Source organism: Tolypothrix sp. FACHB-123 (assembly GCF_014697075.1).
Taxonomy (GTDB): domain Bacteria; phylum Cyanobacteriota; class Cyanobacteriia; order Cyanobacteriales; family Nostocaceae; genus Aulosira.
The window spans coordinates 1-115,343 of sequence record NZ_JACJRE010000008.1 but is presented as its reverse complement, the minus strand read 5'-3'; the positions used below and the strand labels follow the sequence as shown (position 1 = coordinate 115,343).

Below are 115,343 nucleotides of genomic sequence, written 5' to 3'. Positions count from 1 at the left end.
ACTGACGAAAAAATTGCTACCGCAATACAAGCAAGGAATTTGGGGAGAACACTCTGCTTATTACACCCAAAATTTAGCTTGGTTAGGGTTATGGTCTCCAGATTCACTACCAAGGGAACTGATTCTAGGTAAGTAGCACCAAGTTTGTAGTTTAGCCATCAAACAGAGGAGTGGAAAGCGATCGCGCATATGTAAATACTAACTTATCTCGTATTGTTTCATAAGTAATTAATTAAACACAAAAACTAAGAAAATCTACCATTACGGCATACCATGAAGCAGTTGTTTCATCTTTTACCCACTGGCACAACAATAGTCGTTGCGACTTCCTGCTGTTTATTGTTTCCTGATGCATTAACCAGGGTTAATGCTCAGAGCAAAGCTAACAACCAGCAGCCAGTTATTTTATTAGCGCAAGCAGATACAGAGGCTAAGAGTACACAAAAGTCACCAGCCAACTCTTTATCCGAAGCAACTGATGCCAAAAATCTCATCACTTACAACCTAGAATTTAATCGCAGTCCAGTTGTTGGTAACCGGATGCGTTTACGAGGAGTTTATTCTGAAGGTCGCCTCGCTTTTACCCGTCCCCGTAATTGGAAATTAGATCGAGGAAATGTAAAAGCCTTAATCCGCTTCCAGCATTCTCCAGCTTTATATGCAAGCCGCTCTAATTTGACAGTGCTACTCAACGGTACGAGTGTAGGTAGCGTGCCACTTAACCGCAAACAGTCGCAAATCGGTCAAGTGTTGTTAAATATACCGTCGAAGTTAGTTCAGGACTATAACGAATTAACAATTGTTGCTCAGCAGAGCAACTCTCTAGAATGTAGCAATCCCAATAGTGCAGATTTGTGGACAGAAATTCTGCCCGATTCTAAATTAATTTTTAACTTTCAACAGCAGCCAATTCCCCTCAACTTTAGTCGCTATCCCTATCCTGTATTTGATGAACTGGGCTTAGATACCAACCAAATTGTTTACCTGCAACCTAGCCAAGTGAGTCAAACTTGGCTGACTCCAGCAGCTCGCTTACAAGCATCCCTAGGGAGAACTGCGGATTTTCGCCCCATACAGACAAGCTTGGTATCAGATGTATCAGATGTCAAGCCAAACCAACGCTTAGTCATTATTGGGACTCCTAGCGAACAACCCGCTCTGGCTAGTTGGAAGAATTTACCTTTGAAAGTTGTTAGCTCTCAAATTCTTGATCGCGATAATAATCCCATACCTGAAGATACAGGTGTATTGCTGATTACCCGCACTGAGAAGAGTAACGCTCCCGTATTAATTGCTACTGGCAATAGCAGTAAAGCTGTAGCGAAAGCAGTGCAGTTTCTCACACAGCCTGACGTGCGGAAAATGGGTACAGGTCAGGTAATTTTAGTTGATAAACTTCAGGATACAGCCACACCTGGAACCCGCCAATGGCCGCGTTATTTACCAGAGAAGAATACATTCCAACTGAGCGAGATTAAAACCCAGGTAAACGGTCAACCTTTTACTGATGTGACTGTACGTGGTGCAGCTGCGCCAGCAATTGATATTGATTTTCGGGCTTTACCTGACGATCGCTTTCTGCGCGGTAGTTCCATGAACTTGGTTTATAGCTATGGGCCGCAAATGAACCCCAGAACCTCAGCCATAGAAGTACTGCTAGATGGGGTATTCATCGGTGGTGCGCGTCTAGATTCGGAATCTGGTGCAAATCGCAAAAACCTGAAAGTTAATTTACCAGAAAACCTGGTTAAGCCTAACTCTCGACTGCAAGTGTTTTTCCGGATGAATTCGCGAGAACCATTTGATCAACAAAACTGTCTCCAACCACCAGATCAACAACTCACAGGGACGGTGCATTCGGATACTAGTTTTGACTTGCGACGAGAAATCTCCGCAGATTTACCAGATTTGAATCTGTTGAAATTTGGTTATCCATTGGCTGCACCTCAAGATTTATCGAACACCGCGATCGTTCTACCCCAAAACCCCACAGCTACAGATGTGTTAACTTTGCTAGCTTTGAGCGAACGCTTAGGAAGACTCAGCCAAGCAGATACGGTCAAATTAGATGTTTATACTCCAGATTCATTACCAGAAACAGTCCGCAAAAATAACAATTTAGTGGGAATTGGTACTAGAGAAAAGTTTCCCCTTCCTGATGTATTTCAATCTGGTGGCTTGAATTTGAGTCAAGCATTTTCTCGCTTATCCGCCCAAGCAACGGTGCAAACTCCACAGGACGCCCAAGGGATGATTAAGCAAATTATTTCCCCTTGGAATAAAGAGCGCGTGCTTCTGGCTTTGACAGCTCAATCGGATACTGGTTTAGAAAGAGTGCGTCAAGTTTTCAATCAAGATCCGTGGTTCTTCCAACTCAAAAAAGACACGGTGCTGATTAGCAGCGATCAAAAAGACCCCAATCCCTATGATGCTGATGCTTACCAGCTAGATTTTTTCCAAAGCGCGCCAAAGGTGAATCGCATCGAAAAGACCACGCTCTTAAGTAAGGTGTCGCGACTCATCCAAGAAAATTGGCTATTACTACCTCTAGGAATTGTGGGTTTATCGGTGCTGTTTTACGGCATTTCTCAGTTGTATATCAAGCGGCTAGCTAATTCGGAAAAGAAATAAAAAATCCCAATGCACGCAGGAAAAACTAAAAATTTCCTGCGTGCAATGACAAATGCTCTCTTAAATCTCACATCCAAAATTTAACATTAAATAATGTCTTCTTCTTCTTCTTATAGACCACCCCGTAAACCAGGCGATCGCCAGCGCCCTAAATTGGGTAACTGGCTGATTGACCTTACCCCCAGATTCTTTGATCGTCATCTAGAGCAAGTCGGTCTCAAACAGTTAAAGTGGCTGGCGCTACTGCTATTGATAGTTTCCGTACCGTTAGTTATTACGCCGATACAAGTTTGGCAGCAAGGTGCAGTTGCTGTCTTTTTAATATTACTTGGTCAGTTAGTTGTCCAAGCAGAAAATGAAGAATCTTCTCCAGAAATCAGCCAGTATTATCATTTATTTATGATCTGGCTGAGTTTGGTGACAACACTGCGTTATTTATACTACCGTGTCAGCTATACGCTTAATTTTGATGGTTGGATAAATAGTATTGCTTGTTTGCTGCTATTGGCGGCGGAACTTTATGCGATTTTGACCTTGGTATTGGCATATTTTCAAACACTGAAAATTAAAGAACGTCAACCTGTTAATTTATCTAATATCCCAGAAGCTGAATGGTTTAGCGTTGATATCTACATTCCGACTTACAACGAAGATGTGGAAATTGTCCGCAAGACGGCGTTAGCAGCCTTGGCTTGTGACTATGCTCCTGGGAAAAAGAAAGTTTATATTCTTGATGATGGTCGTCCGGAAAGATATTCAGAAGGCGATCTGCGTCGGGAAAAGTTCCGCGCCAGACGAGAACAAATCAGGAAAATGTGCCAAGAACTCGGCTGCATCCACATGACGCGGAATAATAACGAACATGCTAAGGCTGGTAATATTAACACTGCGTTTCACAAAACTGATGGGGATTTGGTGCTGATTTTGGACTGTGACCACATTCCATCACGCCAATTTCTACTGCACACCACAGGCTTCTTTTATGACCCGAAAGTCTCCTTTGTGCAAACGCCTCACTGGTTCTATAATCCCGACCCCTTTGAACGGAATTTGCTCACCGATGGTAAAATTCCGGTGGGTAATGAACTGTTTTATAAAGTACTGCAAAAAGGTAATGATTTTTGGAATGCTGCCTTCTTTTGCGGTTCAGCAGCATTGATGCGGAAAACCCATGTTTTAGAAGTTGGGGGAATTGCTGTAGAAACGGTGACAGAAGACTGTCATACTGCTTTGCGGTTGCATTCACTGGGTTACAAGTCAGTTTACTACGATAAAATTATGGTGGCTGGTTTAGCACCAGAAACCTTTTCTTCTTATGTGGGACAACAAGTACGTTGGGCCCGGGGAATGGCACAGATATTGCGGTTGGAAAACCCCTTATTTAACCCCAAACTGAAGTTAACATTAGCCCAAAGGATTTGTTATTTCAGCGCCACTTCGCACTTTTTATATGGATATCCTCGAATAATATATGCGATCGCACCTACTCTATTTTTATTATTTGGCATTAACTCCGTCCAAGGTTTAGGTTTAGAAACTTTAGCTTACGCTATCCCTCATATACTTCTCTCCCTGTCAGCCAATTACATCATCTACAAACAAGTCCGCTTCTCGTTCTGGAATGAAATTTTTGAATTTGCAATGGCTTTCCAGGCTGGGTGGGTAACTATGTTGGCGCTAATTAATCCTAAGATGGGGTCGTTTAACGTCACGGATAAAGGTGTGTCTGTTAACAAACGTACCTTTGACTGGCAATCAATGCGCGCTCTGTTTTTGGTGATGGTAGTAGTAGTTGCTTCCTTGCTGGCTATCCCCTATTGGCTACTACTACGGCCTGAAGATTGGCAAGCTGTGCTAGTCAATACCATGTGGTCTATTTTAAACCTGATTTTATTAGTAGCTGCTTTGTTAGTAGGCTTTGAACAACCACAAATCCGTTCTGCACACAGGTTACAGCGACGCCTAAATGTGGTTATTTCTAGTAACGACCAAGTAGTAATGGGGGAAACAATCAATATTTCCGAAACTGGGGCGTTAATTTCTTTGGAATCTTGGCCGAATTTAGCCGATGAAGTCGAAATTGAGGTGATGGGCGACTTTAGTGCTAGTGCTACCCTCACAGCCAGGATTATCCGGATTTCTCCGTATAACGATACAGAAACCCATTTAGCAGTTGATTTTATCAATACTACTCCGGCTCAACTGGATACTTTGACTTTGGTGTTGTACTCGGATGTCCGAGAATGGTATTCCCAAAAACGCCAATATATAGATCGGCCAATGGCTTCCTTTGGATTTTTGGCGACTAGTTTGCGGCGTTCTTTACGGGATATCAAACAACCCAGTCGCAAAAAGGTACGCAAACAAGTACAAACTATCGGTCAACTTTATTGGGATGGTCACTTTTTCTCTGGAGTCGCCACGGAATTAGGGGTAACAGGTTTACGCTTGGAATTAGAAGATACAAAAGCTGTATCCTCTAGCAGAACGCTACGAGAGCATGATTGGCATACCATGCGCACGGTCAAGCCTTTGGTGGGCTTGCTATTGAATCGAGATGGGGATGAGCCTTCATCTAGTCGATTTGTGGCGGAAATTACTTCGGTAGAAGAACAACCCAACGGTAAAATTGCGATCGAGTTGAATTTCCCTGATAAATTTAAGCAGCGCCAAGATACTAAAATTAAACAACTTTTACAAGTCTTGTAGTTTCAATTACTAAACTACAAAAATTTTGGCGAATAATTAGTACAAAGCGTGCTTTAGCAAAAGCTAGAGCCGCTTTTTTATTTATTTTATATTTTATCTGTGTGGAGACTGTTGGAGAAGTCGCAAAATCTCATAAGCTGATTTTATTAGCAATTGTATGTGAGGTTGCACATTAACACTCTCAGGCTGGAAGCTGGAAACTAAACAAACCCATCGTGACTGAGTAGGATAAATTTTATGTATCTTCATATTCGATTGTTATCAGTTGATTAAATTACTAATTTAAGTTATGAGCAATGAGACAAATATTCCTGTATTAGAAACGCTGGTATATGTTCCCTACATTGATGAAAATGGTCAATTACCTGAACAATTTCAGGGTAAAATTGGCGTTTATGCCATCTTTGACCGAGAAAAAGTATTGCAGTTTGTAGGTTATTCTCGCGATGTTTATCTGAGTCTGAAACAGCATTTAGTACGTCAAACACAAAAATGCTATTGGATAAAAATTCAAACTATTGAAAAACCAAACCGCACGATTTTAGAAAGTATCGAGCAGGCTTGGATTAAAGAAAATGGCAGTTTACCCTTAGGTAATGGAGATAGCAAAGGAGAATGGACAAATCCCATCAATGTTAAAGTGATAATGACGCCTGAAGAGCAGGAAAAATATCAAAATCCACTCAATGATGAAGTGGCACAAATGAAAATTCTCAAAAATGTAGCACGGCGAGTTGAAGCTGATATTTTAGCTGTTTTAGAAACTCGTGGTTGCCAAACACAAATTCGCTTTAATCCTAAGTTGAAGGAAGAAGGATTACTGGATTTGAAATAGAGGATAGTTCAAAGCCATACATAGTTTTCATTCTTTGTACCCTCTGTGTTGGAAACAATCTTTTTTTGCACCGCAGAGGACATAGAGGAGCCATGAAGTTACACCAGGAACCTGCGTTGTAGCAACTGGTGTGTCACAGAGTAGCGATGTCTACACTATAGCCTTACATAAGGTAGCGGTTGGGGGAGTATACAAGATAAGGGGATCTATTTTATTGGTGGTGATGTAACATTTTATGCAGGTTATACAGCCAAAAAGATCCGGAAAACTAATTTGGGTATTAATATTTGAGTGTTCAATATATTTAAGATACTGATTTTTCCCTAGTAGGGTACTACGATGACAAATACACCGCCTACCGATCCTGAGTCATCTTCAAAAAATGCCCTTGGCTTTGATGATTTTATCGCTGTTCTGGTTGCTTTCAGCACGATTGGGGTAATTTTATTTTGGTCACTGTCTCGTAAGAATTCAGACTGGAATTTCAACGGGATACTATCTTTATCTCCAACTCAGTCGCCTAATATTCAGCAAAATCAACAGTTACCTTCTCCTGTTCCCCAAGTGCAGCCCAATACCGAGACTGTACCCTCACCTTTAGCTACATCTATTGTTCAACCTACCACTGTTCCACGGGATATTGACCAGCTACCTTCTACTTCAGTCTTACCAGTAACTCCTATTATTCCTACTACTTCCCCTCCAGTACAAGCACCTTTGTCTTCCAGCAAACCCTTTGCGCAACCATTCTCTTTGGTAACTCCCGCGAAGAAAAAGTCAACTATCCCACCACCGATCGCATTTAATGATGTAACTGAAGATTTCTGGGGTCGGCAGTTTATTAATGTTCTTTCTTCCCGCGCTATGATTAAGGGGTTTCCAGATTACTCTTTTAGACCTAATCAGCCTGTAACCCGTGCGGAATTTGCGGCGATTTTGCAACAAGCTTTTGAAGATCGGCCTGCTCAAAATACGCCCAAATTTAAGGATATTCAAGATAAATTCTGGGCAAATTCCGCAATTAACCAAGCTATTAATACAGGATTTTTGAAAGGTTACCCCAACCAAACTTTTCAACCGGAACAAAAGATTTCTCGCGTACAAGTGCTAGTAGCTTTGGTTAGCGGGTTGAATCTTAAAACTCCGACATCACCAGAGCAGGTGTTAAAAATATACAAAGATGCTCAAGATATTCCTCAATATGCGACTGATAAAATAGCTTCTGCGACAGCTAATGGTTTGGTTGTTAGTTATCCTAATTTAGAAGTTTTTGCCCCCAATAAAGAAGCTACGAGGGCTGAGGTAGCGGCGATGGTTCATCAAGCTTTAGTTTATAGGGGGCGATTGGAAACAATTCCCTCAAAACACATTGTCCGCTTACCTAAGTGAAAATCCCCCGACTGCACAATTTTCGCTGCGCTTATTTGTTGGGGAATTCCGGGATTCTTAAATGTGTAGCCGCACCTTGATTGGTAGCGGCTACAATTAATTAAAATTTATCGCGAACAGTTTTACGGATATTCCTTCCTAACAGCAGCACAGAGGATGCACATGAGGCAGGAAAACTGTATTCAGCAATACATTACTCTGGAGAGTTTTTACCAACAACTTGTGATTTGAGTGTGGTAATTTCGTTGGTTAGCTCTTTCCTGGTAGAAGCTTTGAGTAGATAGCGATAAACAAACCAAGCGGAGTAACCGATACCAATTAATTCAAAGGTAGGTGCTACTAAGGGGATGTCGTTAAGGGAATCTAAGATTGCCAATAATACCTTAACAGCGACAATTGATCCGACGATTAACCCGACGGAAACTAGGGGCTGCTTGTATTGATTAAAGAAGTTTCCGAGATATTCGGGTAGCGTCCCTAAAAAGCTAGAGATTTGTTCTCCATATTTTAGCCATTGCTCTTGAGACTGCACGGGTGGCTGGAGTTTAGTGATGGTTCCGCTTTGATTGTTGATGTCTGTCATCGTGGTCTCTGAAGACTTGGTTTCTGTGAATTCCGGTTCTTGCATTTTCGCTTCCATAAATTGTAACAGTTGAGTTTCTCTAATCTGGACAATTACAACCTCAAGGGTGTTGATTAGGTGATGCTCGAGAGCATCGTTACAACTGAGTTTGGGTTCAAAATGGTTTTAGTGTCCTATCACCATAATTGTCCTTTAACCACTACTCGATCAACTACAAGGTAGCAATTAAGTAGGAGGATAGAAGTCAGATGGCAGCAGGAACTATAAAAGTCAGCTTTCTGAGTTCTGTTTTTAAATCAACTGGAATCCTCAGGTTGCTATTATCCCATGTCATGTCAGTTGCCCATTATCGTACTTAATTAGAAGTACAAATTACGCAAAAGTCAGTCCACTTCTTATTTATACAAGGCTAAAACCCGATTGAGCCGGATATTAAAGCTATCTTAAGCCGTGTTCGTCAATTAACCCATTGCTAGTGATATTAATACGTAATAAAAGTTTTTATGTGTTGAAGTAGACTAGACAGAAAAATATTTTTATGGTATCGCAGCTATGTAGATTGGGCGATCGCATAAAAATTCAGTTTGGCTTTATTTCCTGTCGTTAATAGACTCCTACCTATTTTCCCTTTCCCAGAAAAATTTAATGTCTACATATCAACGACAAAATTGCTGAGAATATCTTTGTAATTTTTGGAGAGAGATTTAGGATCTAACTCGCTAGGATTCAGTTTTTCTTATCCTAAATCTACAAGCTCCAAGTTATGCTAATACTTACTCAGTTCAGCTTATTCCCAATCAGGAATTTCTGCATCCTCTCCACCAACACCAATTCCCGTGTGATAGATTTCTGCATCAGTGATAGTTAAATTATTCATTGATGCTTGATAAACATTAGAATCGTAAATTTTGGCACGAGTTAAATTGGCATTATTGAGGTTGGCTTGCTTCAAATTCACATTGGTTATGTACGCTGAAGTTAAGTTAGCTCCTGTTAAGTTTGCACCCGTGAGATCAGCACCTTCAAGGTTAGCTCCACTGAGATTAGCATTTTGGAGATTTGCACCTCTGAGATCGGCTCCAATTAAATGCGCGCTACTGAGGTTTGCACCTCTTAAATTACAATCAATACATTCCCCAGTTGTTAACAACTTTTGTAAGTCTTGCGGGTTATCAGCTTTGACTGCGGTAGTGAAAAATAGGGGAGTTGCTAAGGCTAGAACTGCTAATAGCTGGAGTTTCATAATATCCCCCTTTGTACTCAAGTTATATCCGTTCTTTTCCTCACAGTTCTATTATCTCACTAATTTTCTGCAATTATGTTAATTGAGTACATAAGAGATTTGAGTAAGCAAGTTATTTGCTATCAATGAATTGCCTATTTATCAAGGTTTTGGCGGCTTTATGATGCAGAAAGACCAGCAAAATCACTCCTATTAAATTACTGTTAATTCTTGTAAAGAATTTGCATAAATTAATAGAGTTTTTTAGAATTTATTAATATAAATTGCCTAATGGCTGATTATTAGCGGAAAACAAGCATTTTTGCGCTTTTAAATCTCAAGAAAATCTTGCATATACTGATTGACTAATTTTGGCTGTTCTTGCTGAACCCAATGGCTACAATTGGGGATATATTTGATTTGCAAATCTTGAACATAAGCTTCTGTACCGTAAGTAAGTTCCTTACCTAAAGCCGTATCGTTTTCGCCCCAAATCATCAAAGTTGGTACAGTTAAAATTCCCCAATTTCTTTTAAAGATTCGCTGCCGCAAAGCGTTACGATAATAATTTAAAGTCGCAGTGAGAGCACCAGGTTTAGCAGCAGCATTTTTATAAGCTGCTATATCTACTTCAGTAAAAATACTCTTGTCAACTGCCATACCTTTAAATGCGCGTTCAATTGCTGCATAGTCTGAGCGTTTGATGAGTAATTCTGGTAGCCAAGGTAGCTGAAAAAAGAAAATATAGGAACTACGAATTAATTGTTGCAGAGTCAGTAAGCCTTGAGCAAATTTTGCCGGATGGGGCAAGTTAAGAATAATTAATTTTTCTAACATCTCTGGGTAAGTATAGGCGAAATTCCAGGCGATCGCACTTCCCCAATCATGTCCTACTAATACACATGTTTCATAGCCTAAGCCTTGAATTACTCCCGCAATATCTTTGACAAATTCATCCATGACATAAGCAGATTTCTTTTTTGGCTGATCGCTATCGTTGTAACCACGTAAATCTAAGGCGACAACTTTGAAGTATGGGGCGAATTCTGGAATTTGATGTCGCCAAGAGTACCAAAATTCAGGAAATCCATGTAACATCAGCAGCAAAGGGCTTTCACCTTGGGTAACGTAATGTAGTTTTACACCATTGGTAGTGATATATTCGTGAGTCCAAGAAGTTTGTATTACAGCAGTCATCAATCCTACTCCACTAGCTAAAATACCGAGAAAATCTCTCAGCGATAATTGAATTATGCTGATATATTTCTCATGGAAACATCTGTTAACAGAGAAGTTTTGTTAATAGTTGTTTAATTACTATCGATTAAAAATATTTGTTGAGTATTTACTGAATTTACCAATAGATAGATGTAGAGACCGAGTAAATCTTGCTAAAAAATATTATTTCTATAGGCAACTAATATGACACAACATCTGATGCATCATCCTTCAGGATGGGTGGAAAGATTAGCTAGATTTGGTTATGCATCCAAAGGAATAGTTTACGCTATAGTTGGGTTACTAGCGGCTCAGGTGGCTTTTGGTACAGGTGGGAGAACAACTGATACGCAAGGAGCTTTACAAACCATTGCGCAGCAACCATTTGGTCAGTTGCTGCTAACTTTAATAGCAATTGGCTTAATTGGATATGTGCTGTGGCGTTTTGTCCAAGCAATCAAAGATCCAGAAAATAAAGGTACTGATGCGAAAGGCTGGGCACAGCGAATTGGCTATGTAATTAATGGTTTTTTATACGGGAGTTTAGCTTTTAGTGCTGTACAAATTATCTTAGGTTCCGGGGGGAATAATAATAGTAACTCTACCCAAGATTGGACAGCAAAATTACTTACTCAACCCTTTGGTCAATGGTTAGTGGGAACTGGAGGAGCATTTATCATTGGCTTAGGCTTTTATCAGTTTTATCAAGCTTATAGTGTAAAGTTTCGCAGAGAACTAAATTTAACTGAGTTAAGCCATAAAGAACAAAAGTGGGTGATAGGTATTTGTCGATTTGGCTTGGTAGCTAGGGGAATTGTATTTTGTATTATTGGTTGGTTTTTGATTCAAGCTGCAACTCAATCTAATGCGCAAGCTGCTGGCGGTTTGGATGAGGCGTTACAGGCTTTAGCGCAACAAGCTTATGGCGCTTGGCTTTTAGGCTTTGTGGCACTGGGTTTAATTGCCTATGGTATTTATATGGTGGTCAAAGCGCGGTATAGTCAGCTAGTCGTGAATTAAAAATTGCGGCAGATGAGCTTGATAGAAATACGCGGTGTTTGGTTAACCAATACCGATAGTAAAGTACTAAGGTCTCAGCAACGCATTGCTGAGGCTATGGATTTTTTGGCGGAGACGGGATTTAATGTGGTGTTTCCTGTGGTTTGGAATCAGGGAGTCACTTTTTACCCTAGTCAATTGATGCAGCAAACATTTGGTGTAGAAATTAACCCTAATTTTATTGGACGAGATCCTTTAAGAGAATTAATTGTCGAAGCGCGACGGGTAGGGTTAAAAGTTATACCTTGGTTTGAATATGGCTTTGCGAGTTCTTACAAGGCTAATGGCGGGTTGCTGTTGCAGACGAAACCGGAGTGGGCGGCACGCGATCGCAATGGTAAACTACTGCAAAAGAATGGTTTTGAGTGGATGAACGCCCTCGATCCGCAAGTGCAAGAATTTCTGTTAAATTTAGTGCTGGAAGTTGTGAAGAATTATGATGTTGATGGGATTCAAGGTGACGATCGCTTACCTGCTTTACCTGCTGAAGGTGGCTATGATGAGCAAACTATCGCCCTTTATCGTCAACAGTTTCACCAAAATCCGCCAGCAAACCCTCAAGATAGGCAGTGGTTACAATGGCGTGCAGATATTTTAACTGAATTCTTAGCTCGTCTTTATCAAGAAGTGAAAGCAATTAACCCGAATTTAATTGTCTCTATGTCCCCCAATATTTATGATTGGGGATTTAAAGAATATCTGCAAGATTCAGTTAGTTGGCTCAATCGGGGAATAGTGGATATGATTCACCCGCAAATTTATCGTCGCGATTTTCTCAGTTATAAATGTATTATTAATCGCTTGATAACTGAACAATTTACAGATGCAACATTAACCAAGTTAGCACCAGGAATTTTAATGAAACTTGGTTCCTATTGTATTAGTCCTGAATATTTAATTAAGGCAATTGAATGTAATCGCAGACGAGGAATTAAGGGAGAGGTATTCTTTTTTTATGAAGGTTTGCGAGAAAATGATGGCGCTTTAGCTCAAGTACTGCGTAATAAACTGTATGCACAATCGGCATCGTTTCCCACTTTGTCTGATTTGAGTGTAGGTGTAGTAAATAATCAAAGAAGTTTATCTTTGTGGCAGAAGTTAGAACGGTTTTGGCGAAATCTTTTTTGAACAAGTGCGAGGAAACTTAATGCAGATACAACAGGTAATTGCAACTCTCAAACATGACTTACCGACTTTGTTTGAAAAAGATATTTCTTATGATATATATACCCAGGACATTTATTTTCGCGATCCAGTAAATAAGTTTAAATATAAATTTAATTATCGAATTATATTTTGGACTTTACGCTTTCACGCTCAGTTATTTTTCAAGCAAATTTACTTTGATGTTCATGAAGTTTATCAGTCCGCAGAAGATACGATTTTAGCGAAGTGGACAGTTCGTGGGGTTTTGCGCGTTCCCTGGAAAGCGAAAATCTTTTTTAATGGGTATTCAAATTATAAATTTAATCAAGATGGCTTGATATATGAGCATATAGATACTTGGGATCGCAAACCTACAGAAATTTTACGGCAGTTTCTGAAAAAAAGTGGCGGAAGTTAAAAGAGCGATCGCATCTTTTATGATCATAATTAAGATCAGGTAATTATTTTTTCAAAGTGAAAAAGAAAGTACTACCTTTACCTACTTCCGACTCTACCCAAACTTGACCGCCATACATTTCAACGATTTTTTTCACTAATGAGAGACCAATCCCCGTACTATCAGATTCTTCGTCATTGGCTAGCTTTTGAAAAATCTGAAATATTTTATTAAAATGCTTTTCTTCAATACCTATACCATTATCAGAAATCTTAAACTGCCAAGAACTATTATTTTCAGTGCAATCAATAATAATGTGACCTTGGGGTTTATCGATAAATTTTATCGCATTACTCAATAAATTTTGAAAAACTTGCCGGATGCGGGTTACTTCAATATTCACAAGAGGTAATCTATTTTTGATTTCTATTTCCATGTTTTCAGGTAGAGCTAGCAATTCAATTACATCTGTAACCACATTATTTAAATCGACTTGCTGTACTTCTTCTTTGAGGTTGCCTAATCGTGAATATTGCAAAATTCCATCGATTAAACTGTACATTTTTTGGACTCTATTAATCAGCAATCTGACTAATTCTTTGCCTGGTTCATCAAATGAATCATTATAATCTAGTAATAACCACTCCGACAAAGAGCTAATTCCCCGCAGCGGAGCTTTTAAATCGTGAGAAACTATATAAGCAAAATCATTTAACTCTTGATTAGCGCTGTTGACTTCTTGCAATAATTCTGCCATTCTTTCTTGGGATTTTTGACGTTGAATAATTTCTTGCTGAAGTCTCTCATTAGTTTTTGCTAGTTCCGCAGTTCGCTGTTCTACTAACTTTTCTAAACCTTCTTTATACTGTCTTAATTCAAGTTCTACTCTTTGGCGTTCTATATTTTCAACATGTAAAGCTTGATTAGCTGCTTCTAGTTGTGCTGGGCTAGGAAGAGCAAGTGCTTGGGGAACTAAAGGTATGAGGATGATTGCTGTGTAGAAAGAAATGAATCCAGTTAGAGCTTTTATGACACCGGATAGCCAATAAACAGGGTGCCAAAGTGTCCACACTTCCATTGCATGAGTAGTACCACAAGAAATGATGAATCCTCCAAATAAGAGAAATACTAACTTAAATGGGACATCTTCTCTTTTGCTGACAAAATATATCAAAGTCAGGGGAATTGAATAATAGGAAAGTGCTATCAAAGCGTCCGATATCAGGTGTAAACCTACTAAATCTGGCTTCCAAAGATAACAATGTCCATGAGGGATAAAATTTCCTGAATAAAAGAAATTATCAAGGAATTCCACAAATTTATCTCCAGCACCTAAGTTTCAATCAGCATACCCAACGTAGAAATTATATCTATAGGTGCAAATAATTGGTTTAGTTTCTTGCTAATAAATCTTATTTCAGATGCCATCAAGTATATCGATAGATGGCTAAGAATTAGCAATTTATAGCTTTAATTTGGAGCTTTAGGAGGAAATATGAGGTAAGTTCCGCCTAAACCTTCAACAATTGTGCGCGTGTTGGCTGTCATCATGGTTTGATATGTTTCAACCCCTGTTCCTCCTTCTCCTAGCCCATCAGAATAAAGGTTTCGTTCAGAAACTTTGACTGTGGCTGCTGTGGCTACAGATTCAATAGCATTAGAGTTAATTGCTGTTTCGTTAAAAATTGTTGGTATTTCAGCTTGTTTAATCTTTGTAGCTAAGTTTTTCATTTGTATGGATGTTGGCCTTTTGTTAGTGCTAATTAATGAAAGACCATAAGCTTTAGCATAATAACTCATCGCATGATGGGGAGTGACTAAGGTGCGTCTCTCTTCAGGAATACTAGCAATTCGCGATTTAATCCATTTATCTAATTGGGTAAGTTCGGCGTTAATTTTTACCTGATTGCTTTTATAAGTTTCAGCATTACTCGAGTCTAATTTGATTAAATTGTTGCTAATTACTTCCACCATTTTGATACCGTTTTTGGCATTGTGCCAAATGTGGGGATCGGTGACTATGTTCTTACCTTGACGGAACTTTTGTGGCTGAGTAACTGCAATTTGCGCTACAGGGATTTTAGGTGCAGAACTTTTAGTTGCTTTAATTAGTTTGATTAATCCTGGTTCTAAATTATAGCCGTTATAGAGAATCAGATTTGCTTGTTCTACTGCTGTGCGATCTTCCGGCTTTGGTTGGTAACGGTGAGGATCTGTACCAGGGGGAATCAAGCAAGTCAGGTTAATTTTATTCTTCGCAATCTGTTTAGTTAGATCGCATAAGATACTTGTAGTGGCAACAACTCGCGGCAGATTATAGTTAACTCTAGTGGTAGTTTGGGTAAATGAAGTGCTTGTGGCTTGGGTTCCACAGCCAACAACTCCAATTGTCAAAGTAAAGATTACAGCAGGTAAACAATTAATATTTAGTAATTTTCTTAACATTATTCACTCCGGCTGATTGTAATTTATTTTTAGTAAGTTTGCGTAATTAAAGATAAATGGTCATTTGTCATTTGTCATTGGTAAGAATTTTCAGTGTATTGAGATTTTGTAATATATTTTGGTTGATTTACTACCGACTTAGTTGATGCTGCATTTTGGGAGTCACTGCGCTTAATTTTTATGAGTTTGGAGTGAGCATTTCCGTGCTGTAAAATACAGGACTGAAGTCCTGACTACAAACATCTTTAAAAGCGCTACATAAATGCGATGCGCAGAGGTGTTGCAAAATACAGGACTGAAGTCCTGGCGACAAACATATTTGAATCGCCAGAGAAATGCGATCGCCTATGAGTCTAATTTAAAGAAATTGTAGCGGTGACTTTGCTGGATGTGGGAATATTTATGGTCATTGGTCAATTTTCAACAGTCAACAGTCAATTGTTAAGAAATTCTCAACTATTGACTATAGACATTTGATTCTGGACTCTGGACTCTAATTCATTTCCTGGATTTGTAAGCGAATGGTATGTTCGATAGTCCCACTCAGTTGCAATTCCATGATTTCGCCACCTAGGGGTTCTATGCTGCTAAGAAGCGATCGCAAATTTGGTGTACTTGCACCTGTATCTACATATAAGCGATCGGCTAAATTGCTAATGCGCTTCCAAGTCATGTATAACTTGGCGATGTTTTGTTCCATTTGCGATGCTTGATTGACTAAGTCAGCCGCTATGGTTAAACAACCGACTCGTTGCGCTTCTTCTAAGGCGGTTTCAATATTAACGTCGGCTTGAATTAAAGCTTGAACTTGAGCAGCGGATTTTAAGTATTTTGCCAGATAGCGGGCTTCGGTGGTGACTTGCTTTAAGGTATCGACATCCGGGTTAGCTGCTATTTCTTTTTGTAAATATTTTTGGTGCGGTTCTGGGAGTTTTTCGAGTTCCTTCACCAAGGGGGCGATGTAGCGAGGGGGAAGGGTGTTGTCTGCGGCTTTTACCTTCACTGGTTCAGGTAGTAACTCTGACGACATGGCTGTCCATTCGTCGGTGAGTTGACGGACTTCGCGCCGGGTGATGCGATCGCCTTTTTGGGCGGCTTCACTCACCATTTGTTGCACTTCCGGGGAAGCTTTGGAGGTTTCGACAAAGGCGCGTTTACTAAAATTATTGACTGCACCTGGGTCGAGTTTGCCTTCTTCTAGGAGAGTATCCGCACTGTTAGCTAGCTGAATCCAGGCGTAGGCTTGACTTTTACTAATTTCTCGTTCTTTGAGCCATTTGAGAAAACCAGTACCGCGACTATCGCCACCTTTTTTTTCGCGATCGCGGATCGCCCGTAAAATTCGCCCCCGCCAGATTTCGGTTTGTAAATCAAAGCGATCGCACACCTGCCATGCTACATCCAGCTGCTGTTGAAAATCCGACTCTGGAATCTGTTCGTCTTCTGGATCGGGCAGTTCAAAGGTAAGATCCGCTGGCTGTTGCAAAGCAGCAGCAATGTCGTTGATCGATTCGTTATATTCCACGACTGGTTGCCGAGTAGTGTATGCGTCGGCTTATTATGCCACAATCTGTGACTTTGGTACTAGTTAGAATCGCTGAATTTGTTCCAACCGTCAACCGTCAACACTATTTCCCAGTTAATCCCTTACAGGCGATCGCCCAATCTAAAGATTCTGTAAACTTCCAAAAAACTGCATAAGCTCCAAATCACTAGAGATATAGTAACTCGTAAGTATAAATTAGCTAACTTAACCAGATATAGGAGCCAGGGAGTTGAATAGTAAAGATAGTTAATCGCGATCGCTTTGCACCCAACAAAGCATAAAACATCCGATCCCTTCTGACTTGTAATTAGGGAACAAGTAATAGGTAATTTTTTCATTTCATCCCTAGCCCCCCTTTTAATCCTGGAGAAATCATCCAATGAGTAAAAAATCAGTATACAAGCAATCTTTAGCCCTGTTTGTTACCGGATTACTGAGTGCGATCGCTTTGGGCGGTTCAGTATCTGTCCAAGCACAGACTGAATCACAACCCAGTTCTCCACCTAAATTCACCGAATTCAAACCAGGTCAAACAAAAATCCAAGGTAATGGTAACCCATTTAAACCTTCGGGATTGAGACAATCTCAAAAACCAACTGGTGGTAGACGGGGAATTCCCGATGGTATAGACGATCGCGTCCCCATGCTGAGTCGAGATTACCCTTGGTCAACTATTGGCCGGGTACAAGGAACCACAACTGATGCTAAAAGCTACCACTGTACTGGTACTTTAATTGCTGACGATCTAGTGCTAACAAATGCCCACTGTGTAATTGATCCAGAAACTCATCAACTCAGTCAAAAAATTCTGTTTCTACCCAATGTGATCAATGGTGCTGTCAGCAATAGAAGAGATGTCGCCCAAGCAGTGCAAATAATTTATGGCACAAACTTTACTGGTGATAACCTCAGCGATCAAGTTAACGATTGGGCAATTATGAAAATTGATAAACCCCTCGGTCGCAAGTATGGTTATTTAGGCTGGAAGTCTCTACCACCTACAGCATTTATTAATAAAAAGGAAAAATTATTTTTTGTCGGCTACTCTGGTGACTTTCCTGATCCTAGTAAAAAAGGTTACGAGTACTTAAGTGCTGGTAAAGGATGGACAGCAGGATTTCAAGCTGGATGTAGTATTGTAAAAGAGGAGAACGATATCCTATATCATGATTGCGACACAGCCGGCGGTTCTTCTGGTGGCCCCATCATTGGCGTAATTGATGGACAACCATATATTGTAGCTCTGAATAATGCCGAACTTAAAAATAGAAGAACCAATCAAGATATCATCAATTTGGCTGTTAAAATCTCCTTCTTAGATCAGTTGGCTGCTAATAGGTAAAATCTTCGCTATTCAAGATTCTGGAATGTGATGAACATTCAGGCTGTAGAGGCTTTGGCTGCAAAGTCTCTACAGAAATTAACCTCTGATTCCATTTACTTACAGACAATGTTTGCCCTGGGATACTATTATTTCTAGCTCAAACCTGATGGCTAGGTTGTAGCTATTGTCTAGCTAAAGATGATGATCAACTTCTTTTTTTGAAAAATTCACCGATCAACAGTTAATTAGAAAAACAAAAATAGTTTAATATATTTGAGATATGCTTTCATATAGCTATCCTATCTCAATTGTGTAATTAGTCATAGAGGCAGGCGTAATCGGCGTTCTGGCAATAGATTTTTTTTCACTGAAAGTTAGGATTGCTACAGTGTCCTCGTCAAAAGAAGAGCCTGCTCAACAAAATTTTATTAATCAGCATCACATTAGTAATATATATTTACTAAATAGATATTTATTCAGCAATATATAAATTACTGGTAAACCAATGAACAATCGTTAAAAAAATTCGATTAAGCTTTGTATAGCTAATAACTATTGGCAGCAATAAGTTACAAAATTATCAGTGGTGCTGTGCGGTGAATTGTGAAAACTGAATGTTAGATATGGATTGCTAAATTCTCAGTAGAGGAATGGGGATATACAATCATGAGAATTGTATCCTGCTCTCATCTACATTTCTCCAATTTATACTGAGTTTTCATTCAGTCATAATTTGAATGCTTATTCCCTCACCAATATGAAATACCAGGTATTAGAGCGGATTTTCAATAAACCTTCTTTTCAACGCAAATTTGAACGCTTGGAACTGGATGGGAATTTACATATTTTAGATATGTCTGAGGAAGCAAAAAAATTTGCCGCTCAACCAGAAGAGGTGATTTTAGGAAACGATGTCCGCCTCAGTTTTCCTGAATTTATCGGTTTGGAAGGAATTTTTACATCTATCTTAGTAGGAGAACAGGAATTATTTGAATTAGAAGGGATTAGACGGGATTCAAACGAGACATCAGAAATTTACATAGATATATACATTATTGGCGAGCAAATTGATTCTCATGCCGAAAGTAAATTAATTGTTCTCATTGAAGAAGTAACAGATAGGTTAGCCCTAGAACATAAATTAGTCCAAAGATATCATGAAGCTAGTCTCCTATCAAGTACTTTAGTTGCTTACAAAAATTACATGGAACAAGTTATCAATTCAATGGCAGATGCCTTGTTGGTAACCAGTCCGGCAGGAATTATTAAAAAAGTAAATGCTGCAACTAAAAAATTATTCGGTTACAGTGAAGCCGAACTAGTAGGCAAGTCAATTTCCTTAATAATTGATGATTATGAATTATTTCAAAATGTATTACAAAAATATTTTTTGTCTCAGCAAAATTCCTCAAATATAGAAGTAGCTTGCCGCAGCAAAAGAAGAGAAAAATTATTAATAGCTTTTTCTTGTTCAGTTATTAAACATTTAGATAAATTAGAAGATATTATTTATATCGGTCGGGATATTACCGATCGCCAGCGCCGAGAACAACGTATTTGCGCGCAGTATGCTATTACTCGCATTTTATCAGAAGCCCAAAGCATCAAGCAGGCAATGCCGAGAATTTTGCAGGCAATTTGTCAAACTCTAGGTTGGGACTTAGGAGAATTGTGGACACCAGGTCAATATATAACTACATCGGTGCAAACAGATAGTAGCAATGCTGTACTGAGATGTGTAGAAATTAAATCAACTCGCTTAGTTTCAGCGCGGGAGTTTAAAGCGATTACTTGGCAGACTACTTATAATTCTGGTGTTGGCTTACCTGGAAGAATTTGGGCAAGACGTTCGCCACTTTGGGTTAAAGATATTGCTAATGATGATGATGTACAGCGATCGCCCGCCGCCGCCGCCGCTGGATTGCACGCAGCATTTGGCTTCCCAATTTTAGACGATAATAAAATTATTGGGGTTATGGTATTTTTGAGTCAAGAGGTGCAACAAAAAGATACAGAACTATTGCAATTAGTTGTTGCTATTGGTAGTCAAATTGCTAATTTTATCAAATGCAAATATATAGAAGCAGCTTTAATCGAAAGTGAAGAAAAATATCGGGATTTATTAGAAAATGCTAACGATTTAATTCAGTCTGTTAATGTTTATGGACGAATTTTATATGTGAATAAAGCATGGCGAAAAGCTTTAGGATATAGTCAGGCAGAAATTGCCGAAATGAATCTTTTTGATATTATTCATCCTGATTTTAAACAACAAAGCCGACAAAAGTTTTACAACGTGATGATGTCGGGCGAAACTTTAGAACAAGTGCAAACTGCATTTGTGACTAAGAATGGGCAAACAATCTTTTTAGAAGGCAATATTAATTGTAAATTTGTTGAAGGCAAGCCAGCAGCTATTCGAGGCATTTTTCGCAACATTACCCAGAGAATCTTAGCAGAAGCAGCACTACGTCAGCAACAGGAAGAAACTAAACGGCTGTTACAAAATATTTCTTCCGCAGTTGTTGTTCAACCTCCCCAAGCAGTAGATGTTGTCGCCAAAGATTTTGCGGAGGTAACAGTTTTATTTGCTGATATTGTTGGCTTAAGCAAAATTGCGGCTTCCATGAGTGCGATACAATTGGTTAGCTTACTCAATCCCATTTTTGCTGCTTTCGATCGCCTAAGCGAACGATATAGTCTCCAAAAAATCCAGACGGTTAATGAAGTATATATGGTAGTTGGTGGCTTTCCTGTGCGCCGATCGGATCATGCACAAGCCATCGCTCACATGGCCTTAGATATGCAAACTGCGATCGCCTTATTTAATAGCGAGCATCACCAACAATTTAACATCCGCATCGGCATTCACAGCGGCCCAGTTGTCGTGGGAATTATGGAAGTCGAAAAATTTAACTATCAGCGCTGGGGAGAAACCGTCAACCTAGCTAGCTGTATGGAATCTCAAGGAATTCCTGGACAAATTCAAGTTACCCAAAATACCTACGAACGTTTACGCAATGAATTTTTGTTGCAAAGACGAGGTGAAATTCGAGTTCCTAGAGGTGGGACAATGACAACTTATTTATTAATGGGGCGAAAATAATCTAGACAATGCCTTTGTTACGGCGATTGCCCTGGGTATTTTTAATAATATCTATAAATATCAATTTACGGCACTATTTTCATCTTTAATTTTTTCTCTTGTATAATTTCTTCCTACCATTGGCCTGGTAGACATAGCTTTAAGTTTTGATGTAAACGATTCAGTGCGATCGCTGGTTTCGGGGGTAAATTGTCCAATAGGATGGTGAGTTGCACTCGCTGGTAGTAGTCGCTGGGATTTATTATTGCTTTCTGGTTGGACACTGGGTTGTACAGCCGCCACTGGAGGCGCAGGAGTATAAGATACATCTGCTTGTTTATCTGGCTTGATAACAGGCTGTTGGGCTTCTTGAAGCGCTTTAACTGATGTAAGTTTTCTTTGGCTATATTCCCGATCTAACTGGCTGGGTAATCCAGAAACACTGGCGGATGCTAAATGATAGTTATTATTTTCCGGACTGAGACTTTTCTTGGCTGGATATAACACAGGGGTAGAGACGGAAGTTAAGCTTTCGGGAAATTTGCTACAAATCAAACGTTGAAATTCCATGTTGAAATGATAAGTCGCCTGCCCGCGCCGTTGCCAAAAATTTAAAATTTGCTGTACTGAAACTGCTTTGTAACGACCTTGATACAAGGCTTCAATCACGGCAATGTGTAGCCAATCAATGGGGTAATTGGTTTGCCAACGTCTAATTAGCTCACTGGCAGTATAACCGCTGAGGTCAAAGCTATAGTGAGTTAATAAGGCCGTTGCTAAGTCGGCATAATTGTCTGTAACTGGGGTTAACATGGAGCTATGAGCTTCAGACATAAGTGATTTTTGTTACCCATTGCTGATCAGCAAAAGAGCTTTTAGCTACAGGGTGCTTGCCCAAGTGTGTTTTAAATTAATAGGAAATGTTTCTTATTCTACTTGGTCAATCGCTTGTGTGGGAGACGATATATGGTGAATTAATTGCTTTTGTGCGCTGAATTGCCACTAATGCTTGATAAACCATTGCTGCTACTTCAGCGCGTGTCGCTTCACGAACTGGCACAAGCTGCTTAAGATCTGGGTAATTAACTACTATTTGCTGTTGGGTGGCGGTGGCTACGGCTTGACGGGCGTATTCGGGGATAGTATTGCGATCGCTATAAGCCAGTAAATTATTCATATCGCCTGGGGCTAAGCCTAGGCCGTTAACTAGGGAGACAATTACTTGTAAGCGCTGTACATTTTGATCGGGGCGGAAAGTGCGATCGCTAAATCCGCTGACAAATCCACCCCTAGCCGCAGTTTGGATGGCTGTAGCTGCCCAAAAATTCTTAGCTATATCAGTAAAATCTATACCTGGGCGTTTAGCTGTAGGATTAAACGCTACTGCCACTAAGGTTGCATACTGGGCGCGAGTCATGGGTTTATCTGGCTGGTAACTACCATCAGCAAAACCGCTACTTAAACCCATGCTAACTAAGCCGCGAATGAATGCTTCTGCCCAATGTCCTTTAAGGTCACTGAAGGACGGAATATTAATTTCAGGATTGACAATATAAGGCGAGGCGATCGCTTTTTCTTGACCAATAGCAACTAATGCTTGATAAATTAATGCTGCAACCTCAGCACGGGAAATATCCTTGACTGGTTCTAATTGTTCAGTTGTTGGGTAATTGACTACCAGAAGTTTTTGGGTAGCAACTGCAACTGCGTTAGTCGCATAACTAGGAATTTGGGCGCGATCGCGGTAGACACTCAACACATTCGGGTTCCCCCCACTCCATTGCAAACCATTGACAATTGACACGATTGCCTGAATTTTAGTTAAGTTTTGTTCTGGCCGAAAAGTGCCATCAGGGAATCCACTAATAAAGCCCATATTGGCAGCTCGTAAAATGGCTGAGGCGGCCCAATAATCTTGTTTAATATCTGTAAAATTACTGACCTTACTCCCATTTGGTGGTGGAAAAGTTTTGGCAATTATAGCAGCATACTGAGCGCGAGTGATGGGCGCATTTGGTTTGAAGGAACTATCAGGAAAGCCAGTGATTAAGCCTTTAGCGACTAAAGCCTCGACAAAAGCTACAGCCCAATGTCCGCCGAGGTCATAAAAACTAGTGCCAACAGATACTTGATGGGGAACTTCTACTGTAGCTGAGAGGAAATCGACTGCTCCTTTTACCTGAATAGGGTTTAATTGATTACCAACAGATACTAGCTGTAATGCGGTGACATTTTGTAAATCGAATTCTTGATTATCACGAAAAACATTTCCCGCCGAGTCTTGGGTATTACCTAAATCGGGGATCGCGTTACCGTTTACCAATAAACCGCCTTTGGTGTTTTTGGCGATCGTATTTTGCCGCAATACAGGCCTTGCATCTCGGGAAAGAGCGATCGCCGTTTGGTTTTCGGTTAGTTTATTATTTGCTACTAAAGGTGCAGCAAAGTCACTAATAGCGATCCCCAAGGTATTTTTCTGAAAAATATTCCGCAACACTTCCCCTTTGCTATTGCGTGCCATTGTTAACCCACTGGCAGCATTTTGCAAAAATACATTATCTAAAATTGCCGGTTTGGCTGAGCCTGTGGTAAATATTCCTTCCCGCGCACAGTTAATAAATGTATTGTTAGACACATTTGGTGCGGTTGATTCAATCCAAACACCAGTACCTTTAGAAGTGGTATTTGTGACAGTCACACCCCTCAGGCTAGCATCTTCCTGTAATAGCAACGTAATATTTTGTGTACCAAAGCTGGGACTTTGATAACTTCCACCGCCAATAATGACAATGCCAGCGCCTTTGTTAGCTTCATTACCAACGACAATTACCCCCACTGGGATAATTAAGGGAAATACCTCACCAGTAGCGGTACTATAAGTACCAGTCCCTAACTGAATAATCGTAAATTTTGTCGATGCTTTTAAAGCACGGGTGAGAGTTTTAAAGGGACTCAACCGCGAACCAGCGTTAGCATCATTCCCTTGTAGAGAGTTGACATAGATTGTGGACACGAGGGTAGAGTTCACCATTAGTTGTTTAAATTATGACAGCGATAAATAATAACCTAGTTATAATCACTCTTATAAAATAAATACATAGATTTGAAAATGGGCATTGGGGAGCCAGTGCGTTGCGCGGGTTTCCCGCGTTGTAGCAACTGGCATCATTGAGCATAGGGCATTGGGCATGATGATTTTCATACTCCTAAATTGAAGTCGGCTACATATAGGGTTTTGATGGGGAAAGATATCGCTCTTGGTGGACTAGCTGAAAAATAAAGGTAAGATTTTTCATGTGGAGGATGGGGTGCGATGCCCAATCCCTAATTCCTACGCCCTTTGACCACTCCTTGTATTATCACTATGTCTCATGTCTAAGGAATTTATCATTGGTAGTAAAGTCCGGGTGGTAGCACTACCACCTTACGTCAAAACTGCTGAACCTATGCCCATGCTGCGTCCGCCGGATGTGATTCACCTGGGTGAAGAAGGTACGGTAATCGATCGCCGTCCCGGTGGATACTGGGGTATTCGCTTTACCAAGGGAGCTTTTCTCCTCGATAGTCAATATATCGAAAGTACAGATAATCCTCCTGAATCTCAGCCAGAGTTAAAGGGCAACCAAGAATTGTAAACTTATGTAAAGTTATAATTCCGATCTGTACATGATATCTCGTCGTAATTTTTTCAGCATAATATTTGCCAGCTGTGTTGTCCTCATCAGTTGGCTAAACTTTACTGCTGTTGCTGATGCGTTAGGTGGAACGCTACCAAAAATTAATCAACCTGCACCAGAGTTTACTTTACCGACTAACACGGGTAACGGGACAATATCTCTCTCCCAATTGCGTGGTAAGTGGGTAGTGCTTTATTTTTACCCGAAAGACTTTACCTCTGGTTGCACCATAGAAGCGCGTCGGTTTCAGCAAGATTTACCCAAATATATCAAAAAGAATGCGCAAATCATTGGTGTGAGTGCAGATGATGTTAATTCTCACGCGGAATTTTGTGATTCTGAGGGGCTAAAATTCCCGCTATTAGCTGATACTACCGGTGCAGTGAGTAAAGCTTACGGTTCTTGGATTGGTTATGTCTCTATGCGCCACAGTTTTATTATCGATCCAGAGGGGATTCTCCGGGAGACATTTGTGAAAGTCAATCCGAATATTCACAGTATGGAAGTACTGGCACGCTTGGAGGAGTTACAACACATTTAACCTTACGTCGTTGACAGTTAACAGTTAACTGTCAACCATCAACTGAATTAATAGGACAGTGGAAGCCAGCCACAGCAACCATTACCCAAAGCATAAATTTATTAACTGGTGCTACACTCACTACCAATGCAGAAAAACAAGATTTTGCTTTAGCTTTTCATACCTAAGATAGAGGCGGCAGAAGGAAATCCTACCTCCTGCCTTTTTTAAGTACTAACGTCCCAGCATTTTATCTCGCAGATGCTTGATGCGATCGCGCAAACTCGCAGCTTCTTCAAATTCTAGCTTTTTCGCCGCTTCCTTCATCTGGGCTTCGAGTTTCACAATCAAGTCGGGAATGTCTTCTAAGGGTAATTCATCTATATGCTCATCTACTACTTTTAAGTCTGTTGCATTTAAGCGTCGAGAAACTTCTAAAAAGGACAAAATCGCATTACTAGATTTCTTCACAATTGGTTGCGGCGTAATTCCATGCATTTTGTTATACGCCGTTTGAATTCCTCGCCGTCTATCTGTTTCTTCAATAGCTTTAATCATGCTATCTGTCAGGTTATCGGCATACATGATTGCTTGGCCTTTGACATGACGTGCAGCTCTACCAATGGTTTGAATTAAAGAACGTTCGGCGCGTAAGAAACCTTCTTTATCTGCATCCATAATTGCTACTAAAGAAACTTCTGGTAAATCCAAGCCTTCCCGCAGTAAGTTGACTCCTACTAATACGTCAAAGTTACCTGCACGTAAATCTTGCAAAATTTCAATGCGTTCAATGGAATTAATTTCCGAGTGCAAATAGCGCACGCGAATGCCATTATCTTCCAGATATTCTGTTAAATCTTCCGCCATCCGCTTAGTTAAAGTAGTAACTAAAACTCTTTCATGAAGGTCAACTCTGTCTTTAATTTCTCCTAATAAATCATCAATTTGTCCTTCTGTGGGACGGACAAATATTTCTGGATCGATGACACCTGTAGGGCGAATTACTTGCTCAACTATCTGATTATCGGAAATCTCTAATTCCCAATTTCCCGGAGTAGCCGAAACGAAAATACATTGATTAACTTTCTCCCAAAATTCATCAGCTTTCAAAGGTCGATTATCAGCCGCACTAGGAAGTCTAAATCCATGTTCAATTAATACTTTCTTCCTAGCTTGGTCGCCATTGTACATGCCGCGAATTTGCGGGACAGTAACGTGAGATTCATCAATAACTAATAGCCAATCTTTAGGAAAATAATCAATTAAACATTCTGGTGGTTCCCCAGCTTTTCTACCAGCCAGGTGGCGGGAATAGTTTTCTACGCCGTTACAGTAACCAACTTCGCGCAACATTTCTAAGTCATATCTTGTCCGCTGATCTATGCGTTGCGCTTCCAATAATTTACCAGTTGCTTCTAAATCTGCTTTTTGTTGTTTTAGTTCTGCTGCAATATCGTCACAAGCAATTTCTAAGCGTTCTTCTGGGGTAACAAAGTGACGCGCTGGGTAGATATTTACAGCTTGCAAACTGTTGATAATTTCACCAGTAACTGGGTCAATATAGCGGATAGCGTCAATTTCATCGCCAAAAAATTCAACGCGAATAATTCTATCTTCATAGGCTGGGCCAATTTCTAACACATCACCCCGGACGCGAAACTTTCCCCGACCCATTTCTAAATCGTTGCGGCTATATTGCACAGATGCTAATTCTCGCAAAATTTGGCGTTGGTTGACTTCCATGCCAATTTTTAGGGGAATTGCAGCTTTGAGGTATTCTGCGGGAATCCCCAAACCGTAGATACAGCTGATAGAAGCAACGACGATGACATCACGGCGTTCAAAAAGCGATCGCGTCGCTGAATGGCGCAACATATCTATTTCATCATTAATCGAAGCTGTCTTCTCAATATAAGTATCGGTAACTGGAATATACGCTTCCGGTTGATAATAGTCGTAATAACTAACGAAATACTCAACAGCATTATGGGGAAAAAACTCCCGCAACTCATTACAAAGCTGTGCAGCCAAGGTTTTATTATGTGCCAATACCAAAGTGGGTTTACCAACCTTCTCAATTACCGCAGCTACTGAAAATGTCTTACCGGTTCCCGTAGCGCCCAGCAAAGTTTGGTAACGATTCCCAGCTTGGATACTGGCTACTAATTGGGCGATCGCATGTGGTTGATCGCCTGTCGGACTAAAGGGAGCTTGCAGACTAAATTCTGTCATACAGTTGTGCCAGAAATACCCTCTCCCATAGTAGCGATCTCACCACGCACTCGTAGCAGGATATCGGTGAAGCTTATCATTAGCAATAGCAATCTTTATTTATAAAATTTTACTGATTGCATTTACTTATGTGTACATTTTGCAGATAATTATACCTATCTCAGGTTTTTTAAGGTTAAACTCTCAATATATACAAAAAAATTCACGTCAGTTTAATTATTGTAAAAACCAGTTAACAAATCGGAGGGGTTAAGTTATGAGCATTAGTAGCACTGGCAAAGCTGTCAGTCCGCGACAAAAGCGTGCCAAGCTCAAAGGAGAAAGTACAGTGGAAGTAGAAAATAATCAGGGCAATAGCTTGAATAAAGATAAAGTAGAAGCAGGTAAAGAACAACCAGTGCAAGATCAAGCACAAGGAACACTTGCAATCTCTGGAATCCGTCCTATAGGCGCTAGCGACTTAGAAGTTGCTGAAAAACTCTCTATCGCTGGAGTACGTCCAGTTAGCACCAGTACTTTAGAAGTCGTTGAAACCTATAATGCAATGGGTATTCGTCCAATTGGTGCTAATACATTCCAAGTTGTGGAAAGTATCAATCTCTCTGGTATTCGCCCAATTAGCTCAAGTTCGTTGGTAATTTCTGACAGCTATTCAGTATTCGGTAATCGTCCAATGGCATCTAATGAGATTGATGATTCTGATGGTTTGATGGGTTTTCTCGATTAAACACAAAAATATTTTTCTAAATTGATCAACCCGTTTCTAGAAAGAATCGGGTTGATTTTTTATATTTAATAATTTTTAGTTAAAGATTACCCGCATTTCTTGCAAGTAATAAGCTTGGTTTAAGTCATATATTCGTGAATAATTACAGCATATATGTGAAACAGCCCATTCAATTTATGAACAAGAAAAATTTTAAAATTAGAAACAATTATTGATAAATTTAAGATTAGATATCTTCTATAAATAGCACAATTTTTTAAATAAAAATAGCAAGACAGATATCTATTTTACTGTATAAATCAATAAAAACTCTACTTGTTACTTTATCTTCTCTCTCTATTAGCAGAGGTAATTAATATACCTTGTGACAGAAGGCTAAAGTAAAAACTTTAAGCTACTTTGTAGAAGTAATCACAAAAAGTTTCGCAGTTGATTTACAACTTTGAAACCCAGGAAATATTAAAACAAGGAGTAGAATATGAGCATAGAAGATCGTGCAAAAGCCACAGGCAAGAATATTGAAGGTAAAGCCCAAGAAGCTTTAGGTAACATCACAGGCGATCCAGAAGATAAAGCTGAAGGCAAAGCAAAACAATCTGAAAGTGAAGTACGTCACGGTATTGAAGACGTAAAAGACAACGTCAAGAAAAAAATTGACTAGGGTCAAGCCAATCTCTTTTGACTAAAATCTTGGCTAATTAACAATCAGTTTGTACCTCTATTATTCTCTCTACCTCAAGGGAGATAGTAGAGGTATTGCCGCCTCTCTTTAGCAAGTTTTTTGGATTTGATAATCCAATATTTTTATAAAGAAAGGTAGAAAACATAAACTTAAATAGCGCAATTAAACAAGCTATTTAATTATTATTTCCTGTTTTTTTAGGAGGTGAAAAATGATTCTGCTTCAGCAGAGTCGCAAAATCTTGATGTCCGCCATCTTGATTTTGGTTTTGACAATTACCACTGCCTGCGGTGGTAGCAATGTAGCACAAGTTGAGCGCCCAAGCAATGCCCCAGCAATTGGTCGAGATGTAACCTATACACAATTGGAACGGGGTAATACTTCCTCAGGACAAAGCTTTGGTAACTGGGTTGTACAAACATCTAAAGGGTTAATTAAAGATGCCTATGTCCGCGATAACAACAAACTAGGCATTGTAATTTCCCAACAGGTGCGTCCTAATGAAGTGCGACCCTTAGCAAAATCTTTAGTAGAAGGATTTCGGAAGAATTTCCCCAATCAAGACTTAACAGTGTTGGTTTATGCTCCTGACAAGAAGCTGATTTTAACTGCTAAGTACGATACTCAAACTAGCCAAATTCAGTACACCTAATTGCTGAGTTGATGAGAAAATTCCCAGAATATTCAGGTGATGAAAAAATGAACCTGAAAAGGAGAGAACCAAAGTGACAAGCAGCGAACAATACAAGCGTGAAATTATGAGAGATTTGGCACAGGGAAATGTCGAATCTTTAGATGATGTCACCACAGATCCCAGCACCGAATACGAAAACTTTGACGATTTTGCTCAACGCACCACAACAGATCAACGTCGTCAGTTATTTGGTCGGTCTTTACATCCAGAGAGAATTCCCCCCAGCCAAATGGAGCCGGAATTACAACAGGCGATCGCTCAAATCAAACCCAACGAACGGGATGATGTCGCTCGCGCCTTTTTCAAACATTTGAAAGAAAGAGGATTAGATGAGCGTCAGCTAAAACAACAACTAGGCCTTTCAACTCATCACGCCAGCCGAATGAACGCTGATGATGTCAGCAAGCTCGCATCCTTCGTCTATCACAACCACCCCGATATTTTCCGTGAGGTATTAGCAGAGCAACCAGGTATTATTAAGTTTCTCAGCAATCCAGTGGTTGCAGGTATTATTGGTATCGCCGCTGCTAAGTGGTTAGGTAGACACAAGTAAGTACTAATTTCTCAATTGCATATCAATACATACTTATAGCGAGGTGGGTATTACCCACCTTTTTTTGCCTTAAAGTAAGTTTACGTCAAAAATTTCCTACCATGAAAGTAAATTTCCGGAGAAATTGCCCTAAGTTTAAGTAAATTTTATATCTAGCTATTTAAGTTAACCAGTTCTTAACCTTTACGTATTCAGGCTTGTCATATTTTTGCTAAAAAACTTACCATAAAGTTTTCATGAACTCGGCTGTAAGTAGTTGATTTTACTGAATTTTTTATATTAAAAAATACTCAATCCTGGTGAAATGTAGAAGTTCGGTTTGACTGCTCAAAAAGTTGCGTATACATCGAATAGCCTGATTTAGAGGTTGTCTGAAAAGCGCTGGGCTGTGATTTTAGGTAATTATTAACATCCTTTATAAATTGGCGAAAATTAAGGTTTTCTTTTCCCTTAGGAAAAGAAGATTTTGCTACCGGTAAGAAGAATTATCATCTATCTTCTTACTACCTCAAGCTAATTGAATACTTGGGTAAAACGTTGTGCAATACTACCAAATTTTACTGTGGATACATTTAGTATCCTACTCAATTGTTAATGAGCACAAGTGTAATGACTAGATTTAAAATCCGCAAAAAATTGTGGAAAGTAGCAACATTAACTGTTATTAGTTGTGCAACTTTCCCCGCAACAAATTCAGCACAAGCTGCAAGTTTCACTCTCACATCTCCTACAACTAAAGGAGTTCTTCCCACGGAAATTACTTCAGTAGGTGGGGTGGTTTTAGATATTGTGGGACAGAATAATACAAGGGTAACTAGCCAATTGGGAGCGAGTCAGTTATTCAAAGGTTATTATGATGATGGCGCTCCAAATGACTATCTAGATAATCCTGGTACTATCGGTATCGATAGCAATTTTACCCAGAAAATTATCAATGCACTTGGGGGTGGTATCAAAGAACTGGCTGTTCGTTTTACCCTTGATGATGGTGACTCAGGGATAGAAGATAAAGATGCGGGAAAAGATAATACACTGCTGGTAAATAACATCGCATTTGGCTATTGGGGCGAAGTTGACACTAAAAGTACTGATGCTAAAGGAAATGAAATTGGTACTGGTTTTGGTAAGGGTTTCCGTAGTGAAACTCTAGATACAGGCTGGTTCTATGTTAATGATGCATCCACTCTAAGTGATTTTTATACTAGCCTTGTAAATACCCAAAAAGTTGTTTACCAACTGCATGATGAAGACCCTTATGACAACTATTACGGATTTAAAAAGGGAATTAACAAAACTATCATTAAAGTTACTCCACCTGAATCTGTACCCGAACCTTTGACTATTTTTGGTACATTGACAGCTGGCGCTTTTGGTGTAGCTTTGCGTCGCCAACAAAAACAGCAACAAAAGCAGTAGTAAAAAACTCTAACTAATACATAGTTGCATGTAATCACATATGTAATGGGTTTTGGGAATTTAACTTTTTAAGTCTAAAATTTCCACCCATACATTTTTTTAGCGACAAAACAATTAATACTTAAAAACAAATTAAATATCAGTATAAATAAATACTTAGTGCTGCTAAATAGAATTTTATGCAAATTTTATATAAATTTATATAAAATTCATCCAAAATACATACTGTTTTTTGGGTTATAAACCTTGTATAAAGAGACTTTAGGTGGAATTTTAAGTGTATTTATAAAAACAAAAGAAATTAAAGATTGTATTAACATTCATCAATATTCTTGATTACAAATACGGAAGTGCGTAAGAATAAATACGTATAATTAAGGATACATACGTAAAATAATTATTACGACCAAGATAAAACAAAGATTAAGTACTTCACTAATTCTTATCGATGGCTGTATCCTCAAGAAACAGAATGATATTTTATCAGGGCGTTGAGAAGATAAAACTGTTATTTGTGAGTAAAGACTGTCATTAGCTTTTATACTTTTGCTTAGTGGCGATGTCTACGACGGGCTATGCCTACGCAGTGCTGATTTTGGTGTCATGCTACCTGTTCCTGCCCTTGTAGTAGGAATGAACTAATTTATGATGTTGCGGAGTTTTAAAGGTGATGACTCTGTGGAAAGAACTGCGAATATTGTTTTTGGCTTTAACCTTAGGTGGCGTCCTCTTCGTTTTGGTGAAGGTTTTCATGACGACAACTATCAATAAGCCAAAACCAGAACAGTCTCAGCGCGAATCTCGTAATGTTGCGTTGTGTCAAGACCACATATGCATAGCCTTACACTCTGATACAAACGATAATGCTTTTCCGCCTAGCTACAGCTAGGTGAATAGAGAGGTAAGAACTAAACAATGGTTGCAAATAAAAAGGTATGGTTTGTCTATTTCTCTAACTAAAACTTGTCATGAGAAGTAATAGTGGCAAAGCCTGAATAAAAAACCTTGGCTTCTCCTCATTTGGTATCTTTCTTTTTTACTGTGCTAGAAACATGACTAAATCAAGTAGTGATAAATTCATTCCCGCGTTAGTACAAGAGTTGCAGGAATTCGCTTTTAGCCAAACAGGCTCAACAAGAATTTTGCGAATGCTAGGCTACGGCTTACTACTATTGGCATTGTTCGATGTTATTGAGATGTTGGTTCCACCAAACTTTATGAATCCGGCTTGGGAGTTTCAAACCTTCGGCTCGCTGGTAGAACGAGTACCTGTACCTTTAATTGGCTTCGCGCTGATATTTTATGGAGAAATGCATTCCCGCAACAAATGGGAATTCTTCAGTCTGAAGCTTTTCTCTTGGTTAACTTTATTGTTGGCAGTAATCTTTTTATTACTGGTACCTTTGGGAATTGGTAACACAGTTCGTCTCAATAAACAAAGTGCAGCACAAATTACTAATGTATCTAAACAACAAATATCCCAAGCGGAACAAGTAGAACAGCAGCTCAGCCAAGCTACACCAGAACAAATAAATAACTTTTTAAGAGGACAAGGTCGCTCATTAGATGGTAGAAGTCCTCAGGAAGTAAAATCACAAATCTTGTCGGAAGTTACTAAAGCCAAATCACAAATTAAAAACCAAGCAAAAGCTACTGAATCTTCTCAGCGTCTAAGCTTACTCAAAAATTCTGTGAAATGGAACTTGGGTGCTTTAGTTTCCGCAGCTTTATTTTTTAGTTTTTGGAAAGCAACTCAATGGGCCAGAATTGGTAGATGATTTGCCATAAAAAATTCATCATCGCTTAAATCATAAAAAAGTAGGGTGGGCAATGCTGTCCACCCTATCACTATTTTTATGGTCTAGTTAATTTCATATTTAATCCTATTTGGATTAAACCTTAGCTAGTTCTGGAGATGGACGCTTGCTGTTACGAATTGCTGTAATTGCTTCAGCATAATCTGGAGCGTTAAATACAGCGGAACCAGCAACAATTGCATTAGCGCCAGCTTCTAAAACTTGCCAAGTATTATTAGCTTTGAGTCCGCCATCTACTTCAATCCAAGGATCAAGTCCACGTTCATCACACATTTGACGTAGCTGACGGATTTTGGGTACTACACCGGGAATAAAACTTTGACCACCAAAACCAGGGTTGACGCTCATAATTAGGATTAAATCGCAGAGTTCCAATACATACTCAATAAATTCCAAAGGTGTGGAAGGATTGAGTACAACTCCTGCTTTTTTGCCCAGTTCTTTGATTTGTCCAAGGGTACGGTGTAGGTGGGGTGAAGCGTTATGTTCAGCATGTACGGAGATAATATCAGCACCTGCTTTTGCGAAGCCCTCTACATACTTTTCTGGCTCCACAATCATTAAGTGGACATCTAATGGCTTTGTGGTCACCGGACGAATCGCCTCCACCACTAGAGGGCCTATCGTAATATTAGGTACAAAACGACCGTCCATTACATCAACGTGAATCCAATCTGCTCCAGCTGCATCTACAGCACGAATTTCGTCACCCAGACGACTAAAATCGGCTGATAGGATAGATGGAGAGATAACAATGGGCTTTTGAGATAGGTTTTGGGTCATGGCTAGTGGGTTTTGAAGCATCCTCGTCTGTAAGCATTGTAACAAAATATTTAGCGATCGCTCATAAATTTGCTCCCAGGTTTATGGGAAGGAGGACAAGGGTAGGGGGTAGGGGAGATAAATTATTGGCAAATGACAAATGAGAACTGACTATTGACTATTGACAACTGACAAATGACTAAAAAACTAACTTGGCTATTTTTGGGACTGGGTGCTTCTTGTTTGAGTGCGCCAGTAGTGGCTTCTGTTTTCCAAACTTCTTTAGGAACCAATGGTATTGATGCGCTGAGGCTACACCAAGCTCCTTATAATTTAAGCGGTCGAAAAATTGCTATTGGTCAGGTCGAAATTGGTCGTCCGGGAATGTTCGGCTGGGATAAAGCGGTATCTAAAAATCGTGCTATCTCCTTAGCTGGGGTTTTCTTACGTAATGGCCCGGCTAAATCAAATAGTGGTGTTGACCCCCATGCTTATAATGTTGCTGGTGTGATGGTCAGTAAAGATAAAGCTTGGCCGGGAGTTTCTCCACAAGCACGACTTTATTCTTCGGCTGTTGGTTCGACCAAAAATATGGGTCAACCAGAAGAGTGTTTATCGGCACAACACGTTGCTTTACAAAATGCAGGGGATGTTCGCGCCATCAATTTTAGCTTTGGCGAACCTCTCAACCGCGATCCACGCCCAGAAGCTATTTTAGATGGTAATGCTTTACTGACTATGTGTATTGACTGGTCGAGTCGTGTTCATGATGTCGTGTATGCGATCGCAGGCAACCAGGGTAAAGGCGGTATTCCTATTCCTACAGATAATTTTAATGCAATCAACGTGGCTTTTTCATCCCGTCGCGAAGGGATTTTTAACAAAGTAGACGTTTCTAATCTGGCTGGTGCTTACCAAGGAGTTAGCGGTAGGCTAGCGGGGAAGGAATTTAATATTGGTGGGCGGCGGGCTATCGGTTTAGTTGCACCTGGTAATAATATTGTCACGCTGAATCCCGATGGCAAAGTCAATAAAGTTACAGGTACCAGTTTTGCGGCACCTCACCTTACCGCTACTGTGGCTTTGTTGCAGGAATTTGGCGATCGTCAATTGCGGACAAAACAGCCTAACTGGAGTATCAATTCTCGCCATCATCAGGTGATGAAAGCTGTATTACTCAATTCCGCAGAAAAGGTCAAAGATAGCGGTGATGGCTTGCGGCTAGGAATGACCAGAACAATCATTGATAAACAAAACCAAGACTGGCTGGCTTCTGATGCCTATCAAGATGACAAAATTCCCTTAGATGCCCAAATGGGAACAGGTCATTTGAATGCATTTAGAGCTTATCAACAATTTAGCGCAGGTCAATGGTTACCAACCAATCCTGTGCCTGCGCTTGGTTGGGATTACCGCACAGTAGATATGCTTGCTCCTGTAGAATACGTGCTAGCGCAACCCTTAAAACAAGGCAGTTTTGTAGCGATTACTTTAGCTTGGGATAGGTTGGTAGAACTCAACGATCGCAATAAAAATGAGCTTTATGATATTGGCGATAATTTTCGCGATCGCGGTTTGAATAATCTTGACCTATATCTAGTCAAAGCTGATGCGCAAAATCCAAATGCTGGCACTGTTTGCTCGTCCATCAGCCAAATTGATAGCGTAGAACACATTTTCTGTCCCATCCCTACTGATGGAAATTACAAAATTCGCGTCCAGATGCGTCAACAAGTTAACGAACCCAATCAAACCTATGGGTTAGCTTGGTGGACTGTATCTAAAAAGTAGGCTGGTAGCAAAGCCTCGGCTTCTCTTCTCCCAAGAGGAGAAGAGGGTTCCCATTCCCCGTCGTAGGCTTTACGCTCGGCGCACGGTAGAGGAAGCCAACTAACAACTAACAACTGACTATTAACTATTGACCAATTTGTAACCTCAAATACTATTATTCAAAACTCAGTAAATTCTTGATTGCTGCCTGAATTAATAAATAGTAGCTGAAATAACTTTTCCTCAATTTAGGAAATTATTTACTGTTACCAAAACTGTAACCGCCAAATTCTGCTGCTGCTGAAATGCCATAGTTAACAATTAATAGGTCATAAGCATTCAACTTGAAAGACGACGAAAAAATCTATGGCGAGTGAGGTGGCAGAATGAATCGGCAGAAATTTAGTGGTGTGAAAGAGAATTTCTTACAAAGACGTTACGGTGTTCGATTAGGAAGACGTTACGTGCTGGCGGCAGCTGGCGTTGTACTTTTGAGTGTGTTGGGCTGTTCCCAGGTTAATGGCGATAAGAGTGCCCTGGCTCAATCTCCTTTGCCCAATTCAGAATCTGTTCTGCCAAAAAAAACAGCCAATCCTGATACAAAATTAGTTAAAGCTAATAATAAATTTAGCTTTAAATTATTTTCAGAAGTCCTGAAAAATGAAAGCGGAGAAAAGAACGTTTTTCTTTCTCCTTCAAGTGTGGCGATCGCCTTAGCCATGACCTACAACGGAGCTAGCGGTTCTACGCAACAAGCGATGGCGAAAACCCTAGAATTACAGGGAATGAATTTGTCCGAAATTAATTCAGCTTACGCAGAACTGAAACAGCTATTAGAAAATCCTAATAGCGATGTCAGACTGAATATTGCCAACTCGCTGTGGGCGAATAAAGATGCTAGCTTCCAGTCAGATTTTATTCAGAAAAACAAGGCTTACTATAAAGCCCAGGTAACTAACTTAAATTTTCAAGATGCAGCAGCACCAGATATTATCAATAATTGGGTTAAGGATAATACTCAAGGAAAAATCAATAAAATAGTTGATAATATCGATCCAAATCAGATGTTATTTCTGATTAATGCCATATATTTTAAAGGTAAATGGAGCAACGAATTTGATAAAAATCAAACTACTACATTGCCCTTCAACTTAGCATCTGGTAAACAAAAAAATCATCCCATGATGTCGCAAGATGGCGACTACAAATATCAAGAGAATGGGCAGTTTCAGGCAGTAAGTTTACCTTATGGTAAAGATGGTAAATTCAGCCTGTATATCTTTTTACCTAAACAAAACTCAAGCTTAAAAGCTTTTTATCAAAACTTAAATGCTGAGAACTGGGAACAATGGATGACTCAGTTTCGCAAGCGGGAAGGCTCGATTCGCTTACCTCGGTTTAAAGCAGACTATGAAGTTACCCTCAACGATGCACTCAAAGCTTTAGGCATGGGAGAGGCTTTTACCGACAAAGCAAATTTCTCGGGAATTGGTAAAAACCTGACTATTAGCCAGGTGAAACATAAAACATTTGTCGAAGTTAATGAAGAAGGAACTGAAGCTGCAGCATCAACTTCAGTCTCAATAGTGGCAACATCTGCCATGCAAAAACCAGAACCATTCAAAATGATTGTTGACCGTCCCTTCTTTTGCGCTATTCGGGATAATCAAACAGGTAGCGTTTTGTTTATGGGTTCAATCATGGAACCACAATAGGGCATGGAGCATTGGGCATTGGGCATGGGGCATTGGGCATTAAGTATTTATTTACCCCCTCTGCTTCCTCTGCACCCCTGCTCCACAGTTTAGGGTAATGTAGCTTCTGATACACTTAGGGGATTATTCGCTTCAACTTTTGGGGAGACTTCGGGTGTAGTTATTTCACTGGAATTGGTGTACTCATTAGGATCGCTACTCAGTGAGGCTGGACGAATAACACTGATAGCGGTTTTAATCACTACAGCGGTAGGTACTGCCACAATTACACCGAGAAGTCCACCAATTCTCGCCCCTGTTAAAACGGAAATCACTACCAAAGCTGGGTTTAAACCTGTAAAACTGCCTAAAATCCGAGGAGCAATTAAGTTTTCGAGAATTTGCTGGACGATGACTGCGGCCATCAAAACTCGTGCACCCATCCAAAAATCTTGCAGTGATACTAATAAGGTAGTCAAGGCTATACCTACAGAACCCCCAAAGGGAACGAGAGCCATGATACCAATAGTTAAGCCAAATAATAGACCAAATGGCACTTTCAACCACAAAAACGTGGGAATTAGGGCTGATGCCATGCAGGTAGATAAAATCAGCTGGGTGATAAAGAAATTTTGAAAGCTCAGGCGTACTGTTTGGGAGAAAGGCTCGCGAACTTTTGAGGGTAGCCACTCTACCAAACTTTGCCAGAGTTCACCACCATGCTGTAAAAGATAGAAAGTCAAAATCATCGTTAAGACGAAGTCTAGCAAGCTAGTGACTGTGACTACTGCTAGATTTAGCACTTGTCCGGCGATCGCTTGCAATTGCCCCTTGACGCGATCGTTAATTTGCACGACTAGGGCATCAAGATTAAGGGGTAAACCAAGAACCTCTGCTTTTTCGTTTAACCTCATTAACTGGGAACGTCCAGAGTCAATCAATTCTGGGATACGAGCCACTAGTTGCTGAGCTTGGGTAAGGGCTAAGGGAAATAGGGTAACACCCAAGGCTAATAAAATTGATAAAGCCAAAAGAAATACTAAAATAGCAACCGGCTCTCGCCTCAAACCGTGACGCTCCATCCAGCTAACGGGGTAGTTGAGCAGAAAAGCTAGCACTGAGGCTCCGACTAAAATGACTATTAGGGAGTGAAAATAATTAAAAATCGATGAAATGGCCCAACCATTGAGCACTAACAGCGGAATGAATAACGCGATCGCTCCGATCCGCGCTATGGGCGTTAGTGTTTCCCACCAGTCTAGTAGCTTGCGTGTCTGCATCTTTAGCTGATTACAGGATAGAACTAAATAAAATCCTTCTTTACAGCTTATTATCTCTAACTACATAACTCTTATTCATCCTCCTAGTTTAGGATTAGGATCACTAAAATGGAAAATTTTCCCCGAAATCACAATTTACCTGCATCTGAGACTGAGGATTGGGGACAAGGGAGACAAACGGGACAAAGGGAAGGGAGACAAGGGAAACAACAACAAGAAAATATAAACGATCAATTCCCAATGCCCAATGCCCCATGCCCAATGCCCAATACCCATGAAACCCCCAAAACCCAGTTGCTTGTGTACTTTATTCCCGTGATTGGCGTTTTCCCATCCCTGTGGACTCTCTACCGCCGTCAGGAAAATCGGGAACAAATAGCTGCTAGCAGGCTGTCTATTACTTTGGCATTTACCTGGTTTCTGGCATACTTCTTATTAGCAACCGGGGCTGAAACTTCAGAATTTTTGGGACTGCGCTTGTTAATCCTCAATAGTTTTCTCACTTCCGGTTATTTTTTGGTGAGTGTCTGGCTGATGCTTCGGGTCATTCAAAGAAAGTCTCACCGTTTACCGGGGTTTAGCCGTTTTGCTGAGCGAGTCTTGGGCAAATATTTATCTTAAATTTTTAGGTAATAATTAGGTCAGTAGTTTTACTTAATTTTTTCGCTAATTAAAGATTATATCATCAGGGATCTGGTCAAATTCCTTTATTGTTGTCATACTGCAATAACACATCATCTAATTTGCCCTTAAAAAACAAAAAAGACTGCTATAAGTGTTGTGGTTAACACAGCAATGAGCAAGTTAGCACTAATAATTAAGATTAGCTATTATGGTTTGATTTGTCTGCATATTTATTAGTCTCTCAATGTACCGAATTTGATCAGTAAGTGTGAGGATGTCTGTGACCATTCAAAGAACTTCGGCGGAAGAAAACCAGTCGGGAAACGTTGCTAACAACAGCAAAAAAAAGCCCCAAAACTCTAAGACTGGGCGTTGGTTGTGGTTTTGGGTCGGAATGAGCGGAATTGCAATGGTTTCAGCCACAGCAGGGGCGCTGTTGGCAGTTTCTTTGACGAGTACGCCTTTGCAACAAGCCCAGCTAAGCCCCCAAGAAGAAGCAGTCTTCGATGGCGATCGCATTTCCGGAAGTGGGTTGAAATTTTCCCAGTTAACTCGTCCTGTAAATATCTTAGTGATGGGGATGAGCGTACTACCACCAGATATTCAAAATCCTCCAGAGGAAACCAAAAATTTGGGTTACCACCCCCAGGTAAACTCCTTTGATGGGTTGGCTGATGTCATGCTCTTGATTAAGTTTGATCCAGAGACTAAAAAAATGACTATGCTTTCTATTCCTCGCGATACCCGCACGGAAATAGAAGGACATGGCGTGAAAAAAATTAATCATGCCAATATTGACGGCGGGCCGGCTTTAACTGCTAAAACCGTCAGCAATCTCTTAAATGGGGTAGCGATAGATCGCTATATTCGGATTAACGTTTTGGGAGTTGCTAAATTAATTGATGCTTTGGGTGGTGTTACAGTCTTCGTCCCCAAAGATATGAAATACCAAGATGATTCTCAGCATTTATATATCAATTTAAAAGCAGGTAAACAACATCTTAATGGCGATCAGACACTGCAATTATTAAGGTACCGCCGCGATGAATTAGGCGATATTGGGCGAATTCAACGCCAACAAATGGTGCTGCGTGCGCTGATGGATCAGTCACTCAACCCATCAACAGTGGCTCAATTACCAAAAGTGCTTGATGTCGTTAAAGAACACATTGATACTAATTTAAATGTTGAGGAATTAGTGGCGTTAGTGGGTTTTGGTGTCCGCACTAATCGCTCTAACATGCAGATGCTCATGGTACCGGGTCGCTTTAGCGAGAAAAATGAATATGACGCTAGCTATTGGTTACCAAGTAAACAGGGTATTTCCAAATTAATGGCGCAACACTTTGGTGTAGAATCACAACAAGCGCAAGAACAGCAAATAACTGAACCCGGTTCTTTACGCATAGCGATTCAAGATAGTACGGGTGGCGATTACAATACCTTGCGTCCTTTAATTAGAGCTTTGGAAAAGGCGGGATATCGCAATGTTTATGTCACAAAGCCTTGGACTGAACCTTTAGATGTCAGTAACATTGTGGCTCAACAAGGAGATGGTAATAGCGCTGGCTCAATTCGCGATCTTTTGGGATTTGGCGAAGTTCGCGTAGAAAGCACGGGTAATATCGGTTCTGATATTAGCATCCAACTAGGTAAGGATTGGTTACAACAAAAAGCGCTACTAGAAAAATCTACTCAGCCTTGAGTAGGACTATCTGCTCTCATTATGAATTAGCGATCGCTCTTGGACGATCAAGCTGCACTACTTAAATTAACATTGATTTTTGTTAAGCTCAGATTAAACTTCAGCAAAATTCAAATAGGGGATTTTGATTTTTAGGTTTTACATTCCCTCAGGATTGAACATACTTAATATTAGTATCCTCAAATAAACAGGCGTGGGTAAGAACCTCACGCCTTTAGTTTATTAATAGTAAAGTTGTCATTTCCGGCTAATCTCTTTACCAATAGTCCGCCATACCTTTTTTATAGGGATCGCCTGTAAAAGGTTGAACGCCAATTTCTGGATAAGCATCATCGTTAGGGCCAAAAATGCGCATTGCGGCTTCAGAAATAAACTGAGTAATGCTAGCAATGATTCTAGAAATAGACATAATGTTAGACTCCTATTTTCCGAGTCGCTTTCTTTGGTTATGTCTATACTTTAATTCTGATATTCTGCCTTTGCTTAAATTCTCAATATATCAACAATCTCTGCAATTATTTTTCAGATATGTTTGCAATACTTTAGCTTATTTGCTGTTGCTACTTATGTAATTAATTCTAATTGTAAACTAGCTTTTTGTTCCAGTCTTTGAGTCCCAATATTCTGCTAATTGTTGTAGAACTGTCATCTTTACATTTCATTATACTTCCAAAAGATAACTTTCGATATATTGCTCAAAAACTATTAATAAATATGAATTTAATAGCAATATTTAAATTAATTGGGTCGTAAAGCTTCAGTTTTGTGTAGATAAATTGAAGACAGTCTCCAAGGGTTGACAAGATTTATGGTAAAATCTACCATAAATATAACAAGCATTCTTGTAAGGACGCTCCGGCATGACCACTTTCCCGGACTTGGAAAGATATACAAATAATCAACCACAGCCAGAACTAAATTTAGCTGCGGTTGATTACAGCTTGCTGACTGACCTTTATCAACTAACAATGGCGGCTTGTTATGTAGGTGAAGGTGTAGAACAAAAACCAGCCAGCTTTGAGTTATTTGTGCGGCGGTTACCAGAGGGTTTTGGCTATTTAATTGCGATGGGGTTAGCCCAAGCCTTGGAATATTTGCAAAAATTGCGTTTTAGTGAATCTCAGATAGCAGCTTTGCAAAGAACGGGGATTTTTGCTCATGCAAGCGATCGCTTTTGGGCGTTGCTAGCTGATGGCTGTTTTACTGGCGATGTTTGGGCGGTACCGGAAGGAACAGCAGTATTTGCTAATCAGCCGATATTGCGGATTGAAGCTCCCCTTTGGCAAGCACAGTTAGTAGAAACCTATCTCTTAAATACAATTAATTATCAAACTTTAATTGCCACCAGAGCCGCCAGACTCAGGGATGTAGCGGGAGAACAAGCGACACTTTTAGAATTTGGTACCAGACGGGCATTTAGCCCCCAAGGCTCATTGTGGGCGGCGCGGGCGGCTTTAGCTGGTGGGTTGGATGCGACTTCTAATGTGTTAGCGGCGCTACAACTCGATCAACAACCAAGTGGTACGATGGCTCACGCCTTGGTGATGGCACTGTCAGCAATGGCAGGAACTGAAGAACAAGCTTTTACAGCTTTTCATCGGTATTTTCCGGGTGCGCCATTGTTAATTGATACTTATGATACCATCGCGGCGGCGGAACAATTAGCAACAAAAGTAAATTCCGGAGAAATTCATTTGACGGGAGTCAGATTAGATTCGGGAGATTTGGTGAATTTATCCAAAGCAGTGCGATCGCTCCTGCCGGATGTGACAATTTTTGCTAGCGGCGACTTAGACGAATGGGAAATTGCTCGCTTACAAGCCCAGGGTGCGCAAATTGATGGTTATGGCTTGGGTACAAAGCTAGTTACGGGTGCGCCTGTCAATGGTGTTTATAAACTTGTAGAAATTGATGGTATCCCAGTCATGAAAGAATCCCGTGACAAAGCTACCTATCCCGGACGCAAGCAAATATTTCGCTCCTTTGCTGGAGGGAAAATTCAAGTCGATAGATTAGGATTAGCCTCGGAAAATGCTGTAGGGGAAGAACCGCTACTGCAATTGGTAATGAAAGCTGGGAAGCAACTGCAACCATTTGAAACTATAGAGACAATTCGCCAGCGAACTGCCGCATCGGTTGCCAGTTTACCAGAAGAAACAAGGCAATTACAGCATCCTGTATCGGTGAATGTGGAAATTTCTGCAAAGTTGCAGGAGTTGACACAGAAGACGAAGAAACAAACCACAGAGGCGCAGAGGGCACAGAGTTAAGATGCAGAGAATTGCTTTGTTTGGAACTAGTGCAGATCCTCCAACTGCGGGACATCAGGCGATTTTGAGTTGGTTGTCGGAACGTTACGATCGCGTAGCGGTTTGGGCGGCGGATAATCCGTTTAAATCCCATCAAACTGCATTATTACATCGGGCGGCGATGTTGCGCTTGTTGATTGCGGATATCCCCACATCACGCCACAATATTGCTTTGGAACAAGAATTAAGTAGCTATCGCACCCTAGAAACCTTGGAAAAAGCCAAAGTTCGTTGGGGAGAAGATACCGACTATACCTTGGTAATTGGTTCCGACTTGCTCAATCAACTACCCCGCTGGTATCAAGTTGAAGATTTGTTGCGGCAAGTGCAATTATTAGTAGTGCCGCGACCGGGATATGCGATAGATGAGTCTAGTTTAGAGGGAGTGCAAAAGCTAGGCGGGAAAATTGCGATCGCCAGCTTAACTGGACTAGATATTTCTTCCACAGCTTACCGCGAACATGGAGATTCCCATGCCCTCACCCCCCCTGTAGTCGCCTATATTAATCGAGAGCATTTGTACAAATGCCAGGACGAAACCACAAAAAGTTTCCAACTCCGGTAAATCAACAACCTTTGGCTGATTTCAAGGTTGGCGTTGATAATGTAATTTTTTCTGTAGATACTGCCCAAAATCGACTGCTCGTGCTGTTGATTATGCGCCAGCAAGAGCCATTTTTAAATTGTTGGAGTCTTCCTGGTACTTTGGTGCGTCAAGGAGAATCTTTAGAAGATGCAGCCTATCGCATTATGGCTGAAAAAATTAGAGTAAATAATCTCTATTTAGAACAGTTATATACCTTTGGCGGCCCCCAGCGCGACCCCAGAGAAGCTAACGATAGTTACAACGTGCGTTATCTATCGGTAAGTTATTTTGCCCTCGTGCGGTTTGAAGAAGCAGAATTAATTGCTGATGGCGTCACGGGAATAGCTTGGTATCCAGTTAAACAATTGCCCCAATTAGCCTTTGACCATAATCAAATTTTGGCTTACGGACACAGGCGTTTGCGCAATAAATTGGAGTACAGCCCCGTGGCGTTTGAAGTATTACCAGAAATGTTTACGTTAAATGATTTATATCAGTTATACACCACAGTTTTAGGCGAAAACTTCTCCGATTATTCTAATTTTCGCTCGCGTCTACTCAAATTAGGTTTTTTGTGCGATACCGGAATTAAAGTATCCCGTGGTGCAGGCCGTCCCGCTAGTTTATATAAGTTTGACGCCGAAGCTTTTGCGCCATTTAAAGATAAGCCCTTGGTATTTATTTAATTAAAAAGTCAAGAGTCAAGAGTCAGTAGGGGCGGGTTTATTGAGAATTATCGTTGATCAGTGAGGATATTTGTGAACCCGCCCGTACAACAGTCAACATACAAATGACTATTGCCCAATGACCAATGCCCCATGCCCAATGCCCAATAAAAAATATGAAAATAGCGATCGCTCAACTCAATCCAAAAATTGGTGATTTAACCGCAAATGCGCAACAAATTCTCCAAGCTGCACAAAAAGCTGTAGCCTCTGGTGCGCGGTTATTATTAACGCCAGAATTGTCTTTGTGTGGTTATCCGCCTAGAGATTTATTGTTAAATCCTAGTTTTGTCGCAGCTATGGGTACTACCCTGAAAAAATTGGCGCGCGATTTACCACCGAATTTAGCTGTTTTGGTGGGGACAGTAGACGAAAATCTCAAAGTCCATACTACAGGTGGTAAACCTTTATTTAATAGTATCGCTTTGTTAATTGGCGGACAGGTAAAGCAAATTTTTCATAAACGGCTGTTACCTACTTATGATGTCTTTGATGAAAACCGCTATTTTGAACCAGGTTTACAAGCCAACTATTTCACCTTGGACGATCTGCATATTGGTGTGACTGTTTGCGAAGACTTATGGAATGATGAGGAATTTTGGGGTAAACGCACTTATGCAGTTAACCCGATCGCGGATTTAGCAATTTTAGGTGTAGATTTAATTGTGAATTTGTCCGCTTCTCCTTACAGTGTCGGTAAGCAGCAATTTAGAGAATTGATGCTCAAGCATAGTGCGGTGCGGTTTCAACAACCGATGATCTATGCTAACCAAGTTGGCGGTAATGATGACCTGATATTTGATGGTTGCAGTTTCGCTTTGAGTCGTCAAGGTGAAATTGTCTCTCGCGCCCGTGGCTTTGAAACTGATTTACTCGTGGTGGAATTTGATGAAAAACAACGAGATTTTAAGCCAGGGAAAGTAGCACATGTCTATGAGTCGTCAGACGAAGAAATTTACCAAGCTTTGGTTTTAGGCGTGCGCGACTATTCCAGGAAGTGTGGCTTCTCGAAAGTTGTACTCGGTTTAAGTGGGGGAATTGACTCTTCCTTAGTCGCCGCGATCGCAGTTGCCGCACTAGGTAAAGAAAATGTCTTCGGTGTACTGATGCCATCTCCCTACAGTTCCGAGCATTCTATCAGCGATGCCTTAGCTTTGGGTGAAAATTTAGGTATAAAAACGACCATTTTACCCATTGCCGAACCGATGCAAACCTTTGATAACTCCTTAGCAGAGTTATTTGCAGGGACGGAATTCGGTATCGCCGAAGAAAATCTGCAATCGCGGATTCGGGGTAACTTATTAATGGCGATCGCCAATAAATTTGGTTATCTTCTGTTATCCACTGGTAATAAATCGGAAATGGCGGTAGGTTACTGTACTTTATATGGTGATATGAATGGCGGGTTAGCAGTTATAGCTGACGTTCCCAAAACTCGTGTATATTCAATTTGCCATTGGTTAAATCGTCAGGGCGAAATCATTCCCCAAAATGTTCTCACCAAAGCACCCAGTGCAGAACTCAAACCGGGACAAGTCGATCAAGATTCGCTACCAGCTTACGAAATTTTAGACGATATTTTAGAGCGGCTGATTCACAAACACGAAGCCGCTGCCGAAATTGTTAGCGCCGGACACGATCCAGTGATTGTAGATCGCGTCATTCAAATGCTAGCCCGTGCCGAATTTAAACGCCGCCAAGCACCTCCCGGCTTAAAAATTACCGATCGCGCCTTTGGTACTGGTTGGCGAATGCCAATTGCTAGTAGCTGGGCGGCTTTAAAAAATACCTCCCCAGTCCAAACCAGCCCTACCCCCACATTAGTAGGCAAAGATCGCAAAGATGCCAATTTGTGAATTCAGTAAAAAACTGTTTTTGGTAGCCAATAAAACTTTGGCAAAACTCAGAATATCAGACAACAAGAAACCACAGATTAATGCAGATAAAAATTAATACCCAATGCCCAATGCCCACTTGCCCTGAGCGTAGCCGAAGGGATACCCCATTTTCAACTAAGACATGCTATAAACATCAAAACACTCTTAAATAAATAAGAGACTATAGAATCAGTAAAAGATTGTCAAACAAGTGAGTCAACCAGACCCGATATTAGCAAAAATCCTAGCGGGGACTGCTGATACAGCAATTCCTTTCGCTCAACTCTGGCAACTGTTAAACAGACTAGGCTTTGATGAGCAAATTCGTGGCGGACATTATATTTTTACCAAAAAAGGTATTGCAGAAATATTGAATCTCCAACACAAAAATGGAAAAGCTAAAGCCTATCAAGTAAAACTCGTGCGCTCAGTCATTCTTAAGTACCAGATAGGAATTAAACATGAAATTTCGGTATGAAATAATTCTTTACTGGAGCGAAGAAGACCAAGCGTTTATTGCCGAAGTTCCAGATTTACCCGGTTGCGTGGCTGATGGGGAAACCTATCAGCAAGCACTGCAATATTTAGAAGTTATCATGCAAGAATGGGTCGAAATTGCCCAAAAATTAAAACGTCCCATTCCCGAACCCAAACAACGTCCTGTAACCGCCTATAATTAGGAAAATTTCTGGCAATCTACTGTTAGGGTGGGCCGTGCCCACCATTACTGAGAATATTACCTAAAATTAGCTGCTAGTAGTTATTTAATCCTGTTTTAAAAACATATTTATCAATAGTATGCAGTTACTCGCCTGTTAACCGAGCCAAATACACAGAATTCTAGTAATCTAAGTTAATTAGCGTGTATCTTACTCGCAAGTGAGTGGTATGTTGAATACACCATTCAGTCTCAGTGAAGGATACAGTTTATTGGAGGTTTTTGATGAATATTTTGCTCCTGTATCCCCTGTTTCCCAAAAGCTTTTGGTCATTTGAGAAGACCTTGGCATTGCTCAATCGCAAAGCGATGTTACCGCCGCTTGGGTTAGTAACAGTTGCCGCTATTTTGCCGCAGGAATGGGAATTTAAGCTAGTTGATCGTAATGTCCGCGAAGTTAACCAAGCAGAATGGGATTGGGCAGATTTGGTGATTCTGTCCGCCATGATCGTGCAGAAGGAAGACTTATTAAAGCAAATTCAGGAGGCAAAACGCAGAGGAAAACGGGTAGCAGTAGGTGGGCCTTACGCAACTGCATTACCTCAGGAAGTGATGGAGGTAGGGGCAGACTATTTAATTTTGGATGAAGGAGAGATCACTTTACCCCTGTTTACCCGTGCGATCGCACAGGGCGATCAATCTGGAATCTTCCGTGCCAATGGCGAAAGACCAGATGTTACCCATACGCCCATTCCGCGGTTTGATCTGTTGGAATTCGATGCCTATGCAGAAATGTCAGTACAGTTTTCACGAGGATGCCCCTTCCAGTGCGAGTTTTGCGATATCATTGTGCTTTACGGTCGCAAGCCGCGGACAAAAACACCAGAACAATTACTGAAGGAACTAGATCGTCTCTACGAGTTGGGTTGGCGACGCAGCATTTTCATGGTAGATGACAATTTCATTGGCAATAAACGCAATGTCAAACTGTTCCTTAAAGAACTAAAACCTTGGATGGTGAAACATCAGTATCCTTTTTCCTTTGCCACAGAAGCCTCAGTCGATTTGGCAAACGACCAAGAATTAATGGATTTGATGGTGCAATGCAATTTTGGTGCTGTCTTTTTGGGGATTGAAACACCAGATGAAGCTAGTTTGACTCTCACCCAAAAACATCAAAACACAAGGGATTCCCTGAGTGAGGCAGTAAATGCGATCGCCAAATCAGGCTTGCGGGTAATGGCAGGATTCATTATTGGTTTCGATGGTGAAAAGGCTGGCGCAGGGTCGAGAATTGTACAATTTGTAGAACAAACATCAATTCCGACAGCATTGTTTAGTATGTTGCAAGCATTGCCTGATACTGCCCTCTGGCATCGCTTAGAAAAAGAAGGACGACTTCGCACTAAATCAGCTAACATCAACCAAACCACGTTGATGAATTATGTACCGACTCGCCCCTTAGAGGAAATCGCCAACGAGTATGTGGAGGCTTTTTGGCAATTATATGAGCCAACAAAGTTCTTAGATCGTGCTTATCGCCACTACCGAATTCTGGGTGAGGCGACTTATCCCAAAAAGGGTAAAAATGCGAAAAAACCGCTGAATTGGGTAACAATTCGTGCCTTATTAACTATATGTTGGCGGCAAGGCGTTCTTCGTAACACTCGGTGGCAGTTCTGGCGTAATCTTTGGAATATGTATCGCTACAATCCAGGCGGTTTAAGTAGCTATCTGTCAGTTTGCGCTCAAATCGAACATTTCGTTGAGTATCGTCAAATTGTCAAAAGGGAGATTAATGAACAAGTAGCGCAGTTTTTAGCAGAGGAAGCTAGAAGCAAGTTGGTTCGGGTGTAAGATAAAATTTGCGCCCGCGATCGCGCTTTTATGATTGTTATTCTTGTTAATTGATAAGCTTGAATTTTTAGCACAATAAAAAAACACCAGCAACCTACAATCCTTGTCAGACTTTGGTTTGAGTTACTGGTGATACGAACTCTACAAGAGGAATCTACTAAAATTTTTAGACAGATACATAATTGGTGTATTTGTCTAATTATGTATTATTTTATATAGATAAAATCTAAATTTTCCTAAGTAATTATGCTTGTTTACTCCATGTCAGCTTGACGATATGAGGATGAATGATTCTATTCTTCTTGCTCAAATAATTCTAATAACCCAACTGTCCCGACAAAGAAGGTATAAATAGCATATTGTACTGGCTGCTTTTGTTTAGAAGTTGCATAAAAACCTGCGATCGCCGCCTCAATTAAATGAGCAACAACAGCAAAGCGACCAATCCAAAAAATCGGATTTACAGTGCTAGGTAAATTAATCTGATTAGTAATTAAATAAATATTGCCCAATTCTAAGCCAATGACGCTGGATATCAGTACTATTGATATAACTTTAATAATCGGGTAAATTTTTTGTTTTATATATTTAAAATTCATTATATGGTAACTTTCTTATACATAGTAACGCGGCGCTAACAGTAGTTGCTCCCAGTCATGGAAGCAGATGACATTTGCTTCACCACTGCGCATTTAATGGGTACTTGGCGGTTAATTTTTTGCTAAAAAAACTCAGCGCAATTCCTACAGAATTTTTACTGTAATTCATCCACAAGCAAATTATTCTTTATTTGATATCCACAGTCTTATCCCAAACCGATTAAATCAGCGCGGGGTTTAAAGGTTTCAATTTGGCGAATTTTTTCGTATAGTTCTTTTTCTTCTTCACTAATAGTTTTTGGTGTGATGATTTGAATTTCTACTAATTGATCGCCACGTTTACCTGCTTCATTCGGGTAACCTTTATTCGCCAACCGAAATCTTTGACCAGATCTTACCCCTGGAGGAATGGTCATTTTGACAGGGCCATCCAAAGTTGGTGCTTCTACCTGTCCCCCTAAGACTGCTTCGCTGGGAGTTACAGGTATTTGGCAAAAGATATTAGAACCATCTAGTTTAAATAAAGGATGGGGTTCGACGGTAATTTTTAAGTATAAGTCACCGCCACCAATGCCTTGGTTACGCAGACGGATAGTTTGACCTGTAACCATTCCCGTCGGCATAGTTACCTCAAGCGATCGCCCATCTTCTAGGCGAATGCGCTCATTACCACCAAAATAAGCCTTTTCTAATGGTAGAGTCAATCTGGCTTCGATATCGCGACGGGTGGGACGGGGTTGGCTCTTGGGTACGGTGTATTCTACTCTACTTTTAGTAGAACGAAATGGATCGCTATCTGTGTTGCTAGCTGCACCATTTTTGCTGCTTTTCCGCCCACCAACACCAATTACTTGATTAATGAAACTTTCAAAATCTGCAAATTGGCTAGGATCTACTTCTTGATTGTTGCGGTTGTTAGCGCGATTATTCCAATCTTTAGCCTTTGGCGTTTGTTTATTAAAGCCTTTTTGCTTCCAGTAGCGGCTAAACTGGTCGTACTGCGATCGCTTGGCTGGATCGGAAAGGACTTCATACGCTTCGCTAATATCTTTAAATTTCTCCTCAGCTGCTTTGTTTCCAGGATTTAAGTCAGGGTGATACTGTCTTGCTAAGCGACGATAAACCTTTTTAATCTCCTCTCCTGAGGCTTCTTTAGGTACTCCTAAAATTTCGTAATAATCGCGAAAATTCTGCAAATTTTGCATAGTTCAGTTATTCAACTTTAAATTTTAGATTTGAAATTTTGGTAATCAGTGATGGATGCTGTTAGTTGTCAGCTATTTTGCTCAATCATGCTGACTAATAACAAATTACCAATTACCAATTACCAAATCCGAATTTTGATGCAAATTCACTCGCTTATTTGCATACTACAACCAATCGTCATCATCATCATCCCAGTTATCTTGGTAACTGGGGCGAGGTTTGCGCGAAGAGCGATCGGAGGAGGAACGATTATCTCGCCCATAATCTCTGTTAGAATCCCTGCCATAGTCTCTATTTGAGTCTCGGCCATAATCCCTGGTAGAATCCCTGCCATAATCTCTGTTGGCGTCTCTACCATAGTCTCTGGTAGAATCTCTGCCATAGTCTCTGTTAGTATCTCTACCATAATCTCTGGTAGAATCCCTGCCATAATCTCTGTTGGCGTCTCTGCCATAGTCTCTATTTGAGTCTCGGCCATAATCCCTGGTAGAATCTCCCCTACCAAAAGAATCATTCCAGTATGAATCTCTGGGAGAATCCCGTTCCTTTTCTTTATCGCCACCGGTGAAGATATCGCGAATTGTACCAAATAAATCGTCGTCTTCGTCCTCAGCATAATACTGGCGGACTTCCCGGTTTAATTCATACAAAGCATCTTGCAAATCGGCGTAAGCTTGATCGATTCCGCGATCGTCATTATCTTTTAACGCATCCTTCAGTTCACGAGATATATTATCAATGCGTTGGCGACGACTGCGCGCAAACTGCATCCCAAATTCTAGCGCTACTTCTCTAAGTTGGCGTTCCGCTTGACCAATTAATCCCTCAGCGCGAGTGCGTTTTTCTACTCTTTCTTTGCGTTCTCTGTCGATATCGGCGTATTTTTGCGCTTCTTGAATCATCCGGTTAACTTCTGACTCGCTCAAAGTCGAAGCACCTTGGATAGTGATACTTTGTTCTCTACCAGTGGTTCTATCTAAAGCTGTGACTTGTAAAATACCGTTAGCATCAATATCAAATGATACTTGAATTTGGGGAATCCCTCGCGGTGCTGGGGGGATACCATACAGCTTAAACCGTCCTAAAGACTTGTTATTAGCTGCCATTTCCCGTTCACCCTGTACTACGTGGATTTCCACAGTATTTTGGTTATTTTCTGATGTAGAGAAGATATCAGAACGGCGGACTGGGATGGTGGTATTGCGGGGAATTAATTTTTTCATCACACCGCCAATGGTTTCCAAACCCACAGATAACGGCGTAACATCTAACAGCAGCACATCTTTAAGTTCCCCAGCCAAAATACTAGCTTGAATAGCCGCACCAACAGCTACTACTTCATCGGGGTTAACGTTTTCATTCGGTTCTATCCCAATGAGATCGCGCACTAACTGCTTCACCATTGGAATGCGTGTAGAACCGCCTACTAATACTACTTCTTCAATATCTGTGGGTGAAAGACCAGAATCTTTTAAAGCGCGTTTAACTGGGGTGCGCAAACGTCCTACCAAATCGCCGCACAAATCCTCAAATTGGGCGCGAGTGATGCGGGTTTCTAGATGTTTGGGGCCATCTTCAGTAGCGGTGATGAAAGGTAAATTAATATCAGTGACGCTCACAGCAGAAAGCTCAATTTTGGCTTTTTCCGCCGCTTCCATCAGCCGTTGTAAAGCTTGGCGATCGCGTCTTAAGTCTACCCCTTCTACTTCTAAAAATTGCTCTGCTAACCAATCGACAATTTTTCTGTCAAAATCATTACCACCTAATTGCGTATCTCCACTAGTGGCTTTAACTTCAAAAACCCCATCACCAACTTCTAAAATCGATACGTCAAATGTGCCTCCACCTAAATCGAATACCAATATAGTTTCCGTATTACCCCGATCCAAGCCATAAGCTAAAGAAGCGGCTGTCGGTTCGTTGAGAATCCGCAACACTTCTAAACCAGCAATTCGTCCCGCATCGCGAGTAGCTTGGCGCTGGGAATCGTTAAAATAAGCAGGAACTGTAATAACTGCTCCTGTAACTTGTTCGCCGAGGTAGGTACTAGCATCATCCGCTAATTTTTTCAGCACCATTGCCGAAATTTCCTCAGCGGCGAAATCCTTATTTAACCGGGGACAAGCAATCTTAATATTACCGATTTCGTCTTTGCGGATAGTATAAGGTACCCGCTTCGATTCCGGATTTAGCTCGCTATATCTCCGCCCAATAAAGCGTTTCACCGCGAAAAAAGTATTTTGGGGATTCAGCACAGTTTGTCGCCGCGCCATTTGTCCGACAACTCTTTCGCCTTCCTTACTAAAGCCAACAACGGAGGGGGTTGTGCGCATTCCTTCTGCATTGGCAATCACCACCGGCTTGCCACCCTCCATCACGGCGACTACTGAGTTGGTTGTACCCAAGTCGATGCCGACTACCTTGCCCATGCGTTACTCTTCTCCTAAATGTGTCTTACTATATATATTATGATTAGGCGAGAATGCCTCTAGCTTTTTCCTCTAGGGTAAAAACCCCTCAAAGGTATAATAGTCATTATTAAAGTAGAAAGGATCGGGATTTTAGTGAAAGCAGCTAGTTGCAAGACTAGGATAACATTGACAATGGTTGGTGTGTTCAAACACGCTCTATAACTGGTCATTAGTCATTAGTCATTGGTCATTTGTCCCCTTGTTTTCCTGATCCTATCCTTATACACACTGAGCGAAGTCGAAGTCTGCCTTTTGCCTTTTAATCAGGACAATTTTTCCGCCTAGCTACTGAATATTTAAACAATTGGATTTAAAAGCACGCTTACAAACTTACCTGACGGCAATTGTACGAGAACGCGATCCCTACATGGCGACTGCTGGGCATTTTTTTGTCCAAGAATATATTCGACAGCAATTTACCCAATGGGGAAGTGTGGAAATCCACACCTTTGAAGCGGGGGGTAAAACCTGCCAGAATCTCATCTTAAATTTACCTGCTGAAGCTAAACGGCAAAAACGAAATTTACCGCCTGTTTTAATTGGTGCGCACTACGATGGTGTACCGGGAACAGTTGCAGCGGATGATAACGCTACAGGTGTGGCGGTTTTATTAGAATTGGCGAGTAAATTTGCGGTGGAACCAGCTAGATATCCTTTGCGGCTGGTGGCGTTTGATATGGAAGAATATGGCTTATTGGGTAGTGCTGACTATGCAGCTTTGTTACGCCAGCAAAAACAACCCTTACGCTTGATGTTATCTTTAGAAATGCTGGGTTATAAGAATTCTATCCCTGGTAGCCAAAGCTATCCCCCACCATTAGAGAAGTTTTACCCTAATACTGGGGATTTTATTGCTTTAATTGGAAATCTGCGCACCATCCCCGACTTATTTAGTATGAGTCGGAGTATTCGCCAAGCTGGTATATCTAGTCAGTGGTTACCAGTACCGAATCGTGGTTTAATTGTCAGACAAACTAGACTCAGCGATCATGCACCGTTTTGGGATGTAGGTTATCCGGCAATTATGGTAACGGATACGGCATTTTTGCGTAATCCGCATTATCATAAACCCAGTGATACGATCGCTACTTTAGATTTAGATTTTCTTACAGGTGTCTGTGCGGGGCTAGAAATTGCGATTCGGCGGTTATAGCTTTTAGTTCCCCAAGCTGACATCTTCAGCATTAGTTAAATTAGGGGAGTGCGATCGCATATTGGGAGTTAGACTAATTAAATCATCAATATTACGTTTCATCGTCTGACAAATTGTATCTAAAGGTAAATCGTTAGCATCATAACCAAAAGGATTTTCGATTTCTAAACCAATAGCCTCAATCCCAAATAAAGTAAAACTAACTAAAGCAGTAATTAAACCCGTCCACCATCCCAAACTACTCACCATTTGAAAAGGTAGCAACAGGCAGTAAAGTAATAACAGTTGCTTGAGATGAATAGCATAAGCTAGCGGCATCGGTGTTCTTAAAATTCGTTCGCAAACTCCTAAATTATCTACCAGATTATTCAATAACTCTTGCATAGATATTAACTGGTAACTATTTAAGCGATTACGATTATATTGTCCTTGTAAATAATCACCAATCCAAAATGCCACCTCGATGGGAGGATTATTCATGATTTTTAATTCTAAATACATCGAAGATGGCATTAATTCTTTTAACTCATGATTTACAGGTTCTTCCCGTAAATGTAATTTAGTCGCTACTGCAAAAGCTACTAATAGATTTAAAGCGATTTTTTTATCTTTTCTATCTTCTGGGGAAACTTCCTCAACACTCACCCATATTTGTCGCGCCAAATTTCGCACGGTATTGACTATCGAACCCCAACTTTTTCTCCCTTCCCAGAAACGTTCATATGCTGTATTTGTCCGAAAAACCAGTAATAAACCTAAAACAATACTCGGAATTACACTTCCTAAAATAGGTTGAGAGACGGGAAGTTTGAAATAATAAAGTATGGAAACAATAGTCCCAAAAATCCCACATAGTATCACATTTTTAGCGATTTTGTTGAGAACCGACCCTTTAATCTGTAAAACTAGGGGAACTTTTTTTGCTTTATCATCTGCCATACAGCTGACCTAAATAACCATTTGCAATTGACATCCTAAAAATAATAACTCTAGGTGTAGCTCAATTGACAACAATGACGAGCAACACAAGTGATGACTATAGCAATCTGGCTGGAAAATAGGGGCTAGAGACTAGGAAAAAGAAATTTTCATATTTAGTTATGAGATTTTCTCCAGATTAGCTGTATGGAGGTTATTACCCATTTTTATACCTTGCGACTGATTAATTACCCTACCACAGTCAACATAATGAGCAGGTATAAAACAGCATCAAAGAAAAATTATGACAGAAAAGTTTAACAAGGGCGACAAGGTGAAGTGGAATACAGCCCAAGGTGAAACCACTGGCGAAATTGAAAAGAAATTAACTTCCCCTACAGATATTAAAGGACATCATGTTGCCGCTGACAAAGACAATCCTCAATATTTAGTCAAAAGCGACAAAACAGGGAAAGAAGCAGCTCATAAACCTGATGCGTTGGAGAATATTGAGGAGTAGTTAAATTTGATGAGTAAGGATGTCAAATCAGTTATAGATGAGTTTTATACCTCGGTCAATATGACAGCCAATGAACTATAATCTTGGCTAAAAACTGAGGAATCTCAATCTGTAGGGCAAAAAAAGGACGATGCTGAATCTATCGGACATAAATCCGGTAAGCGCATCCTAGAAGTGTTGCAGAAGCAACAAGATGACTATACTGATGATGATTTATCGCACATGAAAAAAGTCGTCAGCTATATCCATCGTCACTCAGCACAGCAACCTGAAGGTGATGTGGAAAATACCCGCTGGCGCTATTCATTAATGAATTGGGGACATGATCCTTTAAAAGCTAAAAATTAGCACAGAGGAGTTGAAACAACTCCTCATAGATAACTAGAGTTCAGCCAAACCAGTGAGATGGTTCTAAACCAGGCTGAACTTTTTCACATAGATGATGGCTAATCCAATCTGACTTGTCTTTGAAAATAGCGTAAATTCCTTGATGAATTAGATTTTGGACATGAAGTTGTTGCTCTAAAGCACTACGAGGTCTTTTATAGTTGAGCAAGCACTCTTTTTCTGCTTCATTTAAGGGAAATCCTTCCGCAATTGTGTAGTAAAGACAAGGAATTCGGTTAAGAACAAAGGCTATTAACTCTTGGCGCAAGTCAGGAATTGCAAAAGCTTGTTGATAAGGGTGATATGGATATGTATCTAATACACTTTCAATCTCTCCTAAGACTGATTGTTGTGTTAAATTAACTACTGTTTTCATAAATTTCATCTCCTTTATTATTCAGTCAATAATTTGTACATGAGCAAATTTTCTAGATGGTTCATTTACTATGAAAACCAGCTAGAATTGATTTACATTAAGAGATGGCCAAACCCTGAATCTAAAATGCTATCTCGGCAAAATTATTAAACATCTATGTGCTGTATATGTATTCGTTAAAACTTATACTTAAACATAGTATAAGTTCGATAAACAGCACTTACTAGAGTGGGAATATACCGATGTTTTATCTCTCTAAGTCTAATTATTCCAAATTTTCAATTTAGTATCAGGAAACTACACAAAACGCAGCATAAGTTTTTAGGGATCAATTATTATGGACAAAAAATTGAATTGATTTTTGTCAATTCTTAAACAACCTTAACATTGTCTGAAAGTTACGAAGCAAGGTAGAGAGTGGCAGGAACAAAACTATCAATAAAAACAGTGTTTTAAGTTTAGCGTCCCAATCAAAAATAGAATCATCTGGGAATAAATGACATGAAAACCAAAGCTTTTATAGTCTAAGTCCCTACCTTTAAAAGAACTTACATACAGCATTAGCTACTCTGCCTTAAACAGAGTTACTTGTGAAAAAGACTGATGGAACTAACTATATTTCTTACTAAGCGATTTTGATATTTGAATTCCTGAGCCGAGAAAGATAATTGTTTTGCACATTCATTTAGCAAATTCCTAAATTAGTAACTTACTATACTGAAAAACAGTCTATTCATAGATACAGTAATTCGGGAAAAATTTTGAAAAAGTTAACATCCACTAAAAGTATCCACTACAGCTGATGATTAATTTCACAAGCAGTAGCCATGAACCCAAAAAATCGCAAATTCCCGGAGGATCTCCTATATTTTTATACTTTACTAAAAAAATAATTTGTAGACTTTAATTTTTATTAATTTTTATTACTCTCTATATGTATCAATAGGGACTTGGTTACAAAGCAAATTTAAATCGGTAGAGCGATCGTAAACGATGTACCCTGACTAGGGTTTGACAAGCAATTAATTTCGCCGTTGTGTTTATCAACGATAATCTGGTAGCTGATAGCTAATCCTAACCCCGTTCCCTTACCTACAGGCTTGGTTGTAAATGATGGCTCAAAGATTCGGGCTAGTACTTCTGGAACCATCCCCGGGCCGTTATCTTCAATACAAATCGAAATATTTTGTTTTTGAGGATCGACAGATGTAGTGATGGTGATAGTCTTTGCAGAATCGGTTATCTGTTGAGCGCAGTTTTGGCGATCGCATTCATCAAATGCATCAATAGCATTGGCGATGATATTCATGAATACCTGGTTTAGCTGTCCGGGATAGCAATCAATGGGGGGTAACTCAGCATATTGTTTGATAACTTGGATGTTAGCGCGATCGCCATTACCTTTGAGCCGATGTTGCAATAGCATTAAAGTGCTATTAATACCTTCATGAATTTGATAATCTACCTTCGAGGAGATATCAGAACGGGCAAAAGTTCTTAAGGATAGGCTCATTTCTTTGAGGCGATTGATTCCTTGAGCCATTGATGCCAGTAATTTAGGCATATCCTCAGTAATATACTCTAAATCAATTTCTGCAATTAGCTCATCAATATCCTCATCTGGATGAGGTAATTTTTCTTGATAAAGATGTAGCAGGCGCAGTAAATCTTTGACATATTGTTCAATATGCGAGCTATTACCACTAATAAAACCCACTGGATTATTAATTTCATGCCCAATACCTGCAACTAATTGTCCTAAGGTGGACATTTTCTCACTTTGCACGAGTTGTAATTGGGCTTGTTGTAAGGCTCTTACAGATTGGGTTAATTGGGCAGTGCGCTCTTGCACCCGTTGTTCTAACGTGCGTGTAAGCTGGGCTATTTTCAAGTGTAACTTCAATCGGGCAATGACTTCTTCTTGTTGGAAAGGTTTGGTAATATAATCAACCGCACCAATTTCTAATCCTTTGACTTTGTCTGTAGCATCAGCTAAAGCAGTCATAAAAATGATTGGCGTATGTTGGGTATGGGGATTAGCTTTCAGCCTGCGGCAAGTTTCAAACCCATCAATACCTGGCATCATCACATCTAAAAGAATCAGATCGGGATGGGCGTATTCTGTTTGTTCAATTGCTGATTCTCCATCTGTAGCCATGAGTGCTTTCCAGCCACATCCGCGGATCGCTTCTGACAGCACTTTGAGATTATTGGGATTATCATCTACCAACAAGATATGGATAGGCTGAGTAAGGGAATCGGCAATCATTGATGTGACTCCGTGATGACAAAAGATTTGAGGAATTTACGAATTTTTGCGGTTTGAAAATTGCTAGTGAGTTTAGTTAACTCAGTGGCAAAAGGAGTTAGCTGGTTATTTTGCTGAACTAACTCTTCTATAATTCCCTCGATTGTGGGGATATCTCCCATCATTGCCAAGTGATATAGTTTTTGCAACGTTTCTTGTGATGGTAGAACTAATTCTGTCTCATCTGTCTGATCTGAGGAAGATGAGGGTGCAGCAGATTGAGCATAAATCCATTCAACTTTCAGTAACGATAGCAACGCATTGAATAGTTCATCAATTTGCAGGGGTTTGGCTAAAAATGCTGTTGCTCCTGCTTCTAAACTCCGTTGGCGATTTTCCTCAAAGACGCTGGCACTAGAGACAATAATCGGAATATTAGAAGTTTGCGGATTTTGTTGTAAGTGAACCATTAGTTCAAAGCCATCCATATTCGGCATAGCTAAATCCAGCAGAATCACATCTGGATAGTGTTCGTTTACCAGTTCTAGTCCATTTTTACCGTCAGTAGCTTCGAGAGTTTGACAGCCAATTCCTTGCAGTAAACTGGACAACATAGAACAGTGGTTGGCATCATCATCAACAATTAAAATTTGTGGTTTAGTACCTTGAATACCGATGATTTTCTGATGACTAGGGTTAATTGCGCCAATTTGCCAATCATGGGTAACTGGTACCGGAACTGTCAAATCTAGCCAAAATAAACTCCCTTCACCTAATCGACTCTGCACCTGAATTTGACTTGTCATTAGTGTGGCAATTCTTTGACTGATTGCTAATCCTAAACCAGTACCTTCAGATTTCTTCCCGGCTTCGCCTACTTGCTCAAAGGGCAAAAAGATTTTCTCCAGTTGGTCTGAGGACATGCCAATACCTGTATCTTCTATTTGGAAGCGAATCTGCATCTGTGGCGTTTGTTCATCATGGGTGATTGTTGGCAAATGTTGAGCGATGAGTTCAACTTTAAAGGAGACGCTACCGTTGTCTGTGAATTTGATAGCATTGCCTAATAAGTTGATCAATACCTGTCTCAACCGCTTTTCATCGACTTGAATAGCGACAGGTAGGCGATCGTCTATAAAGATGTTAAATGCAATCCCTTTTTGCTCCGCACGGATACGGCAAACTTCGGTAACACCATGTAAAAAGCTGGGCAAATTTACACTAGTTGCCACTAATTCTAATTTACGAGCTTCAATTTTTGAGAGATCGAGAATATCATTGATCAGCATTAGCAAGTGCGTTCCACATTGGTAAATAATGCTGACTCCTTCTAGGTTTTTCTTGGTCATATTTGGCGCTGTTTCTAGCACCTTAGCAAAACCCAAAATGCCATTGAGTGGTGTACGTAACTCATGACTCATATTGGCGAGAAACTCGCTTTTGGCTTGGTTTGCAGCATCAGCAGCTTGTTTGGCTTCTAGCAGTTCCCGAGTTCGCTCTTCAACTTTGAACTCCAGAGTTTTGGAATAATCTAATAATTGAGCGTTAGCAATTTCCAGTTGTTGATTTGCTTCTTCTAAACGTTGCTGTTTATAGGCATTAGTTGTGGCAATTACACTACTGATGAATGCAGCTAAAGCGGGTGTGACGGGAATTAAAATTCCATTTAAGAATAGCCCATAACCACCAAACATGCATAAACTACTCATACCAACAGTTGCCCAGAGAATCTTACCGCCAGGAATCCGCAACTTGCTAATAGATAATAGCCAACTACCAGCAGAACCGATGACAGTCCAAAACACAATCCACAGCGATACATAAATGCCGGGAACTCCATGCAAGGTGCCTTTACCTGTTTTTGCTCCGGTGACTAATTGGTGGGCAATATTAGCATGAATAACTACACCAGGGGTAGGTTTTTGGGCAGATAACCAGGAAGAGAAAGGGGTACTAAAAAAATCATTGGTACTCGAAGCAAAGGAACCAATAAATACCATGCGATCGCGCATCAGGTTGGTAGGAATTCGTCCGGCTAAAACATCGCGCATTGCTACTGTGCGAAATGCAGTTTCCGAACCATGCCAATTGAGCAGAATTTGATAGCCCCCTAAATCAGTATCAGCATACCCAGCTTCCCCATTACTTAATGGCAGATAAATTGCTTTACCTAACTGGAATTTTTGCTGTTGGGGGTCAATACTTTCTAAGTTAATCTTTTCTGCTTCCAGGTACTTGAGCGCCACCATAGTTGCTAAACCAGCTTTGAGGGTATCTTGTTCTTTAGCATCAACGGCTGTTAACAAGGCACGTCGCACAAAGCGATCGCCATCTAAAACTAAATCGGCTAATCCTACTTGCTCAAGTTTTTTTAATTCTGGTGGTGGCTTCACCCGTTCCCCGGTGATTTTCTCTACACCGATTAAATTGGGAGTGGTACGGAAAATTTTTGCCAGTTCCTCATGTCCGCTTCCTTCAGGTAAATCTCGATAGAGATCCAAGCCGATAACTCTGGGCTGCTGCGCCCGAATTTTTGCTAATAATTTTGCTAAAGCCCAATCGGGAACTGGCCATTTACGCACCGATTGGATATCCTTTTCATCGATGGTGACAATGACAATTTCATCAGCAATGGTTTCTAGCGAGTGCTGACGAACCCATTCATCGCGAATTTTCCATTCCACTAAATTGAAAAATCCCAATGACTGCCCAACAATCACAGTCAAGGCAACACTGGGAGTAATAATCAAAATACTACGAGTGCGTTTAATTATAGTCTGGAATTTGCGCCACATATTTGCGCCATAGGTTGGTTAATAGAGGCTAGGGGCTAGGGGTTAAGGAGCAGGGAAAGTAATTAAAAGTACTCAGTTTCCCATGACGGCAGTTGCTACAACAGAGGGAATCCCCAAGGGCGCACTGCCTCCCCAATGCCCAAATGTTAAGCTCATCCCACCTCTTGAAGAGTTGAGATTTCGCGCTACTTGGTCAGTAGTCAGTTGCTTTTCCTTACCACTGACAAATGACCACTGACACGGCGGAAGGCGCAACCTCGCTACCCCTTGAAGGGGTAGGCTTCCCGCCGCCTTTGGTGATTAATTCGTAGATACGGCGATGTTTGCTGTCACAATATCTTTCAAACTAACTGAAGAAAGGAGTTCTTCCCATTGTTTGCTGAGATTCACATCGGTGGGTTGGGCACTGTACAGACCTGCAAGTGTTTCCACACAGTCATACCAAATGCCATGTTTACCTAAAGCAGTTGCCCGCTTCAGTGCATCTTCTTGCTGCATTGCTGCGGCTAACTCAGCACTAGGCTGGATGCGCTGAATCCAACCATCAACATAAGGTGTACTGGGGCTGAGCTGTCCATCAACTTTGATAGCTAAAAACCAATGGTAGTTTTTCCCCAAAGCTAAAGTGGGTGCATCAGCTGGTAATTTGACGGCGATCACTCCTGATTTACCCACAACAGGAATGGTCATTTGATACTCAGTATTGCCAGCTTCATCCTTGAGACTAAACACAGCTTCTTCTGCATTTGAAGCAGGTAGATATACCAGAATGGTTGGGCGTTCAGACAGCGTTGTGCCATAAAAGTTTTCTGGTAAGAGTGCAATTAGGGCGGCTGGGCCGGCTGGGCTGACATCTGAAGGATTTAAGTAATAAGTACCAACACGGGCAGCGCCTCCGGCTGCCTGTTGAGGTGCGCCTTTACCTGCGACTGGTTTAAATAAGTCACCTCTGGATGCGCCTCCGGCTGCTTGTTGGGGCGCTCCCTTGCCAGAGTTTGGTGTAAATAGATGACCTCGAGAAGCTCCTCCCGTTGCTTGTTGGGGTGCTCCCTTGCCAGACCTGGGTGTAAACAAGCTATTCCGGGAAGCTCCGCCTGTTGCTTGGCTAGGAGCGCCTTTTCCAGACCTGGGTGTAAACAAGCTACTACGGGAAGCTCCGCCTGTTGCTTGGCTAGGAGCGCCTTTTCCAGATCTGGGTGTAAACAAACTACTACGGGAAGCTCCACCTGTTGCTTGGCTGGGAGCACCATTATTGGTTGGTGGGGTAAATTTCACAGCATAAGCACTGTTCCAAGTACTGCTAGCCAGTAGAGCAATAATGCTCAATGTACTAGCTACATATCGACGTTTCATGATCTGCACCTCAAGGGATCAAAAGTAATAGTAAATAGGCTGTTTCTGACTGTGGGAAGAAGCTTGAAAATAAATTTAGATACAAATTCACAGGAGTAAATACCTAACTAGGAATATACATGAAAATTGGTTTTTTACGTGTAAAATAACACTGAATTTTTAGAAAGTTAATTAAGTGAAATTACTTAATTAGAGCCAATTGCCAACCAAAACAAAGGCAGACCAAAAGAAAGGATCGCGAAAATCAGTTTGGCGAATTAAATTAATTTGGGCTTGCCTTAATGCTTCCGCTTTAGAGATGTTAGGTTGTCGTAGTTGGTCATAAAAACGTGTCATTAGCATTTCGGCAGCTTTATCTTTGACTGGCCAGAGGGTAGCGAGGGTAGAACGGGCACCAGATTTAACAGCTAAGCCTGCTAATCCTAAAACGGCGCGATCGTCTCCGGTGGCGGTATCACAGGCACTGAGTACAAGCAATTCGATCGCTTTCGATGGATCGTTACCTCGGTTTTTCAGGAGTTCTGACAACTCTTTAATATTGACTTCTCCATCCCAAGTCAGTAAGAAGGTGTCTTCTAAGCGAGAGCTAAACTGTCCGTGGGTGGCTAGATGGACAACATCAGCACTACTAAATTTCACCCGATCGGCCAGGGCTTGACTGGTAAATTGTTGGTTGAGCAATAGGGAAGATGGTACAGCTTTGGAGATTTGCTTGATTTCTGATTCCACAGCAGGTAAAGCACTAAACCCATGACGCGATTGGCTGATACCACCAACGATCGCATCGATGCGGTTGGAAGACAGCGATCGCGCCGCCATTAATTGCATTCCTGGGGAAAGGGCAACTGCATACTTCTCAATCAAATATTGCTGACCGTCATACAAGGCGGCTACCGGGATATTCCGTAAGCGTCCATCTAAAACAAATACCAGTGTTTTGCTATCTTGGAAGGCGCGATCCATTTCCGCAGGGCGAATCAACCAATCATAAATTTCTTGAGATAAGCGATCGCGTTGTTTGCCGTCGGAAACAGGATTAAAGCTAGCTAACAAATTACCGAGAGTTTGTTCAATTTCTGTTTGCGATTTTGGCGTGACATAGTAACGCAGAGGTTGTCCGCTTTTGGAGAGAATTACCGCTAAGCGATCTGGCAAAATAATTGGGTAGATAATAGTGGCTTGGGAGTCAACTTGGTCAATCTGCTGCGCCCTGTCTAAACACGCTTCCCGGAAAAAGTTATCGAGTTCGGCAACTTGCAATGCTTCAATTAAGTCACGGGCTTGGATGAGTGATGCTTGGCTGGGTTGATTATCTAGAAGTAAAGCAACTAATTCCCGGTAAACAGGCTCCACACTTTCTCGGAAGGAAAACTGAATATCGGGGTTGACTGCAACCAAATCCCGGCGGATTGACTTTAAAGCTTTAACAGCTTCAGTATAGGCAGTAATTGCTTTTGGGCGATCGCCTTGTTGTTTATATAGTTGTCCCACCTGCCAAGCAGATTGGGCAATGATATCCTCAGCTTGGAGTTGACGGGCAATGTTGAGGGATTTCTGGGTTAATTCTTGTGCTGGAGATAACTGTTGTGTCCGACTATAGAGCTTTCCCCACTGATGCAGTGCATAAGCTTCTGCTTGGGCATCTTGAATTTGCTGTGCAGATTTAACTGTAACTGCCATCAGTTGTGCCAAATCTTTTAAGGGTACAATTTGCTGCGGATTGGAGAGGCGATTTAAGGTAGCAACAAAATTAATCGCTGTATAAAGAGAAGTATGACTGGGAGGTAATTCCCGAAGTTGTTGTAATATTTGCGGTGCTATTGGGGTAGCCAGTTCTGGCTTGTCGTAGTCGAGGAAAAGTTTAAACTGGGCTAACTGTGCTTGTAAGCGATCGCTGGGATTGACAGCTAACTGTTGCGCCTGTTCAAAATAATCTAATGCCATCTGGGGATTTTGCAAGTCAACAGCATTTTTGCCTAAATTCAGCAATATGGAACTCAACTGCGGTTTTAGTTCAATTTTGCGAGCGATCGCTAAACTTTGCTCTAACAACTGTTGACTCTTGGTAGAATCACCAATCATTTGCAAAGCTAAACCCAGCGATCGCAATCCATTGACTTTCACTTGTGAATCTGGCGTTGCTTGTAGCTTTTGGGTGAGCGCCTCTAGTTGCTGTTTAGAACGACGGTAAAATCCCAAAGTTTGTAAAGCTTGTGCCTGGTTAATTTGACTACCCAAGCTGCCCATTGTATCCCCAGCTTGCTCATAATATTTTTGCGCTTGTTGCCAAGTTTCTAGGGCAATTTCCGCTTTACCATTATGCAATTGCAAATTGGCTTGGGTATTGAGTACCTGTGCCCATAAAATTGCGTCAGCAGAGGGTTTAGCTGTCTGCAATAGTTTGAGACTTTGCTCGATTGATTGGCTGGCTGCTTCCCATTGATTCAGTTCCTGTTGTGCCAATGAAAGGTAACTTAAACTTAGGGCTTCGTTGATGCGATCGCCTTGAGTGCGATACTGTTGTACCGCTGTTTGCCAAGCCTGCACAGCTTCTGCGAACTGTCCCCCATTGTAGAAGTTTCGTCCCTGTTCGAGAAAGTTAGTCGCCTGAGTCGAAGAAACAACAGGGATTGTGACTGGTACGGCTGCTTGTGTTGGTGTTATTTTATATAATAAACATAAGTTAATAATACTTATGTACGGATATAGCCAAAGACTTTGTTTTATTGATAAAGCCATAAATAATCACTCAGATTTATATAACTTAAATTAATTGCGATTTATCACACAAGTGTTGTATAATACAACCTAAGTTATATTGCCCAGATAATCATCAGATCTATCAGTTCGTGGGCGATTGTCGAAAATTTAAATACTGTGTCACAGTAGGCTAACCCATGACTGTTTTCTGTAGCACCGACGCAGAGGTTGCTTCAGCAGTAGTGCGATCGCTTTGCATAGTGAGATCCTGAACATTCATCTTGATTGCTAGAAAAACTCACACCTGGTAGCAGCACAAGTTGATGATGGTTACATCTAAGTCGGCAATTGCAGCCAACTACATTAAAACTTGCTTTTGTAGCTCAAAGCAGAATAAAACTGGAAATTATACTTGCACAGGCATTGAAGATGCTAGAAGACAGTTTTACCCGATCAAAACATATTCTGTTAGTTGATGATAATGCTAATAATCTCAAATTATTATCAGAAATTATTCAAGAATGCGGCTGGAAAACGCTGATGGCTACAGATGGAGAATCAGCTATTGAACAAGCAGAATATGCTCACCCCTCTTTAATTATCCTCGATGTTATGATGCCAGGAATCGATGGATTTGAAACTTGCCGCAGGTTAAAAACTAATGCTATTACAGAGAAAATTCCCATTATATTTATGACTGCTTTATCTGATACTAATAGTAAAATACGTGCTTTAGAATTGGGAGCAGTCGATTACATTAGCAAACCCTTCCAAAAAAAGGAAGTATTAGCCAGGGTAAAAACTCATGTTTCCTTGTATACGCTTCAATTAGAATTGGAAAAACTTGTTCAAGAACGTACTGCTGAACTAGTTAAAGCAAAAGAGAAAGCCGAAATTGCTAATCAAGCAAAAAGTAATTTTCTTTCAGTTATGAGTCATGAACTTCGTACTCCTCTCAGTGCTATTTTAGGTATGACAGAAGGGTTGAGCGAGGAAATTTATGGTACTATCAACGAGCGCCAAAAAGCTGCTTTATCAACAATCGAAAATAGCGGACAACATCTTCTGTCATTAATTAACGATGTCTTAAATTTATCCAGAATTGAAGCCGACAAAATAGAGCTTGATATGTCATCGGTTAGTGTTGAGGAAATCTGTACTGATGTTCTCCCCATGATTAGTCAACAAGCAGCTAATAAAGATATTGAATTAATTACTGAGATTCAACCTGAGTTAACGAAAATTACCCTTGATAAACGCCGCATATCTCAATCAATTATTAATTTACTTAGTAATGCAGTCAAATTTACTGCTCATGGTGGTAGGGTAAAGTTAAAAGTTTATTCTATTTCTACATCACCTCATACAAGCTATATATCCGATTTTCATCATATTGATACTACACAAAGTCATCATGCTTGGTTAAGAATATCTGTCAGTGATACTGGTATTGGTATCGCCCCAGAGGATATAAATAAACTTTTTCAACCTTTTGTACAATTAGATAGCGGTTTGAATCGTCAATATGAAGGAACTGGCTTAGGACTTGTTTTGGTAAAGCGGATTGTAGAACAACATGGCGGTAATGTCTTAGTTAATAGCGAAGTTGGTAAAGGCAGTTGCTTTACTATTGAAGTTCCCCTAATCAGTGATTAATAATTCAAAATTCAAAATTCGTCTTGAAAAGGTTACTCAACGAGGGGAACCCCCGCACGCATCTTTCCGCAAAATTCAAAATTAAAGACATTTTCCGACGGGTATTTAAACCCCGACTAAAACTGATCCGAGACGGAATGTCTCCAACTCCGTGCTAAGTATACAGGTACATATTCAAAACGAACATTATTTAATAATGTTTAAGCCATTTAACACTAGTTTAGATTTTTGTTCTATGTTTTTCAATCCTATTTTTTGGCAATTCCCGCACAGGTTAATGGGTGCTGCACAGTAGGAGATTGATTTGCTACTAACTCAATTTTTCCTTTGGTGTTACGATGCCAAGAAGTGGCTTGGACAATAACCTCTCTTGATTGAGGAATTGATGCTGTAACTTCCCCAATTGCGCGGTATGGGGAGATATCACGCACATCAGACCAAGTGCGATCGCTCCTTACTTCTTGATTAGGATTTTCTGGTACACCACCCCTTCCCGTAGCGACAAAACTACTACCATTAGCATCAGCACAACCACTAGCAATTTGCCGGGACGGATCGGTAACATTAGCTGGTAATTCTACTAAGCCAGAGTTGGGATCGATACCGATGTTGTGAATTTCAACTGTACCGCTAACCCCAAATTGTGAACTAGCAGTAATATCGCTGTCATCGGTGAGTTGGGGACGGAATTCTAATCCTAAAATAGCTTGAGTGCCAATTTGGATATTTCCCCCAGTTCCTAACACCGCATTAGCAATAATGTCGCTGTTTTCCCATGCAGTAATAGTAGGTGCATTAATGTTGATATTACCGCCATTGCCAGAACCACCAGCTGTAGCCGTAATATTACTGCGATCGCGCAAAAGAAGAAATTTGCCTACTTGCAGGCTGATGTCACCACCATTACCAGATTCTGTCTGCGCTTGAATTAAGCTGTGATTTTTTAATTGAATATGATCGGCGGTAATATTGAGATTGCCACCATTCCCAGTACCTTGACTAGTAACGCTCACTGTACCACCATCTGTCAACATCAAGTTTGGTGTAGTAATGCTGAGTTTACCTGCATTAGCTGTTAGTATATTCGGCAAATTAAAGAATTGAAGCAGTTGCGGACTTAAACGGTATGCAGAAGAGTTAATACTACTGTTATTGTTAGGACTTTTACCACTAATGGCGATCGCTTCCCTAGCAGTGAGATTGACATTCCCTCCATTACCCATAAAAAATGCAGATGAACCAATTGCACCTCCATCTAGAACTTGTAAAGTGCCAGTATTCAGTGTCAAATCTTTAGCATTTCCCAAGGCTAACGTAGTAGTAGTAATATTGCTATAAATCCCAAAAGGATTTTCTCCTTTGACAGTGATATTTTGATTATTAATTGTTACCTCACCACTAGAGCCTTGACCAAATGTGACTGAGGACAATGAAGCTCCATCAGATATTAGTAAAGTATTTCCATCAATAGTAATGTCACCAGCTTTCCCTGTACCGTATGTGCTAGTAGTCATGGTTGACACGCCAGCATTATTCAGAGGTGAGAAACCTGATATTTCTATGTTTGCTGCTTGAATCTGAATATTGCCACTGTCAGCAATTCCATAACTTGTATTATTTATTCCTGCACCTTGCTGGAGTGTTAAACGAGGAGTAATAATTTGGATATTTGCCCCATTCCCTTTTCCTAAAGCTTCGCTACGAATCCAACTGCGAATTTTTCCATCGGATGTTGTGCCAATAAAATTGATTGCTTCTGATGCTTGTAAATTAATATTTCCACTGGGAAGATTGCCTAGATTTGTTGATAGCAATAGCGAACCCTCAGTAAATTCAATCTTACGCCCTTGAAGCTGAATTGAACCTGCATTTACTCCACTAACTTCTAATAGCGATTTTTGTATTAGTTGAATATCACTAAAACTTTGTCCGTTACCATACTCAAATTGATAGCCCTGAGTAGTTGGCGCTAAAGAAACTAAACCTGCATCTGCCAAACTACCTAACTCTATATGCCCTGTTTTAGCCATAAGAGTTGCACCATTCAAACTCAGATTTCCACCTATCAAAGCTAGAGTTTTTCCTGGCTGTACTTGTAACATGGTTGAGCTAGGATTGTGAACTACAGGAGCTAGAACATTATTAATACTGATACCATGTCCGCTACCTTGGACTTGTATAGATGCTGGCTGATTACCCATTTGCAGCCCAATAGGAACATTCATGCTGAATAATGGTGTAGCTTGGGGACTCAAAGCGCTAAATTCAGCCCCATCAGCAAATTTTATACTATTAGCAGTAGTCCCAATAAATGAGCCACTAATATTCAAAACTGCATCTTTACCAAAGACAATTCCCTTGGGATTAATTAAAAATAAATTTACGGAATTATTGCTATTAATTGTGCGAATTAATCCATTAATTTCGGAAATATTTCCTCCAGTTACCCGACTAAATATGTTTGTAATATTTGCTGTATTGACTAAATCAAAAGTTGCTGAACCACCAGTAGGCACCGAGAAATTATTGAAACTATGAAATAAATTATTACCCTTTTCAATACCATTGAGAATCTGAAAATCATTACCACTAGAGTTAACAATAGTGTTGGTTGTATTATCAGATGTTACCTGAGCGTTGGCGCAGCCACTCCAAAGGAGTATCGCACTTTTGCAAATTGCCACAGGTAATAACCCCATGATTAGCGTAGATACACAAGCGATCGCTCTCATGCCTAAAATTATCCTTGAATCTAACTAACGCTAGAGTTCCCAAAATGGTATAGTTTATAACTTGGTTAACCCAGGGTGCCATCTGTTATAGTTTGCTGGGGGGAATCGCTGCACAAGTTAATGGTTGTTGTCCCTCAATAGAAGATGGACTTGCAACTAACTCAATTTTTCCTTGGGCGTTACGATGCCAAGATGTAGCTTGAATAAGTACTTCTTTTGATTGGAGAATTTGTGCTGTAATTGTGCGATTTTGCCGGAATGTAGAGATATCACGCACATCAGACCAAGTGCGATCGCTCCCTACTCCTTGAGCCGGATTTTGTGGTATTCCACCTCTGCCAATAGCCACAAAGCTACTACTAGTATTTACTGAACAACCTGTAACAATTTGTTGGGATGAATCGGTGACATTTGTAGGTAGTTCGACTAAACCAGAATTCGGATCAATGCCAAAATTATGAATATCGACTGTACCGTTAATACCAAATTGTGAACTAGCAGTAATATCGCTTTCGTTTGTCAATTGGTTGCGGTATTGCAGACCGAAAATGCCTTGAGTACTAATTTGAATATTACCTCCATTACCCTTAAAAGCATTAGCAATGATATCACTGTCTTCTAATCCGACAATCACCGGAGCATGAATGTTGATGTTACCGCCATTACCATTACTACCTGCTTCAGCAGTGATTTGACTACCATTACGGCTCAAGATTGTATTTTTTACTGCTAAATTAATGTTGCCACCTTTTCCTGATGCGGTGGTAGCACTAATTTCTCCAGCATCTAAAGAGATTTGATTGGCTTGGATATTTAACTCTCCTGCGTTGCCAATGCCTTGATGAGTGACGCTAATAATACCTCCATTGCGAAGAGTTAACTGATCAGTATTGATGTTCAAAACACCTGTGTTACCTGTGGGAGAATTTGGCAGACCATAAAATTGGCGTTGATTTTCATTCAAAATGCGGGCGTTAGCTACAATCCCACCAGCTAGGTTATTTTTACTATCTATCAGAATTTCATCTGCTTGGATAGTTAAAGTTCCTGCATTACCGACTCCAAACGTCGTGTTGCCAATTACCCCGCCATCAAGCACAAGCAATTGATTCGTTAGGATTGTTACATCACCAGTATTGCTATTTCCACCAGTGAAACTACCTAAGAGGGTGCTGTCACCAGTAAAAGGATTAATCCCACTGACGATTAAGCGATCGCTTATATTTAAAGTGATGTTGCCATTGTTCCCTAGATTATTACCCTGGTTGGGATCTCCCATACTACCAAGCATAGGTAAGGCAGTCGCTCCTAAAGAAGCTCCGTCTAGCATCGATAGGATCGGTGTTGTTATAGACAAATTGCCGGTAGTACCAGAGCCTGTAGTCACACTGCCAATAAAGCTGCTCTGGATGGGGGAAATTGGTGATGTTCCTACTAGATTAATACTTTCTCGTGCTACTACCTCTATATCTCCAGCATTACCAATACCCGTACCTGCTAAACCTGGCAAGCGAGAAGTAAAAGTTGTAATTGCTCCTCCATCGATCAGATTAAATGTCCCTGAAGAAACGCTGATATTGCCACTATTACGAATCCCATATGTGTAAGCAGCAATACCACTTTGATGAAAAGGCGCAAGTCCGGATACATAAATCTCATCTGCGACCTGAATAGAAATATTTCCCCCTTTTCCGGTTGCTCCTGGAAAAACAGCTGTTTCCACTGCTGCACCATCTGCAAGAATCAGTTTGCGAGCGATCGCACTGACATCTCCCCCATCTCCTGATGCATAAGTTTCACTGGCAATGCGGCTATTGGTGGTATTACTAAATAGACGTAAGGGAGATGTTACGCCAACGCTACCACTAGCCGTAATGGTATCTGCAATTACTTGGACTTTGCCAGCCGATCCCGCACCCAGGGTGAAAGTTTCAATGGCTGCACCATCTTGTAAAGTTATATCCCCAGCTTGAATATTCACGCCTCCACCGTTTCCTGTGGCTCCTTGCGCTACCTGATTGACAATCCAAGCACTGGGAGCAAACGCATTAGGATTAACTCCACTCAAAGAGAGCGATCGCGCTGCATTCACTGTAATATCACTACCCTGTCCAGTACTTACTGTTGCACCAGCAATTTGCGATTGATTTAAGGTAATATTTCTACCGACTACTTGAATACCACCAAACGGATTGCCCATTGGATAGGGATTCCACAGTGAGGAACGCTGTGTAAATTGAATATCTCCCAAATCTGCAACTTCTTTATAGCCTAAGTGCCATCCTGTAGGTGTGGATATCAGACTCACCTTCCCACTATTGACTGCGCCTACTTCAATTCGACCGAAAGGTGCAGTAATTACACCACCTGTAAATGTAATCTCTCCTCCAACTAAGGCAAAAGTCTGTCCGGGACTGGCGACCATACCTAAATTATTCGTTGGTACAATGCCATCATTACCTTGACCCTGCACCTGAATCTGACTGGCAGAACTACCCATCTGTAAGCCGATAGGTACACTCATTGTTAACAATGGCAGAGTAGTAGGATTTATGGCAATAAATTCAACGCCATCGGCAAACTCAATACTACTGGCCGTCGTCCCGACAAAGGAGCCGCCAATCTGCAACTTGGCATGTTGTCCAAATATTATGCCTGCGGGGTTAAGTAAGAATAGGTTGGCACTACCATTGGCACTGATGACACCATCTATATTGGAAATATTACCACCAGTCACCCGTGTAAAAATGTTTTGAATATCAGTAGGATTGTTAAATGATGCAGAACCACCAGTAGGAATCGAGAATTGGCTAAAGCTATGAAATAAATTGTTGCCGACACGAGTACCATTGGTGATGGTGTAACTCTGACTTCCCGTCACAGAAGTATTGAGGGTGGGATCGGGTATTACTTGTGCGCGAACACCATTGCGATCGATAGCACAGATGCAGATTGCACTGAGAACAGCAAACCCAACAAAAGTTAATTTCATTCAGCGATTTCTGATGTTTGATTTTGTATTTATTGTTCCCAATTGAGTAAATTTTTAACTTAACTAATTTTCGACTACAGCCGCACAGGTTAAGGCTGGTTGTACGTGAGTCGAAGATGGATTTGCAACTAACTCAATTTTGCCCAAGGCGTTACGATGCCAAGAAGTAGCTTGCACAAGAACCTTGGCAGGTTGGAGTATTTGAGCTTGTAAAGTTTGTGTTTGTCTGAATGTAGAGATATCACGAATATCCGACCAAGTGCGATCGCTCCCTACTCCTTGAATTGGATTTTGTGGTATTCCACCCTTCCCTGTTGCCACAAAACTACTGGCACTATTACCAGTACAACCCGTAGCAATTTGTTGGGATGAATCAGCGATATTTACGGGTAGTTCAATTAAACCAGAATTCGGGTCAACACCAAAATTTTGAATATCTACTGTACCATTTATACCAAATTGCGAACTAGCAGTAATATCACTTTCGTTTGTCAGTTGGGGGCTATATTTTAAGCCAAATATACCTTGGGTACTAATTTGAATATTACCGCCATTACCGTCAAAGGCATTAGCAATGATATCGCTGTTTTCTAAACCGACAATTACTGGCGTATTGATAGTTATATTGCCACCATTACCACTGCTGCGGGCTTCGGTAGTAATTTTACTTCCATGACGAATTACGAAAGCATCTGTTAGAAATAAGCTGGTGTTACCACCTTTTCCTGATGCAGTAGCAGCATTTATATTTCCACTATCTAAAAATATACTATTGGCTGTGATATTTAATTGTCCAGCGTTACCTGTACCTTCATGGGTAACACTAATACTACCACCATCGCGAACCGTTAGCTGTTGAGTATTGATGTTCAACACACCTGTGTTGCCTGTCGGCACATCCGGTAGATTATAAAATCTTCGGGTGGTTTCATTAAATTTGGGTGCGCTAGCACCAATCACCGAGGGACGGTTATTCTTACCTTCTACCAGAATGTTATTTGCCTGAATGGTTAAAGTTCCAGCATCACCAGTAGCAGCAGTACCGTTAGCAATTGCCCCACCATCTTGAACGAACAATTGATTAGTTTGCAGCTTGACATCCCCAGTTTTGCCATTGCCATAGTTACCGCTTCCTAAGAAACTAGTAGCTAATGTAAACTTATTGATGCCAGTGACTGTTAAACGCTCTGCAGCATTCACGGTGATATTGCCACTATTTCCCAAATTATTGGACTGCTTGGGATCGCCAAAGTTGCCAATCACAGGTACAGTGGTTGTTGCTAAACCTGCTCCAGCTTGCAGTGAAAGAATAGGCGTTATAACTGATACATTGCCGCCATTACCAGAGCCAGTTGTAGAACTACCAAGAAAGGTAAGTTGAGTTGGTACAACTGGTGATGTACCTACCAAATTAATACCTTGCCGTGCTATTACCGAAACATCGCCTGCATTGCCAATCCCTGTCCCTGGTATTCCTTTCAAGCGAACAACAAATGTGACAATAGCTCCCCCTTCTGTGAGATTTAATTTCTCTGTGTTGATGTTGACATGACCACTATTACCAATGCCAAATGTATATGCAGCAATGCCACTGAAGGTTAAACTAATGGGACTGACCCCAGTAGCATAAATCTCATCAGCGACATCTACAGAAATATCTCCCCCTTTTCCGGTTGCCCCAGGAAAGACTATTGTTCCCACTAAACCACTATCTTCGAGAGTGAGTTTGCGAGCAACTAAACTGATATCTCCACCATTACCTGATGCGAAAGTTTGGCTAGCAATGCGGCTACTGCTGCTACCAGATGGAGCTAAGGGCGATTTCAGAGCAACAGCACCCGTAGCGGTAATAGTATCTGCGATTACATTGACTTGACCTGCTGACCCCGCACCAAGGCTGAGGGTTTCAATTGCTGCGCCATCCCGTAAAGTCACATCCCCGGACTGAATATTCACATTTCCCCCACTGCGTGTTGCGCTCTGCGCCACTTGATTGACAATCCAAGCACTGGGAGCCATAGCATTAGGATTAACTCCACTCAAAGAGAGCGATCGCGCTGCATTCACTGTAATATTACTACCCTGTCCTGTACCAACTGTTGCGGCCGCTATTTGCGATTGATCGAGGCGAATATCTCTACCTATGACTTGAATACCGCCAAAGGGATTGCCCACAGGATAAGGATTCCAAAGTGAAGAACGCTCTGTAAGTTGAATATCGCCAAAATCTGCAACTTGCTGATAACCTAATTGCCATCCTGTGAGTGTGGGTGTTAAATTCACTGTCCCACTGTTGACTGCACCTATTTCTATTCGACCGAAAGGAGCAGTTATTACACCACCTGTAAATTTGATATCGCCACCCACTAAGGCAATTGTCTTTCCAGGACTGGCGACTATTCCTAAATTATTCGTCGGGATAATGCCATCATTACCTTTACCCTGTACCTGAATTGAACTAGCAGCACTACCCATTTGTAAACCGATGGGTACAGTCATTGTTAATAATGGTGTAGTTGCATTTACGGCACTAAATTCACTACCATCGCTAAACTTAATACTATTGGCTGTTGTCCCAACAAATGAACCGCTAATATTCAATATGGCATCTTTACCAAAAACAATCCCTGCTGGGTTCATGAGCAATAAATTTACAGAATTATTGCCATTAATTGTGCGAATTAATCCATTAATTTCCGAGACATTTCCCCCAGTAACCCGACTAAAGATGTTGGTAATATTCGGTGTTTTTACTAAATCGAAAATTGCTGAACCAGCACTAGGAACTGAGAAGTTACTGAAACTATGAAATAAATTATTACCTTTTTCTATGCCATTAATAATTGTGAAATTATTATTATCGGTTTTGACAATTGTATTAGTTGTACCATCAGAAATCACCTGAGACATTGCAGGTAATGCCATCCCCGCAGTCAATAAACCTGTGGTGAATGATGCGAGAAACTTAATTGCCCTCATGTCTTGAATACTCTCTTGATATAACACAATTTAGATTTCCCAAAATAGTAGAAATCCTAACAATGAAAAATATCAAAGCATTTATTTGCTTTTAGATTACGCTTTGAAAAGCATTAATATGAGTTAATACTCATTTTAAATTTAGAAGATGTTTATGTGCAATTAAGTCAATTGTGTATGGAACATTAAGATGCCAAGATGTGCTTAGACAAAAACCTCTAGAGATTGAAATATTTGTGCTCTGACTTTCCCACTTCTTTTGAATCTTGAAAGATTACAGTGTTAGAGCAAGTGCGATCGCTGACTATATTCTTTATATTTTGTTTCTCAAAGCAAATTAATTTTTGGGAATAGCCGCACAGGTTAATGGTTGTTGCGTTTGAGTAGCAGATTTAGCTGCTACTAGCTCAATTTTACCTTGGGCGTTACGATGCCAGGATGTAGCTTGGATGAAAACTGCTGGTGATGTAGGTATTTGAGTAATTACTTCAGCCGTTTTTCTATATGCAGAGATATCACGCATATCAGACCAAGTGCGATCGCTCATCACTTCCTGCATGGGATTTTGTGGTATTCCACCTCGTCCCGTGGCGACAAAACTACTACCACTAGGATCTGCACATCCTGTAGCAATTTGCTGTGATGGGTCAGTAATATTTGCAGGTAGTTCTACTAAACCAGAGTTGGGGTCAATACCAACATGATTGATTTGTACTGTACCATTAACACCAAATTGAGAACTGGCTGTAATATCATTTTCTGGAGTCAGTTGGGGGCGAAACTTCAGTCCAAAGATACCTTGAGTTGTGATTTGAATGTTACCACCTCGACCTGTGACCGCGTTAGCCATAATATCACTGTTGTTAAATCCAACAATAACTGGCGAATTAATCATAATGTTGCCGCCATCTCCTGAACCTAAAGCAGTTCCGATAATCAAACTCTGATCTCGAAGAATAAGCGCGTTTGTGTGGATATTCATATCACCACCTTGTCCTGAAGCTGTAAAACTCGCTAAAAAGCCTTTATTTAACTCCACCATTTCGGCATTGATGTTCAGTGCGCCTGCATTCCCAATCCCATAGTTACCAGTATTAATTCTGGCTTCATCGCTAATTTTGAGGATAGGAGTATTGACAGTCACCTGTCCCGAAGATCCTCTAGGAATTTCACTCCCATTTAATAATTGGGTATAATAATTAGCCGTCAGAGAACTGACAGTTGAAGAAATATTACTACCATAGGTAATACTTGGCGATCGACCACTTAAATTAATCGATTCCGTCGCATTAACAGTCAAATCACCTGCATTACCTACCCCAAGACTCGCAGTTGTTACACTACCACTGTCCTTGATTGTGAGTGTGCGAGTATTCAGTCTCAGTTTCCCAGCATTACCACCATGACCAATAGTCGTATTAGCAATGACGCTAGCAATACTTATAGGAGTTGCGCCAATGACATTCACGCTATCGGCATCAATTGTAACTGCACCACTCGTACCAAGTCCAAAGGTTGTAGAACCGAGATAAGCACCGTCGAACACAGATAAATTCTGTGTTGTGACTTTCACATCACCAGCTTTTCCTGTAGAGGATGTGAGTGTTCCGATTGCTGCGTAGGCTGAAGGGTCGGTAGAAATGTAACCATTAACATTCAAATTAGAGGTTGTGATGTTGATATAACCACTATCGGCAGATTTATAATTACGGTTACCAACTACTGCACCGTTGTTAACGCTTAAATTTGGTGTGACAACGCTAATATTACCACTCATACCACTGCTGACGGTCTCGTTGATTATACTGGTACGGATTTTCATATCAGTAGTTGCACCAGACAATTTCAGAGTATCAGAGGCGAAAACATGGATATCCCCAGCCTTTTGAATTCCTCGGTTTTGCACCCATAATACAGAGCCGTCTGTGAGGCTAACTTTGCGACCTTGTACTTGAATAGAACCCGCATTAATGCCATTGACATTCACCAGCGATCGCTCTGTAAAATTAATATCACCAAATGTAGGGATGTTTTGATAATCCAGGTTAAATCCTTGATTGGCTCTATTGAGTTTAACTTCACCTTCAACTACACCACCCAGTTCAACCCGTCCCTCTGGAGCAAGCAAAATCCCACCATTTAGGTCAATAGAAGAACCCAAAAGAGCTAATGTCTGTCCCGGTGTCACAGCTAAATTACTCTCTAAGACTCTAGGAACATAGGGTGTAATCAGTGGATTTTGAGAGGTGAGATGATGTCCAGTTCCTTGTAAGGCAATTTTTCCTGAGTTGTGACCAAACTGTAAGCCTATCGGTACACTCATAGTTAATAATGGCTTCTCAGTTAAATTCACAGCACTAAATTCTGTGCCATCTGTAAACTTAATACTATTCGCCGTTGTGCCGACAAATGAGCCGCTAATATTTAATCTGGCATTTTGACCAAATAAAATCCCATTGGGATTCATTAAAAATAAACTAACTGGGTTATTGCCATGAACTGTGCTAATTAACCCATCAATATTAGAAATAGTATTACCTGTAATTCGACTAAATATGTTTGTAATATTTGGTGTATTCACTAAATCAAAAGTTGCTGAACCACCTGTGGGCACTGAAAAATTACTGAAACTATGAAATAAATTATTACCTTTTTCAATACCGTTAATAATCTGAAAATTATTACCATTAGAGTTAATAATTGTGTTAGTGGTAGCATCAGATGAAATCTGAGACATTGCAGGTAATACCATCCCCGCAGTCAATAATCCTGTGGTGAATGCTGCGAGAAACTTAATTGCCCTCATGTCTTAAATACTCCTTTGATATGACACAATTTAGATTTCCCGAAATCATAGAAATCCTAACAATCAACAATATCAAAGGATTTATTTAGCTTTTAATTACGCTTTAAATAGCATTAATACGGGTTAATACTTGTTTTAAACTGAAACGATATTTATCTGCAATTAATTCAAACACAAATTAACTCTTAGGAATCGCCGCACAGGTTAATGGTTGTTGTCTCTCAATAGAAGATTGACTTGCAACTAACTCAATTTTGCCATCAGCACGACGATGCCAAGATGTAGCTTGGACAATAATATCTGGATATGGGGTAATTTTAGCTGTAAATGCGTTATTTTGGCGATATGCAGTCAAATCGCGAACATCCGACCAAGTGCGATCGCTCTTGACTTCCTGAATTGGGTTTTCTGGTATCCCACCTCGTCCTGTCGCTACAAATTTACTGCCTTGATCGCTAGCACAGCCTGTAGCAATTTGCTGGGATGGATCTGTAACATTTACAGGTAATTCAATTAAACCAGAATTCGGGTCAGCGCCGATATTATTGATTTGCACTGTGCCACTCATACCAAATTGAGAACTGGCGGTGATGTCATTTTCTGGGGTAAGCTGAGGACGAAATTGCAATCCAATCATCCCCTGAGTGGCGATTTGAATCTTGCCACCTCTACCTCGGAATGCATTAGCAATAATGTCGCTATTTTCTATGCCGACAATTATCGGTGCATTAATATTAATGTTACCGCCATCACCATTACCTCCTGCTGTAGCGGCGATCGCACTTTTGTCCCGCAACATTAACAATTGTCCTACTTGTAAAGTCAGATTACCGCCATTACCTGATTCTGTTTGTGCCTGAATGCTGGCTTGACGCTCTAAGCGGATGTTATTAGCTGTAATATTGAGATTGCCACCATTGCCGCTACCTTGACTTGTCACGCTCACACTACCACCATCGGTCAATATGAGGTTGGGTGTGGAGATGGTTGCATTACCCGCATTGGCTGCTAGTAGATTTGGCAGACCAAATCTCTGCTCTAATACCTGCTGCAATTGCGAAGGTAAGTGCAGAACAGATGAGTTGATACTGCTGTTATTACTCCGACTGCGACCACTAACCTCGATCGATTCTGTAGCATTAATGTTCAGATCGCCCCCATGACCTGTATAGAATGTAGTTGCTGCAACTACTCCACCGTCGAGAATTTGTAACCTAGCAGTATCCAGCGTCAAGGTTTTGGCATTTCCGGTTGCCAAGGTGGTTGAGCTAAGGTTGCTGTAGACTCCATAAACACTTTCTCCCATGACTGTAGTATTTTTGTTACTCACTGTAACTTTACCGCTGGAGCCACTGGTAAATGTAAATGAAGATAGTGAGGCTCCGTCTGATATTACTAAACTATTGCCATTTACCAAGACATCACCAGCATTTCCAGAACCATAGCTACCAGTACTCAGACTACTAACACCAGTAGGATTAATTGGTGAAAAGCCAGATATTTCAATTGCTCCTGCCTGAACTTCGATATTCCCACCCGTAGCTGTGCCTAAGGTTGTACTATTCAACCCTGCTCCCTGCTGGAGTGTCAGCTTTGGAGTCATAACGCTAATATTGCTACCAGATGCAATACCAAAAGTTTCAATCCGAATCCCGCTCCAAATTGAGGTATCGCTTGCACCAATCATATCGATGGTTGCGGATGCTTGCAGGTGAATTTTTCTACCAGGTAAATCACCGAAGTTTTGTGACAGTACTAGCGAACCATCTGTGAATTGGATATGTCGCCCTTGAATCTGTACAGAACCTGCATTAACTCCACTTACATCCAATAGCGACTTTTGTGCTATCTGAATATCGCCAAAGCTTTGCCCATTTTCATAACCCAGGGTATAACCCTGTGCTGTTGGTATCAGGCTCACCAGTCCTGCACCACTTACACTACCTAATTCTATTTGCCCTTGTTTAGCAGTTAAAGTTGCCCCATTAAGAAATAAATTACCACCTACTAAAGCTAAGGTTTGTCCTGGTTGTACCCGCAGTTCAGTAGCACTGGGAGCCACGATTATAGGCGGTTGTCCATTAGCATTATCTAATGAGTGCCCTGTACCTTGAATAGTGATGCCTGCGGCGGGCTGCGCCAACGCTACTGGATTGTTGCCCATTTGCAATCCAATAGGAACATTAATGCTTAAAAGTGGCTGATTTTGGGAATTAATCGCGCTAAATTCAACACCATCAGCAAATTTAATACTGTTAGCTGTCGTGCCGACAAACGAACCGCCAATATTCAAGCGGGCATTTTCTCCAAATACAATTCCTGCCGGATTAATTAAAAACAAACTTACTAATTTCTGAGTATTTATTGTGCTAATTAAGCCCTGTATATCCGAAACATTTCCACCTGTGACTCGACTAAATATAGTTGTAATATTGGGTGTGTTAACCAAATCAAAGGTTGCTGAACCACCATTCGGTACAGAAAATTTACTGAAGCTGTGGAATAGATTATTACCTTTTTTAACACCATTAAGAATAGTAAAATTACTACCATCAGAGTTGACAATGGTGTTAGTAGTGCTATCAGATGTCACCTGAGCGTTGGCGCAGCCACTCCAAAGGAGTATCGCGGGTAGTATTATTCCCAAAATCAAGGATACTGAGTTAACTGTTGCGATAAATACATTAAGTCTCTGGCTTTTTACTGTACGAATCGCTCTCATGCTATCAATAAATCCTGTGCTGTAACTGATAAGTTAGGTTTCCCGAAATAGCATGATTGATAACATTAATTTAACGTGTCGCCATGTGTCACAGTTGGCTTTGAAGCACAGCAGTACAGGTTAAATCCCGTTGCGTATAGCCACCGTGAACAGCGACTAACTCAATTTTACCGTTAGGATTGCGATGCCAAGATGTAGCTTGCACAAGAGCCTGTGGTGATTCGGGCATTTGGGCTTGTACTTGCTCTTTGCTGCGATATGCAGATATATCGCGAAGATCAGACCAAGTGCGATCGCTCCTGATTTCCTGTGTGGGATTTTGCGGTACACCACCCCTTCCAGTAGCGACAAAACTACTACCAGGATTTGCACTACAACCACTAGCTATTTGTTGCGATGAATCAGTGATACTTGCAGGTAATTCTACTAAGCCGGAGTTAGGGTCAATACCAATATTATTAATTTGTACAGAACCATTGACATTAAACTGAGAACTGGCTGTGATGTCATTGGTAAGTTCTTCTGTTGGTGTGAGAGTATTGTGAAATTCTAAACCAATAATCCCTTGAGTTGTGATGTTAATGTTGCCACCGCGACCTCCCTCTGCATTGGCGATGATGTCACTATTTTCTAAACCGAGTAGAATCGGCGATTGGATGGAGATATTTCCCCCATCTCCATTATTTCTTGCTTCTGTCGATATCTGGCTCATTTGACGCAGCTGTAACAATTCCTGAGTTTGAAGATTAATGTCGCCGCCATCGCCTGAAGCAGTAATTGCAGAAATGAGTGCTTGATTTTTCAGGGTAATCCGATCGGCATGAATATCAATGAATCCCCCATTGCCAGTCCCAAAATTGTTCACAGTCACTTTTCCTGCATTGGTCAGGGTGAGATTTGGTGTATAGATGTGAACTGAACCGGCATTCCCAGTAGAAACGTCTGGGAGTCCTAACAACAGTCGAAGGTAGAGAGGATAAATGTAAACGCTTGAAGTAATGTGAGTCAAAGGTATTAGCTCTGGGGGAAGCGATGGATCGGGGATCTGGTTGTTAAAAATGTCGATCGAATCTGAAGCGCGAACCCAAATGTTACCTGCATTTCCATTGGCATTCCCACTGGAAGAAACAGTGCCGGCATTGCTAATCTTCAATTTGGGTACATTAATGACAATATCTCCTGCATTTCCTGGACCAAAGGAAATCGAACTAATTCCACTACCTGCAAAAGGAGATATTCCGTCTATAGCAATAAGATTGGTCGCATTGACTGTGACTAACCCCCCATCGCCTTTGCTGAGTGTGGCAGACGACACTCCTCCACCCTCGTTTAAGGTGAGCGTACTTGTGAATACGGTTACTTTTCCTGCAGTTCCAGTGTTAAAGGTTGTAGTGACCAATGCAGTGATATTCGAGATATCCAAGGGAGAAAATCCTGTTAGGGTTAAGGTCTCAGGTGCATAAACAGTAAGATCGCCAGTTGAACTTGAACTAAAGGTGTGTGAAGCGATCGTTGATCCATCACTGAGGGCAATGTGTGGAGCAGAGACCTGAATATCACCTCCTTTGCCGAAACTTAGCGACTGAGTTACGATTCGGCTAGAAACAGCAGGTGTTGTGCCACTTAAGGTTATCGATTCACGTCCGATGATTTGGAAATCTCGCCCTGGTTGTTCCCCGAAATTCTGTCCCATCACGATCGAACCATCTTGCAAGCGAATATTTTGTCCCATCATCTGCACTGCTCCAGAGAAGATGCCGCTTACATCAACGAGCGATGCAGATCGGAGTTGAATATCCCCCAATTGCGATGTGAGATTTGGATCTACCGTTCCTAAAGAATCCCCTTTTCCGAGCGTCCATTGCCCACTGTGCAAAGCAACTAATTCCACTTTTCCAGAATTAGCTGATAACACACCACCATCTAGAAAAATGTCGCTCCCTACTAAGGTCAATGTATTACCAGGAGTTACCTGTAGTCCTGTACTCGTATTGCCACGATTCAGCAGAGAAGCACCGACTCTAGTAACATTGTGTCCTTGCCCATTGACTTGAATCTCGGCGGAATTAATCCCCATCTGCAACCCAATCGGCACACTCATTGTCAACAATGGTGTCCCAGTCGGATTTACTGCACTAAATTCTGTGCCATCAGCGAATTTAATACTATTTGCTGTCGTACCTATAAAGGAACCACCAATATTTAACGCGGCATTTTGCCCAAACACAATTCCATTGGGATTCATCAAAAACAAACTTACGGGATTATTACTATTAAGAGTTTGAATTAATCCATCAATCTGGGAAACATTTCCACCAGTCACCCGACTAAATATAGTCGTAATATTAGGTGTGTGGGTTAAATCAAAAGTTGCTGTACTACCCGTAGGTATAGAAAAATTGCTAAAGCTGTGAAATAAATTACTACCTTTTTCTATACCATTAATAATATTAAAATTATGATTATTTTGGTTGACAATGGTGTTGGTAGTACCATCAGATGTGACTTGAGCTATTGCGGGTAATACTAAGCTCAAAGCCAATAATTCTGTAATTAATGATACAATAAATACATTAATTGTCTGGCTTGTTTCAAACAAAATCGCTCTCATATTCTGGATTTTTCTTGACTATGACTTTAGTTATGTTTTTATTACAAGTATAATTTACGACATTGTCAAGATTGATTATTATTTGTTACAGTTAACCCTGAAGAACCACAGCTTGATCGTGTTTACAAATAAAGCAACAAATCTAATGTTTCTTAGGTTTTTACAGAGTTTTTGAATATAGGCAGGACTTACATATAGGTAAAAAAAATCAAACCGTAGAGTCCACAAAGTCCACAGAGGAATAAGAGTTTTGGAGATTTATGGTGTAAGTCCTAATAGGAATTGAGGCTACAGTATTGTTCGATTAAAACGGTGAATACTGCACTGAGAAATACAGCCCATTTTCTTGTAAACTGCGCTTTTCACCTTCCACTGAAGTTAAGGGAATTCCCCAATCAAAGCGAGCGGAGAAACTATCGCCTTGTTTCCACAGTAGCCCTAAACCCGTACCTACTAAGGTACTTGGTGATGGATTGTCGCCTTTGACATTCCAGCCTGTACCCACATCAATAAAAGGTGTTAGTTGGAGAACTCCGCCCATTTTGGGAACACGGAGAATCGGTAAGCGAAATTCTGCGGAAAACAACATGCCATTATCTGTAAGTAATGTATCCTGGCGATAACCCCGCACACTTAGCTGTCCACCTAGACCAAATTGTTCCAAGGGTACGAGGGAATTTGCGGATAGTTGGATATCGCCTCTAGTTAAAAATAGGGTATCTGGTGCTAACTGTCGCACCCACTGAGCTTGTCCGCGCCAAGAAAAAAAGCGGGTATCTGGCTCATCTTCACTGACATTTCCTCCCAACCAATCTACACCAAAGCTAAATTGCGATCGCAGTGCAAAAACTTGGCTGGTACTACGCTGGGTATATTCTTGAAAAAAGCGCAGGGCAGAAATATTGGTTCTTCCTTGCTCGTCTGCACCTGGTGACAGGCGAAACGGGCCGATATTATCAATACCTAACTCAGTTTGGCTTTCCTGGCGAGAAAACGATAAGCCTACCGCTAATTCTTGAGTTGGCTTTTGCAGTAACGGTTGACGATAGCTAAATTCGTAAGAAGTTGTATCTGATTGAATATCCAGCACGCTGAATGGCTCTTCTATGACACGGTTCCAACCCTTGTTAAAACCAAAGGAGAGAGTGCCATTCTGAGCATTAATTGGTAAGGTGTAATTGAAATTAATTGTATTACTGCCATCAGTGTTGGCGTAGCCCACACTCAAGGTATCGCCTAAACCGAGTAAATTCGCTTCTTGCAGATCCACACCCCGGCGAAAACTACCCACACTAGGCGATCGCCCATTATCTATACTTGTTGTTAGTCTAAAAGTATCAGCTTCTTGGACTTCCACTTGTAAAATGTTGCTTCCTGGACGCACACCCATTTGCAACTCTGCTGATAAATTTTGAATGCGCGGATCAAGACGGAGTAGTTGCAGCTTTTCTAGTAAGCGGGGTACATTTAAGGGCGTTCCTGCACCCAGTTGAATCCGCGAGCGAATATATTGACTATTTAATCGTCGGTTACCAACAATTTTAATTTCTTGCAGAGTACCTTCAATCACCTGAATTTTGATTGTGCCGGCTTCTACTGTCTGGGGTGTAATCAACGCTCCTGTAGTGACATAACCCTGATCAGTGTAAAGCTTGGTAATCGCATCTCTGATTTGTAATAACTCTGCAAACGTCAGTTCCTTACCCACATAAGGAGTAGTAATCGCCGCAAACTGTTCTGGTTTGAAGACTGTACTTCCAACAACTTCAATGCGATCGACCCGAAATTTAATATTCGCCTCATCCTGTCCGGGATTTGACTGTTCTGGTAGTGTTGGCGACGGTAGTAATTGATTATCCTCTGGTGGCGGTGGTAGCACATCTGAAGGTAATGGTGTGATCGGCACTTCTTCTACCCGTCCTGGTGGTAAGCTTTGAGGGTTTGTAGTTTGGGCTACAGCATTTTCATAATTACCCATGACTGCTAATAAAAAAAAGCCGAATGTCAGCGATTTCAGTCCAAAGCGGTATTTTAAAGACTTAGAACAGATTGGGCTAGAGACGATAGTCATCATGTTGTAATCCTTTTTGTCACTCCCCGACAAAGAAAATTTGTGCATCAAGCCTGTTTGAATCGGGCTTTTGGTCAGTCAATAGCACCACCCCTCAATCACAGAGAATTGTGCCCCATACGTGTCAACTTAAGCTAAAAGCTATATACGGCGAGTGTTGTACAAAAACCCTCGCCCTCATCCCCTAACCCCTTCTCCCCCAGGAGAAGGGGAACTAAATCTCTTGCTCCCCTCTCCTTCAGGGAGAGGGGCTGGGGGTGAGGGCAAAACCTTGCAACCAAGAGGGTTTCACGTTAAGTTGACACCAATGATTGTGCCCCTCAAATGTTGAATTAGAGATCGGCTGTAGAATTCTCATGTGCTGCGTACGTTAATTGAGCTAATGGTATAAAAGCCACCAAAAAGCTGTAAATGCTTATATATAAGCAATGATATTTTTTAAACTTTGATTATAAGTAGTAATTCTGAGGAAAATGTGAGGATTTATATTTTGTCGTCATCAAAAAGCCTATTAATATGAATTTTTTTTTGAAAGGCTTGATAAGGTAAAAAATTTTATTTTACCCATTATGCATATATTTATACTTAATATTTTTATAAAAAATAATGCAAAAAAATACATTATTCCCCTGAGTACATCTGTGGTAACTTACAGACGATTGATGTATGGGGAAGATTTTGGGAATTGCTAGATAAAAATTGACCAAAAATATAGAGCGGATATGCGATCATCTTAAGCATCACCTACAATCAATGCAAATAAGTGACGAATATTGCCAGAATGGTTAAATATTCTCAACCAATTTGCTCGCTGCTACCTGTGACTTCAGCTGATACCCCCAGACAAGATTTAACACCAGCCACTCCAGGATAATGCAAGAGAATTTGCTAATGAATTTATAATCTTGCAACAAACGTTACTAAATGTCTGCTGAAACCTAATAGTAGAATAGGGTACAGAAAGCAGCACGGAAGGGAGGAAGGGAAATTGGATGAACTCAGGGCGGCTTTAGAGCTAGCAACTGAAGAAGAATTGCAGGATTTAACGGCAATTCTGTTTAGTCGTAAGTTCAATCCCTTAGACTACGTTCATACACCTGAACCGATTGAAGTCCAAAGTCAAGACCGCAAAGCTTGGTTAGATACACTAGAAGATCGTTTTCGCTTTTTAGCCGCAGATGGGATGACAGTATTGCGGGGACGTACAAGTCAGGTGACTTACCGCCAAGCGTTAATTCAAGTATGTAAGTATTTAAAAATACCCTATTCTAACCAACTGGCAACGGTAGATTTAGAAGCAGAAGTATTTTTGCATTTATTAGGGCATGTGTGGAAAAAATTGCCAGAACAAGAAAAGCAAAAATTAACTGTCCAGGTGCAGAGTCACCTGATCAAATCAGAAGTTAAACAACCGCTGCCACTTTTATTACAACGTGACCCCTTAGGCATAATTTTTAAAGGTGGTAGTGCTTTAGCTGTAACTTCTGTGATTCAACCACTGGTACTTAAACAAATTGCTCGGCAATTTGCTACACACTTTGCAACTTATCAAGTAGCCAAAACCACTGCTATTCAAGGCACAGCTACTACGACTACGCAGTTTCAAACTTACGTGACGTTGCAAATGGCACGGCGAGGCATGACTGTTAACGCTGCTCGTTATGGAGCGATGCGCAGTGTTTTTGCGTTTATTGGGCCAGTAATGTGGGCTTGGTTCTTTGCAGATTTAGGGTGGAGAGCGATCGCCACTAACTATGGTCGGATTATTCCGACTATATTCGCCCTAGCACAAATTCGTCTAACCCGTAGTGAATGCTGGGAGCTAGCTTGATACAGGCTGTTTACCATCCAAACAAAGCCTTACAATTACCTTGGAATTTGACTCAAGTGGGGCTTGTTCTTTTCCCATTGAGTCCCTTTTTGGGGGCTGTATTGATAGTTTTGGCATCTTTAATTACATTGGCGCGTCAATGGGGCAAAATTATCCGCCGTCCTATTAATTGGGGATTTGCGCTTCTAACTGTATTGTTGATTATTACTGCTGGGTTTGCTGATGACAAGACCCTGGCTTATGTCGGCTTATTTAATTTTGTACCCTACTTTATTGTTTTTGCCGGATTGAGTGCTTTATTCCAAAAAATCGCCCAATTGCGACAAATGGCTTGGATTTTGGTAATTGCTTCAGTACCTATCACTATTTTGGGCTTAGGACAGTTCTTTTTGGGCTGGTCTCTCAATTTAACCTTTTTATGGGTGGTATTGGAGTGGACGATCGCACCGGGAGGAGAACCACCAGGGCGGATGTCATCAATTTTAATGCACGCTAATACTTTAGGTACTTATTTAGTCATACTTTTTACCTTATGCTTGGGTTTGGGACTAGAACAATGGCAGTTAATCACCAAGCAAATTCAAACTTCTAAGACACCCCTGATATTTCTGACGATTACGGGAATTATCAACTTTATCGCTTTAATTTTTACTAACTCCCGGAATGCTTGGGCGATCGCTATTTTTGTTTGTTTAGCTTATGCAGTCTACCAAGGTTGGCGAATTCTGGTAGGTGGTGTAAGTGCGATCGCTACTTGCATTTTATTAGCAGCGTTTGCGCCCTCACCATTCGCCCAATTTTTTCGCCGCTTCGTTCCCGCTTTCTTTTGGGCGCGCTTAAACGATGATATGTATCCTGACAGGCCAGTAGGTTTAATGCGTAAAACCCAATGGGAATTTGCTTGGTCTTTAACTCAACAACATCCTTGGACTGGCTGGGGATTACGCAATTTTACAGGACTATACCAAGCAAAAACGCAGATTTCTCTAGGTCATCCCCACAACTTATTTTTAATGCTCACGGCTGAAACTGGGATACCTAGTACGCTGTTATTTTGTGGTTTAATAGGCTGGATTTTGTATGCATCTGTGAAATTGCTACGCGAAGCAAAATTCCCCATTTATGAAGATAAATTGCTATTTTTTACCTATATAATCGCCTTATTTGGCTGGTTACTCTCTAATACTGTTGATGTCACTCTCTATGATTTTCGTTTGAATACACTGTCATGGTTGATGTTATCTGCGGTTTGCGGATTAGTCTATCGTTATAACCAAGATAATAAATTGAAATCTCAAGAGAATTAGAGTTTATTATCGAAGTTTTGATGAGTTCTTAGTAAGTACTTTATTGTATGCAACAAGCCCTATCAACAGCCAACAACATTAAATATATAAATTAAATTAGGCACAGCTGATAAATGTATAGAGTACATCACTTTTTCAGTGTATACACCGGAGTCATTTATCCTTAACAGTTAATAAAATTACTAATATTCACGTCTGTGAGTGTCACTAATTCAAGTTAGTGACTGTTGCTGATTGTTGGGAAGGTGTACGGATAACCCTTTTGGGGGTTTTCCTGCATAATAGGCATCTGTAAAAGATGCCTTTTTTTTATCTTTTTTGTTGTAATAAACCCATCAAAAATCTCAGAATTTGTGTATGAAAATATTCTCTTCATTGTTAGCAGTTTTCACATCTTCTTGCGGTTTATTAACCTTAAATATGGCAATTTCTTCACCTGCTCAAGCTTCAGTTGTTTGTGAAACCAACACTATTGCCAAATATGGAAATGGTTCCTTGGCAACTTGTATCCTCAGTCAAGATATGAATTTGCAAATTTCTAGTTATAAAACAGGTACATCTAATTTTGTTTGCAAATCCCAAAATTATATTTCTTTCAGTGAAAAAGGACAGTTTGTCAGTTGCATCTTGGCAGAAGAAATGAAAATTATTAAAGGTAATGCAGTAGAAACTTGTTTACCACAATATCAGGTAAACGTTGTCAGTGCTGAAGATGGTAGCCTAGAGATTTCTTGTAAAAGTTTAAGATTATCATCTTTAAACCTTTAACTAGCATATTTCAGTTTCCGTATAGGGTAGGGCACAAAATCTTGTGCCCCTATAAATATTTACTGGTTTTATGCTGTTTTGCAGGGTTGGTTGATTTGCGCGTAGATGCGGAGCGGCTTGTCTTTAGACATCACACCAATCGGTAGAATGGTGTTGTCCGTAATCGAAAAATCACGCTTCAGTAGCCAACCTTATGCTCTCAACAGCAGATTTTCTTCAATATACCCAATGGTCAGGTATTGCCACGTTGGTATTTGCCGCCTTAACAGTCTTGGGTTTAATTTTTAAATGGGGTATTCGCTTTCGGCTGGTGGGTACGACTGGTTTTATGCTGGTACTGACAGGTGGTTTATTTGCACTCTCGTTAGTACCTTTGAGCCGCACTGTCATTCCCGGTGCTGTGCGTTTCACCCTAGTTTATGACAATGGTTCTACACAAGCAGTCATTGCTACCGCACCAGATATTACTCCTTCAGCACTAGAAGCAACTTTACGTCAAGCAGCTAGTAATCTCTATTCTTATGGGCGTTTAGGTTCTAGGAATGACAATTACCTGACTATTCGTGCCCGTACCCTAATTCACCCAGAACCAGGGGTTACTGTGCCACTTTACTTAGGTGAGATCAAGCGCACCCTGACTCAGCGCGAAGATGCTCAGATGACGGTGGAGATTTATCCAGAGAAATTTGCCCAATTGCCGAAAGCCGCAGCTTAGGGGAGCAGGGAGCAGGGAGCAGGGGAAAAGAAATGCACTGCCTTTCCCATGCCCAATGCCCCATGCCCCTCTCCCTTGATATGTGCCATTTGTATCACTAATTAAATTTATATTTCTAGCTCTGATATTCTATATTTGCATTGCGAAGTGGTATTTTTTTCTAACTGATACAAATTATTTTATAGGTATATTTCTCTAAATTAAATTAGATTTTCTTGTTAACAGGAAAACAATATTATTTTTGTATTTCAGTATACAAGAATGATTTTTTTTAGATTAAGATATTAATTTAGCCATGCCATTGATGAGAAAAAGTTAATCAGTCTGTTGGTTAAGGGTAATGATGGCAGAAGACATTATTAGTTCTTCCCTAGCGCAAAACCCACATGACCAAAGCCTTTTTCTGAGTATCTGGGAGTGGTATTGTGAATTAGTTATACGATTATTCAAAACTTTGATTGTTCGGGATTTAAGGCTAATGGGCACTATGGAGTCAAGCCATGTCAAACTGCTCAAGCAGTTGGCAGCAGGCTTTGTTGAGTCATCTGGATTTGTCGTGGTAGCAAGCAGCCTGATTTGTGACTATTCAGTGTAAGCCCGATTTTTATTGTTAATTTGCTGAGAAATATCAAGGTTTTGGCAAACTAGTTATATGCCCAATCAATCTTCTACTCAAACTTTGTCTACTCAAACATCTAGTTCGTTATTGACGCTAGCGATCGCGCCAGCAAAAGTAATTCGTGGTGCCAGTGTATTAGAATCGGCAGCAGCAGAGATTGCTAGCTTGGGAAGTCGTCCCTTAATTGTCGCAGGCGATCGCACTTTGGCAATTACTCAAGCGAATTTGTCACCAATTTTAGAAAAACAACAGCTGCATGTAGCTCAAGCTTCTTATGGTGCAGATTGCTGTGAAGCTAGTCTGAAATCCTTACGTAAAGCAGCAAAAGACCATAAAGCAGATTTAATTATCGGTATTGGTGGCGGTAAAGCACTAGATACGGCGAAATTAGTCGCCCATCAGTTGCAATTACCAGTGGTGACAATTCCTACTTCCGCAGCTACCTGTGCAGCTTGGTCGGCGCTGTCAAACGTGTATTCTGAATCTGGGGCGTTTCTTTATGATGTCAGCTTATCGCGCTGTCCCGATTTACTCATTCTCGATTACGACTTGATTCAAACTGCACCACAGCATACATTAGTGGCAGGAATTGGGGATGCGATCGCCAAATGGTACGAAGCCTCAGTTAGTAGCGGACATTCACAACAAACCCTTACCATCGCCGCAGTCCAACAAGCCAGAGTTTTGCGCGATATCTTATTACAAAAATCCACAGCCGCCTTACAAGAACCAGGAAGCGAAGTTTGGCGGGAAGTTGTAGACGCGACAGTGTTAATGGCTGGGGTAATTGGCGGACTTGGTGGTGCCCAATGTCGTACCGTTGCCGCCCATGCAGTGCATAATGGTTTAACCCATGTTGCCGGACATAGCAGTATTCACGGTGAAAAAGTCGCCTATGGGATTTTAGTGCAACTGCGATTGGAAGAAATGGTACAGGGCAATCAGCTAGCAACCTCAGCTAGACAACAACTGTTGAAATTCTATGCAGAGATTGGCTTACCAAAAAAATTGAGCGATTTGGGATTGGGCAACATTACTCTAGCAGAACTGCAAACAGCAGCCGAAGTCGCCTTAGTTCCCACTTCTGATATCCACCGACTACCGTTTAAAGTGGCGGTGGAACAATTAATGGCGGCGATGGTTTCTACCACTGCACCAGTAGAAAGCCGAGACACGGTAAATCGCGTCTCAGTGAGGGGAGTAAGTGACGAGGTTGAGGTTCAGGAATGAGTTTGGATTGGATTGTTCCCGCAGAACGAGTACAGAAGCTACCACCCTATGTATTTGCCCGTCTTGATGAACTCAAGGCTAAAGCTAGGGAACAAGGCTTAGATTTGATTGATTTGGGAATGGGAAACCCGGATGGCCCCACACCACAACCTGTGGTAGAAGCCGCCAAGCACGCTTTGCAAAATGCTGCTAATCATGGTTATCCCCCCTTTGAAGGAACTGCTAGTTTCCGCCGTTCTATCACTAATTGGTACGATCGCCGTTATGGTGTTTCTCTCGATCCTGATAGCGAAGCCTTACCTCTACTCGGTTCTAAAGAAGGATTAGCCCATTTAGCTCTAGCTTACATCAATCCTGGCGATATAGTGCTGGTACCTTCTCCTGCCTATCCCGTACACGTTCGCGGCCCCGTAATCGCTGGCGGACAAGTTTACAGCTTGATGCTCAAACCAGAGAACGATTGGTTAATTGATTTAGCCGCGATTCCCGAAGAAGTTGCCCAAAAAGCTAAAATCCTCTATTTCAACTATCCCAGCAATCCCACGGCGGCGACTGCACCCAAGGAATTTTTTGAGGAAATCGTTGCTTTTGCCAGAAAACATGAAATTCTCTTAGTGCATGACTTGTGTTACGCCGAGTTAGCTTTTGATGGTTATCAACCGACTAGCTTATTAGAAATTCCTGGCGCAAAAGAAATTGGTGTCGAATTCCACACCTTATCCAAAACCTATAATATGGCTGGTTGGCGCGTGGGGTTTGTGGTGGGGAACCGCCATGTAATTCAAGGTTTGCGGACTTTAAAAACCAACCTAGATTATGGCATCTTTGCTGCCTTGCAAACCGCCGCCGAAACCGCATTGCAACTACCAGATGAATACTTGCATGAAGTCCAACAACGCTACCGCACCCGTCGCGATTTCTTAATTGCAGGGTTAGGAGAGTTAGGCTGGAATATTCCCAAAACTAAAGCAACTATGTATTTGTGGGTGAAATGTCCTGAGGGCATTGGTTCCACAGATTTTGCTTTAGATGTGCTGCAACAAACTGGTGTTGTGCTTACCCCAGGTAATGCCTTTGGCGTTGCTGGCGAAGGTTATGTACGTATCAGTTTAATTGCAGATTGCGATCGCTTAGGTGAAGCCTTGCACAGATTTAAAAAAGCGGGGATTCATTACTAGGGGCTAGGGGCGAGGAATTTTAGATTTTAGATTTTGGATTTTAGATTTAAACCTAAGGGACTTCCAATTAAAAAAATACCCACGGGGGTAGGGGCACGGCACCGATAAAATATCGGTAATACCGAAAGTTTGTGTATGCCGTGCCCCTACAAGTTGGATAATTTATTTTTTGGAGTTCCCTAATCCAAAATTGGAAATCCAAAATCCAAAATTGAATTGCCCCATGCCCAAATCTTTACAAAAATATATAGACATAATTAACATATATCATTGCATCTGTATCTGCCTTGGCAATAGATAGAGAGAATAAGCGGTTTTTTGTGAGTATTATTGAGTCATAACAGTCAAATTGGCTAAATTATCCAACAATTTATCGGAATATAAGGATTGATAAATATTTTTACATTTCTATGTACGGGAGCGGACACACCTAAACAGATAAAAGCGTTTAAATTGAGAATGAGCGAGTATTGGCATTTTCTAGCCACTGCAAGTTTGACTTCTTCATTAGGGTCGAAATTATGGATACTAAACCCATTTCGTTTAAGGGACTACGCCTTCTTGTAGTTGATGACAATCTAGATACAACGAAGCTACTTAGTGTTTTATTTGAACTTGACGGGGCAGAGGTGATAACGGCTACTTCAGCGAGTGAAGCCTTAAAAATCAACTCCTGCTTTCAACCAGATGTCCTGATTTGCGATATTTGCTTACCCGATGAAGATGGCTATTCTTTACTGCGGAAAATTAAGAGAATTGACATCGAGCAAGGTAGAATTACACGAGTGATCGCACTTAGCGCCTATGTGATGGATGAGAATCGCCAATACGCCTATTTAGCCGGTTATCAAAAGTATTTGCATAAACCAATTAACTTAGATGAATTAGCAAAAGCTGTGAATGATTTAGCGCAACTCCAGCAGTATGCTTGATGGTGGAGAGAAGGCAGAGAGAGGACAAGGGAGACAATTGTACAGACGCGATTCATCGCGTCTCTGACTAATGACTAAGCTAATTATTTATCTATAAAGTCGAGCTTGGTATTTTTTCTAACGAAACCAAACCATTGTCTTCAAAATCTATTTCAAGATGATATCCTTCCATCATCGCCACTCCTAATAAAGGCTTATAACCAGCAGCTAAAATAGGGACTACTGTTTCTACATTGTCCCAAACAATAGTTCCTAAATGTACCGATAACAAAGTTTCGCTACCATCGGCTAATCTTGCAGGTAAGCTCGAATATAAAGGAAGATTCATGGCGCTGATTGCTTGTAGTGGTAGGGTAAGATAGTCATTGAATCCAGCATCAATGACAAAATCCAGAGAGAAATCTGGTTGTTGTGGTAGACGAAAAATCACTGGAATTACTGCTTTGCGGTCTATGAATCTTCCGTAAATCATTCTACTGTACGCACCATAGAAGCACCACCAAATGTAACAGCAACATCATAGCCAATGCGCATAGTAAATAATCTAGCTTTGGGATTCTTCTGCTTTAACATTAATGCAGATTCTACACCAGTTTTATCAATTCCATATTCGCCTGTTTCCGCATCGATTACAATCATCTTGCCAATGTTATCGCCATATTCAACTTGTTGACGAATGCCATTTTCATAAAATTGTTTGGCTCTTTGGGCAACTTCTTCTACAGTCCAAAAAAGAGCTTGCATATTACACCTACTGTTAGCCTAGCGTTGTTATGTATTCTCATTATAGAGGTGGAAAATTATCGATTTTTCAACCGCGATGCTATTGTTCTCGGTCAACAGTCAACCGTCAACCGTCAACCGTCAACGATACTATGAATTATTTTTTCCCCTTTTTCCTAGCCGCATCTCTTACTTGTTGATTGAGTAAGTAACCAAAGCCGGCTGTCTCTAAGCGTGTGACAAATTCTTCACGGGTGTTACCTAGTGCTTTGGCTGTAGCATCTATGTTCCAGTTGTAAAAATGTAGCTGGCTGAGTAAATAAACTCGGCGGGTTTGGGCGGCGGAAAGGCGGTAAGTTTTGAGATATTCTAATTCGCCATTTTCTCGGACAATTGCTTCCCCAATATGATTTTCCTCCTTTGGGCGCAAATCGGTGATAAATCTTTGCAGAACAAATGGCCCTGCTGTGAAAACTCTTTGGGAATTTAGCTGACGTTGTAACAATCCTTCCGCCATGAATCCCTGAAAAGCAGCCCAATGGGATCGCATTTTGGCGATCGCACTCCGCAAATCTGCCAAACTATTAATTGTCGAATCATCTACAGATAAATCCATTGGTAAAGGCTTGTCAAACATCAAGCTGTATTCATAAATTAACTCGCCGTAGAAGTCTTCAAGTAAACTGGTGTGTAAAGCGCGGTAATCTTCCGGGGTGGGAACTACAAACGCCGATGCTAAAGTCTCAGCGACAAATACCAATACCCCAACTTGTCGCGGATGAATTTCAAATACTCGCAAAGCATCTTCTAATCCCGCAATATAACGTCCACTCACGGACATTTCATAGCGGGAACCTAAGCCATGAGATAAAGCATACTTAGAATATTCACTCCAAGCAATATCGGGGCCGGAAAAAAACAATGAAAGAAAACCTTCCATCGCCAAATGTAGCGGTAAAAATCGCAGTTGATTCTTAGCTTCTCGCTTCGCCATGCGATGCATTAAGCGCACAGTCGCACAACCGCAATCTAAACGTTTTCCGTCTGACTTCATTATCTGTCCGCCAAAGCTAGCCAGGGGACTTCCATCTTCACTCCAAGAAATCACTAACCCATGAGGGACATAGGAATAGTATTTCATCCCAGGTTCCGGGATATTTCCGTCTAAGGAGACAATGGTAATATCTTCGTTGTAGTTACGCTGCATTAAGCGTAAATCTCCCCGCACCTCACGCCGCAATAAAGGGACAATTCGCACTGCACCACGTATCTGAGATGGTGCAATTTCTAAGCCTTTTAAGGATATATCGGTTAATAATTTCTGTTTGGTTGCCATGATTAAGAAGGGAAGTTAGGGTTGAGGCTTTTTTAACGCGGAGGGGCGCTGAGTTCTCGCAAAGGTACGCGGAGTTTTTTTGAGTTAATTGGTTGAGAAGGGATTATGTTTTGTTGTGAGGTGGAAGTTTTGAGTTAAAAGGTGGAAGTTTTGAGTTCAGAAGTTCAACTTTCGAGTTCAGAACTTCAAGCTTCGAGTTAAAAGGCTCAACCTCCGAGTTCAGAACTTCAAGCTTCGAGTTAAAAGGTGCAAATTCCGAGTTCAGAACTTCAAGCTTCGAGTTAAAAGGCTCAACTTCCGAGTTCAGAACCTTAAGCTTCGAGTTAAAAGGTGCAAATTCCGAGTTCAGAACTGTAATTCTTGTGATATTTACCTTTATTCATTTTGAATTGTGATCATTTGTCGCACTCTTTCCGCCAAATATGCTTCTAATTCTGACAACGGCGCAGAACCATCAGCAAAGCGAGCAAATCCTAACATCGTGGGTAAGTCTTCTGCATCCCTTAATCCTACGGTGGGGATGGTGTGGCTGAGATTACGCAAGGAAAAATCTTCGGAATTAAACACGGGATTGCAATGAATAATGGAAGTTCGCCTTTGTGGATCTAATTTAGTCCGAAATATCCGCAAAACTTCCGCCGCACCTTGGGGAGGATAGTTTTCACAACCATCAGATACAACTACCACCAAATCTGCACCAGAACCTAAGGCGGCTAATAATGGTGTAGCTAAATCGGTTTGTCCGTAAGCGCGGATTTGCAAAGCATTTTCTGGGGGTATTGTCCAAAAAGCGCGGTATTCTTTGGCGGCGGCTTGTAATAAATAGTGCGTAGCCAAAGCTACCCCCAAAGGACGACGGCGTTTTTCACTGGAACCAGAGCTAGAGTAGCTACAATCTAACACAGCCGCCACTTTCCCCAGCTTTAACGGTGCTTTTTTCAACACAAACCGCGCGGATTGCTGCATTGCTTGGTGTAAAATTTCCCGTTTTTCTGTTCTAGTTTCCAGAGGTAGGGAAAGAATATACAACGCCAACTTAGTTAAAGGTAAACGTCCTAAATCTAAGTCAATTTCTACCTTTTCCGTGCGTTCTGCTGCACCTTGGAAGCGTAATTTTTCCCCTACAGTCATTTGCTGTTGAATGCGGGTTAAGAATACATCGCGCTTAATCTTGTGTTTAATTGCTAATCCTTCCGCTACTGTGAAAGGTAGCTCGTAAATTGCCTCTGCACTGTAATGTGCTTGACGAAACTTTTCAAATAATGCTGTTTCGTAAATCTTTTGTTTCCAGTTATGGAAGAGAAAAGTACCTAATTCCCCTTGAAGTTTCAAATGTGCGTGAGCTGCGATCGCTCTTACTTTGGTACGATACTTCACAGCATGGAAACTTAAATCACGACGCTGCTCTAAATATTCTCGCGCGATCGCGCGACTACGGCGATTATTAATCCGTCGTTGACGCAACTGCTGTAACACCCCCCAAGCGCGTTGTGGGGGTAAATTATGCAAAGCCTGAGCAATTAAAGCACCTTCCTCTTCCTTATATTCTGGTAACGTATCCTTCCCCGTCGCCAACAATTTCAAAATAATCTGCGCCTGATTAAAATGATTAATTCCCGCAGCTAAAGAACGGGCATAAAGTAAGCGATAATTTCCCAAAATATAATCATGTAAAAAATCAATTGATACCCTTTGCCCATAAGCATCATCATAAAACTCACGCTGTCCTGTACAAGCCAGACAAGCATTAATAAACATCACCAAATCTTCCCGCGCCACCTGTTCCACGCGGTTATTTTCAACAACCATAATAAATTACGAATTACGAATTACGAATTACGAATTATTTCGGGTGCTGTTTGGGGAAAGATTAGTACGACTTAGTTGAGCAATTTAACAAATTGGAACGGAAGTCATACTTAAGTCCCGCAAACAGCAAGACTAAAAAGTTCGATAAAAATTTAACCTATAAAAAATTACGAATTACGAATTACGAATTACGAATTACGAATTATTTCGGGTGCTGTTCGGGGAAAGGCGGCGCGACTGGCTAGTACGAATTCACAGTTCGGGTTCGGAAGTCACACCAAAGTCCCGCGAACAGCAAGACTGAAAACTTGAGAAAACTTCAAAAAACAAATTCTTATGTTATTAACAGTCAACAGTCAACAGTCAACAATCAAACGTAACAGAATTGTTTTGTTTTCGCGAGTCCCTCAAGTAATAATTCCGCAGATTTGCTCAGTGAAGTCACAAAAATACCTACTTCACTATCTTGATGAGCAGCTATCCAAGTACCTTTGAGAATAACTTCTACAGTTGTAGCATCACAAGGACAAATATCTACAATATTTGCTTGATTTAACTTCTCTAAATCTACCAAACGCGCAGATTCACATGGCAGTAAAAATGCAGCTTGACTAGCTTCAATGTAAATATTAGTTGCAGAATGCAAAGCTAGCGTAACTCTTTGATTCACCCAATCTTCTAAAGCAGCTTCCAGATATTCTAAGGTAAAGCTATTTTCGGTGTAGGTAAGTTTTAACATAATTGGCTGAGTGATATTTAAGTTTTAGCTGTTTCATCTATATCTTGAGAATATGCCAAAGAAATTCCCCCAAGCCAATGGAGAATAAAACAGCCGAAAAGCTTGTAAAATCAGCCTTAGACAGCTAGGGGAAGTTTATAAGCTGGGGGAATCCCCCAACTTGTTTTACTGAATTTCAGTAATGCGATCGCGCTATGCACCATAAGCGCTAAACTATATTGTTAGTAATAGTCTTGTTAGTAATAGCTTCAATATCTTTGTAGATTTGTAATGAAGTTTGTCAATTAATATCCAAGCTTAATGTTTTTTGTAATCAATTAATCTAGATAAACTTTTCTAGATATTCTTATCATTGCTCGCAATTCTCATCAGAAATGTACTTTAATTGAAAATAGTTAGCAGAAGTGATTCTGTTTATAAACGAACTGAAGTACTAGAGGGGAATCGTATCATGCGTGAAATGACTTTTAAACCCTTGACTGAAGCAGACCGTCAAAGAAATCAATACCTAGATAAGATTAATCATGCTCCCTACCCCACAATTTTCTTAATGGCAATGGGAGTGTTTGTGTTATTTACTATCGGCGTGTTAATTGGTGCTTTTTGATTCGATTTTGTACTGTTCCCACAATTCATTGTTTTTGATGAAGTTCCCAGTGCCCTTTCCTGATTCACAGGATAGGGTTTAATTTTTTATCCTCAAATAATGGCAATTATCAGAAATATTCGCTGGCGAACTATTCTATCTGTAGCTGTAGTTCTCCCCATTGGACTTTTATACAGTCACTATCGCCATTCTGTTTGGTGGTTAAATCAAGAAGTAGGCGGCATTTTTTATGAAATATTTTGGTGCTTATTCGCCTTTCTCTTTATTCCTACTCGTAAAGCAGTTTGGCAAATCCCCTTATGGGTATTGGTAATTACTTGCTTATTAGAATTTCTGCAATTATGGCAACCACCATTTTTAGTATGGATACGTTCATTATGGTGGGGTAAATTATTATTTGGTAGCGTTTTTACTTGGGCAGATTTTCCTTATTACTTTATTGGTAGTGGCTTAGGATGGCTATGGTTAAAGCTAATCGTTAGAGGCACAAATTTAAAATAATTTAAGATTTTCGCAATTTTTTGTAACTAATTAAATTGAGCGCGATCGCATTCTATCACCTCAAGCGATCGCGCCAAATTTGCTATGCTTCTCTTCCTTAACTTCTAGATAACTGAAAATTTACTAATCATCTTACTACATTGTGATAAATTCCAACTTTGTAATTAATCAAATTTCCTCCGTCCATCCTATTTCAGTGGTGAAAACTATCAGTTTCACCTGTCAACAGTCAACCGTCAACAGTCAACAGTTAACATTATGGAATCTAAACCTCCAGTGAAGTTAAACCGTCGCCAATTCTTACTCGCTTCAGCTGCTACAGGCGGGGGAATTATCGCTAGTAATTTTGTATCTCAATCACGAGTTTTCGGACAAGCGCCTGCAATTATCACATCAGAAAAGATGCGTCCTACCATACCTTATGGCGTAGCTTGCGGAGATATTAGCGGTAATAGTGCCATAATTTGGAGTAAGAGCGATCGCCCCTCACGGATGATTGTAGAATATTCAACCAGCGAATCTTTCCGGCGAGTGCGGCGGCTAATTGGGCCAGTAGCCTTAAAAGATAGCGATTTTACAGCTAGGCTAAGTCTTGATACCTTACCCCAAGGCGAACAAATATTCTATCGAGTCATCTTCCAAAATTTAGCTGATAAAAAAATATCCAGCGCACCAGTTACCGGAACTTTCCGCACTCCATCCAGATATCGCCAAGATATTTTCTTTGCTTGGGGTGGAGATACAGCCGGTCAAGGATGGGGTATTAATCCTGAGTTTGGCGGGATGAAAATTTATGAAACCATGCGGAAAATGAAGCCCGACTTTTTCATCCATTCTGGCGATAATATTTACGCAGATGGCCCGATTCCATCACAAGTAACCCTTGATGACGGCACAATTTGGAACAATCTCACCACAGCAGAAAAATCGAAAGTAGCAGAAACTCTTGATGAATTTCGTGGCAATTATATCTACAATTTAATGGATGAAAACATCAGACGTTTTAACGCTGAAGTTCCCATTCTCTCCCAGTGGGATGACCACGAAGTTACTAACAATTGGTATCCTGGGGAAATTCTGCCGATTAATGATACTCGTTATCAAGAAAAAGATGTTTCTGTATTAGCAGCCAGAGGAAGACAAGCATTTTTAGAATATATGCCCATTCGCTTTAATGGCGATCCAAAAGACACAACAAGAATATATCGCTCTTTTAACTATGGGCCATTACTAGATATTTTCATGCTTGACGAACGTACCTATCGCGGGAAAAATACCCCCAATCGTCAAACAGTACAAAGTGAAGACACAGAATTTTTAGGCAGTAAACAAATAAGATGGTTGAAAAAGCAATTACAACAATCTAAAGCTAAATGGAAAGTAATTGCTAGCGATATGCCTTTAGGGCTTGTAGTACGTGATGGTAGCACTGATTTTGAAGCTTGGGCGAATGGAGATGGCCCAGCTTTAGGAAGAGAACTCGAACTAGCTGATTTACTGCGGTTTATTAAACGCAACCATATCAAGAATGTTGTTTGGTTAACAGCTGACGTACATTACGCCGCAGCTCATTATTACGATCCCGCTAAAGCTGTGTTTACTGACTTTAAGCCTTTTTGGGAATTTGTCGCCGGGCCTCTTAACGCTGGGACATTTGGCCCTAATACACTTGACAATACTTTTGGCCCCCAAGTGAAGTTTCTCAGCATTCCCCCAGGGATGAAAGCAAATCGCCCACCCAGTGAAGGTTTGCAGTTTTTTGGTACAGTCAAAATCAATAGTTACACCACGGTGATGACTGTAGAGTTGCATAACTTGAAAGGGGAGACTCTCTACAGTATCGATTTACCCCCGGAAAAATAAAACCTATTCTCTCTCTGCGTCTGTGTGGTTTAAAACTAATTTAACCGCAGAGGCGCAGCGAAAAGTCTGAGCGGAGGTTTCCTCCGTACACCGAAGGGGTTGCCACAGGCATCAGAACTTTTCAAGACAGAGAACACAGAGATAAGAGATTACAGAGGAATTGATGGTAATAAAATTTTTATTCAACCAGGAAATGGCTAATTAATCTCAGTATTGACAAAATTACCAAATATTGTCTTTAAAAACACATTTATTGGATAGTTATATTATTTTAATATCGAATCAATCATAAATCAGGTTGATAAACCCTCAACTAAGACAAAAAATGAGTAACCATAATTGATTAATTAAAGCAGATTGTAGGGGCATGGCACTGCCATTTCCCCCCATCGGTGTAATGCTGCATCAGGGTTTGGGCTTGCAGCAATAATAGTAAAAATAAGCTGGAAATCAGATAAAAAATCTAGATTTTATCAATTACAAGCTTAAAAATATTTCAATATGTCCTGAACCTTAATAAAATTTTTGGTTACAAATTAACGTTTATGATTATATAATTCTTGAAAAAGTTTATTTTAAAATTGCTTGATGTTTGCTGATTTATCAATATAAAAATAATATGATTGCACCAAGAGTAAATAGTACTAAATTATACTTATGGAATGAACCGTTTTTTGCTTCACCCATCATTGCGCGTTCGGATATTTTGACAATTAATGATGGCGGTTGGACAAATCAGGATCGCTATTTTCGCCAATTAGCTGATGTTAACGGCGATGGACGGGCTGATATTGTGGCTTTTGGGCTAGATGATGTGTTAGTTTCGCTCGGAAATAGTAATGGTACTTTTGCCAATCCGTTGATTGCGCGTTCGGATATCTTTACAATTAACGATGGCGGTTGGTCAACGCAGGATCGTTACCCTCGTCAGCTAGCTGATGTTAATGGCGATGGACGGGCTGATATTGTCGGTTTTGGCTTGGATAATGTCTATGTCTCATTAGCTAACAGCAATGGTACTTTTGCCAATCCCTTTATCGGTCGCGCAGATAGCTTTACAGTTAATGATGGTGGATGGACGAGTCAGGATACCCATTCTCGTCAACTCGCGGATGTTAACGGCGATGGACGGGCGGATATTGTTGGTTTTGGCTTAAATAATGTCTATGTATCATTAGCTAACAGCGATGGTACTTTTGGTAATCCCTTTGTTGGCTTGACAACAAACGATGGGGGATTAATTAGTCAAGATGCTTATCCCCGCTTGCTTGGCGATGTTAATGGTGATGGACGAGCTGATATTGTCAGTTTTGGGACAAATGATGTTTGGGTAATTCTCGGTCAAAGTAACGGTACTTTTGCTAATCCTATTCTAGGTATTAAAAACTACTTTATAGCTAGTAAGAATTGGACTAGTCAAAATCTTACTCCCCGTCAATTAGCGGATGTAAATGGCGATGGAAGGGCTGATATTGTTGGTTTTGCTCAAGATAAAGTTTATATTTCTCTAGCTAAGAGTAATGGTACTTTTGCTACTCCTACTGTCGGGATTAATAACTACACAGTTAATAGCAATTGGACAAGTCAAAATGTAACTCCTCGCCAAGTCACCGATGTTAATGGCGATGGTCATGCTGATATTGTTGGTTTTGGCGTAGATAATATTTATGTTTCCCTCGCAGCTACCAATAAAGTAGAAATTGTTGGCGGTGCGGGTAATGACTTACTCAATGGAACAGCGCAAAATGAGTTGTTAAAGGGGGGAAGTAGCCCCAATAGTGATTATATTCAAGGTTTGGCGGATTTACGAACTGCTGGTGTTGCGATCGCAGGTTACGTCTGGACTAATTACGGTAAACGCGATATTGAAGAAGTTAAAGCCGAGATTGATTTATACCAAGACTATTACAACGTCAATAGCATTTTTCTTGATGAAGCGGCTAATACTGCCAGTCAGTTGAACTACTACAAAGAGTTACACGACTATATCATCAACACCAGCAAACTAGACAAAGTTATTCTCAATCACGGTACTCAACCAGACAGTCGTTATTTGTCGGAATTACCCAACGCTAATTTAGTGATTTTTGAGAATCAAATCGGTTGGACTACAGCACCAACTCCAGCTAGCGGCTATAACTCCGATCGATTCTCCAGCTTAATATATTCTGTCACCGATCCGGCGGTGATGAAAAACTATATAGATATTGCAGTTAGCCGCAATGTGGGGTATATCTACGTTACAGACGATGGTGCAGATAAAAATCCTTGGGATAGACTAGCTTCTTATTGGGAAGAACAGGTTAATTACATTGATTCTTTACCAGCAGCTAGCAACCTCAACATTTTATTGCCACTATACGCCTATCCTAATTGGTATAGTACCAGCTATCTTTGGGATGATGTCGCTGCTGCTAACGCTAAAGTACCAATTACTGCAATTATCAATCCCAATCACGGCCCGCAAACAGGGAACGATACCCTCAATGGCGGTAATGGAAATGATACCCTGATGGGTTTTGATGACAATGACTCTCTCAACGGTGGAGGCGGTAACGATTTGCTCATCGGCGGTGCGGGTAACGATATCCTGTATGGTGGATATAATGCAGATACCCTCAAAGGTGGTAGCAATAACGACAAACTTTATGGCGAGAGTGGTAGTGACTTCCTTGAGGGTGGTTATGGCAATGATACCCTCAGCGGCGGAGGTTATTCAGTAACTAGCACGGAAATAGATACTTTAACGGGTAATAGTGGCGCAGACAGATTTATTATCGGCGATCCATCAGCTTATCTGTATACTGGCCCCAGTTATGCCAAAATCACCGATTTTAAAGCTTCTCAAAGCGATGTGATTCAGTTAAAAGGCTCTACTAATGTTAATGAATACACTTTTACCTATGAATCTACTGCTTATGGTAGTGCAGCGATTTGGGACTCATTAATCTATCGGGGTAACGATTTGATTGCAGTGGTGCAAGATGTTTTAGTAACGGCACAAAATATTATATATGTGTAAATGGGGCATTAGGCATTGGGCATGGGGCATGGGGCATTGGTGAAGAAAGAATGGCCGAGGTAATGTATTAGCATTACAAGTCGATGCGATCGCATTGTATGTCGATATAAGTGCCTAATTTTACATGCCTAATAATTTATATCTTTCATCCTGTTTTCAGACAGTTATTATGTTGTTAATTGAACATTCGCAGCAGGTATTTATATAATTACATCCGCTGCTAGACTGGCGGACAGCAAGTATGTCATAAGTTAAAAAGGCTGTTGAGCACAAATTAATCCTATGACTGCTGCTGTAAATAACGCTCCTGGTTTAGCTTCCCACTTGATAAATGGCGTACTGGCAATTAAGCCTTTAGCCAACCTAGCCAAGCACCGCGCCAGACAGATGATGATTAAACGCGCCGAGAAAATGGGCGTATCTTGGACGCAAGAAGTAGAACAACTTCAAGCCCGTGATTGGACAAATGAATTAGCTAAAGTAGAAAATCCCCAGCTTTCCTACCCAGACTACTACCTCACCTCATTCCACGCCTATGAAACTGGCAACATGAGTTGGCAAGCGGCATTTGAGGTAGAACCTGCGGCTTATGCTGTTCATGCGAAAATCTGGCAAGGTGCTGAAGCGCAAGGTGATGTCAGATTGCGCCAAAATTACCACGATATCTTGAAAAATCAAATCCCTAATCCACCACAAGATATTTTAGATATCGGGTGCAGTGTGGGAATGAGTACCTTTGCTCTCCAAGAACTTTACCCCCAAGCCAAAATCACCGGTTTAGATTTATCGCCCTACTTCTTAGCTGTAGCGGAATATCGATCGCAACAGCGTCGCGCCAATATTAACTGGGTTCATGCACCAGCCGAAACCACAGGATTACCAGATGCTTCCTTTGATTTAGTTTCCATTTTTCTGGTTTGTCATGAATTACCCCAGTCGCCCACTAAGCAGATTTTTGCAGAAGCGCGGCGTTTACTACGTCCCGGCGGACACATAGGGATTATGGACATGAATCCCAAATCAGAAGCCTTCGTCAAAATGCCACCTTATATTTTGACGCTACTGAAAAGTACTGAACCTTATTTAGATGAATACTTCAACTTAGATATTGAACAAGCCTTAGTGGAAGTCGGTTTCCAAACTCCCACAATTACCTCTAACAGCCCCCGTCATCGTACAGTAATTGCTCAAGTACGTGGCTGAGTTTTTGGTACTGCTATTTTCGGCAGTCATCCCACCACTAATACTACTTTTTTACTATCGTTACCGTATTTTTACTGCCCCACCCTTCTTCAGGTTACTGTTGTTATTTATCTGTGGGGCAATATCTGGTTTTGTTGCCCTCTACTTACAAATAGCTTTTGAAACTATAGCCAACTGGGTTGTAAATTGGCGGCGAATCAGCTATTCACTTCCTGGTATTGCTTTGCGGCAAATTGTGGAAATTGGGCCCATTGAAGAAGGCTGTAAGTTCCTAGCGGTAATTATCCCTACCTACTATCTCCAACGCAGGTATAAATTACGCCCAAGCACGATTTTCCTATTCACCATCGCTGTAGCTTTAGGATTCACTGCCCAAGAAAACTGGATTTACCTGTTCTACAATACTGCATCAATTCTTGACCGTAGTATTGGTACACCAGTTCATGCGCTGTTCTCTGTACCTTGGGGTTACGCCTTAGCCATGAGGTTGAATCATCAAAGAAATAGCTTGTTAACTGGAAATAGCTTGTTAACTGCTTGGCTTAATTCTGTTGTTTGTCATGCTCTAGTAAATACCTTATCTAGTGCGTGGCGCTATTTACCGCCTGTACAGTTCCTCAGCTATGGCTTTTTTCCTTTTCTGTTGTGGATGTTTTGGCGGATGGAACAATTATTGCGGAGAGTGGAAGGTAGACCGCCAATTCAACTTATATCCGCGCATACACCCCAGATTCGTTATTGGCAAATGGGTTTAGTAGGGTTTGCTGTGATGTTAAGTGGAAATGCAATTTTTGGCTTATTTCTCTTAGCAAGAAAACTCAGCCCCCTAAGTTGGCAGCACTTTTTAGATCCTCTTGTCTTGTGGTATACACTCAGTAGGTTGTTAATCAATGTAAATTTTGCCGCGATCGCCTGGCTGATTTACCGTTATTTACGTCGGCAAGCCCAACGACGATATTTATCATAATGCTACTTGGCTTTCGCTGCTTAGTTTAGTCAATTTTTTTAGCGGTGTTTGATCGCTGAGCTAGCTGTAGAAAATTTTGTTATTGGTAATAGGTAAAAATAAAAATTTCTTACCCATTACCAAATTACTTAGACTCCCGCTAATACTGGCTGTTTTGCTGCTGCATTAACTGAATCCGATTCCGAATCAGGACAGTAAATTTCGCAAGAGTTATTCGGACTTTCAATCAGCTTAATTTTGTGCAGCTTGGCTCCTAATTTTTCCACAGGCGATCGCAACAAATTACTAATGTAAAGGGCGATATTCTCAGCAGTTGGCACTACTTCCTCAAAGTAAGGAATGTCTTTATTTAAAAAGGTGTGGTCGAATGGTTCTACTACATAATCTTCTATTACCTGATTCAACGCCCCTAAATCCACAATCATACCTGTGCGTTGATCGATTTCCCCTTTAACGGTAACTTCTAAATGATAGTTGTGTCCGTGTCCGTGGGTGCGAGCACACTTACCGTAAATCTGTGCATTTTCTTCGTTACTCAGATTAGGGTGAGCCAGCCGATGGGCGGCGCTAAAGTGAGTGCTAATGGTGAGGTAGGCTTCCATTGAGTTTCCCATATAATCTGCCCAAAGTTCAGGATGTTCAAATAACTGCACGCGGACTAAAGGTAAGTGAGGTTTTAAGCGTTGCCAGATAACCCTTGCAATATTCTCAGTAGTGGGAAGAGTTTGTTGAAATTCTGCCCACACATCATTGAGATAAGAAAAGTCTAGAAGGCTGGTAACTTCTTGCTTGATTACTTGTTTCACATCAGACAAGTTCAAAACCATGCCATATTCATCTAATTCCCCAATCAGGGAAATAAATAAGACATAGTTATGTCCGTGTCCAGGAAATTTAGAGCAAGCACCAAATTGCTGAATGTTCTCAGCCTCACTCAGTTCTGGCAACCAATAGCGGTGACTTGCCGAAAATTGAGCACGGCGATTTACGATACATTGCATGAGTATCCTGGCACAAAAATTAAAAATTCTTAATGTTTTTCTCTTTCCAGCATAGACTAATTTCTGTGCCAGTTATCAGTTGTGATTCATCACTATTATCTATAGGTATTGCCTATTTCACAGATGCTTGCGCTTCGTAATGTAATCTCGTGGCAATTCGGAAGAGTTCTTGACCTGTGTGCAAATAATGCTCATCGTAATTTAAGGGGAAATAGGCTAATTCTTCTAATCCATCAGCTACTTGGTTGAGGCTGTAGTAGAGATGAGCCGCTGTCCTGGCTAAACTGGGTGGATTTGGCAGGGAACGAAAAGCTATTTGTGCTTGTTTGAGGTCATCTTTACAACCTGTTAAGTAATCTTGAAATGCTTCTAACAATTCATCATCAAAGGGATCGGCTGCTAATGTTTCAATTTGCTCTTCTAGAGAATCGAGAATATCAGATAGGATATCGTTAACTGGTTGATAAACTAGACGCAGCCATTCTTCAACTAGTTCATCAGCATCTTTTCCTGAGCGTCTTGTGGCTTGATAATGTCTTTGTGCAGATGCTGTACGCTGTTGGCGGCTATTTAATTTTTGAGAATTATCTTTTAATTGTTGGTCATAATTTAAGCGGGTTTCGGTGTCGCTTAACACTTCATAAGCCGCATTAATCCGAATTATTTGCTCTTTATCTGCTGTTTCTTGATTGCTGTCTGGATGGAATAATTTCACCAGGCGGCGATAAGCTTGCTTAATCTCCGCCTGGGTAGCATTGGGACTAACTTTGAGAATTTCGTAGTGGTTAGAATCGACCATTAATCCAAATTTATAGCTAGCTGATGCTAGCGGCTATTCTGTCCTCCAAATCTTGAAATAATGGCGTAGTTAAATACCTTTCTCCAAAACTTGGCTGAATGACTACAATTAAACGCCCTGTGTTTTCTTGACGTTGGGCAACTTTGATAGCGCCACATAAAGCTGCACCACTAGAAATCCCAGAAAGTAAGCCTTCTTCTCTAGCTAAACGCCGACCATAGGCGATCGCATCTTCATCAGTGACTGTAATCACTTCATCAATCAATTCTAGCTTCAGCACTTGGGGAATAAAACCAGCACCAATTCCTTGAATTTTATGTGCCCCAGGTCTACCCCCAGATAATACTGGGCTATTACTTGGTTCAACAGCGATCGCCTGAAAGCTTGGCTTACGGGCTTTAATTACTTCTGCTACACCTGTAATCGTACCACCTGTACCTACTCCCGCCACAATCATATCTACCTGACCATCGGTATCTTCCCAGATTTCTTCAGCGGTAGTTTCTCGATGTATTTTCGCATTCGCTGGATTGCGGAATTGCTGCAACATATAGGCATGGGGCGTTTTGTTCACTATTTCCTGTGCCCGGCGAATTGCCCCACTCATACCCTCAATTCCTGGTGTCAGTTCCAGTTCAGCCCCGTAAGCCCGCAACATTGCCCGTCTTTCTCCACTCATGGTTTCGGGCATTGTCAAAATTAATCGATAACCTTTGGCTGCGGCCGCCATTGCCAGAGCAATTCCTGTATTCCCGGAAGTCGGTTCCACCAATACGGTTTTTTGCGGAGTAATTAACCCCTCTTTTTCAGCCGCATTAATCATACTAACCCCAATTCTGTCTTTCACTGATGCAGATGGGTTCATACTTTCCAACTTCACCACAATCTCAGCCACACACCCTTCCGCTTGGGGAATACGGTTTAGTTTGACTAAAGGTGTACGTCCAATGAGTTCTGTTATGTTACTAGCAATTCGCATAATTATTCCTGATTTATTTAGTTATGAGTCAACAATCGATGGTTATAAATTATTGAGCATTTGACAAATGACAAATGACTATGGACTAAATGTAGTACATAATATCCAACTGCCGCCGAGAATCTCTTTTTTCACAAAGATCCTGAAGTGAATATTTTTCAAATACTGAGTTTGCTGCCTGACAAGCTTCTTGCCAGATTTCTGCTATTACACCACTATCTACAGTTCGCGGATTAATGTCTACTTGAGTAGTCTGTACATCTAATCCTTCTAAACATTCTAAAATCTCAAACACAGTTATTTTCTTGGGTTCTCGTGCCAAGAAATAGCCACCTTTAGATCCTCTTTGACTCTTGATGATACCTCCTCGTCTCAAGGTTGCTAGCAGCTGTTCTAAATAGCGATCGGGTATGTTTTGTTGTGCAGCTATTTGCCGAATTTGCATCGGTTCGCCGTTTTGATAATGACTTGCCATCTCTATTAAGGCTAGGATTGCATATTCTGACTTACAGGATATTTCCACTGGCAGTAATTAAGAATGAAGGATAAAGCATGAAGGATCAAAATTTTTCATACTTCATACTTTCTCTAGTATACTCCGGTTATCCACTAGGGTTTGTGGATAGTCTTCGGTTTTTACAAAAAAGCTGTCACGGTAATTAAATTCCCCTTCTCCCTAAGGAGAAGGGGTTAGAGAATGAAAGGTGAAGGAATTTGTAAAACTCTTGCCATGAAGTTTCCACTAATGATAAGGGGATATCCCTGAACTCTACTTTATTTATTGGTTGTCAATATGAGATTTGAGATTACAGTCGCGATCGCAAATAGAAAAAACCCCACCTGATGGTGAGGTTTAATCAAGTTCAAATTTTTAGGGTCACTCCTTGAAACCAGAGATAAACTCTAGGTTCTAGAAGGTAAATGTAGTTCTGAGTGTACCGATAAATGCGTTTTCTTCATCGCTGTTTTGACCAGGCGCTCTCAACCAGATAATACCAGGAGTAATGGAGATATTATCGGAAACACGATATTTGTAGAAGCCTTCAACGTGAACTGGTAGAGTACCAGGACTGCCAGCACGGCGAGCATAGGGTTCAGCACCAGCAAAAATACCTAGTACGTTACCTCTCTTACCGAAGTCAGGTAAGGAGATACCACCACCGTAGCTCCAAGCTTCAAAATCGTTACCAGCACCTTGCTGGTTGACATCGTGGAAAGAGACGAAACCACTAATGGACAATCTGTCGCTAGGTCTGAATGCAGCAGAAATACCGTAGGAGTTACTGTTAGCTGGTGCATCTATCTGGTTGGCTTGACGAGTACCAACGACACCGCCAATTGGTGAGTCACCACTAGCAGGAGTGATGCCAGAATCAAATAATGCGCTACCTGCAGCGTGATAACCGTGAACATAGGTAGCTGCTAAAGCTAGGCGATCGCCTACAGCAAAGTTCAGCTGTCCTAAAGCCGCATAGTTACCGTTGAATAAACCTGTATTCACACCAGGATTATTTGCTTCAGAAGCTAAGTAACCCACAGTGATAGAACTTGGTTTGAAGATCGTACCACCGCTGCTAAAAGGTATATTCAGTGCTATACCTGCGCCACCACCGACGCGATAGATGGGGCTTTCAGAAGCAAAGGTAGACAATGCACCGTTACCACCATCAGTTTTGTCGAAGAAGTAGGGGTTGTTGACAGCAGCATAGTGGCTATGACGACCACCAGCAGCTGCAATGTAAACTTGAGCAGGGCCAAAAGGAGCTTCGTAGGTCAAGCGGTCAATTCTGACAGCATTGTTACCAGTACTACCTACTTGATAGGTTTGTGTACCTTCTCTTGTATTTACAGAGACGTTATTTTGATCTCTGATGTCAAAAGCTGACGCATTTCCAGCCGCCAAACGAGTTGTCAACTTGTCTCTACCAGTGAAGCTGGTTTCCAACCCTAAACGTACTCTGTCTTGGAATACAACGTTGTTGGCATCACCAGTGTTGCCACCAAAAGCACCACTAGCAGCGAACACAGCTTCACCAACTAGCTTGGTAGTTGTAGAGAATTGATTGGCTTCCAATTCAGCTGTACGTGCTTCTAAGGAATCAACGCGACCGCGTAAGGTTGCGAGTTCTGCGGAAAATTCTTCTTGCAACCGCTGTAAGGTGGCTAAATCTTGTTTTGTGACTAAGTCAGCTGTCGCTGTTGCAATCAGTTCGTTAACCCGATCCAAACAAGCATTTAAACCAGCTGCAAATTCGTAACGGGTTAAAGCACGGTTCCCACGATATGTACCATTGGGATAACCTGCGATACAACCATAGCGCTCAACCAAGGACTGTAATGCTTGGAATGCCCAGTCAGTTGGTTGAACATCAGAAAATTGCGAAACTGATGTGACTTGAGCTTGGGTGTTACTAGCACCCTCTTTGCTGTAGCGATTAACTTGCTCGAGCACTTTACCATCATCGCTGCTAGGAGCTGCTTGAGCTATGATTTCTGCTGGCTTTTGAGCTAGTTCGGGGGCAGCTTGCTTGTCGGTTGACGAAACTTCTGTTGTGGTGGTTGGTGCTGCTATTGCTGTTGTCGAGACTAACAGCGTTGCTCCTAAAACTGCTGGACTGATGACCAGGGATTTCCACAAAATATTAGACATTTTTCTCTTCTCCTCACACCTTGTATAGATAATTGTGTTCGTTGCACCTAATTCTCAAATATTCGACATCTTGTTGGGACTTTCGGATAATGTATAGTTGCCACTAATACAATTCTAGTTTTTGCGAAGCTAATAACTAATTAACTTGATGTTAAATATTGATGTAATTAACTTATGCAAAAACACACCTCTATAGCATATCATTATAAAACATTTCACACACATGGCAACACTAAAGCGATCGCCTCAACAACTGTCACACCCATAACCTAATACATTCAAGCTGGGATTAGGGCTAGAGAATTTACTAAAATCCCAATTCACCTACGTAATCAGTAGCAACTGCGTACTCCATGACGCATAAAAATTCTTTATTGTTTCCTGCTTGTTGTATTTTTTCAATTCAACTTTTGCGAAAAGATTACTAGTTGATTTGGGAAATTACTGCTGCTAGATCGAAGTCTTTTTGAGTTAAACCACCAGCATCATGTGTAGTTAATTGAATCTTGACTTTATTATAAGAAATCTCTATATCAGGATGATGGCCTGCTGACTCAGCAGGTTCCACTAGTTTATTGACAAATTCAATTGCTTGGATGAAATTCTTAAAGGTACGGGTAATCTCTAACTTAGACCCTACAACATTCCACCCCGATAGTAGATTCGCTTGTGCTTGAATTTCTGCCTCAGTGAGTAGGTGCGCCATATTCAGCAATTCCCTTAGTCATATTTCTGAATTTTTCTTTTGCAATTACCACTGGTATTTTTACAGCATCTCAGGTGAAGATTCTATAAATGCTGATTTTTCCCTTTGAAAATTTGATAACTTTACCTACCTCAAAAACTATCCGCTCTGATTTAGATCGGTTGATCTAAGTCAGAGCGGTCTAGTTGGGTCTTCAGGTTGCAACCAGACTGCCGGAAGGAACTCCGAGCATCAGCCTAGCTACTTGAGCTACACTTAGTATCTTTAAGATAACTAAGGCTAACTTTTAGAGAACAGCCCCGGCACACAGCCGGCTAACTGCAACCTGATGACCCATGCGTTTACTACTTTCAATCATGGGCATCACCTCCTTGTTGCCTAAGCGGTCTTAGTTTCAATAAGGCAGAGCATTTAGCTCTGGGTTTTTACCTTTAATCAATATAGCACATAAATTTCTGGTGAAAAATCTTCAGGCTACTTAGGGGATGATTAATTTTGTTAGTTGCATAGACTACTAAGCTATTCTGCTTTTAAGTTCTAAGTTAATTGCGAGGACTGTTAACAAATTGAGATGCGCATTAGCTTAAATCTGAACAAGTCAAGGTAATAAAAATCCCCCACCCCTTACAAGGTGAGGGAATATCAAGACTAATTAAAACTCAATTAATCTCAGATAATTACAGAGCGTTACCACGAGGCAGTACTTCTTCAGGGAATACAAATTGTTCGTGGGGCTGATCTTGAGGTGCCATCCAAGCACGGATACCCTCGTTCAGCAAAATATTTTTGGTATAGAATGTTTCAAATTC

Annotated in this window: 87 protein-coding genes and 2 pseudogenes (1 of these 89 running past the window's edge); 48 read left to right on the top strand and 41 right to left on the bottom strand. The window is 40.9% G+C overall.

Annotated features, from left to right (window positions below; all coding sequences use genetic code 11):
- The 5 genes from H6G41_RS08030 to H6G41_RS08010 form a co-directional block, all read left to right on the top strand.
- On the top strand, positions 1–136 hold the 3' portion of the coding sequence (locus H6G41_RS08030; RefSeq protein WP_190745286.1) for a glycosyl hydrolase family 8. 1,124 nt of this gene lie to the left of the window's left edge; 136 of the gene's 1,260 nt are visible here — the last part of the coding sequence; its start codon lies off the left edge, out of view; it ends in the stop codon at positions 134–136.
- 137 nt (positions 137–273) lie between these two features.
- On the top strand, positions 274–2,631 hold the full coding sequence (locus tag H6G41_RS08025; RefSeq protein ID WP_190745284.1) for a cellulose biosynthesis cyclic di-GMP-binding regulatory protein BcsB: 2,358 nt from the start codon (positions 274–276) through the stop codon (positions 2,629–2,631).
- 93 nt (positions 2,632–2,724) lie between these two features.
- Complete coding sequence (gene bcsA, locus H6G41_RS08020; protein ID WP_190745282.1) at positions 2,725–5,340, top strand: UDP-forming cellulose synthase catalytic subunit; 2,616 nt, start codon at positions 2,725–2,727, stop codon at positions 5,338–5,340.
- Between the two features lie 289 nt (positions 5,341–5,629).
- Positions 5,630–6,175 carry a GIY-YIG nuclease family protein gene (locus tag H6G41_RS08015; RefSeq protein ID WP_190745280.1) on the top strand — a complete coding sequence of 182 codons (546 nt, stop codon included), beginning with the start codon at positions 5,630–5,632 and terminating at the stop codon, positions 6,173–6,175.
- A 339-nt stretch (positions 6,176–6,514) separates the two neighbouring features.
- Positions 6,515–7,564: an S-layer homology domain-containing protein gene (locus H6G41_RS08010; protein WP_190745278.1), complete on the top strand. Its 1,050-nt coding sequence runs from the start codon at positions 6,515–6,517 to the stop codon at positions 7,562–7,564.
- Positions 7,565–7,757: 193 nt separating this feature from the next.
- Here H6G41_RS08010 and H6G41_RS08005 read toward each other — a convergent pair whose 3' ends face one another.
- The 3 genes from H6G41_RS08005 to H6G41_RS07995 all read right to left on the bottom strand — a co-directional run bounded on the left by H6G41_RS08005 (position 7,758) and on the right by H6G41_RS07995 (position 10,566).
- Positions 7,758–8,192, bottom strand: coding sequence for a CAAD domain-containing protein (locus H6G41_RS08005; protein ID WP_190745418.1), 435 nt, complete (start codon positions 8,190–8,192; stop codon positions 7,758–7,760).
- A gap of 742 nt (positions 8,193–8,934) precedes the next feature.
- Positions 8,935–9,390 carry a pentapeptide repeat-containing protein gene (locus H6G41_RS08000; RefSeq protein ID WP_190745276.1) on the bottom strand — a complete coding sequence of 152 codons (456 nt, stop codon included), beginning with the start codon at positions 9,388–9,390 and terminating at the stop codon, positions 8,935–8,937.
- Positions 9,391–9,699: 309 nt separating this feature from the next.
- Positions 9,700–10,566, bottom strand: coding sequence for an alpha/beta fold hydrolase (locus H6G41_RS07995; RefSeq protein WP_190745274.1), 867 nt, complete (start codon positions 10,564–10,566; stop codon positions 9,700–9,702).
- A gap of 225 nt (positions 10,567–10,791) precedes the next feature.
- Here H6G41_RS07995 and H6G41_RS07990 point away from each other — a divergent pair, with 225 nt between their 5' ends.
- From H6G41_RS07990 to H6G41_RS07980, 3 genes are read left to right on the top strand one after another with little or no spacing between them, the layout of a single operon-like run.
- Entirely contained in the window at positions 10,792–11,607 is an 816-nt protein-coding gene (locus tag H6G41_RS07990; RefSeq protein ID WP_190745272.1) for a DUF1206 domain-containing protein, read from the top strand.
- Between the two features lie 12 nt (positions 11,608–11,619).
- A complete protein-coding gene (locus H6G41_RS07985) occupies positions 11,620–12,774 on the top strand; it encodes a glycoside hydrolase family 10 protein (protein WP_190745270.1) in 1,155 nt (384 codons plus the stop codon).
- A 19-nt stretch (positions 12,775–12,793) separates the two neighbouring features.
- On the top strand, positions 12,794–13,210 hold the full coding sequence (locus H6G41_RS07980) for a DUF2358 domain-containing protein (protein WP_190745267.1): 417 nt from the start codon (positions 12,794–12,796) through the stop codon (positions 13,208–13,210).
- Positions 13,211–13,253: 43 nt separating this feature from the next.
- Here the strand turns inward: H6G41_RS07980 and H6G41_RS07975 are convergent, their stop codons facing one another.
- The 3 genes from H6G41_RS07975 to H6G41_RS07965 all read right to left on the bottom strand — a co-directional run bounded on the left by H6G41_RS07975 (position 13,254) and on the right by H6G41_RS07965 (position 17,159).
- Positions 13,254–14,504 carry an ATP-binding protein gene (locus H6G41_RS07975; protein WP_190745265.1) on the bottom strand — a complete coding sequence of 417 codons (1,251 nt, stop codon included), beginning with the start codon at positions 14,502–14,504 and terminating at the stop codon, positions 13,254–13,256.
- Between the two features lie 155 nt (positions 14,505–14,659).
- A complete protein-coding gene (locus H6G41_RS07970) occupies positions 14,660–15,634 on the bottom strand; it encodes a metal ABC transporter solute-binding protein, Zn/Mn family (protein WP_190745262.1) in 975 nt (324 codons plus the stop codon).
- Positions 15,635–16,127: 493 nt separating this feature from the next.
- Entirely contained in the window at positions 16,128–17,159 is a 1,032-nt protein-coding gene (locus H6G41_RS07965; protein WP_190745260.1) for a hypothetical protein, read from the bottom strand.
- A gap of 20 nt (positions 17,160–17,179) precedes the next feature.
- Between H6G41_RS07965 and H6G41_RS07960 the strand changes: the two genes are divergently transcribed.
- The 3 genes from H6G41_RS07960 (at position 17,180) to H6G41_RS07950 (ending at position 21,610) form a co-directional block, all read left to right on the top strand.
- Positions 17,180–17,335: a hypothetical protein gene (locus H6G41_RS07960; protein ID WP_190745258.1), complete on the top strand. Its 156-nt coding sequence runs from the start codon at positions 17,180–17,182 to the stop codon at positions 17,333–17,335.
- A 224-nt stretch (positions 17,336–17,559) separates the two neighbouring features.
- Entirely contained in the window at positions 17,560–18,522 is a 963-nt protein-coding gene (locus H6G41_RS07955) for a serine protease (protein WP_190745256.1), read from the top strand.
- A gap of 739 nt (positions 18,523–19,261) precedes the next feature.
- Positions 19,262–21,610 (top strand): adenylate/guanylate cyclase domain-containing protein, encoded by a 2,349-nt coding sequence (locus H6G41_RS07950; protein WP_190745254.1) that lies wholly within the window; start codon positions 19,262–19,264, stop codon positions 21,608–21,610.
- Positions 21,611–21,670: 60 nt separating this feature from the next.
- On the opposite strand, the gene H6G41_RS07945 is transcribed toward H6G41_RS07950, so the two are convergent.
- Both H6G41_RS07945 and H6G41_RS07940 read right to left on the bottom strand, forming a co-directional pair.
- Complete coding sequence (locus H6G41_RS07945; protein ID WP_242037832.1) at positions 21,671–22,423, bottom strand: hypothetical protein; 753 nt, start codon at positions 22,421–22,423, stop codon at positions 21,671–21,673.
- 106 nt (positions 22,424–22,529) lie between these two features.
- Positions 22,530–24,620 carry an S-layer homology domain-containing protein gene (locus H6G41_RS07940; RefSeq protein ID WP_190745252.1) on the bottom strand — a complete coding sequence of 697 codons (2,091 nt, stop codon included), beginning with the start codon at positions 24,618–24,620 and terminating at the stop codon, positions 22,530–22,532.
- A gap of 340 nt (positions 24,621–24,960) precedes the next feature.
- Here H6G41_RS07940 and sipA point away from each other — a divergent pair, with 340 nt between their 5' ends.
- On the top strand, positions 24,961–25,224 hold the full coding sequence (gene sipA / locus H6G41_RS07935) for a regulatory protein SipA (protein WP_190745250.1): 264 nt from the start codon (positions 24,961–24,963) through the stop codon (positions 25,222–25,224).
- A gap of 31 nt (positions 25,225–25,255) precedes the next feature.
- Positions 25,256–25,807, top strand: coding sequence for a peroxiredoxin (locus tag H6G41_RS07930; RefSeq protein WP_190745248.1), 552 nt, complete (start codon positions 25,256–25,258; stop codon positions 25,805–25,807).
- 213 nt (positions 25,808–26,020) lie between these two features.
- On the opposite strand, the gene uvrB is transcribed toward H6G41_RS07930, so the two are convergent.
- Positions 26,021–28,018 carry an excinuclease ABC subunit UvrB gene (gene uvrB / locus H6G41_RS07925; protein WP_190745246.1) on the bottom strand — a complete coding sequence of 666 codons (1,998 nt, stop codon included), beginning with the start codon at positions 28,016–28,018 and terminating at the stop codon, positions 26,021–26,023.
- Positions 28,019–28,274: 256 nt separating this feature from the next.
- On the opposite strand from uvrB, the gene H6G41_RS07920 reads away from it, so the two are divergent.
- The 7 genes from H6G41_RS07920 to H6G41_RS07890 all read left to right on the top strand — a co-directional run bounded on the left by H6G41_RS07920 (position 28,275) and on the right by H6G41_RS07890 (position 33,868).
- Positions 28,275–28,745 (top strand): hypothetical protein, encoded by a 471-nt coding sequence (locus H6G41_RS07920; RefSeq protein ID WP_190745244.1) that lies wholly within the window; start codon positions 28,275–28,277, stop codon positions 28,743–28,745.
- A 478-nt stretch (positions 28,746–29,223) separates the two neighbouring features.
- Positions 29,224–29,406 carry a CsbD family protein gene (locus H6G41_RS07915; RefSeq protein ID WP_190745243.1) on the top strand — a complete coding sequence of 61 codons (183 nt, stop codon included), beginning with the start codon at positions 29,224–29,226 and terminating at the stop codon, positions 29,404–29,406.
- Positions 29,407–29,638: 232 nt separating this feature from the next.
- A complete protein-coding gene (locus tag H6G41_RS07910; RefSeq protein ID WP_190745241.1) occupies positions 29,639–30,079 on the top strand; it encodes a hypothetical protein in 441 nt (146 codons plus the stop codon).
- Positions 30,080–30,152: 73 nt separating this feature from the next.
- Positions 30,153–30,674: a hypothetical protein gene (locus H6G41_RS07905; RefSeq protein ID WP_190745239.1), complete on the top strand. Its 522-nt coding sequence runs from the start codon at positions 30,153–30,155 to the stop codon at positions 30,672–30,674.
- Between the two features lie 609 nt (positions 30,675–31,283).
- A complete protein-coding gene (locus H6G41_RS07900; RefSeq protein ID WP_190745237.1) occupies positions 31,284–32,090 on the top strand; it encodes a PEP-CTERM sorting domain-containing protein in 807 nt (268 codons plus the stop codon).
- 670 nt (positions 32,091–32,760) lie between these two features.
- Positions 32,761–32,979 carry a hypothetical protein gene (locus H6G41_RS07895; protein ID WP_190745235.1) on the top strand — a complete coding sequence of 73 codons (219 nt, stop codon included), beginning with the start codon at positions 32,761–32,763 and terminating at the stop codon, positions 32,977–32,979.
- 163 nt (positions 32,980–33,142) lie between these two features.
- Positions 33,143–33,868 (top strand): HpsJ family protein, encoded by a 726-nt coding sequence (locus H6G41_RS07890; protein ID WP_190745233.1) that lies wholly within the window; start codon positions 33,143–33,145, stop codon positions 33,866–33,868.
- Positions 33,869–33,982: 114 nt separating this feature from the next.
- Here the strand turns inward: H6G41_RS07890 and rpe are convergent, their stop codons facing one another.
- Positions 33,983–34,690, bottom strand: a complete 708-nt coding sequence (gene rpe, locus H6G41_RS07885) for a ribulose-phosphate 3-epimerase (RefSeq protein ID WP_096646755.1) — start codon at positions 34,688–34,690, stop codon at positions 33,983–33,985.
- A 174-nt stretch (positions 34,691–34,864) separates the two neighbouring features.
- Here rpe and H6G41_RS07880 point away from each other — a divergent pair, with 174 nt between their 5' ends.
- A complete protein-coding gene (locus H6G41_RS07880; RefSeq protein ID WP_190745231.1) occupies positions 34,865–36,460 on the top strand; it encodes a S8 family serine peptidase in 1,596 nt (531 codons plus the stop codon).
- Positions 36,461–36,825: 365 nt separating this feature from the next.
- A complete protein-coding gene (locus H6G41_RS07875) occupies positions 36,826–38,154 on the top strand; it encodes a serpin family protein (RefSeq protein ID WP_190745229.1) in 1,329 nt (442 codons plus the stop codon).
- Positions 38,155–38,243: 89 nt separating this feature from the next.
- Here the strand turns inward: H6G41_RS07875 and H6G41_RS07870 are convergent, their stop codons facing one another.
- Positions 38,244–39,413, bottom strand: a complete 1,170-nt coding sequence (locus tag H6G41_RS07870; protein ID WP_190745227.1) for an AI-2E family transporter — start codon at positions 39,411–39,413, stop codon at positions 38,244–38,246.
- A 261-nt stretch (positions 39,414–39,674) separates the two neighbouring features.
- On the opposite strand from H6G41_RS07870, the gene H6G41_RS07865 reads away from it, so the two are divergent.
- Together H6G41_RS07865 and H6G41_RS07860 are read left to right on the top strand one after the other, a co-directional pair.
- Positions 39,675–40,034, top strand: coding sequence for a hypothetical protein (locus tag H6G41_RS07865; RefSeq protein WP_374939411.1), 360 nt, complete (start codon positions 39,675–39,677; stop codon positions 40,032–40,034).
- 283 nt (positions 40,035–40,317) lie between these two features.
- On the top strand, positions 40,318–41,742 hold the full coding sequence (locus H6G41_RS07860; protein WP_190745225.1) for an LCP family protein: 1,425 nt from the start codon (positions 40,318–40,320) through the stop codon (positions 41,740–41,742).
- Between the two features lie 256 nt (positions 41,743–41,998).
- On the opposite strand, the gene H6G41_RS07855 is transcribed toward H6G41_RS07860, so the two are convergent.
- Positions 41,999–42,151: a hypothetical protein gene (locus H6G41_RS07855; RefSeq protein ID WP_190745223.1), complete on the bottom strand. Its 153-nt coding sequence runs from the start codon at positions 42,149–42,151 to the stop codon at positions 41,999–42,001.
- A gap of 451 nt (positions 42,152–42,602) precedes the next feature.
- Here H6G41_RS07855 and H6G41_RS07850 point away from each other — a divergent pair, with 451 nt between their 5' ends.
- The 7 genes from H6G41_RS07850 to H6G41_RS07820 all read left to right on the top strand — a co-directional run bounded on the left by H6G41_RS07850 (position 42,603) and on the right by H6G41_RS07820 (position 49,754).
- Positions 42,603–44,012 (top strand): nicotinate phosphoribosyltransferase, encoded by a 1,410-nt coding sequence (locus H6G41_RS07850; protein WP_190745221.1) that lies wholly within the window; start codon positions 42,603–42,605, stop codon positions 44,010–44,012.
- A 1-nt stretch (position 44,013) separates the two neighbouring features.
- Positions 44,014–44,616: a nicotinate-nucleotide adenylyltransferase gene (locus tag H6G41_RS07845; protein WP_190745219.1), complete on the top strand. Its 603-nt coding sequence runs from the start codon at positions 44,014–44,016 to the stop codon at positions 44,614–44,616.
- Positions 44,577–45,323 (top strand): NUDIX domain-containing protein, encoded by a 747-nt coding sequence (locus H6G41_RS07840; RefSeq protein ID WP_190745218.1) that lies wholly within the window; start codon positions 44,577–44,579, stop codon positions 45,321–45,323. Before H6G41_RS07845 ends, H6G41_RS07840 begins: the two co-directional genes overlap by 40 nt.
- 155 nt (positions 45,324–45,478) lie before the next feature.
- Positions 45,479–47,218: an NAD+ synthase gene (locus tag H6G41_RS07835; protein ID WP_190745412.1), complete on the top strand. Its 1,740-nt coding sequence runs from the start codon at positions 45,479–45,481 to the stop codon at positions 47,216–47,218.
- 232 nt (positions 47,219–47,450) lie between these two features.
- A complete protein-coding gene (locus H6G41_RS07830; RefSeq protein WP_190745215.1) occupies positions 47,451–47,717 on the top strand; it encodes a type II toxin-antitoxin system HicA family toxin in 267 nt (88 codons plus the stop codon).
- The gene (locus H6G41_RS07825; RefSeq protein WP_190745213.1) at positions 47,701–47,919 is read left to right on the top strand and encodes a type II toxin-antitoxin system HicB family antitoxin; all 219 of its coding nucleotides are present in this window, start codon (positions 47,701–47,703) and stop codon (positions 47,917–47,919) included. Before H6G41_RS07830 ends, H6G41_RS07825 begins: the two co-directional genes overlap by 17 nt.
- Before the next feature lie 263 nt (positions 47,920–48,182).
- Positions 48,183–49,754, top strand: a complete 1,572-nt coding sequence (locus H6G41_RS07820) for a B12-binding domain-containing radical SAM protein (protein WP_190745211.1) — start codon at positions 48,183–48,185, stop codon at positions 49,752–49,754.
- A gap of 293 nt (positions 49,755–50,047) precedes the next feature.
- Here H6G41_RS07820 and H6G41_RS07815 read toward each other — a convergent pair whose 3' ends face one another.
- The 3 genes from H6G41_RS07815 to dnaK all read right to left on the bottom strand — a co-directional run bounded on the left by H6G41_RS07815 (position 50,048) and on the right by dnaK (position 53,988).
- Entirely contained in the window at positions 50,048–50,353 is a 306-nt protein-coding gene (locus H6G41_RS07815) for a hypothetical protein (protein WP_190745209.1), read from the bottom strand.
- Positions 50,354–50,559: 206 nt separating this feature from the next.
- Complete coding sequence (locus tag H6G41_RS07810; RefSeq protein WP_190745205.1) at positions 50,560–51,558, bottom strand: DnaJ C-terminal domain-containing protein; 999 nt, start codon at positions 51,556–51,558, stop codon at positions 50,560–50,562.
- 165 nt (positions 51,559–51,723) lie between these two features.
- On the bottom strand, positions 51,724–53,988 hold the full coding sequence (gene dnaK / locus H6G41_RS07805; RefSeq protein ID WP_190745203.1) for a molecular chaperone DnaK: 2,265 nt from the start codon (positions 53,986–53,988) through the stop codon (positions 51,724–51,726).
- Positions 53,989–54,334: 346 nt separating this feature from the next.
- Between dnaK and H6G41_RS07800 the strand changes: the two genes are divergently transcribed.
- The gene (locus tag H6G41_RS07800) at positions 54,335–55,183 is read left to right on the top strand and encodes a M28 family peptidase (protein WP_190745201.1); all 849 of its coding nucleotides are present in this window, start codon (positions 54,335–54,337) and stop codon (positions 55,181–55,183) included.
- 3 nt (positions 55,184–55,186) lie between these two features.
- Here H6G41_RS07800 and H6G41_RS07795 read toward each other — a convergent pair whose 3' ends face one another.
- On the bottom strand, positions 55,187–56,122 hold the full coding sequence (locus H6G41_RS07795; RefSeq protein ID WP_190745199.1) for a bestrophin family ion channel: 936 nt from the start codon (positions 56,120–56,122) through the stop codon (positions 55,187–55,189).
- A 283-nt stretch (positions 56,123–56,405) separates the two neighbouring features.
- Here H6G41_RS07795 and H6G41_RS07790 point away from each other — a divergent pair, with 283 nt between their 5' ends.
- Both H6G41_RS07790 and H6G41_RS35005 read left to right on the top strand, forming a co-directional pair.
- Entirely contained in the window at positions 56,406–56,621 is a 216-nt protein-coding gene (locus H6G41_RS07790) for a DUF2945 domain-containing protein (protein WP_190745197.1), read from the top strand.
- 93 nt (positions 56,622–56,714) lie between these two features.
- Positions 56,715–56,969, top strand: a pseudogene (locus H6G41_RS35005) (DUF3140 domain-containing protein); the annotation flags it as partial.
- A gap of 40 nt (positions 56,970–57,009) precedes the next feature.
- On the opposite strand, the gene H6G41_RS07780 reads toward H6G41_RS35005, so the two are convergent.
- From H6G41_RS07780 to H6G41_RS07755, 6 genes are all read right to left on the bottom strand, one after another.
- Entirely contained in the window at positions 57,010–57,384 is a 375-nt protein-coding gene (locus H6G41_RS07780) for a late competence development ComFB family protein (RefSeq protein ID WP_190745195.1), read from the bottom strand.
- A 967-nt stretch (positions 57,385–58,351) separates the two neighbouring features.
- Entirely contained in the window at positions 58,352–59,653 is a 1,302-nt protein-coding gene (locus tag H6G41_RS07775; RefSeq protein WP_190745193.1) for a response regulator, read from the bottom strand.
- Positions 59,650–62,427, bottom strand: a complete 2,778-nt coding sequence (locus tag H6G41_RS07770) for a CHASE2 domain-containing protein (protein WP_190745191.1) — start codon at positions 62,425–62,427, stop codon at positions 59,650–59,652. Before H6G41_RS07770 ends, H6G41_RS07775 begins: the two co-directional genes overlap by 4 nt.
- Before the next feature lie 72 nt (positions 62,428–62,499).
- Positions 62,500–62,682, bottom strand: a complete 183-nt coding sequence (locus tag H6G41_RS07765) for a hypothetical protein (protein WP_190745189.1) — start codon at positions 62,680–62,682, stop codon at positions 62,500–62,502.
- Between the two features lie 45 nt (positions 62,683–62,727).
- Positions 62,728–63,780 carry a DUF928 domain-containing protein gene (locus tag H6G41_RS07760; protein WP_190745187.1) on the bottom strand — a complete coding sequence of 351 codons (1,053 nt, stop codon included), beginning with the start codon at positions 63,778–63,780 and terminating at the stop codon, positions 62,728–62,730.
- A 189-nt stretch (positions 63,781–63,969) separates the two neighbouring features.
- Positions 63,970–66,519 carry a CHAT domain-containing protein gene (locus tag H6G41_RS07755; protein WP_190745185.1) on the bottom strand — a complete coding sequence of 850 codons (2,550 nt, stop codon included), beginning with the start codon at positions 66,517–66,519 and terminating at the stop codon, positions 63,970–63,972.
- Between the two features lie 390 nt (positions 66,520–66,909).
- Between H6G41_RS07755 and H6G41_RS07750 the strand changes: the two genes are divergently transcribed.
- Complete coding sequence (locus H6G41_RS07750) at positions 66,910–68,136, top strand: hybrid sensor histidine kinase/response regulator (protein ID WP_190745183.1); 1,227 nt, start codon at positions 66,910–66,912, stop codon at positions 68,134–68,136.
- A 248-nt stretch (positions 68,137–68,384) separates the two neighbouring features.
- Here H6G41_RS07750 and H6G41_RS07745 read toward each other — a convergent pair whose 3' ends face one another.
- From H6G41_RS07745 to H6G41_RS07715, 7 genes are all read right to left on the bottom strand, one after another.
- Positions 68,385–70,868 carry an S-layer family protein gene (locus H6G41_RS07745; RefSeq protein WP_190745181.1) on the bottom strand — a complete coding sequence of 828 codons (2,484 nt, stop codon included), beginning with the start codon at positions 70,866–70,868 and terminating at the stop codon, positions 68,385–68,387.
- 85 nt (positions 70,869–70,953) lie between these two features.
- Positions 70,954–73,860: an S-layer family protein gene (locus H6G41_RS07740; protein WP_190745178.1), complete on the bottom strand. Its 2,907-nt coding sequence runs from the start codon at positions 73,858–73,860 to the stop codon at positions 70,954–70,956.
- A 63-nt stretch (positions 73,861–73,923) separates the two neighbouring features.
- Positions 73,924–76,866 carry an S-layer family protein gene (locus H6G41_RS07735; protein WP_190745176.1) on the bottom strand — a complete coding sequence of 981 codons (2,943 nt, stop codon included), beginning with the start codon at positions 76,864–76,866 and terminating at the stop codon, positions 73,924–73,926.
- Positions 76,867–77,176: 310 nt separating this feature from the next.
- A complete protein-coding gene (locus tag H6G41_RS07730) occupies positions 77,177–79,645 on the bottom strand; it encodes an S-layer family protein (RefSeq protein ID WP_190745174.1) in 2,469 nt (822 codons plus the stop codon).
- Between the two features lie 178 nt (positions 79,646–79,823).
- Positions 79,824–82,367 (bottom strand): S-layer family protein, encoded by a 2,544-nt coding sequence (locus tag H6G41_RS07725; RefSeq protein ID WP_190745172.1) that lies wholly within the window; start codon positions 82,365–82,367, stop codon positions 79,824–79,826.
- Between the two features lie 88 nt (positions 82,368–82,455).
- On the bottom strand, positions 82,456–84,978 hold the full coding sequence (locus H6G41_RS07720) for an S-layer family protein (RefSeq protein ID WP_190745170.1): 2,523 nt from the start codon (positions 84,976–84,978) through the stop codon (positions 82,456–82,458).
- A 304-nt stretch (positions 84,979–85,282) separates the two neighbouring features.
- Positions 85,283–86,956, bottom strand: coding sequence for a ShlB/FhaC/HecB family hemolysin secretion/activation protein (locus tag H6G41_RS07715; protein WP_374939410.1), 1,674 nt, complete (start codon positions 86,954–86,956; stop codon positions 85,283–85,285).
- A 1,081-nt stretch (positions 86,957–88,037) separates the two neighbouring features.
- On the opposite strand from H6G41_RS07715, the gene H6G41_RS07710 reads away from it, so the two are divergent.
- The 7 genes from H6G41_RS07710 to H6G41_RS07680 all read left to right on the top strand — a co-directional run bounded on the left by H6G41_RS07710 (position 88,038) and on the right by H6G41_RS07680 (position 95,629).
- Positions 88,038–88,880 carry a YaaW family protein gene (locus H6G41_RS07710; protein WP_190745168.1) on the top strand — a complete coding sequence of 281 codons (843 nt, stop codon included), beginning with the start codon at positions 88,038–88,040 and terminating at the stop codon, positions 88,878–88,880.
- Positions 88,862–90,187, top strand: a complete 1,326-nt coding sequence (locus tag H6G41_RS07705; RefSeq protein WP_190745166.1) for an O-antigen ligase — start codon at positions 88,862–88,864, stop codon at positions 90,185–90,187. Before H6G41_RS07710 ends, H6G41_RS07705 begins: the two co-directional genes overlap by 19 nt.
- A 357-nt stretch (positions 90,188–90,544) precedes the next feature.
- A complete protein-coding gene (locus H6G41_RS07700) occupies positions 90,545–90,955 on the top strand; it encodes a hypothetical protein (protein ID WP_190745164.1) in 411 nt (136 codons plus the stop codon).
- A 193-nt stretch (positions 90,956–91,148) separates the two neighbouring features.
- A complete protein-coding gene (locus tag H6G41_RS07695; RefSeq protein WP_190745162.1) occupies positions 91,149–91,670 on the top strand; it encodes a Ycf51 family protein in 522 nt (173 codons plus the stop codon).
- Positions 91,671–92,322: 652 nt separating this feature from the next.
- Entirely contained in the window at positions 92,323–93,519 is a 1,197-nt protein-coding gene (locus H6G41_RS07690) for an iron-containing alcohol dehydrogenase family protein (RefSeq protein WP_190745160.1), read from the top strand.
- On the top strand, positions 93,516–94,697 hold the full coding sequence (locus H6G41_RS07685) for an aspartate aminotransferase (RefSeq protein ID WP_190745158.1): 1,182 nt from the start codon (positions 93,516–93,518) through the stop codon (positions 94,695–94,697). The genes H6G41_RS07690 and H6G41_RS07685 overlap by 4 nt, the downstream gene beginning before the upstream one ends.
- Positions 94,698–95,218: 521 nt before the next feature.
- Positions 95,219–95,629, top strand: coding sequence for a response regulator (locus H6G41_RS07680; RefSeq protein ID WP_190745156.1), 411 nt, complete (start codon positions 95,219–95,221; stop codon positions 95,627–95,629).
- Between the two features lie 91 nt (positions 95,630–95,720).
- Here H6G41_RS07680 and H6G41_RS07675 read toward each other — a convergent pair whose 3' ends face one another.
- From H6G41_RS07675 to H6G41_RS07655, 5 genes are all read right to left on the bottom strand, one after another.
- Positions 95,721–96,101, bottom strand: a complete 381-nt coding sequence (locus H6G41_RS07675) for a clan AA aspartic protease (RefSeq protein ID WP_190745154.1) — start codon at positions 96,099–96,101, stop codon at positions 95,721–95,723.
- On the bottom strand, positions 96,098–96,373 hold the full coding sequence (locus H6G41_RS07670) for a hypothetical protein (protein ID WP_190550980.1): 276 nt from the start codon (positions 96,371–96,373) through the stop codon (positions 96,098–96,100). Before H6G41_RS07670 ends, H6G41_RS07675 begins: the two co-directional genes overlap by 4 nt.
- 136 nt (positions 96,374–96,509) lie before the next feature.
- Entirely contained in the window at positions 96,510–97,688 is a 1,179-nt protein-coding gene (locus H6G41_RS07665; protein ID WP_190745152.1) for a hypothetical protein, read from the bottom strand.
- A gap of 375 nt (positions 97,689–98,063) precedes the next feature.
- A complete protein-coding gene (locus tag H6G41_RS07660) occupies positions 98,064–99,497 on the bottom strand; it encodes a hypothetical protein (RefSeq protein WP_190745150.1) in 1,434 nt (477 codons plus the stop codon).
- A gap of 370 nt (positions 99,498–99,867) precedes the next feature.
- Entirely contained in the window at positions 99,868–100,236 is a 369-nt protein-coding gene (locus H6G41_RS07655) for an alr0857 family protein (RefSeq protein WP_190745148.1), read from the bottom strand.
- Between the two features lie 451 nt (positions 100,237–100,687).
- On the opposite strand from H6G41_RS07655, the gene H6G41_RS07650 reads away from it, so the two are divergent.
- From H6G41_RS07650 to H6G41_RS07625, 6 genes are all read left to right on the top strand, one after another.
- Positions 100,688–100,843, top strand: coding sequence for a hypothetical protein (locus H6G41_RS07650; protein WP_190629340.1), 156 nt, complete (start codon positions 100,688–100,690; stop codon positions 100,841–100,843).
- A gap of 99 nt (positions 100,844–100,942) precedes the next feature.
- Positions 100,943–101,344: a DUF2809 domain-containing protein gene (locus H6G41_RS07645; RefSeq protein ID WP_190745146.1), complete on the top strand. Its 402-nt coding sequence runs from the start codon at positions 100,943–100,945 to the stop codon at positions 101,342–101,344.
- A gap of 258 nt (positions 101,345–101,602) precedes the next feature.
- On the top strand, positions 101,603–103,207 hold the full coding sequence (locus H6G41_RS07640) for an alkaline phosphatase (protein WP_190745144.1): 1,605 nt from the start codon (positions 101,603–101,605) through the stop codon (positions 103,205–103,207).
- A 619-nt stretch (positions 103,208–103,826) separates the two neighbouring features.
- Complete coding sequence (locus H6G41_RS07635; RefSeq protein WP_190745142.1) at positions 103,827–106,229, top strand: spherulation-specific family 4 protein; 2,403 nt, start codon at positions 103,827–103,829, stop codon at positions 106,227–106,229.
- Positions 106,230–106,511: 282 nt separating this feature from the next.
- Positions 106,512–107,432, top strand: coding sequence for a class I SAM-dependent methyltransferase (locus H6G41_RS07630; RefSeq protein ID WP_190745140.1), 921 nt, complete (start codon positions 106,512–106,514; stop codon positions 107,430–107,432).
- Positions 107,413–108,399: a PrsW family glutamic-type intramembrane protease gene (locus H6G41_RS07625; RefSeq protein ID WP_199316087.1), complete on the top strand. Its 987-nt coding sequence runs from the start codon at positions 107,413–107,415 to the stop codon at positions 108,397–108,399. Before H6G41_RS07630 ends, H6G41_RS07625 begins: the two co-directional genes overlap by 20 nt.
- A gap of 128 nt (positions 108,400–108,527) precedes the next feature.
- Here H6G41_RS07625 and H6G41_RS07620 read toward each other — a convergent pair whose 3' ends face one another.
- From H6G41_RS07620 to H6G41_RS07590, 7 genes and pseudogenes are all read right to left on the bottom strand, one after another.
- Positions 108,528–109,400, bottom strand: a complete 873-nt coding sequence (locus H6G41_RS07620; protein WP_190745136.1) for a 6-carboxytetrahydropterin synthase — start codon at positions 109,398–109,400, stop codon at positions 108,528–108,530.
- Positions 109,401–109,512: 112 nt separating this feature from the next.
- A complete protein-coding gene (locus H6G41_RS07615; protein WP_190745134.1) occupies positions 109,513–110,199 on the bottom strand; it encodes a J domain-containing protein in 687 nt (228 codons plus the stop codon).
- Between the two features lie 16 nt (positions 110,200–110,215).
- Positions 110,216–111,178 (bottom strand): cysteine synthase A, encoded by a 963-nt coding sequence (gene cysK, locus H6G41_RS07610; protein WP_190745132.1) that lies wholly within the window; start codon positions 111,176–111,178, stop codon positions 110,216–110,218.
- 85 nt (positions 111,179–111,263) lie between these two features.
- Entirely contained in the window at positions 111,264–111,701 is a 438-nt protein-coding gene (locus H6G41_RS07605) for an Rrf2 family transcriptional regulator (protein ID WP_190745130.1), read from the bottom strand.
- A gap of 387 nt (positions 111,702–112,088) precedes the next feature.
- Complete coding sequence (locus H6G41_RS07600) at positions 112,089–113,828, bottom strand: iron uptake porin (protein WP_190745127.1); 1,740 nt, start codon at positions 113,826–113,828, stop codon at positions 112,089–112,091.
- Positions 113,829–114,252: 424 nt separating this feature from the next.
- Positions 114,253–114,534 carry a 4a-hydroxytetrahydrobiopterin dehydratase gene (locus H6G41_RS07595; RefSeq protein WP_190745125.1) on the bottom strand — a complete coding sequence of 94 codons (282 nt, stop codon included), beginning with the start codon at positions 114,532–114,534 and terminating at the stop codon, positions 114,253–114,255.
- A gap of 677 nt (positions 114,535–115,211) precedes the next feature.
- A pseudogene (locus H6G41_RS07590) lies at positions 115,212–115,343 on the bottom strand (photosystem II D2 protein (photosystem q(a) protein)); the annotation flags it as partial.

What these genes read in the sequence shown, in the direction of transcription:
- H6G41_RS07980 (WP_190745267.1), top strand. Translation starts at nt 12,794, where the DNA reads ATGCAGATACAACAGGTAATTGCAACTCTCAAACATGACTTACCGACT.
- H6G41_RS07900 (WP_190745237.1), top strand. Translation starts at nt 31,284, where the DNA reads ATGACTAGATTTAAAATCCGCAAAAAATTGTGGAAAGTAGCAACATTA.
- H6G41_RS07985 (WP_190745270.1), top strand. Translation starts at nt 11,620, where the DNA reads ATGAGCTTGATAGAAATACGCGGTGTTTGGTTAACCAATACCGATAGT.
- H6G41_RS07680 (WP_190745156.1), top strand. Translation starts at nt 95,219, where the DNA reads ATGGATACTAAACCCATTTCGTTTAAGGGACTACGCCTTCTTGTAGTT.
- H6G41_RS07745 (WP_190745181.1), bottom strand. Translation starts at nt 70,868, where the DNA reads ATGAGAGCGATCGCTTGTGTATCTACGCTAATCATGGGGTTATTACCT.
- H6G41_RS08005 (WP_190745418.1), bottom strand. Translation starts at nt 8,192, where the DNA reads ATGCAAGAACCGGAATTCACAGAAACCAAGTCTTCAGAGACCACGATG.
- H6G41_RS07840 (WP_190745218.1), top strand. Translation starts at nt 44,577, where the DNA reads ATGCCAGGACGAAACCACAAAAAGTTTCCAACTCCGGTAAATCAACAA.
- H6G41_RS07825 (WP_190745213.1), top strand. Translation starts at nt 47,701, where the DNA reads ATGAAATTTCGGTATGAAATAATTCTTTACTGGAGCGAAGAAGACCAA.
- H6G41_RS07715 (WP_374939410.1), bottom strand. Translation starts at nt 86,956, where the DNA reads ATGGGTAATTATGAAAATGCTGTAGCCCAAACTACAAACCCTCAAAGC.
- H6G41_RS07595 (WP_190745125.1), bottom strand. Translation starts at nt 114,534, where the DNA reads ATGGCGCACCTACTCACTGAGGCAGAAATTCAAGCACAAGCGAATCTA.
- H6G41_RS07795 (WP_190745199.1), bottom strand. Translation starts at nt 56,122, where the DNA reads ATGGCAGATGATAAAGCAAAAAAAGTTCCCCTAGTTTTACAGATTAAA.
- H6G41_RS07665 (WP_190745152.1), bottom strand. Translation starts at nt 97,688, where the DNA reads ATGGCAACCAAACAGAAATTATTAACCGATATATCCTTAAAAGGCTTA.
- H6G41_RS07815 (WP_190745209.1), bottom strand. Translation starts at nt 50,353, where the DNA reads ATGAATTTTAAATATATAAAACAAAAAATTTACCCGATTATTAAAGTT.
- H6G41_RS07955 (WP_190745256.1), top strand. Translation starts at nt 17,560, where the DNA reads ATGAGTAAAAAATCAGTATACAAGCAATCTTTAGCCCTGTTTGTTACC.
- H6G41_RS07690 (WP_190745160.1), top strand. Translation starts at nt 92,323, where the DNA reads ATGCCCAATCAATCTTCTACTCAAACTTTGTCTACTCAAACATCTAGT.
- H6G41_RS07655 (WP_190745148.1), bottom strand. Translation starts at nt 100,236, where the DNA reads ATGTTAAAACTTACCTACACCGAAAATAGCTTTACCTTAGAATATCTG.
- H6G41_RS07930 (WP_190745248.1), top strand. Translation starts at nt 25,256, where the DNA reads ATGATATCTCGTCGTAATTTTTTCAGCATAATATTTGCCAGCTGTGTT.
- H6G41_RS07945 (WP_242037832.1), bottom strand. Translation starts at nt 22,423, where the DNA reads ATGTCTGAAGCTCATAGCTCCATGTTAACCCCAGTTACAGACAATTAT.
- bcsA (WP_190745282.1), top strand. Translation starts at nt 2,725, where the DNA reads ATGTCTTCTTCTTCTTCTTATAGACCACCCCGTAAACCAGGCGATCGC.
- H6G41_RS07790 (WP_190745197.1), top strand. Translation starts at nt 56,406, where the DNA reads ATGACAGAAAAGTTTAACAAGGGCGACAAGGTGAAGTGGAATACAGCC.
- H6G41_RS07725 (WP_190745172.1), bottom strand. Translation starts at nt 82,367, where the DNA reads ATGAGAGCGATTCGTACAGTAAAAAGCCAGAGACTTAATGTATTTATC.
- H6G41_RS07705 (WP_190745166.1), top strand. Translation starts at nt 88,862, where the DNA reads ATGCTGGGAGCTAGCTTGATACAGGCTGTTTACCATCCAAACAAAGCC.
- H6G41_RS07760 (WP_190745187.1), bottom strand. Translation starts at nt 63,780, where the DNA reads ATGAAACGTCGATATGTAGCTAGTACATTGAGCATTATTGCTCTACTG.
- H6G41_RS07740 (WP_190745178.1), bottom strand. Translation starts at nt 73,860, where the DNA reads ATGAAATTAACTTTTGTTGGGTTTGCTGTTCTCAGTGCAATCTGCATC.
- H6G41_RS07635 (WP_190745142.1), top strand. Translation starts at nt 103,827, where the DNA reads ATGATTGCACCAAGAGTAAATAGTACTAAATTATACTTATGGAATGAA.
- H6G41_RS07780 (WP_190745195.1), bottom strand. Translation starts at nt 57,384, where the DNA reads ATGAAAACAGTAGTTAATTTAACACAACAATCAGTCTTAGGAGAGATT.
- H6G41_RS07640 (WP_190745144.1), top strand. Translation starts at nt 101,603, where the DNA reads ATGGAATCTAAACCTCCAGTGAAGTTAAACCGTCGCCAATTCTTACTC.
- H6G41_RS07880 (WP_190745231.1), top strand. Translation starts at nt 34,865, where the DNA reads ATGACTAAAAAACTAACTTGGCTATTTTTGGGACTGGGTGCTTCTTGT.
- H6G41_RS07920 (WP_190745244.1), top strand. Translation starts at nt 28,275, where the DNA reads ATGAGCATTAGTAGCACTGGCAAAGCTGTCAGTCCGCGACAAAAGCGT.
- H6G41_RS08010 (WP_190745278.1), top strand. Translation starts at nt 6,515, where the DNA reads ATGACAAATACACCGCCTACCGATCCTGAGTCATCTTCAAAAAATGCC.
- H6G41_RS07970 (WP_190745262.1), bottom strand. Translation starts at nt 15,634, where the DNA reads ATGTTAAGAAAATTACTAAATATTAATTGTTTACCTGCTGTAATCTTT.
- H6G41_RS07810 (WP_190745205.1), bottom strand. Translation starts at nt 51,558, where the DNA reads ATGCAAAATTTGCAGAATTTTCGCGATTATTACGAAATTTTAGGAGTA.
- H6G41_RS07890 (WP_190745233.1), top strand. Translation starts at nt 33,143, where the DNA reads ATGACTAAATCAAGTAGTGATAAATTCATTCCCGCGTTAGTACAAGAG.
- H6G41_RS08025 (WP_190745284.1), top strand. Translation starts at nt 274, where the DNA reads ATGAAGCAGTTGTTTCATCTTTTACCCACTGGCACAACAATAGTCGTT.
- H6G41_RS07750 (WP_190745183.1), top strand. Translation starts at nt 66,910, where the DNA reads ATGCTAGAAGACAGTTTTACCCGATCAAAACATATTCTGTTAGTTGAT.
- H6G41_RS07775 (WP_190745193.1), bottom strand. Translation starts at nt 59,653, where the DNA reads ATGATTGCCGATTCCCTTACTCAGCCTATCCATATCTTGTTGGTAGAT.
- H6G41_RS07660 (WP_190745150.1), bottom strand. Translation starts at nt 99,497, where the DNA reads ATGGTTGTTGAAAATAACCGCGTGGAACAGGTGGCGCGGGAAGATTTG.
- H6G41_RS07720 (WP_190745170.1), bottom strand. Translation starts at nt 84,978, where the DNA reads ATGAGAGCGATTTTGTTTGAAACAAGCCAGACAATTAATGTATTTATT.
- H6G41_RS07675 (WP_190745154.1), bottom strand. Translation starts at nt 96,101, where the DNA reads ATGATTTACGGAAGATTCATAGACCGCAAAGCAGTAATTCCAGTGATT.
- cysK (WP_190745132.1), bottom strand. Translation starts at nt 111,178, where the DNA reads ATGCGAATTGCTAGTAACATAACAGAACTCATTGGACGTACACCTTTA.
- H6G41_RS07630 (WP_190745140.1), top strand. Translation starts at nt 106,512, where the DNA reads ATGACTGCTGCTGTAAATAACGCTCCTGGTTTAGCTTCCCACTTGATA.
- H6G41_RS07700 (WP_190745164.1), top strand. Translation starts at nt 90,545, where the DNA reads ATGAAAATATTCTCTTCATTGTTAGCAGTTTTCACATCTTCTTGCGGT.
- H6G41_RS07895 (WP_190745235.1), top strand. Translation starts at nt 32,761, where the DNA reads ATGACTCTGTGGAAAGAACTGCGAATATTGTTTTTGGCTTTAACCTTA.
- H6G41_RS07645 (WP_190745146.1), top strand. Translation starts at nt 100,943, where the DNA reads ATGGCAATTATCAGAAATATTCGCTGGCGAACTATTCTATCTGTAGCT.
- H6G41_RS07755 (WP_190745185.1), bottom strand. Translation starts at nt 66,519, where the DNA reads ATGGCTTTATCAATAAAACAAAGTCTTTGGCTATATCCGTACATAAGT.
- H6G41_RS07820 (WP_190745211.1), top strand. Translation starts at nt 48,183, where the DNA reads ATGAATATTTTGCTCCTGTATCCCCTGTTTCCCAAAAGCTTTTGGTCA.
- rpe (WP_096646755.1), bottom strand. Translation starts at nt 34,690, where the DNA reads ATGACCCAAAACCTATCTCAAAAGCCCATTGTTATCTCTCCATCTATC.
- H6G41_RS07730 (WP_190745174.1), bottom strand. Translation starts at nt 79,645, where the DNA reads ATGAGGGCAATTAAGTTTCTCGCAGCATTCACCACAGGATTATTGACT.
- dnaK (WP_190745203.1), bottom strand. Translation starts at nt 53,988, where the DNA reads ATGGGCAAGGTAGTCGGCATCGACTTGGGTACAACCAACTCAGTAGTC.
- H6G41_RS07850 (WP_190745221.1), top strand. Translation starts at nt 42,603, where the DNA reads ATGACCACTTTCCCGGACTTGGAAAGATATACAAATAATCAACCACAG.
- H6G41_RS07865 (WP_374939411.1), top strand. Translation starts at nt 39,675, where the DNA reads ATGCCCAATACCCATGAAACCCCCAAAACCCAGTTGCTTGTGTACTTT.
- H6G41_RS08015 (WP_190745280.1), top strand. Translation starts at nt 5,630, where the DNA reads ATGAGCAATGAGACAAATATTCCTGTATTAGAAACGCTGGTATATGTT.
- H6G41_RS07600 (WP_190745127.1), bottom strand. Translation starts at nt 113,828, where the DNA reads ATGTCTAATATTTTGTGGAAATCCCTGGTCATCAGTCCAGCAGTTTTA.
- H6G41_RS07960 (WP_190745258.1), top strand. Translation starts at nt 17,180, where the DNA reads ATGCGTCGGCTTATTATGCCACAATCTGTGACTTTGGTACTAGTTAGA.
- H6G41_RS08000 (WP_190745276.1), bottom strand. Translation starts at nt 9,390, where the DNA reads ATGAAACTCCAGCTATTAGCAGTTCTAGCCTTAGCAACTCCCCTATTT.
- H6G41_RS07910 (WP_190745241.1), top strand. Translation starts at nt 29,639, where the DNA reads ATGATTCTGCTTCAGCAGAGTCGCAAAATCTTGATGTCCGCCATCTTG.
- H6G41_RS07670 (WP_190550980.1), bottom strand. Translation starts at nt 96,373, where the DNA reads ATGCAAGCTCTTTTTTGGACTGTAGAAGAAGTTGCCCAAAGAGCCAAA.
- H6G41_RS07875 (WP_190745229.1), top strand. Translation starts at nt 36,826, where the DNA reads ATGAATCGGCAGAAATTTAGTGGTGTGAAAGAGAATTTCTTACAAAGA.
- H6G41_RS07870 (WP_190745227.1), bottom strand. Translation starts at nt 39,413, where the DNA reads ATGCAGACACGCAAGCTACTAGACTGGTGGGAAACACTAACGCCCATA.
- H6G41_RS07615 (WP_190745134.1), bottom strand. Translation starts at nt 110,199, where the DNA reads ATGGTCGATTCTAACCACTACGAAATTCTCAAAGTTAGTCCCAATGCT.
- H6G41_RS07695 (WP_190745162.1), top strand. Translation starts at nt 91,149, where the DNA reads ATGCTCTCAACAGCAGATTTTCTTCAATATACCCAATGGTCAGGTATT.
- H6G41_RS07940 (WP_190745252.1), bottom strand. Translation starts at nt 24,620, where the DNA reads ATGGTGAACTCTACCCTCGTGTCCACAATCTATGTCAACTCTCTACAA.
- H6G41_RS07915 (WP_190745243.1), top strand. Translation starts at nt 29,224, where the DNA reads ATGAGCATAGAAGATCGTGCAAAAGCCACAGGCAAGAATATTGAAGGT.
- H6G41_RS07620 (WP_190745136.1), bottom strand. Translation starts at nt 109,400, where the DNA reads ATGCAATGTATCGTAAATCGCCGTGCTCAATTTTCGGCAAGTCACCGC.
- H6G41_RS07990 (WP_190745272.1), top strand. Translation starts at nt 10,792, where the DNA reads ATGACACAACATCTGATGCATCATCCTTCAGGATGGGTGGAAAGATTA.
- H6G41_RS07685 (WP_190745158.1), top strand. Translation starts at nt 93,516, where the DNA reads ATGAGTTTGGATTGGATTGTTCCCGCAGAACGAGTACAGAAGCTACCA.
- sipA (WP_190745250.1), top strand. Translation starts at nt 24,961, where the DNA reads ATGTCTAAGGAATTTATCATTGGTAGTAAAGTCCGGGTGGTAGCACTA.
- H6G41_RS07650 (WP_190629340.1), top strand. Translation starts at nt 100,688, where the DNA reads ATGCGTGAAATGACTTTTAAACCCTTGACTGAAGCAGACCGTCAAAGA.
- H6G41_RS07845 (WP_190745219.1), top strand. Translation starts at nt 44,014, where the DNA reads ATGCAGAGAATTGCTTTGTTTGGAACTAGTGCAGATCCTCCAACTGCG.
- H6G41_RS07855 (WP_190745223.1), bottom strand. Translation starts at nt 42,151, where the DNA reads ATGTCTATTTCTAGAATCATTGCTAGCATTACTCAGTTTATTTCTGAA.
- H6G41_RS07950 (WP_190745254.1), top strand. Translation starts at nt 19,262, where the DNA reads ATGAAATACCAGGTATTAGAGCGGATTTTCAATAAACCTTCTTTTCAA.
- H6G41_RS07995 (WP_190745274.1), bottom strand. Translation starts at nt 10,566, where the DNA reads ATGACTGCTGTAATACAAACTTCTTGGACTCACGAATATATCACTACC.
- H6G41_RS07770 (WP_190745191.1), bottom strand. Translation starts at nt 62,427, where the DNA reads ATGTGGCGCAAATTCCAGACTATAATTAAACGCACTCGTAGTATTTTG.
- H6G41_RS07835 (WP_190745412.1), top strand. Translation starts at nt 45,479, where the DNA reads ATGAAAATAGCGATCGCTCAACTCAATCCAAAAATTGGTGATTTAACC.
- uvrB (WP_190745246.1), bottom strand. Translation starts at nt 28,018, where the DNA reads ATGACAGAATTTAGTCTGCAAGCTCCCTTTAGTCCGACAGGCGATCAA.